The following is an 86,605-nucleotide window of genomic DNA, read 5'->3' as shown; positions in this document are numbered from 1 at the left end:
GGTTTTCATAGGTAACTCTAATAATAGGTTACAAGTAACTAATTAATTACCTATCTGTAACCGTTTCCAATCACTCGGAACCCCTGATTCTATGCGGGCTACAGGCCATAAGCAGCAACTCGCAACCCTTGTAACCTTTTTCCGATGCAGTCGGGATTTTCTTTAAAAATTGGTTTTCACGCGGGCGTGCGCATGCGCGTGCGTAAAAGCTGGGAACGTTCTGGGAATGAAATCGCGGGTGAATTGCCCTTGGCGTTGTCCAAAGCCACTGATTTTCTTATACTTTTTCCGGGTTTTAGGCGTGGGCTAGGTTTCAAATCCCTATCTCTCCGCCATTATTTAAAAACCCCGCTTAGGAAACTAAGCGGGGTTTTTCGTTTGAGCTGTTTAGGGGAGGGTTTCAATCTCCACCGGACAAGCGGGAATTGAGCTGATCCATCTATTCAAGAGCATCAGACAACTGCTGATCTACAGCAATCATGAGTGTATCAATAGAGGAAGTACTATCTGAAAAGACTGGTTCTTCTATGTCTTGGTGTTGCAGCGTATCGGTTGTTGCGAAGAGCATGATGTCCATCCTTGAACCTCGAATATCCGAAGAATCTAACAGAGTGCCGTTTACAGAAAAAGATTTCACACAGCGTCCGTTGACCCAAATGGATTCTACCCCGTTTTCACGGGGTAGAATCCTCGTCGACCCGGCCTTCAAAATGGCCACTCAGCTGCGATACCGTGAGGTTCCAATTCTGAACCTGACCTGACAGATGAATCAGCGGAAGCCGGTAGCAGCCAGATCAAGTTTGGATCACTACAAATTAGGCTTCCAGCTTTTCCATCTCGATAACATGCCTATTAACGTTAGCTTCGCTATCGCCCATTAGGTTGCCATCCTCATCAAGAATCGGAGTGTCGACCAGAGCTTTTAGCAGCTGAGCATATACAATGGTTTTGGCCACGTGTTTCTTTTGCTCATCACTGAATTCCCGATAGTCCGTACCGGCATCATTAATGATGGCTGAAAGCCCACCGACATATCGGCGACATTTCGTTCTTAGTTTGGAGATGGTATTGGTTACAAGGGTGGTTAAATTAGATATGCCAGTTAACTTTGTAACGGTTACTTCTATCTCTGATTCCAACTCCCTTGCTTGAGATCGATTGGACTTGGCATCGTTCAGCTTTTTCTCAGCCTTTGCTCCAACAACGGTCCCGAATATCGCAAGAGCAGGGCCAGCTACGAGGCCACCCAAAACCATAGTGCCCATGGCCATACCTCCGCCTCCGGCGGCCAAGCTGCCACCACCCAGCCAGGCGAGAGTTGCATTGGTTGCAGCAGCTCCCCCAAGACTGCTGATAGCTGTCCCTGTACTTGCAGAAGCCAGCATCATGGTTCCGCTGTAGGCCCCAAAAGCTGTCATGCCTCCAGCCAGGGCTCCAGCTCCTATACCAGCTGCACTAGAGGCGAGCATCGATACGTCATTGCGTATTTCTTTAATGGCATAGTCGTCGAAATCGGAAAGTTTTAAGTCTCCAATGTCTTGCTCTATTAACAACTCAGTGTTTTTTAATTGACCAAACACTTCGACAAAATCACTAAGGTTTTTGGTAATTGCCGAGAATTTCTTTTCACCCAGTTCTGCAAGCGCATCATTGGTTGCTGACCTCGTACACTCGAGGTTTTCTTGGGCATTTCGTACGATACGTTCAGCTTCGCTATTGATGGAATCAGCATCGTGGCTATCGCTGGCTGCGATGATAGACTTTCCAACTCCATAGAGACCTACAGCGCCCAGTGCTATCAATGGTAACATGGCGGTATCCTTATTCGTTGATTAATTCGAGTGCTTCTTTGTGGGCTTCTATAATCTTTACAACCTGATCTTCAAACTCTGCAACAAGGTCGTGCTCGAAGTCGAGTAATTCCGCAATTTTGTAAACTATTCTTTTCTCGTTGTTATCAAAACGTCCATCGGCGTATGCCATGCCAAGCAGTTCAAAGATCATGGCTTTTTTCTGTTTGCTAGAAAGATTACTTCCTTGTTTAAATGCGATGAAAGTATCTCTCTTGTGTCTTTTGATGGTATATGTGTCGGCAGTATTTTCTGTGAGTGTATTGCTATTTCCTGCAAGTGCGCTAGCCAGGAGATAGGCACTGGCACTGGCACTGGCACTGGCACTGGCACTGGCACTGGCACTGGCACTGGCACTGGCACTGGCACTGGCAAGATGGTCATCGGTATGTGGATTTATATTATTTTCTTTATCTCCATTTATGTATGCAGTGATAATATTCATTACTGATTTTTCTAACGTTGCTAGCAAAAAGTTGGGGTCTGAGCTGATCGCTTCTTTCAGGGAGTCGTTATTGATGTCATTCACGTCCTTCCCAGACTTTAATAGATCGATGGATTTCTGGGATTTGTATTCCTTGTCCTCTAGTAATTTCTCCAGTTCTGATTCCAGCGTATTTGCCAGAAATTGTGGAAGTTTGCTATGAGAGAATCCTTGGTAGAGTTCGTTAAGAACATACATTATGTCGAGATATTTTTTCTCATTATCTATTTCTATCTTAATGCCCATTTCTGCGGCAAAAGAATATAGTTTGCTGATTTCGGCTTCGGAAATATATTTTTCTGGATTGTCTTGGAAGTTTACGATTTCTTCTGTGTCTTTTGACGCAAAAGCAACTGCTGCAGCCAGGTTAAGAAAAAAGTGTTCGTGACCTTTGATCATTCCTAAAAACATAATTCTTCCTTTAAAATTTGAATGTTGTATTGCTGTCCATGAAGTCGTCAAAATCATTCATGGTATGAAAAGGCATCGTTGCCCCGAGAGCATCTGAAAAGCGGGTTGCAGATGCAAAGAAAATTTCCATGTCGGGGGAGTGTTCTTGTAGAAATAGATCGCTCGACAATGAAGAAAATTGATCCGACTTTTGTTCAAAAATAGATCTTATTTTGGCGCTATATGCCGTATTGAGCTGTATGGCTGCCAGTGTCTGTTGTTCGACAAGACGTAGCCGTTCCTTTGACTGTTTTGCTTCTGCGAGCGACTGGCTTAGTGATTGGCAAAACAAGCCGGACATGGTTGAGCCGACCATGCCTCCAATGATGCCACCCAAAATAGGGATGGGGATCGCTACCTGGCCAATAGTTGCGAACATGCTTGAACTGATCATTCCGCTTGTGGTTTGACCAACCTGGCTCAGTAGCTCTATCTCATTAATTTCACCTTGGGCATAGGAGGTGACGATGCCACCTAAAGCTAATACGCTTGAAACCACTAATGAGGGCAAAGCTGTTTTTGAAAGGGCTCGTACGGCATCCGTGCTGCTTTGTTGCATAGTTCCCTTCAGAGCAGACCCCACAAAAGCAGTGGCATAACCAACACCAGCAGCTTTTGCAGTATCTCCAGCAGTCGAGACCAGAGCCTCTGACAAGTCCTTATCTCCAGAAGCGACAGCAAGAGCGTTGCTAACCAGGGAAATGCTACCACCTATAGCCGCCCCGAATTTTGCGCCTTGAAGGCCAGCCTTGTGGCTATAGCTTGCGATATCGATAACAGTGGCAAGATTCGGATGTTCCCGGTAGAAAATAGCTTCGTCTGTTGTCAGTCCGGAGTCTGTGATTTTGCCTTCCAGTTGCTCGTAGTTTTCGGCATCCTGACGGTGTTTGGCTGCCAGCTCTGTCTTTCCTTGTTTTTCAAGGCTGTCTGCCTGGGATCTTAGTGAGGCAGCTTGCTGGCGGCAGGTTTCCCGAGCAGCTTCGACTTGTTCGCTTGGCAGGGACAGCCTGTCCACTTCCATATAGCGGGATAGATCACTTCGGCCGCCATTGCCGTCACCTCGGGCAATCTTCTTGAGAAGATCATTGTAATCAGTAACAAACTTCATTTGTTCGCTACTGCCTTCCAAAACATTTCCATTTAGTGTTTCTACAATGTCGATGACAGGGTGATTTTTGCCGAATTGAGAAAAGTCTTCTGTCCGAGAGGCTCTTGCCGGATTGCCATTGACAATATTTTCCGCGTTTCTATGGCTTACGCTGGCTATTTCAGCAGAGAATCCAGCTTGCTGCTTAATATTCTGGTCACGATAATTTTCATTGACCTTGTAACCTGCAATATCACGAAGACCTCTGTCTAGCTTAACTCCTGACTCGTGGTCAAATCCCCTTAGGCCTTTCAGGAATTCAGCATTGGCAGAACCATGTCGGTCGATATTTTCTATCTGAGAGAGACCAATCAGAGTGTTGGTGTTGGTTTTGCTTTTCTTACTCATGACCTGATCCACATATGTTCTGAATTCTCATAGAGCTCTCGATAATTGCGTTTCTCCATTCGAGTGGCTCTACAACTTCGATTTGGCTGTTTAGGCTAAATACCCACCAAAGACTTTCCTGATTATCGGGAATGCTAGCGGTCAATTCCTTCCAGTCAGCATCTAAAATATCTGAATTTTTTTGGATTTTTCCTACAGGGGTTTCATTTAGGTGGTTGGCTATTGATGATGAAATTCTTGCCTTGAGAGCAATGTGTTTCCCTTTCCTCCCCCATCCAGCATTGCCTGAGGCTATATATTGATCTAATGAAAAATTATTCGGTACAGTCGCTCTCTCAGATGTTACTTCTACATAATGGAAACGCTTGAGTGCGTAGCAGTTGATATAATCATATTCTCGCGCTCTCGCCACCAGACATGTTGAATTATTTCTAACAATGAGCCCCAGAGGATGTAAATCTATTTTCTTGGGCTGTTCAGATCCTCTACATTTATATTCAACGTTAATCTTTTTTTGTTCTAGCAAACACGTTGTAATCGCCCCCCAAACCTTGCTATCAATGATAGGATCTTTATATTGAATCCTATTGGGGATATGGCAAACCTTTTCTTTCCAAAGATGAAAAAGATTTCCTTTTTGGAAATCAAGTTGCTGATTTGCACTAACAAAATATTTTTTTAACAATTGAGAGTACTGAGCTCGCAATAACTTCGCCAATGTGTCGCTAGACAAAGCCCAGGCAAGAGCAGTTTTATTGTCAAATACGGGTGATTTTTTAGAATGTCCAGCTGCCATGTACCAGCCAAATGGCTTGTTTTCAGTGTCTTGATCTAGCCCCAAAAAAACAGCATCAAGAATCCGTTTTAAGTCTCGCTGAATAGTCCGTTCTGAGACTGGGTAGCCTTGCTCGGTCAGCTTTTCATGTAATGTTTGAGTTCTGATTTTTCCAAGGTATTCAGGGATCAGGCGCAGCATCACAATAAGGCGAAGTAGTGTTCCAAATTCATGGTGAGCTTTGTTTTTGGACAATTGCGTCTCAACCAAGAAGTTCTCTGAATCCAATTGCATAACGGTCCCTACATCACTAGTGATAACTAGTTTCATCTCTGGCTAAATGTCAGCTTGTCCGAGCGTATGTGTTCTCGACTGAAGGGGAGTGATTTCAGTCTCTTCTTCCGTTATGGGTAAGATAATCTGCCCTGCGACAAATCATGTCGCATGTTTCTTTGGAAGGCGTTTAGGCAGGAAGCGGCAGACTTGATCTTGAATGCTGGGCTTGGTCTTGGTACGGGGAGACTCAAGCTGAAAGAGAGTTTATTGATCATCCACAAAGTCCCTGGTACATAGATTGGCCCAGGAGATATTGAAAACGGTCTTAGACTCAAGGTTCTCATGTCTAACTCCTTTTACGACTTGAGAAATAACGAAGCGAGAAGAAACTAACGCTAGTATGCAGGAAGGTCAAGAAGTCTTGTGCTCAGTTCCTTGCCTACCTGATGTGGTAAATGAGGCGCCTCGAGCGAAGTTCCAAGTAGCTAATTTATCACCAGATACACAAGATCTCCTATAGCTGACCAATCCTGCGGAAAAGGGCTGTTTCGTAAAGCCGATGATTTACTGGTTTGCGGAGTCGAAAATCAGGCTGGCCGCTTCAAATTTGAGCTCGGGAGTTAAAGAAATGGCATTGCCATTTCATTTAAAACCTCTTTGGCGCAAGGTTTCCTATCAAGGGGTGGGATTATTGCATCACTAAAGCCGACAGGGGGATATCAGCTCAATCCCGGACTAGCTTGAGCGATATTGGGGGAGATGGGTTCGATGATGGATTTGTCCCGTCCTGATTGCAAAGGCACCTGCGGTCAGAGAAAAGTCATCCTCTATCAAGCCGAATGACGTGGAGTGATGTGGATGTCCAATCCAAGCGCTTTCAGAACTTTGGCAATAGGCAATAGTTCCAAACTCTGGGCTTGATCGTGGGCGCAGCGCTTTGTAGAGACTTTCACGGCCCTAGCCACTGTCGTTGGCAATCTGGGTCATACCTCTGGCTTTAGCTACGTAACCCAGGGCTCGATTAAGTTCGTCGATATCACCATCTTCCATAACCAAACTCAGATAATTGGCAATATCTTCTTCTATCTGCAACTGTTCTGCCATATCAAACTCTGGCAGATCCCGGATGCAAATTGATTTATTCATAATCAGCCCTCCAGCCGCTTGGCTAATGCCTTTGCGTCTTTGATGTCTCGTGTTTGAGACGATTTGTCACCACCACCCAACATGACGATCAGTTCTCCGTTGCGCTCAACGAAGTACATCCTCCATCCTGGCCCAAAATGCTCACGCATTTCCACTACATCGTCACCGACAGATTTACAGTCGCCAAGATTGCCTCTCGATGCCTTTTCAAGGCGCCGACTCAAGTGCATTCGAGTTATACTGTCCTCCGAGCACTTGCACTTACTCGATGTGCTTGAGCAGCAAGGGCTACTGGCAGCTGCACTTGGAACATGCGTTAGAGACAAAGGTGCCGCGTTTGGCGGATTGAGCTGATTATTCGTTGGTGCAGCACGTGCATTCTGAGGGGTTCGATGAGCGGCGCCCATCCTACGACTTCTTCAGCTCGGACTGCCATTTTAAGCGAGATACGGAATCCACAGCTGCTTTGAATATCACCTGAGTCTCGACCTGCGCCCCCCGGATTTCTTCATGGTCCGGATGACGGAATTACAACTATCTATAGGTGAGGAGAGATCAGTTTTTAACATCCAGCGTTTGCTGGATGGCCATACGCTCCAAACCCTCAACCATCTCAGCTGCTAACAGGTCGCCGCTGCGCTGCATGCGCTGGTAATGCGCCAGTGTGCGCTGACGATAGCGGGTGGCGATATCCTGCGCTTCGGGTGTTCGTGGCTGCCAGAGTTTGTCGCCAAGGAGTGATACTGGCGGGTTTTGTTCCGGGGTTGCCTCAGAAGTTATTTGCCTCGCCTGCGCCGTTATCGTCAACACTTCATAAAATCGTTTGTTTTCTTCCACCAGCTGTTCTTCAAGGCAGTAGAAGTCAAGTTTGATCAACGCGCGGCGCAGGTGTTGCGGCCGATTGGCTGGGCACAGCAGGTATTCAATGTTGGCCTTTGGGTTTCGACGATGGATGGCTTCCAATAGCTCTGCGGTAAGGTCGCCACCGACGCCAGCGATGATTACCAGATGACGAGCGCTGTCGCTTGAATCAACCTCAGCGATTGGCAGATCAACAACGTCGATGCAGTGGAGTCGCCAAGACTGGGATTGCCCCACTGCGACAGGGAAGCGCTGTCGCAGCTTGCCCTCAAGTTCGGTCATCAGCGCAGGTACGATATCAACAAAGTGCATCGCAGCGTCGATCTTGTTCTGTAGTAACGTCATGCCGAGCAAACCGTGGTCGCAACAGCAATCCCATAGGTGGTCGTAGCCCGCCGGAACTCGTTCGACGAGGTGGTTTATGCGTTTGCCAATTTTCAAGAAGATCGCCTTTGTGTGCCGCAGAACCTGAATGCGGGGCGATTATGCGCGACTCACAAGTGAATGCCTATCAGAGCGGAATCGCAGCCCAGGCAAGTTGCTTGGGCTTTGGGGTTTATTCAGACAAGGACAACAGCCCCTCATCCAGCCGGGCACCCTGAATGTTGATGGCAGACAAACGCTGCTCGATTTCGTCGAGGTCATTTGCATCCAGTGCCAGTCGCTCAGCTGCCAGATTTTCTGTCAGGTACTCACTCTTATCCATTCCGGGAATGGGTACGATCCAGGGTTTCTGAGCCAACAGCCAGGCCAGTGCGACTTGCACAGGCGTCGCTTCTTTACGGCTGGCAATATCCCGCAACATGCTGACCAAAGGCATGTTGGCGGCGATGGCGTCCTTGGTAAAGCGCGGGAAGTTAGCGCGCAGGTCGCTTTCGCTATCAAACGTGCTATTGGTGTCGATGGTGCCCGTCAGAAAGCCTGTGCCCAGCGGGGCCCAGGGTACAAATCCGATCCCCAGTTCCTCGCAGACTGGCAAAACCTCGGCCTCCGGCTCGCGAGACCAGATCGAATATTGATTCTGAACGGCTGCTACAGGATGCACCGCATGAGCACGGCGAATGGTATTGGCTCCGACTTCTGAAAGGCCGTAATGACGAATTTTGCCTTCTTCGATGAGTTCCTTCAGAGTGCCAGCGACCTCTTCGATAGCAACTGCCGGATCAACCCGGTGCTGGTAGTAGAGATCAATGCAGTCGGTATCAAGGCGCTTGAGCGAAGATTCCACAGCACGACGTATATTTTCCGGACGACTGTTAACACCGGTTATCTGGCTATCTTCCAGCTGGAAACCGAATTTGCTGGCAATACTCACCTGATCGCGCTTGCCTTTGAGCGCCTTACCCAATAGCTGCTCGTTAATATAAGGACCATAGGCCTCAGCGGTATCGAACAGGCTAACGCCCATTTCAATTGCCTGATGAATAATGCGAATACCATCGGCTTCGGTAACGCCTTTGCCAGTGCCATAACTAAGGTTCATCACACCCATACCAATGGCAGATACGGTCAGGTCACTATTGCCCAGTTGACGTTGTTTCATTCGTTTTTCTCCAATTCTTGACTGGGCTTACTGTATCCGGGCAATTGAAGTCGCTCCGCCTGTGGTTTGCTGTAAATGTTGTGGTTTTGCTATTTTTGCTCGCCCTCACTGGGTTAACAGGAGCCGCTCGATGCCATTCATTCCGGATCAAACCAGCCCCGAAGCATTGGGCGATTTCTCTCCTGCCCAGCGGCTACTGAACAGCGAAGGGGATGCATGGCGTGATGTGCACCTATCGCTGTATCGGTTTCCGGACGACTTGCACGAGTTCCGTATGCCGGGTGTCAACGAGCCTTATATTGTCTGGATTCAAAGTGGCGCTGCAGACACCTGGGAACGGATTGAAGGGGGAGAGTGGCAATTAGCTGCCGAGAGCCGGGCAGGTACTTTGTACATCACAGGCTCCTGCGAACCCTATGATTTTCGCTGGCAAAGACGCTCGGATGATGACTACGAATTGTTGCTGGTGAGTCTGTCGCCAGGGCTATTTACCAAAGCCCTGCAAACCTGCTTTGGGGGAGAAGCCGTTTATGCCGAACTGCAAGACTGCTCAGTGGACGATGATGCTGTCATGGTGAATCTGCTGAGTTGTTTGCAGGACGAGGCTCAACAACTGGAATCCAATTCCCGATACGTCGCCGCTCTGGCTGAAGCCCTCGCCATCCATCTGGCGCGTCGATACACGCATCAAGCAGCCTGTGGCAGCAGTCGGCAAGAGGCTGCCAGCCGGCTGCCCACCTGGAAGCTGCGTCGGGTGATTAACTGGATGCAGGATCATCTGGATGAAGAATTCAACCTGGCTCGATTGGCTGATCAGGTTGACCTTAGCGAATTCCACTTTAACCGTCTGTTCAAGCGTGCCACTGGCCTGCCACCATCGCAGTACCAGATCAGGCTACGCATCGAACAGGCCAGGAAGTTACTGCGGGAGACGGACTTCAGTGTGCTTGAGATCGCCAATCATGTCGGTTACTCAAACCCAAGTCATTTTGCGGCCCTGTTCAAAAAACACGTTGGTGTCAGTCCCAGCGTGTTTCGCCAACCCGGTTGATGTTAAAGCTGACTCAAACTGCCGCTTGCTCAGACTGGCCGCTTGCTTCAACCGGCTCAAGCATACCGGCAATATACAACGCAGCGGAGCGGCCGAACGCATTCAGGTCATACCCGCCTTCCAGCACTGCAAGGCAGGGGGTGTTGCGTCGCTTGCAGTAGCTCTGAATCCATTCACTGATCCAGAGGTAGTCGGTGTCTTCGAAGTTGAGCTCGGCCATTGGATCTTCCTTGTGGGCATCGAATCCAGCCGACACAATCACCAGTTCAGGTGCAAATCCTCTTAATGCCGGTTCCCACTGTTCAAGCACGCCTTTTTTGAAGGCTTCGCCGTCCGCACCCTTATCCAGATGCACGTTGACCAGGTTGGTGTACTTGCTCTGCTCGTAGTGCGTGTAGGGGTAGAAGGGGTGTTGAAAGGCCGACAGCATCAGAAAACGCTTGTCGTTTTGCAGAATATCAATGGTGCCATTGCCCTGATGCGCATCGAAGTCGAGTACAGCAATACGCTGCAAATGGTGAACGTCAGCGGCGCGCAACGCAGCGATGGCGCTGTTATTGAAGAAGCAAAACCCCATCGACTTGCTACGCTCAGCATGGTGGCCGGGCGGTCGGATGGCAGCAAACGCGTTGCGATGCACTTCGTTCAGCACGTCGTCCAATGCCTGGGTGGTGGTGCCAACAGAGTACAGTGCCGCTTCCAGCGAGCCTTTGGTCATGGGAGTGTCTTCGTCCACCATGATGCAGCCATGTTCGGGTTCAATCAGATGCAGCTGGTCGACGTAGGCCTTGCTGTGGGCGCGCAAGATATCGGGCAAGTGAGCCGTTTTGCCTTCGTGAATGGCTAACTGGTTCCAGATGCCCGTTTGTTTCAGGGTTTCTTCCAGCACGGTAATGCGATCGGCCGTCTCCGGGTGGTCCTTGCCGGTGTCGTGTCCGAAATGCTGGTGGAATGCGTAATATCCTGTGCTCATGTCGACGTACTTTTACTCTTTTTCTTCAGTGTATCCAGCAGTTACACTCAGGCCAACTCAACTAAAGGATCAGTCTGCATGGGTACACGCTCTTTAGAGTTGTTCTTTCGACCCAGGGTAATTGCTGTTATTGGCGCGTCTGAACGTCCCGGCAGTGTTGGCGGTGCGGTGGTGAAAAACCTGCTCAATAGCGAGTTTGGTGGCACCATCATTCCGATCAACACTCGCGGTTACGACGAAATTTACGGCGTTCCGGCATTAACGCGAATAAGTCAGTTAACCACTGTGCCTGATCTGGCCATCATTTGCACACCGGTTGAAACCGTGCCCAAAGTGCTGAAGCAGCTGCACGGCAAAGGTGTTGGTGCAGCACTGCTGCTGACCGGCGGTATCGATCGCAGTCGCTCGTGGCAATATCGTCCGGCATCCGATCGGCTGGAACAGGTTATCCAGCAGACCAACATCCGTATTCTGGGCCCTGACTGTCTGGGACTGGTGTTGCCATGGCGCAAGCTCAATGCATCGCTGCTGCATGTGCCTGTGCGAGCGGGCAATATTGCTTACATCGGCCAGTCCGGCACGCTGGCTTCTGGCGTGCTCGACTGGGCATTCAGCCGCAACGTGGGGTTTTCCCATGTGGTTACGCTGGGCAGCAATAACGACGTTACCTTTTCTGATTTGGTCGACTTCATCGTCCAGGAACCCCATGTACAGACCATTCTGGTGCAGCTGGACGAAATTGGCTCCGGCAAGGCATTGGTGCGCTCTCTGCGAGCGGCGTCCCGCCACAAACTGGTGCTGTCGGTCAAAAGCAACCGTTTTCCTGGCAATCCTTTAAACCGGGTCAGTCCGCCCAAGGGACTGGCCAGCCGCGACATTCTGATTGATGAAATGTTGGCGCGGGCAGGGGTGTTGCGGGTAAGCGATACCGACGAGATGTTCCATTGCGTCGATACCCTGCGTCGCCAGCGCGAATCCTTTGGCCCGCGATTGGCGGTCATTGCCAACGGCCGTGGCCCGGCGATTCTGGCGCTTGATCGTCTGCTGCAAGATGGTGGCACGCTGGCCGAGCTGTCGGACGAAACTCGCACCCATTTGCGTGGTTTGTTGCCAGAGTATGTGCGTACCGGCAACCCACTTCTGCTAAATCCGGAGCTTCAGCCGCATCAACTGGCCGCCGTCGCCAACACCGTGCTTGCCGACAAGCAGGTGGATGCCCTGTTGGTGATCTACATCCCCGGCATCGGTACCGACCCGCTGGCCAACGCCGAAGCGCTGGTAAAAGTAGCCCGCAAGTTCAACAAAAGCGTACTGACCAGCTGGATTGGCGAATACTCGGTTGAAACAGCCCGTGATCATTTTGGTGCCAACAGCATTCCGACGTTCGACACCCCGGACAATGCCATCAAGGCGTACATGTACATGGTGCGCCACCAGCTAACCCAGGAGCTGCTGCGCGAAACGCCATCCAGCCTCGAGATTCCGATCTCATCGGGCTATATGGAAGTTGACCGGGAAATTCAGGAGCGTCATCGCCCCGGTGACTACCTGCTGCCCGATTGCGCCTGGAAGTTGCTGAAGGCATACGGCTTTGCGTTTGCAGAAAATCACTATCGCACCACCTTGTCGGAGCTTCTGGACGCTGCCCACGAAATTCCAGACCCTTGGGTGTTGCGAGTGCACCACCGGGATTATTTGTACCCCTTCGCGTACGGCAATAACCCGCGTGAACGCATGCGCAGTGTTGTGCGAAATATTCAAAGTGAGGAAGAATTGCTGGAAGGCGCAGAGAAGCTGGAATCTGCCATTGCCGAGCGCTTCCCGAAAAGTCCGGTATTAGGGTACACCGTGCAAACCATGCACCGGGCGCTGGATAACCTGCAGTTCTCGTTTGGTATTGGTCGCGATTCTGAGATTGGCCCTTATTTGTTCTTTGGTGGTGGTGGTACCACCGCTGACACGTTGGTCGATCGCCAGGTGGCACTGCCGCCACTGAACGCAAATCTGGCAGAAAAGTTGATCAAACGCAGCCATTTCTACGAAGTATTGCAAGAACGGTCCGAAAACATTGACCGCGAACTTGTTACACTCGAACGTTGGTTGGTGGCGCTGTCGCACATCGCGCTGAACCACCCATGGTTGGCTGGCTTGGAAGTTAACGCCATTCGCCAGAAGGTGGGCCACTACATTGCCATTGGCATCGCGGGCGAGGTTGGCCCAGCGGTGAAAAGTGCCATATTGCCGTACCCAACCGAGTTGGAAAGCCAGTTCACGGGCAAAAGCGGTCGTCAGTTTCAGATTCGCCCGATTCGTGGCGAGGACGAGCCGTTACTGGAGCGTTTTTATCGCCAGCTCAGTGCGGAATCGCTACGCCTGCGGTTCTTTGGCGCTCGCAGCCATTTTGACCACAGTGAACTGGCGCGCTTTACCCAGATTGATTACGACCGGGAAATGGCCTTTGTGGCCTTCGACGACAACCAGCTTTACGGCGTTGTGCGGGTCTTTATCGATGCCGACGATGTTGCCGGGGAGTATTCGGTGATTGTCGACGACACACTGAAAGGCGAAGGTCTGGGTAAGCATTTAATGCAGGTTATGATAGATTACCTCACCGAACGAGGGGTGCTACAGGTTTACGGCACCGTGCTGCCGCACAATAAACCCATGTTGGGTTTGAACCGTAAACTGGGCTTCACACTTCACCACGACCATGAAGAAGGCGTAGTGGAGGTGACCAAGAACCTCAATCCGCTGAAGTATGCCTGGCAAAGAAAACGTATGTATCCTGCCTCATAGGCAAGAGCACCTGTATCCACGCTGTCGATTGACGGCCTTTAGAATCAAGTGGGGTATCCTTTGATTTCTGTGTTAGTTGTAGATGATCACGAGCTGGTTCGCTCCGGGATCACAGCAATATTGGCTGACGCAAAAGGAATTGAAGTGGTTGGACAAGCTGAGTCCGGGGAAGACGCTGTTCAGTTTGTAAAAGAGCATGAGCCAGACGTTATTCTGATGGACGTTCACATGCCCGGCATCGGCGGGCTGGAAGCGACTCGAAAAATCACCAAATCCTGGCAAGACACCAAAGTCATTGCCGTTACTGCGTGCGACGACAACCCGTTTGCCCAGCGTCTGCTTCAGGCCGGCGCATCGGGTTACATTACCAAGGGTGCGGACGCCGACGAGATGATCATGGCGATCATCAAGGTGCAACACGGCCAGAAGTACATCAGCACCGAAATTGCCCAGCGCATGGCACTGCGACCATTCCAGGAAACCAGCCAGAACCCGTTCGATGAACTGTCGGAACGGGAAATGCAGATTGCCCTGATGATCGTTAACTGTCAGCGTCCGGCAACCATCGGCGAAAAGCTGTTTTTGAGCCCCAAGACCGTGAACAGTTATCGCTATCGCATTTTTGAAAAACTTGGCATTGATGGCGACGTTGAACTGACCCGCCTGGCCATACGACACGGCCTGATTGATCCCAACAGCCTTGCGTAATACATGTCTGAATTTGATATCAAGTCATTCCTCGGCACGCTGACCCAGCGTGCCGGTGTTTACCGCATGTATTCAGACAGCAATGAGCTGCTGTATGTCGGTAAAGCCAAAAACCTCAAAAACCGTGTTTCCAGTTATTTCCGCGCCCGCGGATTGAATGCCAAGACCGTTGCCCTGGTCAGTAACATTCATCACATCGAAATCACGGTAACCGCCAGCGAAGCGGAAGCCCTGCTGCTTGAGCAAACCCTGATCAAGCAACATCGGCCGCCGTACAATATCCTGCTGAAGGACGACAAATCCTACCCCTACATTCATTTGTCGAGCCACGAATATCCGTTGCTGGCCTATCGAAGGGGCAAGCGCGTCAGTCGGGGTGGTGAATACTTTGGCCCATACCCCAATTCCGGGGCAGTGCGAGAAACACTGAATTACCTCCAGCGCCTGTTTTTGATTCGGTCTTGCGAAGACAGCTATTTCAATCATCGCAGCCGGCCTTGCCTGCAGTACGAAATCAAACGCTGCTCCGCACCCTGCGTTGGCATGATCAGCGAGCAGCAATACAACGACGATATCAATAAGGCCCGACGGTTTTTACAGGGTAAAAACACCGAGCTGGTGTCCGAATTACAGCAAGAGATGATGAACGCATCTGCTCAGCTGGAATTTGAACAGGCCGCCGATATACGTGACCGGCTGGAATTGCTGCGCCGCATTCAGGAAAAACAAACTGTTGAAGCGGGTAGCAAGAGCGCCGACGTCTGGGCCATTGTCGAGTTTGAAAACGTCATCTGCATTCACCGGCTGGTGTTTCGTCAGGGTCGTCTGGTTAATAGTAAAAACTATTATCCAAACAACCCAATCGGTGAGCCACTGGATGAACTGATGCTGGATTTTGTCGGTCAGTTCTACCTGTCCGATATGTCGGGTGAAGGCTTCCCGAAAGAACTGATCATGGATTGCGAGCCAGATCCGTCCACCGCCATTACTGAAGCGGTACGACTGCGAGCTGGCGCCGTGATAAAGCACAGCCGCGGCATTCGTGGCGAGCTGCGGCGCTGGCGTGCCATGGCGGAAGAAAACGCCCGCACCGGCGCCCAGGTGAAAATTTCAGGTCACAAGGAAAGTCTCAAGAAGCTTGAGTCCGTGGCCAGCTTGCTGAGCCTTTCGCAATCGCCAACCCGTATCGAGTGCTTCGATATCAGTCATTCAAAAGGGGAGGCGACCTACGCCTCTTGCGTGGTGTACGACACCGAAGGGCTGGCCAAGAAGCGTTACAGACGCTTTGGTATTAAAGGTGTGGCGGCGGGTGATGACTACGCAGCGCTTGATCAAGCCGTGAGGCGCCACTTCACCAACCTGAAAGAACAGCAGGACCTGCCGTCGGTGTTGCTGATTGATGGCGGCAAAGGACAAATAAACCGGGTTAATCAGGTTCTGATTGAGCTGGAAATAAACAATGTGGCCTTGTGGGGTATATCCAAGGGTGAAACACGGAAATCCGGTTGGGAATTTCTATGGGAACCTGACAATCCTCAACCTATAATGCCCGACGCTCACGACGACGGATTCCGCTTGCTGCAATTGGTCCGGGACGAGGCGCACCGCTTCGCCATTACCGGCCACCGCAAACAACGGGCGAAATCCCGGGGCAGCTCAACTCTGGAAGACTTGCCAGGGGTTGGTCCCAAACGGCGTAAGGCATTATTGCTGCATTTTGGCAGCCTGAAAAACATGAAAGGGGCACCGCGGGAAGAATTCGCCAAGGTGCCGGGTGTTAGCAAAAAACTCGCAGATCAGATTTTCGCACAGCTACATGGCGAGTAGTGACATCGATTATTGCTAACCGCAACTAAGGTGGTACCAGTGACAACATTGAACATCCCGAACATGCTCACCCTTGGGCGTATTGTAATGATCCCGCTGATGGTCATCAGCTACTACTGGTTGGGAGACGGCGGCAAGATTCTCGCCGCGGCTATTTTCGCCCTGGCCGCCGTGACCGACTGGTTTGATGGTTATCTGGCTCGCAAACTGAATCAATCCACCCCCCTGGGTGCTTTTCTGGACCCGGTAGCCGACAAGCTGATTGTGGCAGCAGCGTTAATGGTGCTGGTGGAAGATTACGCCGTCACCTGGATTACCATTCCGGCCATGGTGATTGTTGGCCGTGAAATTGTGATCTCGGCCTTGAGAGAGTGGATGGCTGAGCTGGGTAAGCGCGCTAATGTGGCGGTATCTTCGCTGGGTAAAATCAAAACCACCTTGCAAATGGTTTCTATCATTCTGCTGTTGGCCGCCCAGGACATTCACGTGCTTGAGTGGCCCGGTGTGATTGCCTTGTTCGTTGCCGCAGTACTGACGGTTTGGTCCATGCTGATTTACCTGAAGGCAGCCTGGCCTGAGCTGCGCTCTTGAGGTCATTTTTTGCATCCGTCGCTAAGTCCCTAAAAATAAAGAAAAAAGTTTTAAAAAAGGGGTTGACGGCTGAGAGCGCATCCTTATAATGCGCACCATCTTTTGCGGGAATAGCTCAGTTGGTAGAGCACAACCTTGCCAAGGTTGGGGTCGCGAGTTCGAATCTCGTTTCCCGCTCCAGATTTTATAGATGTATTTACACGGTGTTCTTCACCAGTCTTCGTAAATCTTCTATATCTCTTCCCTGTCTATCAGGAAAGGAAAAGGCGCGATAGCAAAGCGGTTATGCACTGGATTGCAAATCCACGTAGGCCGGTTCGACTCCGGCTCGCGCCTCCATTTTTCAAATCCCTTTTCAGGTATTTGTTCTGGTTCAGCCCGAATGGTGGAATTGGTAGACACAGGAGACTTAAAATCTCCCGACCTTACGGTCGTGCCGGTTCAAGTCCGGCTTCGGGCACCATTGTTTCATATCCCAAATATTCCCTTTAGATACTTTTCTTTCTAAAACAACCACTTACGGTTGACCTGTCGCTTTTCGATCATCCCTACCTGTTCTCGTTTTTCCCTGTTTGCTAAGTTTTTTACGGTGAAATTACGTTTTCTCTACGCCGAAACACTATCAAACAGCACTCAGTACATGCCTGGCGGCAAATGACTACACCCACCGATTGAATACAACAGCATTGCGTGTTCTCCTGATGCCGTCATTCCGCAACACGGTAACTGTTATGTCATTTCAATCCCTAGAACAGCTGTTAGGCCAACAGGCTCGTGGTGAACTGCCGCCCGTTAGTGACTGGAATCCGGATTTCTGCGGCGACATCGACATCCGCATAGACAAACAGGGCACCTGGTATCATGAAGGCAGCGAATTCAAACGCGAGAAACTCGTCAAACTGTTTGCCTCGATCCTGAAAAAAGAAGGCGACGAGTACTTTCTGGTAACGCCAGTTGAAAAACTTCGCATTCAGGTGGAAGACCTGCCTTTTCAGATCATCATGATCCACAAGGACGACGATGGCCTTCAAGCAGCGACCAACATGGGCGACATGATCACCATCGACCAGCAGCATCCGATCACGCTGTCGCAGTTTGATGACGGGGAAGTACCCGAGGTGGAAATCAGAAATGGCTTAAAAGCCCGTTTTAACCGCAGCAGCTATTACCAACTGGTGGATTTGGCAGAAGAAAGAGCAGGGCTGTTTGTTGTGTCCAGCCATGGCTGTGAATTTGTTTTAGGAGAGTTCTAAGCTCTTCCGCGGCATGCCACTGAAATTTCGCGAAGCCCACCAGCGCAAGCCAATCACTGACCAGCGCCAATAGGAATCACCTTGCCGTGCCCGCGGACTTTTCTGCGGGACAGGATGTCTGATTTTTTACGGGCATCGATTACCATCCAGCCGCCGTATTGAATATCGAGCGGATCAAATCGATAGCCCACTGGCGCAGCAGGCGCGTGCTCAGCATTTTCATCGGCCGATGCTACGGGTAATACCCAATCCCAGGCCAAATAACTTTTGTGAGTGGATTGATGAAGCTCGCAATTTACGCCCGCCGAAGAGATCCCCATGCGCGATGCCAAATACGATGCTGGCGACTCCAAAGACTCGAACTCCAACCAGGCCATATCCACCCTGGCGCGCTCAAAGTCAGACAACACCGCTGCGGTCGACCGTTGCTCTGTTGTTATCTCAGCACGTGTTTCTCTCGCCAATTGATCCTGCAAAGACACGGGCAACGCGTCCGAAGAGTAGGCCAGCCGAACCACTTGATCCGCTTGCGTCCCGGTTAATGCCTCCGGCCTGATCAGCAAGCAAGACCACACCGCAGTGACTGACCCCCCCTGCGTGTGTGCATGTGCTTTGGTATTGCTATTGGTGCTGGCATTGGCATAACGATACACATCAACCTGATTGATCGGCTGCTGCTGAACCACATCGGCAACATACTGCCCCGAGTGCTCATGGGAGACAATTTCGAGGTAATCAATGTCTCCCTTGCGCAAGCGGTCATAGCCTGCGGCTTCATTCGGGATCAGGTAGATATTGATTTTTGCCGGACGAAACCGCTCGGCAAACATGGGCAATTCATCACCAAACCAACGCTCATTGCGACTCAATGTGATGCGCTCGCCCGCCACAAGACGACTGATGTAATAGGGCCCGGTGGTTGGCTCCGCATGCCAACCCTTGTTGTCATAGCGAATATCGGACTGCCGCCAGTAACGATGGGAATACAGTTTCAAGGCAGCCAGCTGATGCATGGTTTCGGTATCAAGCGGCTGGGTCAGCGACAGACTGAAGTCGGTGTCGTTGTGAATTTCAACCGCACCAACACCGTGATTCAACTGGTCGATCAACCAAGGAGTAGAGGACGATTTGTCCGTCAAAAACCGAAAGGTGAACGCAACGTCTGCTGTTGTTACCGGGTAGCCGTCGGACCAAATTGCATCGGGATTGACCCTGAAGCCAATACGCTGGCGGTCCTGACTCAGCGTCCATCCTGCTGCTAACGCAGGGGCCCAGCGTTCTTTTGTTGCGTGCTGATCAGCACCACCAGCAACCGGGAACATCAGCGGCAATTGCAGTTTTTGCAGCAGTGTAGAAAAAGGGGAATCTTGCTCTGAAGGCAAGCGGGTCAAACGGCCACCCGTGTAAGGTATGGCGGTTCTCAGTACGCCAGATATATCCGTCGTGCTCATGTCTGGAGTCAGAGCAGCGGCGGGACCAGAACCAGCAGAGCTATAAGAGCCATCAGAAGCGAGAGCGCTGCCAGAGCGCAGAGCGGGGCTTTCAAGCGAATGCCAGCTGCCATTCGCCTCTGCCATGAACTGTTCAGGTGTTAGTGGCACATCCTGCACAACCAACTCGGCATTGGCCGACGACACAGAAAAGCCCGCAAGAGCAATAAAAGCCGAATAGACTGCCGGAAAAACAGCTAACGAGCGTGATTTACAGCCCCGACAGAACGAAGCGTGGAGTTTTTTACGATTGAAGCGAAAGGCAAAGCCCATTTGTATTTCCTTTAGAAAGAAGTCCAAACAGGCTCCCAATAGCCCTGCCAAGGTTTGTTTAGCGCACAACGTTGACGTAAAGCAGCAGCTTCATCCCAGGTTGCAGGTACTTGCTGCTGGTGTCGTTCGGGTTCCATTTGCGGATGTCGTTCACACCCACCCGGAATCGACTGCCAATACTGGCCAGAGAATCCCCCGAGCGCACCGTGTAGGTGACCCGGCGAATCTCCTTACGGCCCGAGCTTTGTGTCGCCTTGGTCCAAATCGTCAGGTTTTTCCCCACGGTCAATGGATCACCCGGCGCCATACCGTTCCAATGAGCAATTTGTCGTGAGGTCACGCCATATTTCTTGCCAATCCCCCAGAAAGAATCGCCAGAACGTACGGTGTACACCACTTTATTAGTGCCACTTGGCTGGCGATTGCTACGGGTGCGATCCAATCGCTGGGTCAAGCTGTATGAATACGCCGCCTGGCCTTTCATAGCTCCCGGGATCAACAGGGTTTGGCCCACGCGAATGGTATTGCTACTCAGGTCATTAACCCGCTTGATAACATCAACTGTAGTCCGAAATTGCTTGCCGATGGTTTGCAGGTTGTCACCAGACTTCACCACGTAACGGTTCCACTGCACACGTTTGTTGCTTGGCAGGGCGCTCAGGCGAGAGACAAACTCATCGTAAGCCTCGTACGGAACCAGCACTTCATGCGGGCCGTCAGGGTGGGTTGCCCAACGGTTAAAGCCCGGATTCAGCCGATAGATTTCTTCCAGTTCGGTATTGGCCAATTCGGCAACCTGCGTCAGGTCAATCTGACCGCCAGTTTGCACCACGGCAAAATAAGGTTCGTTAGCCACCGCGGTAAACGGGCTTTTGTATCGCTCCGGATATTTCAGCAGCTGCGCCAATGCCAGCAATTTGGGAACGTAGGCTCGGGTTTCTTTTGGCAGTTCCAGATTCCAGAAGTCCGTGGCCATACCCCTGTTGCGATTCTTGCGAATGGCTTTACGAACTGTGCCGCCGCCGGAGTTATACGACGCCAGTGCTAATTCCCAGTCGCCGTCGAACTGGCGCGACAAGCTGCTTAAATAGTCCAGCGCCGCATTGGTTGCTGCACGAATATCCCGACGGCCGTCGTACCACCAGTCCTGTTTCAGGCCAAAATACTTGCCCGTCGAAGGAATAAACTGCCACACGCCGGAAGCACGGCCATGACTGTAAGCAAATGGATCAAAAGCGCTTTCAACGATCGGCAGCAGGGCAATTTCCCCGGGCACGTTGCGGGCTTCGATTTGTTCGGCAATGTAGTACAAATAAGGCTCGGAGCGCTTGGTAACGCGCGCCATGTACTCGGGGTGCTTGATGTACCAGTCGCGCTGGGCCTTCAAGCGTGGATTATCAACATCCAGATCCAGCTGAAAGCGATCAAGGATACGATCCCAGACGTTCTCGGTGGTTTGAATGCTGATGAATTCCTCCGAAACAGGGGTGTCGGACACCTGTACAGGCTGGGCACTGGGTGCCCATACTTCTTCAGGTTCCTTGGGGCTGGTGGCACTGCAGCCGGTGACAATAACCAAGGGAGCCAGAATTGTGGGTAGTGAGATTAAACGCATGTGCTTAAAATGTCTGAATGTTCGGCCGACAGTCTAGAGATTGCGGTTAGCCTCAGCAACAAAGCATCACATCGGAATCGTAAAGGGAGCCTCGGCAGTATGGGCGTCAGAATCAAATCGGAAGCGTACAACCAATGGCTGACATCGGCGTCCTGCAAGCGCCTGTTGGCCATGGAAGCAGGCTGGCTACGCGAGGTTCTGGTCGATTTGCGGGGCCAGCACCTGCTGTATTCGGGCATCGACAGCACCCCCCGATTTCTCAAGCGCAACCGCATGCGTCACGCCTTTGTGATGGGTATGCCGTGGGCCAAGGACAACCATTGCGATGCTCGCATGAGTGATGATCTTTGGCCGCTTGCTGACGAATCCGTCGAAGCCGTTATTTTGCAACACAGCCTCGATATGTCGGTACGTCCACACCAAATGGTGAGAGAGGCCTCACGGGTGTTGCAGTCCAGTGGTTACCTGGTGATTGTGGGCTGGAACCCCTACAGCATTTTTGGTGCCTCCAAGGCTGCCATGACGCTATCTGCCAAATTGCCCTGGATCGCCAACTGCGTGAGTTCCAACCGTTTGGAAGACTGGCTGACCTTGCTCGACTTCCGCGTCGAACGGGTGTCCCATATTGCTCATCTTTGGCCACTTAGAATGATCACAGAAAGTGCCAGCCGACGCTTCGACCGGGTCGCCGCTGGCCATAACTGGCTACCATCAAATGCCTATATACTGGTGGCCAGAAAGACCGTTGCAGGTACAACGCGCCTGAAACAAAGGCGCTGGAGTCTGCGGCCGGACTTTGTGCCGACGCCAGCCATTGCCCGGCTGCCGGCCATTCATAATATTCAACCCACAGGCAACTGTTTTAAACAATGAAAGTAGAGATATACACCGATGGCGCCTGTAAAGGTAACCCTGGCGCTGGTGGCTGGGGTGCACTGCTGCGCTTCGGAGAAGCAGAGAAAGAATTGTTTGGTGGCGAAGCCAATACCACCAACAACCGGATGGAGTTGATGGCTGCCATTCAAGGGCTTGAGGCACTGACTCGCCCTTGTGAGGTGGTACTGACCACCGACTCCAAATACGTCAAACAGGGTATCCAGCAGTGGATGGCAGGTTGGAAACGTAATGGCTGGAAAACCGCATCCAAAGCACCGGTCAAAAACAAGGACCTGTGGGTGCGACTGGATGAAGCCTGTAACCGCCATCAGGTAGAATGGCAATGGGTTAAGGGTCACGCCGGTCACGCCGAAAACGAACGCGCTGACCAGTTGGCCAACAAGGGCGTCGCCAAGGTAATGTCATGAGACAAGTCGTACTCGATACAGAAACCACCGGTATTGGTGAAGGTCACCGCATCCTTGAGATCGGTTGCGTGGAAGTTATTGAACGAAAATTGACCGGTCGTCATTTTCACAAATACATCCACCCACAACGTCCAATCGACGAAGAAGCCCAGAACGTTCACGGTATTTCGATCGAATGGTTGGAAGAACAGGGCAGTCCGGTATTTGCCGACGTTGCTCAGGAATTCATCGACTTTATTGCTGGCGCCGAGCTGGTGATTCACAACGCCGCGTTCGACGTCGGCATGATGGATGCCGAATTCAAACTACTGGGCCTGCCTGCCACCAGCACCTTCTGTAGCGTGCTGGACACGCTGAAACTGGCCCGCGACATGTTCCCGGGTTCCAGGGTTTCCCTCGACGCCTTGTGTAAGCGTTTCGATATTGATAACAGCCACCGTGAGCTGCACGGGGCTTTGCTCGACTCCGAGATTCTGGCCGACGTTTACCTGTTCATGACCGGTGGTCAAACCGACCTGATGCTGTCAGTCGATGACGATGGCGACGATGATGGAGCCAAACTGGATCTTGAAGCCTTGACATCCGCTGCCGCCGGCGCAGAGCTGTCGATCATCACAGCAACCGACGCGGAAGTTCAGGCCCATGAGAAATTCCTGGAGCTGATCGACAAGAAAAGCGAAGGGGCTATTTGGCGGCAGATCTGATTCGTATAACTAACGTGTGACTGACGTCTGAAGCAGCACGAAAGACAAACAAAAGCCCGCTGGAACAACCATTTCAGCGGGCTTTTTAGTGCCGGGAATCTGGGTTCTGGCCGGTATTACAGCCAGTGTGTCACTGCAAAGTAACCAACACCCGTCATCACAACCGTGTACGGCAGCGCCATCACCACCATACGTCCGTAAGACAGACGAATTAACGGCGCCAACGCCGAGGTCAGCAAGAACAGAAATGCCGCCTGGCCGTTGGGTGTCGCCACACTCGGCAAGTTCGTACCGGTATTAATGGCGACCGCCAGGGCATCAAACTGCGCCCGGGATATTTCACCCGCATCCAGAGCCGATTTAACCTCGGAAATATAAACCGTCGCCACAAACACGTTGTCACTGATCATCGACAATATGCCGTTGGCCAGGAAGAACACACCTGGCTGGGATGACGGTTCAACATTACGGGTATCAAGAATCCACTCAATAATAGGCGTGAACAAATGCTGGGAGTGAATCACGCCAACAATCGCAAAAAACACCACCAATAACGCCGTAAATGGCATGGCTTCTTCAAACGCCTTACCGATTTGGTGTTCTTCAATAACGCCGTTGAACGCCGTCAGTAAAATAATTACCGCAAGGCCAATAAAACCGACTTCGGCCAAATGAAACGCCAGGCCAACCACCAGAAATACCGCAACCAGCCCCTGAACCACCAACTGCAATTGTTGCTTGGGTGCCATCTGCTCGCTCTGACGACGGTCGTAGTCTTCCAGGATGCCGCGCACTTCAGCTGGCAATTTGGCGCCATAACCGAACTTGCCGGTTTGTTCCAGCAACACACAAACCGCCAGGCCAGACACCAATACCGGCATCGTGATTGGCGCCATGATGGTGAAGAAGACAAGGAAATCCCAACCGGCCACTTTGGCAATCAACAGGTTTTGTGGCTCACCAACCAGCGTACACACACCGCCCAACGCCGTGCCTACTGCACCGTGCATCATCAGACTGCGCAAAAAGGCACGGAACTGATCCAGATCCTGACGGTGACTCTCACGTAATTCTTCGTCGTTACCGTGATTGTGATCAACGTTGAAATTCTTGCCGCTGGCAACCCGGTGATAAACGCTATAAAAGCCAACCGACACACTGATCAGTACCGCCGTCACGGTCAGTGCATCCAGGAACGCCGACAGCACCGCAGCTACGACGCTGAACAACAACGACAGCATGGTCTTGGAGCGAACGCCCAGCAGAATTTTGGTAAACACAAACAGCAGCAGGTCCTTCATAAAGAAGATACCGGCCACCATGAACATCAGCAGCAAGATCACCGGGAAGTTGTGCAGTGTTTCTTCGTACACAACTTGTGGGCTGACCATGCCCAGCAGAATGGCCTCAATGGCCAGCAAGCCACCCGGTTGCAGCGGGTAGCATTTCAGAGCCATGGCCAGAGTGAAAATGAACTCGACAATCAACAACCAGCCAGTGATATAAGTGCCCAACGTATAAACACTGACAACATTGAATGCGAGGAAAGCAAGGATGGTTTTCTTGTACCAAAGCGGAGCATTGCCAAGAAAATTCCCCATCACTGCGGTGTGTAGCGACGCGATCATTATTATTTCCTTCTTTTGGGTGCGGGAAATTTAATGAGCTAGGGATAATTTTCAACTGCCGACGGCTTCAATACTGTCGTAAAGCACGAAAAATATACTAATTGAGTAAGAAAAGCGTGATTAGGGGCAGGAATCTTGTCACATAGTAGTGATTAAAAAGGGTTAAAACGTTTCGCCATCAAAGGGTTATACAGATAGAATAACCCCAACTTTAAGCTTGGAATTGCGATTGGTCGTCATGGCAGAACTACAGACTGTAAATGAAGAAACCCAGTTTGCTGTATCGCTTAATCTCGTTAAGAGTGAAGTTCTCAACGCACTGGATTCTGCAGCCAACCAGCTGGATTATTATTCAGAAACAGGCAACCCGGATCAGCTGAAGGCATTTCTTGCCGAAATTCAGCAGATTCGTGGCACGTTCAAAATGCTGGATTTCAGGGCAGGAGAGCGCCTCTGTGAGGAGTTTGCCGAATCCGGCCGTCACGCCCGTGGTGAAGCCCTGTCGAACGCAACACTGAATGCTTTCACCCAGGCCATCGTCTACCTCAAGCGCCTGGTTGAACTGATGGCTGAAGGTTCGCCAACATCACCAAGTCTGCTGATTCCTGTCATTAACCAGATTCGCCGCAGTCGCAGTGATGCCGCACTGCCGGAATCCTATTTCTTTCTGGTCAATCTGCGTCCGCAAATCTCCACTCCGAAGGCCATTGCCGAAGCGGCGCGTTTCCCGTTTCGTCGTGCTCGTCAGATGTACCAACTCGGCCTGCTGGGCTTGATTCGCGGCCAGGGACGTTTTGGACCAGTGCAAGTCATGTCGCGAGCGGTAAAACGCTTTGAAAAGGCCAGCCAGGGCGTTGCGTCCTGGACTTTCTGGCACGTGGCATCGGCGGCTCTGGAAGCCCTGTCACAGGAAGAGTTTGAAATCACCCCTGCACGCATGGCGTTGCTGGGTCAGCTCGACCGTCAGGTTCGCCGCATTCAGGAGACCGAAGGTCGCTACTTCGCCGAGAAACAGCCCGACTGGCTGCTGAAAGAATTTGTGCATCTGGTGTCGCTGGCGAAGCCGGAAAGCGAAGCCATTCGCCAGGTTCAGAAAGAATTCCAGGTTGCCAACGGCATCAAGGAAGAGCAACTGGCCGAGGCACGTAACAAGCTCTCCGGCCCGGACGGTTCAGCGCTGGAGTCACTGGCACTGGCCCTGCAGGAAGAACTGCAAAAGGTCAAAGACCAGATCGACCTGTCCGAACGCCTGGACCTCAGCAGTGAAGACTTCCAGCTGTTGCTCGACAGCATCCGTCGCATTGGCGACACCCTGATCATTGCCAACAATCAGGAAGCCGCAGAACGTGCATCCCAATTGGCACTGCGTTTGGAAGCCGCTGGCCAACCCGGGCTGCGTGAGCACGGCGACGACATTGCCGATGAAATCATCCGTCTGGAACAAACCCTGCACTCGATTACCTCCAAGCACCTGGCGGAAGAGTCAGCCGTTGACCCGGTCAGCCTCAACGAAGCGCGCATTGCGATTCTGTCGGAATCAATGACCTCATTGGCGATGGTCAAGCGCGCAATCGGTGCGTATCTGGAATCCGACGGTGAAGTACTGCACGTTGCCAACGTCAGCAAGAGCCTGTCGGACGTTGCCGCAGCACTGCTGTTTATGGGCAATGAAACCATGTACGACATTCTGAAATCCCTGCGTGACTTCGTTGACCACGATGTTCAGGACACCAGCAAGGTGATTGAAGAGCACAAGATGGAAGCCTTTGCCGACGCCATTACCGCTGTCGAGTACTTTATGGATTCCCTCAATGGCCAATCCTCAGGGGCAGACGAAGCCGTTCGTCTGGCCCAGGACAGCCTGGCTCACCTGAAAGGATAATTTGCCATGCTGTTATCTAGCCTGCTGGGGTTTGTTGCCGTTGTCATGCTGTTGATCCTGATCGTTGTCGGCGTGATGTGGATCGGCAAACCCTGGGTCATTCAATGGATCAAAGGCACCGCGGGTATACTGCTGCTGTTTGGTGGTTTTTTACTGGTGTATTCCGGCGTCGACCTGTACAGCTACAAGCAAGCCAACGGCATTCAGCCTGCGGTCACCATCAGCACCTATAAGGTGGGCGATCAGACATTCGACCTGTCGCTGGTGGACGAAGAAGGCAACGAGCAACGCTACATCGTCAAGGGCGATCAGTGGCAGCTGGATTTCCGTCTGCTGCGCTGGACCGGCCCGATTGATTCACTGGCTGCCGCACCGGTCTACCGCATTGACCGCTTGAGTGGTCGCTACCTGTCACTGGAGCAGGAGCGTACCGCAGAGCGTACAGTTTATGGTCTGGGGCAGGGTGGCTGGATCGACGTATGGTCGGTTTTGAAAGAAAAGGGCTTTTGGCTCAAGCCGGAAATGGGCAGCGCTGTCTTTATGCCACTGGTTAACGGCGCAACCTTTGCCGTTACTGTATCTGCCAAAGGCGTGGAAGCAGAAGCCATGAATGACGTGGCTGCCAAGGCGTTGGACAGTAACTGGTAAATTTGTAAACCGCTCTGTTTTTAGAAACACCCGGACGGACAGCAAAAGAAAACACCAGAAACAAAAAACGGGCCAGCGGCCCGTTTTTTGTTGGTTTGCAATGCAATCAAGCCGGGAAGATTTCACCAATCTTGGTTGCCAGCATCATGTCGCCTTCAACACGCAATTGGCCAGACATGAAGGCCTGCATGCCGTCGGTTTCACCGGTAGCGATACCCGCAAAGGTTTCAGTGTTCATGATCAGGGTAACGTCAGCGTCGTCGTTTTCACCCTGGCCTACTTCACAGGCACCGTCTTTTACCACGATGAAGTAATCGTCGCCGTCTTCGATGTTGAATTGGAAGGTGGCGTTCAGGTCGTCTGCCGCGTCGGCGTCAAAACGGCTGTTCAGGGTGTTGATGATTTCAGAAACAGAAGTCATTGCTTGGTTCCTTATTGTTAATGTGGCAGCAATTCGCAGGCAAACTGTGGTTTTCGCCAACGCTGTTTGTCGATTGCCACTCTAGGCCGCAGCCTTGCGGGTGTCAACCAGAATTCATACGGTCGTTTGAATTCTGTTCAGGCATTTTTCCGTATCTCACTCTGGGGTAGACTAATCGTCTTACTCAGATAAAGGTTTATCGCGTGGAATTCATTTCGGAATATGGTCTGTTTCTATTAAAGACCATCACTCTTGTCGGTGCCATCGTTCTGGTCATTGGCGCCATTGCTTCTGCAAGCTCTCGCAATAAAAACAGCGCCCAGGAAGGCGATATCGTCATCAAACGACTGAACGACGACATCGAAGATTACAAGGATGCCTTTGAAGACGCCATCCTCAGCAAAGAAGAACAGAAGGCGCTGAACAAGCAACGCCAGAAAGAAGAGAAAGCCAAGGCCAAGGCGGAAAAGAAACGCGCCAAAGACGGCCTGGAATCGACAGAAACCCGCAAGCGCATTTTTGTATTGGACTTTAATGGCGACGTTAAAGCCTCCGAAGTGGATTTGCTGCGCCACGAAATTACTGCGGTACTGACCCAAATCGAAAAGGAAGACGAAATCGTTTTGCGCCTGGAAAGCCCGGGCGGCATGGTACACACCTACGGTCTGGCGGCCTCTCAGCTGAAGCGTATTCGCGACAAAGGCGTTCCACTGACCATCTGTGTTGATGAAGTAGCCGCCAGTGGCGGTTACATGATGGCGTGCCTCGGCAACAAGATCATTGCCGCTCCATTTGCATTGATTGGTTCCATTGGCGTTCTGGCCCAGGTGCCAAACTTCCACCGTCTGCTGAAAAAGAACGACGTCGACTACGAATTGTTTACCGCAGGCAAATTCAAGCGCACCGTTACCATGCTGGGCGAAAATACCGACAAGGGCCGTGAAAAATTCCAGTCTGATCTGGAAGAAACTCACACCCTGTTCCGTCAGCATGTGCAGAAATTCCGCCCTCGTCTGGATGTAGACGCGGTGGCGACCGGTGAAGTCTGGTACGGCCAACAGGCGCTGGAAAACAAGCTGATTGACGAGGTGGGCACCAGTGATGACTACATCGTTAACGCGTGCGCTAATGCCGACGTTTACAGCGTGCGTTACGAGTACAAGAAAACCCTGCAAGAAAAGCTGGGGGTCGGGGTTCAGGCCGCTATCGAGAAAGCCATGACCACCGTGCTGAACCGCATTCAGCAGCAAAACGTTAGCAAGAGCTGATCTTACCTGCTTAATCAGACTCTGCTGAGGTTTAACCTCAAGCCAATAAAAACGCCCGTTAGATTCGTCTAACGGGCGTTTTTAGTTATGACCAAACAGACTGTGCGACTCAGTCTCGTCGCAACTTCTCGGACACAGCAATCGGGTTGGGGTAGTTGAACACCACAATGTAACTGCTGACCACAAAGGTAATGATCGCCGTGGCCTGAATCAGCAACGAACCTTGCTCCGACAGCAGGCCACCTTCCAATGCCATAAAGGCAATCAGCAAGGAAAACTCACTGATTTGCCCCAGTCGAAAGCCCACATCCCAGGCCAGCTTTGGGGTTTCGCTGAATTTTTTCAGCAGTACCCGGAAGACCACTGGTTTAAGTCCAAGTACCAGCACCGCCAATGCCACTGCTGCAACCGCCACGGTGCCAAGCATGCCAAGATTCAGCCCCGCACCCAGCGCAAAGAAGAACAACACCAGAAAGAAGTCACGCAGTGGCTTCAGGCTAATGGCAATAAACTGCGCAATCGGACTGGTTGCCAACGTGATGCCGGCCACAAACGCGCCGATTTCGTAGCTCAAACCCACCAAATGCGCTGCTTCGGCCACCGCCAGACACCAGCCAATGGCCAGAATAAAGAGGTACTCCTGATAGCGATCGAATTTGGTAATCAGCGGCAGCAATACGCTTTTCACAATCAAATAGGCCGCAGCAATAATCAACGGCAGAGCCACAAACGGCTGCCATACCGGCATATCACCCTGACCACTGAGCACGCCCAGCAAAATCAGCGTAAAGATGGCGATCATGTCCTGCAACAGCAACAAACCGACCATCAACTCGCCCATGTGTTTGTGATGGAGTACGGTGGTGGGGAGCAGTTTCAAACCAATAATGGTGCTGGAAAACATCAACGCCAAACCGATGACGATGCAGTCCATTTGAGAATAACCAAACAGCGCTGTCAGTCCGTAACCGGCCGCAAAGAATAACAGCGAGCTGACCACGCCAACGGTTGAGGCTTGCCGCAACACCGATACCAATGCCTTGGGTTGCATATCAAGGCCCAACAGAAACAGCAGGAAGATAATGCCAATGTGAGACATCTCTTCCAGCAGCTCGGGATGTTCAATCCACCCCATGCCAAACGGGCCAACGAGGGCACCCAGGCCAATATAGGCAATCAAAACCGGTTGTTTGGTGTAGAGGGCAAACGTGGCCAGCAGCGACGCACCGGCGAAAATAACGAAAATAGAGAAAACAATGTCTTGCTGCATGAGCAACTCCTTGCGAGGGGCCACTCTGAATAACTCTGCACAGCACTGCGTGAGCACTGAGTTATTCAGAGGATTCCTAGTCTAAAAAGCTTACGACAGCTTCTGCAAAGTACCAACCGGGCTCCGTTGATTACACCTGTAGCCGGCTATCGAGTGGGCAATACCGACATATCAAGGTATTCACACCAGATCAGCCACCACAAAATCAGTCACCGCTGAAATACGAGAAAACGGTTTCAGACGGGCAAAAAAATACCGGCCAACGGCCGGTATTTTGAATCGTGATTGCTATTAACGCGTCACACGATTAAACAGAGGCTTGTCGCTGTCTACCGCCGCCTGATAAGGCTGCGTGAAGGTAGTGAACGCAGCCAATGCGTTTTCTTCGTTCTGATCATCACGCAGGGCGTAGGAGCTGAAACCACAACGCATGTAGAAGAACAGCTGATCGATCAGTACGTCGCCAACGGCACGGATGTCGCCAGCGTAGTCATACTGCTCGCGCAGCAGACGGGCAGCGGAGTAACCACGACCGTCAACGAACTTCGGAAAGTCGATTTCGATCACGGCGAAGTTGCGGCATTGTTCGGCCAGCTTGTCAGCGGTCTGTTCGCTGCGCAGGTGAACACCCAGCTTGCCACGAGAGGCCAGTGGTTGCAGTTCAGCCTGTTCGTGTTCCCAGCGCTCCAGAGAGATGATGCTGTTTTCAACAACCATTTCATCGTCAGCGACACGAACCCACGGATCGTCGCTAACAAAAGCGCCGTTCTTAATCAGCTTTGCCATATACGGCCTCCTTGAATTCGTTGTGACCCAGACGCTTGTAGGCTTCCAGGAAGCTTTCGCCATCAATGCGTTTTTCAACGTACAGGTTCAGAACCTTGGCAATCACGTCAGGGATGGATTCACGGTCAAAGGATGGACCCAGAATCTTACCCAGAGACGCTTCACCGCGGCCGCCAGAGTTACCACCCAGGGATACCTGGTAGAACTCTTCACCTTTCTTGTCGACACCCAGAATGCCGATGTTACCCACGTGGTGGTGACCACAGGCGTTCATACAACCGGAGATGTTCAGGTCGATATCACCAATGTCATATTGGAAATCGATGTCTTCAAAGCGAATCTGCAGGTCTTCCGCAATTGGAATGGACTTGGCGTTGGCCAGTGCACAGAAGTCGCCACCTGGGCAGCAGATCATATCGGTCAGCAGACCCAGGGTAGGGGTTGCCAGACCCAGCGCCTTGGCTTTCTGCCATACGTCGAACAGCTGCGCCTGCTCAACGTCGGCCAGTACCAGGTTCTGGTGGTGCGTGGAGCGCAGCTCACCAAAGCTGTACTCGTCGGCCAGATCGGCAACGGCATCCATCTGCGCGTCGGTAACGTCGCCCGGTGCGGTGCCTTTCTGCTTCAGCGTCAGGGTAACAACGGCATAACCCGGCTGCTTGTGGGCGCGTACGTTACGCTCCATCCAGCGCGCGAAGGCCGGATTGTCGGCTTTCAGCTGGTCCAGCTTGGCGGTTTCGTCTTGCAGATCAGCGTAGGCTGGATCAACAAAGTGCTTCTTGACGCGATCCAGTTCAGCCTGGGTCAGCTTGGTGGCGGAATCCTTGATGCGATCCCACTCAGCTTCGACCAGTTCCTTCATGCGCTCGATACCCAGCGCCTTGGTCAGGATCTTGATACGAGCCTTGTACTTGTTGTCACGACGACCAAACTGGTTGTAGACGCGAATGGCGGCTTCCAGGTAGGTCAGCAGATCTTCTTCCGGCAGGAAGTCACGGATCACTTCGCCCAGAATTGGCGTACGACCCAGACCTCCACCAATCAGAATGCGGTAACCCAGCTCACCGGCGTCGTTACGAATAATGTTTACACCAATATCGTGAACGTCGATGGCAGCACGGTCAGCACCTTCAACGGCGTTAACAGCAATCTTGAACTTACGCGGCAGGAAGGCGAATTCCGGGTGGAACGTAGACCACTGACGGATGATTTCGCAGTATGGACGTGGATCAACCAGTTCTTCCGCAATCACACCGGCGTATTCGTCGGTGGTGGTGTTACGGATACAGTTACCAGAAGTCTGGACAGCGTGCATTTGCACCTCTGCCAGCTCTGCCAGAATCTGTGGGCAGTCCTTCAGCTCAGGCCAGTTAAACTGGATGTTCTGACGAGTAGAGAAGTGGCCGTAGCCCTTGTCGTAGTCACGAGCTACCTTGGCCAGCGCGCGCAGCTGCTTGCTGTTCAGCGAGCCGTAAGGGATGGCAACACGCAGCATCGGCGCGTAACGTTGCACATAGATACCGTTCTGCAGTCGCAGTGGCAGGAATTCTTCTTCAGCGATCTCACCCGCGAAATAACGCTCAGTCTGTTGTTTGAACTGGGCGACACGCTCATTGAGGATCTGCTGATCGTACTCGTCGTATTGGTACATAGCGTCTCGGGTTGCTCTGGCGAGGCGCAAAGGGCGCCTTGAATAGTGATCGATCCGGCATGCAAGGCATGCGGAGATGGTTTTTTAATGGCTGCGAACATTACCAAAGCCGCTTTATTCTTAAAACGACTATTTACCTATATCGTAATTACTTTTACGGGTGGTTTTGTTCGGCTAAGCCGAATAGCAAATGGTTATCATCCAGAAGAGGTAGTAACAGTGCAAAAGCGGCCAGTTAGTGGTGACCGCTTCAAGCATCAGTCCGCCGGATGATCCAGCAAGGTGGGGAAATCACTGAAGATGGCATCCACCCCCAGCTCAAACAATTCCTGTGCCTGAATGGCAGAATTAACGGTAAAGCAGCGAACCTGCAAGCCGCTACTTTTGAGTTTGGCGATGGCGGCCGGGTCAACCAGTTCGGCACAAAAATGCAGCCCTTCGCACTCGAGTGGTTTGATTCGCTCCAGCGCATCGGCGGCAATGGCATCGGTTAGCCAGGCACGTTCAATGTCCTTGTGATGTTGTTGGGCCAGTGCCAATGACAGTGGATTAAACGAGCTGAACAGCAGTTGGCGGGTCGCCAACGGCGTATGCTCAAAAGCCCATTCCAACGCCCGCGAAATAGCCGATGCGGTTTCGTATTCACGGCCCAGAACCGGTTTGATTTCCAGATTCAGACACATGCCGGAAATGGCGGCCCATTCCAGCACTTCAATCAAGGTCGGTATGCGCGCGCCTGCGTATTGCGGCGAAAACCAGCTTCCGGCATCGAGTTGTTGCAACTCAGCCAAAGAATTATTCACCAGCCAGCCAGAGCCATCAGTGCAGCGGCGCAGAATGTCGTCGTGAAAAATCACTGCTTCGCCATCTGCACTCATACAAACGTCCATTTCCAGCCAGTGCTGTCCCTGCTGACGGGCCAACTCGAAAGCTTCCATGGTGTTTTCCGGCGCCAGGGCACTGGCACCACGATGACAGATAAGCGGCGATGTTTTCATATTACACCTTCAAATGCGCCCACTGGCGACGCTGCCAGATCACACTGTAGATCACCGACAAGCCGGTTCGTTGCATGCCTTGCAATATCCACACGCCCAGCAAACCAAACCCCAGCACCGGGCCGACCAACCAGGCCAGTGGCAAGAACACACACCACTGCATGGCCAAGTTGATTTTCATCACCTTACGGCTGGCACCAGCCCCCAGCAATGCTTGAGTCAGCACCATGGCAGTCACTTCAAAGGCAATAAAGATACCGGTCACCTGCAAGGGCAGAATCCCGGCTTCGATCAATTCCGGCTCGTTGGTAAATACGTGCAGAATCATTTCCGGGAACAACCACAGCGGCACGCCGATCAGGGCGATTACCAGGCTTGCGACCCGTACTACCTCCCAGCCCCAGCGATGGGCATCGTGTTTGTCACCCGCACCCAGTGCATGACTGACCAGACTGGTGGCGGCGATACCCATACCAACCGCAGGCAAAATCAACACCAGCTGCAACGAGATCAGAATATGGCCAATGGCCTGCTCTGTTGTACCAATCTGGCCAACGATCCAGAAAAACACACTGATACCCAGGGCAAACAGGGTTTGCTGCAAGGAATTCGGCCACGCCAGTTTGCCAAGCTGAAGCAGCGTCGCCTTGGTTGGCAATGTGACAGAGCCCAGCTTTTCTCGCTTTTGACGAAAGGTAACCCAGGCGTACATGGCAGTACCGCACACCAGCGCCATGGCGGTGCCGATGCCCGAACCCACAGCACCAAGACCCTGCCAGCCGGCAAAGCCCAGTACATCAACCGCAGGAAGACCAAACACCAGCACGTAGGAAAGCGACACATTGATGGCGTGCATACCCAACAGAATCATCAGGTACTGGCGGGTTTCACCAATGCCAGACCAGTATCCGCGGTAAACAAAGTTCATCGACACGGCCACCAATGCGGCGGTGCGCCATTGAAAGTAGGGGGTAGCGATGGCAGCGACATCGGCGTTGTCGGTTAACGCAGGCATTAGCCAAGGTGCCAGAGCGATAAACACCAGCGTCAAAGGAATGGCAACGGCGCAGGCAAAAAACAGCCCGGCCATTAATGGCTCGTGCAGCTTGCTGGTTTCACCCGCACCAAGGCGGCGAGCCACCAGCGCCTGAGTCGCCGCCGACAGGCCCATCATGATGGACACCATCACAAACGAGGCGTAACCACCAATACCAACGGCGGCCAGTGCGGCATCGCCGAGGCGACCCACCATGGCAGCATCGATCAGATTGATCAGACTTTGAGACAGCATGGCACCAATGATCGGCAAGCCAATACCAAAGATGCGACGCAAGCGCTCCGGCTCCAGCCGAAGCGCATTGGCCAACAGATGATTCCCTGATAGACGACTCACAGGATCAGCGATCGTAGCTCAGGTTTGGCGACAACCAGCGCTCCATGGTTTCCAGCGTCATGCCCTTGCGGTCGGCGATATCCTGCACCTGATCCTTGTCGATTTTACCCAGGCCAAAGTAACGGGATTCCGGATGACCGAAGTACCAGCCGCTGACAGACGCCGCCGGTGACATGGCGAAGCTTTCAGTCAGGAACACACCCGTATGGGCTTCCGCATCCAGCAAGCTGAACAGGGTGGCTTTCTCGGTGTGATCCGGGCAAGCAGGGTAGCCCGGTGCAGGACGAATGCCTTGGTATTTTTCCTTAATCAGCTGTTCGTTCTCCAGCTGCTCATCCGGTGCATAGCCCCACAGCTCTTTACGCACTTTTTCGTGCATGCGCTCAGCAAAGGCTTCCGCCAGGCGGTCGGCCAGTGCCTTCATCATGATGCTGTTGTAATCATCGTGATTGGCGTCGTATTCGGTTGCCAGTTGCTCAGCCTCAATACCGGCCGTCACCACGAAACCACCCATGTAGTCGCGCTTGTCGGCGGTTTGCTTGTCTTCTGGCATCACAAAGTCAGCCAGCGAGAAGTTCGGCTGGTCGTTTGGCTTATCGGTCTGCTGACGCAAGTGGTGCAGCACGCCCAGTTCTTCAGACGGATTCTCCGGATTGAAAATCACGGTGTCGTCGTTGCCGCGCTTGGCTGCAGGCCACAGGCCCACGACTGCACGGGCGCGGAACAGTTTCTCGTCAACGATGCGTTTCAGCATCGCCTGTGCATCCTTGAACAGTGCAGTAGCGGCTTCGCCAACCACTTCGTCTTCCAGAATGCGTGGGAATTTGCCAGCCAGTTCCCATGACATGAAGAACGGCGTCCAGTCGATGTAGTCGACCAGTTCAGCAGTATCGTAGTGATCGAAAACACTGATGCCTTGCTGGGCAGGCACTACCGGCTCGAAAGCATCCCAATCACAGGTGAAGGCGTTTTCAGCCGCTTTGGCGTATGGCAGCAATGCCTTGGCCTTACGGTTGGCGTTACGCTCGCGCACATGCACGTATTCGTCGCGGGTTTCCTGAATGAAGGTTTTCTTGGCTTCGGCATTCACTAACTTCTGCGCCACACCCACTGCACGAGAGGCGTCGGCAACGTAGCAAGCAATGTCATTCTGGAACTGAGGTTCAATCTTCACCGCAGTGTGGGCCTTGGACGTGGTAGCACCACCGATCATCAGCGGAAGGTGGTAATCCAGACGCTGCATTTCACGGGCAACGTGGACCATTTCATCCAGCGATGGGGTAATCAGACCGGACAGACCAATGATGTCGCAGTTTTCTTCCTTGGCGACCTTCAGAATCTTTTCTGCCGGCACCATGACGCCGAGGTCGACTACTTCGAAGTTATTACACTGCAGCACCACGCCTACGATGTTCTTACCGATGTCGTGCACGTCGCCTTTCACCGTAGCCATCAGGATCTTGCCCTGGGTTTCCGACTTACCGTCTTTTTCCGCTTCGATAAACGGCAGCAAGTAGGCAACGGCCTGCTTCATTACCCGGGCACTTTTCACCACCTGCGGCAGGAACATCTTACCGGAGCCGAACAGATCGCCGACCACGTTCATGCCGTCCATCAGCGGGCCTTCGATCACTTCGATTGGGCGATCAAACATCTGACGAGCTTCTTCGGTATCGGCTTCAACGTGCGCGTTGATACCTTTTACCAGTGCGTGAGTGAGACGCTCTGCCACTGGCAGGGAACGCCATTCCTCATCTTCCTTTTCGGCCACAGAGCCGTCGCCGCGATAATTGTCGGCAACAGCCAGCAAGCGGTCGGTGGAGTCTTCACGACGGTTCAGCACCACGTCTTCTACCAGCTCTTTCAGCTCGGCAGGCAAATCATCGTATACCGCCAGCTGACCGGCGTTAACGATACCCATGCTCAGGCCGTTTTTAATGGCGTAGTAGAGGAATACCGAGTGAATCGCTTCGCGCACCGGGTTGTTACCACGGAACGAGAACGACACGTTGGAAACACCGCCGGAAATCTTCGCGTGCGGCAGGTTCTCGGTAATGAATTTACAGGCGTTTATGAAGTCCACAGCGTAGTTGTTGTGTTCTTCAATGCCGGTCGCTACCGCGAAGATGTTCGGGTCGAAGATGATGTCTTCCGGCGGGAAGCCCACTTCATCAACCAAAATGCGATAGGAGTTTTCACAGATTTCGTTCTTGCGGGCTTCGGTGTCGGCCTGACCTTCTTCGTCAAACGCCATCACAACCACCGCCGCACCAAAGCGCATGCAGGACTTGGCCTTGGCAATGAATTCTTCCTTGCCTTCTTTCAGCGAGATGGAGTTCACCACCGCCTTACCCTGAATACACTTCAGGCCTGACTCGATGATTTCCCACTTGGAAGAGTCGACCATGATAGGCACGCGGGCAATATCCGGCTCGGAGGCGATCAGATTCAGGAAGCGCACCATGGCAGCCTCAGAATCCAACATGCCCTCATCCATGTTGATGTCGATGATCTGGGCACCGTTCTCTACCTGTTCGCGGCAGATTTCCAACGCTTCGTCGTAAGCCTCTTCCTTGATCAGGCGTTTGAACTTGGCCGAACCGGTCACGTTGGCGCGTTCGCCGACGTTCACAAACAGGCTGGTTTCGTCAAAGTTGAACGGCTCCAGGCCAGACAGACGACAAGCCGGTTTGATCTCGGGAATCTTGCGCGGTGCGTGCTTGGCAACGGCTTCCGCCACCGCCTTGATGTGGCCAGGCTCGGAGCCACAGCAGCCACCCAGAATGTTCAGGAAGCCACTGGCGGCAAATTCTTCTACGATGGCAGCCATTTCCGCTGGGGTCTGGTCGTATTCACCGAATTCGTTTGGCAAACCGGCGTTCGGGTGAGCCGACACATAGCAGTTGGCTTTGTTCGACAGTTCTTCAACGTGTGGACGCAGCTCTTCTGCACCCAGAGCACAGTTCAGACCGATCGACAGTGGTTTGGCGTGGGCTACCGAGTTATAGAAAGCTTCCGCTGTCTGGCCAGACAGGGTACGGCCGGAGGCGTCGGTGATGGTGCCGGAGATCATGATTGGCAGTTCTTCACCGCGCGCTTCAAACACCCCCTGCACGGCGTAGATAGCCGCCTTGGCGTTCAGGGTGTCGAAAATGGTTTCGATCAGAATGATGTCGGAGCCACCGTCCATCAGCGCTTCCGTCGCTTCGGTGTATTCCTCAACCAGCTGATCGAAGGTAATGGCACGATAGCCCGGATCGTTTACGTCAGGAGAGATGGAACAGGTTTTCGACGTTGGGCCAAGCACACCGGCAACATAACGCGGCACACCGGTTTCGGCTTCGACATCGTCACACACACGGCGGGCGAGGGCAGCGGCTTCGCGGTTCAGCTCTGGCACCAGCTCTTCGAGGTGGTAGTCAGCCTGGGAAACACGGGTGCTGTTAAAGGTGTTGGTTTCAACAATATCGGCGCCGGCCATCAAATACTGACGGTGAATACCGGCAATGATGTCTGGCTGGGTCAGCACCAACAGGTCGTTGTTGCCTTTTACTTCCTGCGTCAGCTCGGCAAAACGCTCGCCTCGGTAGTCGGCTTCTTCCAGTTGGTGAGACTGAATCAGGGTTCCCATACCCCCATCAAGAATCAGGATTCGCTCTTGGATGGACTGTTTAAGTTGCTGTATACGCTGCTGGCGACTGGCATTTGGCATGGGTCTTGGGCTCACTTGTGACATCGAACAACAAATAAAATGGCGCGAGATTGTACCAGAGGGGATACACCTTGTCTTTTCCAAGCAAATTAGTTGGGTATTTCGTAGGTCGCCCCCATCCGATACAATGAACCCAAGTTTTGAGGATTAGCATTTATGACCGAGTATCTGACCATCACCGCAGACGCTGAAACATACCTTGCCGACCTGCTTTCCAAGCAGAACGTCGAAGGCATGGCGGTGCGTGTTTTTATCACCCAGCCTGGCACCCGCTACGCAGAAACCTGTCTGGCGTACTGCCGCCCGGAAGAGGTGAATGAGTCAGACAAGATCCAGCAAATGGAAAAACTCAAGGTGTTTGTCGAAGCCATGAGCATTCCGTACCTCGAAGAAGCCACCATCGACTTTGCCAAAGACAAGATGGGCGGCCAGCTGACCATCAAGGCGCCAAACGCCAAAATGCCTAAAGTAACCGATGAAAGCCCCGTAGAAGAGCGCATCAACTACCTGCTGTACACCGAGATCAACCCGGGGCTGGCCTCCCATGGCGGTGAAGTAAGCCTGGTCGAGTTCATCGCGGAAGAAGGGCTTGCCATCCTCAAATTCGGCGGCGGCTGCCAGGGTTGCAGCGCAGTGGATATGACACTGAAAGATGGCGTTGAAGCCACCATGGTTGCCAAAATCCCGGAAGTTCAGGCTGTCCGCGACGAAACCGACCACACAGTTACCGATAACGCGTACTTCAAGTAAGTCCTGACGTTTTCAGTCAATATATAAAAAGCGACGGTCACTCAGTGACGGTCGCTTTTTTTGTTTAAGCCTGGGGCTCTCCGGGTAAGTCCGCAAAAGAACCCGATTAAATGATCAAGTCAGCGTGTCAAAATGCACGGCGACTTCTTCGCCTTTTTCCGTCTCAGCCATCCGAATGATGGTCACTTCCGCTTGCAAAGGCGCGGTTGGGCCGCCACCACTCTCAATCACCAGGGTGCCTTTCTGGTCAATCCCCAGACTGGTCGGCGTTGCCGCAATCAACCGCGCCCCGGTGGTCGAAAGGTCCACACACTTCATCGCATACACCGTACCAGCCACCGTCAGCTCTGCGTTTGTCTCAACCGTGACGCGAATGAAATCCCTTTTTTCCGAGTGATGCATACAGCCCTCCGGCAGTTCATTTATTGAACACAGAATAAAGTATAGCCACCAGCGGCCGAAATTCATCAGAATTCGCCATTGCATGGGAGTTGAGTAGGCGTTAGTGTTCGCACAATTACAGCGTGAAAGGTACAGGATGCCGACCCGATACACCGGCATCCATAACGCGCATTCGTTCCCCCGTGTGGTTTACGGGTTTCTTTGCAATCGTATAGTCCGGAGATGTGAATGACCGCAACTGTGCTGGTCATTGATGACGACCCAACCGTCCGCGAGAGTATTGCCGCGTTTTTGGTCGACTATGACTACGAAGTCGCTACTGCCACTTCAGCCAACAATGCCTGGGAAGTACTGGAACAAACAGCCGTAGACATTGCGGTGTGCGATCTGCGCATGCCTGGTGTCAGTGGTATTGAGTGGCTCGAGCAAGTGCGCGACCGCCAGCCTTCCTTGCCCGTCATTGTAGTGTCGGGCGCCGGCGTGATGGACGATGTCGTCAAGGCTCTGCGCCTGGGTGCGTCGGATTTTCTGGTCAAGCCCATCCTCGATCTGGAAGTGCTGCATCACTCGATCACCCGTGCTCTCGAGCGCACCCGTCTGGAACAGGAAAATCAGGCTTATCGCCAGCACCTCGAGCGCAACAACGCCGAGCTGAAGCGTGGCCTTGACGAACTGCGCAAAGACCAGCTCGCTGGCCGCCAGATTCAAATGCGCATGCTGCCCGACCCGTTGGATGCGGGCGAATATCACTGCGAACACCGCCTGTTCCCGTCACTGCTGCTCAGCGGCGACTTCCTCGATTTCTTCGAGCTTGACGACAACCAGCTGATTTTCTACATCGCTGACGTGTCCGGCCACGGAGCCTCTTCGGCATTCGTTACGGTTCTGCTGAAGAATTTGACCTATCGCCTGCGCCGTAATTTCCATCGCGGCTCAAGTGACGACCTGCTTTATCCATCCAGGGTGCTGGACCGCATCAACTCGGAGCTGCTGGCCACCGGACTGGATAAGCATCTGACCATGTTTTACGGCATTATCGACCGTGAAACCGGCACACTGAGCTACAGTACAGGAGGGCATTTGCCAATGCCGGTACTGCTGACGCCTGATGGTGCTCAATACATTGAAGGCCGCGGTATGGCCGTTGGCCTCTTTCCGGAAGCCGAGTTCAAGACCCGAACAATGGAACTCCCACAGGAATATCGTATTCTTATGTTCTCTGACGGCATTCTTGAAATCATGCAACAAAGCGCGCTGGCTGAAAAAGAAGCCTGCCTGCTGGAACTGATCGAATCCGAATCAGGTGACCTGGACGGTCTAACCCAAAAGCTCAATCTGGACTCCGATAACGAAGTGCCAGATGACATTGCCATGGTAGTAATTGGTCGAGGTGAGCTATGACAGCCGGACACATCCAGGTAGCACAACACGATGGCGTGCAGGTTATTCGCCTGCTGGGCGATGTACGCCTGAACCTGTGCACCGCATTCGACAAGTACATTCGCCAGGTGGTGAGCAAAGGCAACTTTGATAACGTCACCATCGATCTTTCAGATGCCGAAGGGGTTGACAGCACCTCACTGGGGCAGCTGGCGAAGATTTCCATTCTCAGCCGGGAAAAGTTCAGCATCACGCCGACGATCTTTTCTCCGGACCCGAGCATCACCCGCATCCTGATGAGCATGGGCTTCGACATGGTTTTCCATATCGTTGAAGAACCCCTGCAGGATGCGTCTGAATTCCGTGAGTGGGCCGATGACACCATCGACGAAGACGAAGCCCGCGAACAGATCATCTCTGCACACAAGGCACTGATGGACCTTAACGATTCCAATCGCAATACATTCAGCGAATTGGTTGAAACCCTGGAATGCAGCAGGCAAGCCTGACGCAACCAGAGCATACCCGGAGGAAACAGTGGGGATCCGAAAAGCAGCCATTATCGGTGGCGGCAGTTTTGGCACCGTCGTCGCAAACATTCTGGCCGACAATAACGTCGAAGCCGTACAGTGGATGCGCAACCAGGAAATCGCTGACAGCATTTCCAACCAGAACCTCAACGAACAATACCTGCCAGGCGTTCAGCTGAACGCCAACTTGCAGGCCACCACCGACATTGAATCCGCCGTCAGCGGAGCCGATGTGATCTTTGTCTCCGTGCCCAGCAAGCACGTACGAGACGTTATCAGCAGCTTTGCCCATCTGGTCGACAAGCGTCAGGCGCTGGTCAGCACCACCAAAGGCATTGAACCGGAAAAATTCCTGCTGATGAGCCAGGTCATTCGGGAGGTCTTCCCGGATAACCCGATTGGCGTACTCAGCGGCCCCAATCTGGCCAAGGAAATCGCCCGCAAAGAGCTGGCAGCGACCGTGTTTGCCAGCGAAGACAGTGAGTTGCGCCGCAATATTCAGGACGTACTCAGCTGCGATTATTTCCGCGTATACGCCGCTAACGACGTGTTCGGCGTTGAACTCGGTGGCGCCCTGAAAAATATCTACGCCATTGCCTCCGGCTTTGTCGCTGCACTGGGCATGGGCGAAAACACCAAAGCCATGATCATCACCCGATCACTGGCTGAAATGAGTCGCTTTGCCGAAGCCATGGGGGCCAACCCGATGACCTTCCTCGGTCTGGCTGGGGTTGGCGATCTGGTGGTAACCTGCATGTCGCCGCTAAGCCGCAACTACCGTGTTGGCTATGCGATTGGCAGTGGCAAAAACCTCGACCAGGCAGTAGAAGAGCTGGGCGAAGTGGCGGAAGGTGTTAATACCTTGCGTTATGTCAGGGCAAAAGCTGCAGAGTGGGGTATCTATATGCCTCTGGTGATGGGCGCGTATGAATGTTTGTTCAACGGCGCCGATCCTCGTGCAGTTGCACAAGGTTTGATGACAGGTGAAGCTGCATCCGATGTTGAATTTGCTCTGGCCAAACATGAAATCTGATAAGGAGAGTCTGCATGTCTGGTGATTTCCGCAGCAACGTAACGTCGGATTCCTTCTGGATTCGCACCATTTACACCGTCATCTTTGTATTGATATCCCGCATCCTCGATCTGGTGCTGTTGCTGGCCACGCTGGTTCAGTGGGTCAGCCAGCTGATCTCCGGCGAACCCAACAAAAGCCTCGCTGGCTTCTGTTATTCGCTGGGTATTTATTACCAGCAGGTGACCCATTTCCTGACAGGTGTTTCCAATGACAAGCCATTTCCTTTTTCGGATTGGCCGGAAGCTCCCGCCAACAAGGAAACCCCGGACACCGAGGATGCCCCTGAATAAAAGGGCATTCCCGTGAAACTTTGTATTGTCAGACACGGCTCGGCCGTCGTTGGTAGCCTCGACGACATCAGCCGTGGTCTCACAGAGCAGGGATCCAACGAGGCAGCGGCCGCTGGCCGCTGGCTCGCAAAGCAATCATGGAATGATGCCGAAATGTGGGTCAGCCCCTATTTCAGAGCACAACAAACCGCCGCCAACATCAACGCCGGCTTTGAACAGCATGGCTCACCACTGGCGCAATCCGACCAAAACACCCTGACGCCATCCTCCGACGTCCAGTCCATCCTTGAGCTGCTGGTTCACCAGCAACGCGATCTGATTCTGGTATCCCACTTACCACTGGTAGGCCGCTTGGCCGCAGCGCTGACCGAAGGTCAGGTTTTTGATCAGCCATGGTCGCCGGCGGAGTGTTGGATATTGGAGGGCGAGATTGCAGCATCTGGCTGTATGGATGTTTCTGCGGTCTGGTATCCTGCACTGGAACATCAGGCGCAAGCGGGATTCTGACATCCCGCCATCGGGATGCTATGACTTCTTCAGCGATTCGCTCTACAGCAAATACGACAACAACCACCCAAGCAGCCACAGGCTCTTACCCGGTCAGTCGCACGTACAAACTGGCGGGGCAGTCTCTGGCCACTTTGGAGTGGGGAACAGAAGGGGCTGACAATAAGCCCACCGTGTTGATGCTGCACGGCTGGCTCGACAACGCAGCCAGCTTTCATCGGCTGGCACCCGCGCTGGCAGCCGACTTTCACTGCATCGCCTTGGACTGGCCAGGGCATGGTCTGTCTGACTGGCGGGCTGATTACCCGATCTGGGCTTACCCTCAGACACTGATCGAATTTATCGACAGGCTGGGTCGCAAAGTCCATATCATTGGTCACTCCATGGGTGCTGCATCGGCCGTTCTGGCCGCTCCAACTTTAACCGCTGAATTGCAGTCCCTGACCTTGATCGACGCCGTACTCCCCATGACCAATCCTGGGGAAGCCGCGGCCGACAACTTCCGTAAGGCAATGGAAGCCCGCAAACGACTGAAACCGTTTCGTCGCCACCCAGGCGCCGAGGCAGCTCTGGCTGCAAGACTGAAAAGCAGCCCCGACATTGAAGCTGACAGCATGCGTCCGTTGGTGGAAAGAAACCTCAAGACAGCCACAGACACATCAAACGACAGCCAAACCAACGGCGATACAAACGTTGTCTGGCGCATGGACCCGGCTTTAAGGCTACCCTCTGCCGTTCGACTAACCCCCGACATGGCCACCAGCTTTGCCAAACAGATCTGTACGCCAACGCTGGCGATTCATGCAGATGGCGGGCTGTTTCGAGCTGACACATTTCAAGCCATGGCAGACTCGATCCCCACGGCCAAATCCGTTGGCCTTGCCGGCCATCATCATTTACATCTGGACAGCCGCTATTGTGACGGCGTTATCAGAGCTGTTCGGGACTTTCTGGAGAGTGGCGTTTGCGTATAGCCCAACAAACCGCTTGGATGCTGGTATTGATTTCCGCACTGATTGCCTGCATCAGCGCAGGCTGGTTCAGCCTCGCCAAGGTGCACTACGGTTTTGACCATTGGTACGATTTTTACGAAATCGAAGCCCATATTGACCGTTATGGCCCACAGAATCGCTACAAGCCGGGCTTACAGGAACTGCCGCCAGAGCAGCACATTCGCTTGTTTAACGACATCAGTGAAGCCATTCACCAGCACGGCGAGGGGTTGGAAGACATTCGCTATGACTTCCGTGGCCGCAGCATCACGCTACTTCGCCAACCGGAAGTTGTTCACCTGCAGGATGTTGCCAATCTGATCGACGTATTGCGTATTACCGCCTGGGTTGCCGCAGCCATTGCACTGACAGGCACAGTGCTGCTGGCCAGACTCAAGCTGACGCCACAGTGGCGTATTCAGGCGGGGCTGTTGCTGTTGCTGATTGCCGGCAGTTTTGCCGTCGTCATGCTGATAGGGCCATTGGAAGTTTTCTACTTCCTGCACGTACATATTTTCCCGGAAGACCATGAGTGGTTTTTCTATTATCAGGATTCACTGATGGCCACGGTGATGCGAGCACCGGTTGTGTTCGGCGGCATTGCCGCAGCCATTGCCGTTCTGGGTCTGGTGTTTTTTATTGCCTACCTGTTTGCGCTGAAATATTTCCTGCGCTGGCAGCTGGGTCGAAAAGCCGGCGTTATTCTCTAGGGTCCCTAAGAACCCCAGGAACCCCAAGATCAAACACAAAGCCCGGCATTTGCCAGGCTTTTGGTTTTTAACGCATCAGGCGAATAACCGCTTCAAAACGGCGGCGGACACACCATATCCATTCGCTCACCGGTACGAGGATGATTGAATGACAATTCCCGCGCGTGCAGGTGCATGGTCGGGGTTTGGCTTTCGTCGTAATCCTTGCTGTAGAACGGATCACCAACAATAGGGTGACCAATGTTCAGCATGTGCAAGCGCAGCTGATGGGAGCGGCCGGTCTTGGGGTAGAGCTCCATACGAGTCACAATCTCCTCAGCCCCTGACTCCGCAACCACCAGTTCTTCCGCCAGCTTTTTCCAACGGGTCAGCGCGTAACGGCCTTCCGTGTGGGAAATCTTCTGTAGCGGGCGGTTAGGCCAATCCACAATGATCGGCATATTGATGGTGCCCTGATTGCCCTTTACCTTGCCGGTCACACGGGCTTCGTACACCTTGCGGGTGGTTTGCTTCTCAAACTGCTGCTGGATAGCCGTCAGGTCTTTTTTGGTACGGCCGTACACAATCAGGCCCGAGGTGTCTTTGTCGAGGCGATGAATGATATGCAGTTCGTCCACCAGCGCCTCCAGGCGACCAAAGGCGGAATCCTTGTTGTACAAGCCGGGCACACTGAGCAGACCGGATGGCTTGTTGAGGATAATGATGGCTTCGTCCTGATACAGGATGTGTTCTTCAATCATACGAACGGCACTACTCATGGCTGGGCGACGGGAAAGGCCGCCATCTTAGCCGGATTGCCATTTGATGGCGAATCCGGTTCTTTATCTCGCAACACATCAGGTACGCCAAGCACGCATGATTAAGCAGCTGGTTCTTGGGACAGGTTGCGAATCAGCATGGCTTTATCCAGATCAGAGGCAGATACCCCCGGCGGAATATCCAGATCAACCACAAAGCCGGAACCCGGCGCATCCTCACGAGCCTGGCCGTTAAGGCCCTGAATGCGCTCTAGCGTATACACATGATTGCCCGAACGGGTCATCAGCTCGACTGAGTCACCAACTTCAAAGCGATTTTTCACCTCAACCCGCATCAAACCATCCACCACGCCGGTCACTTCGCCGACAAACTGCTGCGCCGTACTGGTGGAGTTGCCGCGCTCGTAGTTCTGGTATTCATCATGGACGTGACGGCGGAAGAAGCCTTCGGTGTAACCACGATTGGACATATTTTCGAGAACATCCATCAGGTTGCGGTCAAAATCCTTGCCACGCACGGCGTCATCGACCGCCTGACGATACGCCTGAGCTGTCCGCGCTACGTAGTAATGGGACTTGGTGCGGCCCTCAATCTTGAGTGAGTCAACACCGGCCTTGACCAGATTCTGCACATGCTGAATGGCGCGCAAATCACGGGAGTTCATGATGTAGGTGCCGTGTTCGTCTTCAAATGCCGGCATGTATTCGTTCGGGCGCGATGCCTCCTGCAACAGTACAATCTTGTCGGTGGTTTCACCCTGGCCGAGCGTAGGTTCCGGCTTGCCAGCATGACCAGCCGGCATGATTAAGGGATCGGTTGCCGGAACAGTTGCCGGATCAAATTCTTGCGCCCCCACCGGGATCACATCACCACTCATGGTTTCAGTGGCTTCATGAGCGTCGTATTTCCAGCGACAGGCGTTGGTACAGGTGCCCTGATTGGGATCTCTGTGGTTCATGTAGCCCGACAGCAGGCAGCGGCCAGAATAGGCGATGCACAGCGCGCCATGCACAAACACTTCCAGCTCCATTTCCGGGCAGCGCTGTTTGATTTCAGAGATTTCGTCCAGCGACAGTTCGCGGGACAGAATGATGCGACTGACACCCTGACGACGCCAGAACTCCACCGAGGCATAGTTGACCACATTGGCCTGCACCGACAGGTGAATCTCCTGATCTGGCCATTTGTCCTTCACCATCATGATCAAGCCCGGGTCGGACATGATCAGAGCGTCCGGATTCATTTCAATCACAGGCTGGATATCGCGCATGTAGGTCGCCACTTTGGCGTTGTGCGGAGCAATATTGCTGGCAACGTAGAACTGTTTGCCGAGCTCATGAGCGCGAGCAATGCCTTTGCCAAGGTTTTGCAGATTAAAGTCGTTGTTGCGGACGCGGAGGCTGTAGCGAGGCTGACCGGCGTATACGGCATCCGCACCATAGGCAAATGCGTATTCCATGTTTTTGAAAGTGCCCGCAGGGGAGAGCAGTTCGGTTTTCATGGTAGGGCTCCGGCGTGAAAAATCGGCGAATACTACTGATTCGCCGCACCAGAACCCTGATTCAGATCAAGAGAGCCTCAGGCTTCCAGACCAAACAAGCTGACATCCAGCTCTTTCAGCCAATCAAAGTAGGCTTTACCAACCGGAATCTGGCGCACAGCGCCAAACTGGTCGGCAAACTCCTGCTGAATATCGCCAAAATAGTCCTTCAAGCCGGCGTAATCGCTGTCGAGCTCAACCATTTCATCCTGGCAACGAACAACGAAGTCGTTCAGCAACTCAACATCGTCACTTTCCGGGTCAAACACCGACTCCACAGAGGCATACAGCGCCGACAGTGTCAGATCAACGATGGCATCACCCAGTGAGTCGTCATCCAGCTCCAGCTCGTTGCGCCATTCACTGAAGTCGTTGAAAAACCGCATCAGGTTATCCCGTGACTTCAGCTCACCGCGCAGAAACGCCGTTTGCTTGTTCATCAGCTTGGTGAACGTTGAGATATCAGCACCATTACTGTCATCGCCTTCAGCAAACAGCGCCACATGAGGCTGATTGATGCGGGCAATCGCCAAATACCAGGCACTGCGGGCGACTGAGTTATCAAGTTTCATCCATTGCTCCGATCAGCCTGGCGCTTGGGGTTAGCCGCCAGCCAGACATTGAATTTGGTATCACCTGCCAATTGCTCAACGCTGCCAAACAACGCGCTCAAGGCCGGCTTGTATTTCAGGTGACGATTGGCCACCACAATCAGCTGGCCGTCGTCAGCCAGCTTGGCCGCGCTTTGCTCGAACATGTTGCGAGCAATGTTATCCAGCTGCTTGTGACCATCGTGGAAAGGCGGGTTACACAACACCAGATCCAGATTGCCCGACACATGCTCAAGGCAATCGCCGTGGTGTACCGTGATATCGACACCGGCAACGATGGCATTGGCGCGAGCCGACTCAACCGACGGCCAGTGGTCGTCTGTCTGAATCATGGTCAGGTTGGCGTTGTTGCGCGCCAGCCAGTTACCCAGCACGCCGTTACCACAGCCCAAATCACACACAGTGCCGGCTTCGGCTTCCAGCAGTTCAGGGAGCTGTTTGAGCGTATCAATCAGGAAACGGGCACCAGGGTCGAGATTGGCGCGACCAAATACGCCGGGCAGAGCAGTCAGCCGGACATCGTCAAGGGTATAGCCTTTATCGAGAGCCGGTTTTGGCAGTCGCGTACTGTTACTGATTTTCAGCAAACGCGCCTTGCGCTGTTGCTTGAGCTGCTGGTAGCCATCGGCATTGGCTTCCAGCCAGTTCAACCACTTCACTGGAATGTGCTTGCTCATGCCGGCCAGCCAGATTGGCGTGCCAACGGGCAATGCTTGCTGGCATAGCCACAGCCAGTAGTGCAGCTGATCAAAGTTTTTCGGAATGCGAACGACCACCGCGTTAAGATCCGCGGACGCTTCCAGCGCAGCCGCGTCTATGACGGTGGTGAATTGCAAACCGTCAATGTCGTTACGCTGGGCGTTTTGCTCGGCGGCATAACGCGCAGACGCGTTCTCGACATAGCTGACACCACCAGGCAAGGCGCAAGCCAATGCCCCGTATCGATCATTGATGATCAGGCAGCGTTGGTCAGCAGGAAGAGTCTCAACCAGATATTCATCAGCTGCATCCCACGGCATGCTGACATGCTCAGGGACGGCTGGATAGCATTCAAGATGCAAGTTCAAAGCAGGGCAATGTGGCATTAGTAGATGTCTTTAAAGTCCTTGCTTTCCAGTTGCTCCAGCAGGGAACGCTCTTTCTCTTCGCGCACTCTTGGCTCTGGTGTATCCTTCGCGCTAACTTCCTTCTGTTCAGATTTGACTGCTTGTTGTTGCAGCTGTTCCTGATTCAGTTGATCTTTGGCTTGCGGATTGTCATCCAGAAACTTCTCGAACACGGACTTGGTGCGATTCTTCACGCGCTTGCCGTTCTGACGGTCTGGCGCCTGCTTCTTCAGCTTGGATTTGTTGCCCGTTTTAACGTTATGAATACGTTTCAGTGAGCGGGTTTTTTTTACTCGGGTCATGATCGACTCATGCATGGGTTTAATTGGCGCAAGACTACCAGAAACTGTGCCTGAATATTAGCCACTCCAGCACGCTCAGTGCTGCCTCTAAATTGGAATTTACTTTCAGATGTATTGGCAATCGCTTGTTTTTACTGCAGAAATCATCCTTCCCGTATTCTTACTGGTTGTACTCGGCGTTTTTCTGAAAAAGAAAAATATGATCGACGACCACTTTTTGAACGTCGGCTCGCGACTGGTTTTCAACCTGACACTGCCAACACTGGTCTTTCTGGCTATTTCCAAAGTGCATTTTGGCAGCGGCACCCACTTTGAACTGATGGGGTTTGTCGCCGCCGCTATCATTGTCAGCTGCTTTATCTGCTATGGCTGGGCACACCTGTCGGGCATCAAGTCTGAAGACGTATCGGCTTTTGTACAGTCGTCGTTCCGATCCAATCTGGGCATCGTCGGTATCTCTACCGTGGTGTATGCCTTTGGTGACGAAGGCACCCAGATTGGCGCGCTGGTGCTTGCCATTGGTGTGCCCATGTACAACCTGATGTCGGTGGTGATTCTGGCCCGCGGTCAGGGGGTAAACTGGGGTGGCCAGCTGACCATGATTGCCAAAAATCCGCTGATCATTGCCATTTTGCTGGCCTTGCCGTTCAGTATTTTTTCCTGGGAGTTGCCCAAAGCCGTCGGCAATGCCGCTCAAAGCCTGGGCCAGATGACACTGCCACTGGCATTGATCGCCGTTGGCGGCACGCTGGACTTCCAGGCCCTTAAACGAGCCAACAGCATGACCATGCAAATCGCCGCATTGAAGCTGGTTGTGCTGCCCATTGCCACGGTTGGCGTGGCGCTATTGGTCGGTATTCGAGGCATTGAATTGGGTGTAGTGGCGCTGATGCTGGCCAGCCCGACCGCCGCTGCCGCCTTTGTGATGGCACGAGCCATGGGAGCCAACCACGTACTGACTGCCAACGCCATTGCGGTGACCACACTGGGGTCTATGCTGACGATGGGCGGAATTTTCTATGTTTTGAGCGTCGCGTCACTGGTATAGTGACGCCCTTGGGCTTTTTTTGACAATTTTGGGATTGGTGTAACTGAGAATGCCAGCAACTCAACGCCACATGGTGTATCTGGCATCCAATATGGATGGTCTGGAACTTGAACGCTACGAAGTCGAACGCGTTCTGGCACGCCAAGGCATGACCAATGTGGGCTTTGCCTGCCCGCGGGAAGGGCTTGCCTACGATTGGGATTTCGCCCGCCAACAAATCGAACTGGCAGACGTGTTTGTGCTGCTGGTTGGTAACGATTACGGCCAGGTGTCGCAAACTGGCATCAGCGCCCTTCATCGCGAATATGTGCACGCTCGCACGTTAGACATTCCGGTGTACGCATTCCTGAAGAATCCACCATCCGGCAACAATCTGGATGCCGATCAGACCCGCCTGCGAGGGTTCTACCAACTGGTTACCCAGCAGGTTGGCTACAAGCTGTGGCACCTTCGCGATGAACTGACCGCTTTGGTGAAAGCCACCGTCAATCCAAACAATCCGGACTTTGGGCCGGGTTGGGTTCGAGCCGAACCCGCAGCCAAGGCGGCACCCGCTAGCGTACCAACGACACCATCAAAGAAGGCCGCTACCTCTTCGCAGCTTTCGCCGCGTGAGCGACTTGAACTGAACCGCAAGACCATCAACCTGTTGGTGCAAGCCAAGGTTTATCAGGGCGGCAATCTCTCAAGAGAAGAGCTGGCACTGCCAGCAAAGCTGGATCAGCTGTATCGAGCACTACAAAGCTCGTTCGCATCAGACACCAGCGAAGATCGCATTCGTGGCAGTCTGGAAGCGATTATTTCTGATACCGTGCGCCGCAAGCTGCTGGAGCGCAACCCGGACGCCCACGCCGTCGACGACATTCGCATTCCAAAAGAGCAGTTTCGCTCAGTACTGGAAACCTGGCAGCAATTGGGACAAGTACATCAAAGCAGCCACTCCGGCCGTGACTACTGGCGCTCCAGCAGTGACTGAGCCATTGAGCTTTTAGTCTGCCGAAACGACAAACATAAAAAAACGGAGCCTTTGCTCCGTTTTTTTATGTCCACTGGCCTGGCAGCCATCGGCAGCTATCAAGACGCGCACAGCGTTCTTCACAGCGTGCCCAGCACATCTCCCAGCACTGCCTGTTTTTCCGTCCATTCCTTGCGCATGCCATCACAAACAATGGTGCAAAGATCAAAAACAAAAGGGGCACCAATACTGAAGTAGGCCATGTTGCCAGACTGGCGACGGTTCACCATGCCATGGGTTTTCAGGGTCGATAAATGCTTGGACACATTCGGCTGCGAGGCACCCGTGGCTTCAACCAGCTGCGTGACGGATTTTTCCCCTTGCTGTAATTCATGAAGAATCCGCAAGCGCATGGGATCGGACAGCAAACGAAAGCGCTGGGCGATCATTTCAAGCATTTCATTCGACAAATTTTCAGACATGGCATTCTCCTGTGATCATCGAATTGTACCGCGACAAACTGCATTCACTTATAGGCATAAAGATATTTCTTGTAACCCTTTCTTCTAAGGATATAACGGCAGTTTGTTCAAAACGCCAACAGCCCTTATCAATTGGTCGAAAAGCACACTGGCAACAAGCCAACTTTTTGGCATTAAGCTTATCAATGCACAAGTCCTTGTCGTGCTTACGGGTGGCAACTTCTGTATACTGGCGCGCCATTCAAGGGGGTCACATGTTCAAATATCTATCGGTCGTTCTGGTAGCACTTTTTATCCTTTCCGGCTGCGACAAAACGCCGGACGTCGTCAAAATCGCAGGCCCGACCATGGGCACGCAATACCACATCAGCTGGGTAGGCGATGACGCCGATTCTGAAAAAATCCAGACCCTGATCGATGCACGACTGGTTGCCATCAACAAGGCCATGTCGACTTACGACCCAACCTCCGAACTGTCCCTGCTGAACCAGCAGCAAGCGCCACTGGCCAACGAAACCATTTCGGACGACCTGGCTGAAGTCCTGCGTGATGCACTGGAGGTGTATCAGAAAAGCGAACACCGTTTCGACGTGACCGTAGGCCCACTGGTCAACGCCTGGGGATTTGGCCCTGGCAAGCACCTGGATGAACGCCTGCCACAGGAAGAAGTAGACCAACTGCTGTCCGAAATCGGCTCCGACGCCATTCACCTGAACGGCGACCAACTGTCGACCGACAAGCCGCTGTACATCGACCTGTCTGCCGTCGCCAAAGGCTGGGGCGTCGACCAACTGGCCAACCTGCTGGAACAGCAGGGCATCCATTCCTATCTGGTGGAAGTAGGCGGCGAACTGCGTACCCGCGGTCAAAAGCCAGACGGTTCCAACTGGCGTGTAGCCATAGAGCGCCCGGCACTGGACGCAATGGACCGGGAAGTACAACTGATTGTTGAACCCGGCGATGCCGGCCTGGCAACCTCAGGTGACTATCGCAACTATTTCGAAGAAAATGGTGTGCGCTATTCGCACACCATCGACCCGGCAACCGGCTATCCGATTACCCATCGACTGGCGTCGGTAACCGTGATCCACAAACAATGCGGCATGGCCGATGCCTGGGCAACGGCCCTGAATGTGGCAGGCCCGGATAACGCCATGCGCCTCGCAAACCAATACCAATTGGCCGCCTATGCTATTGTTCGTACAGACACTGGCTTTACAGCGGTTGCTTCCGATGAATTTAAACGTCGCTTCCCGCATGCCGTGCAATAAGCGAAGAGGAGAGAAATCATGACCATTATGCTGATCGTATTCGCCACCATGCTGCTGATTATTGCCGCCATGGCCGTTGGCGTATTGATGGGTGGCAAACCTATTTCCGGTTCCTGTGGTGGCATGGCCGCCGTAGGCATGGAGTCCGCTTGCGATGTCTGCGGCGGTGACAAGAAGAAATGTGACAAAGAAAGTAAAAAAGCAGCCGAAAAGGCTGATGCATCCCTGTTTTACGATGCAACCAGCGACGAGAAGTAAAACTTCTTTTCGCCTATACAATTAAAAAGAGCCCGAGAACACTCAGACTGGAGATGGAGTAACTATATGGCAGATTACCGCTACGACGTCGTCATTATTGGCGCTGGCCCGGCAGGGGAAGGCGCCGCAATGAACGCAGCCAAGCACGGCAAGAAAGTAGCCATGGTGGAAGACAAAAAACTGGTCGGCGGTAACTGTACCCATTGGGGCACCATTCCATCCAAGGCCCTGCGTCACGCCGTGAAGCAAATCATCCAGTTCAACACCAACAATATGTTCCGTGAGATTGGTGAGCCACGCTGGTTCTCTTTCCCACAGGTGTTGAAAAGCGCCGAGAAAGTCATCGGCAAGCAAGTGAAGATGCGTACCGAGTACTACGGCCGCAACCGTATCACCGTGTATAACGGCAAAGCTCGTTTCGCCGATGGCAACTCGGTCGACGTATACCAGGGCAACATGACCAACACCCGCCTGCACGCCGATGAGATCATCATTGCGACCGGCTCCAGCCCTTGGCGTCCAAGCAACATCGACTTTAACCACCCACGTATTTACGATTCCGACACCATCCTGACCCTGTCTCACACCCCGCGCACCATCATCATTTACGGTGCTGGCGTGATTGGCTGTGAATACGCCTCCATCTTCTCGGGTCTGGGCGTTAAGGTGGATCTGATTCACCCTGGTGATCGCCTGCTGAACTTCCTCGACGACGAGATTTCCGACGCCTTGAGTTACCACCTGCGAGACAAGGGTGCTCTGATTCGTCACAGCGAGCAGTTCGACTCGGTAGAAGCCAACGAGCGTTATGTCACCATGACCATGGCCTCTGGCAAAAAAGTGAAGGCTGATGCCTTCCTGTGGGCAGCTGGTCGCAGCGGCAACACCAAGGATCTGGGACTCGAAAACGTTGGTATCGAAACCAACTCCCGCGGCCAGATCGATGTCGACAAGGAATACCGCACCTGCGTACAGAACATCTATGCCATTGGTGATGTAATTGGCTGGCCAGCACTGGCATCTGCCGCATACGACCAGGGCCGTGCCGCGGCGTCCATCATTGCCAATCCGGAAGACTTCCACTACGTGGATTCCGTACCAACCGGTATTTACACCATCCCGGAAATTTCCTCGGTGGGTAAAACCGAGCGCCAGTTGACGGAAGAAAAAATTCCTTACGAAGTAGGGCAGGCATTCTTCAAAAACATCGCTCGTGCACAAATCACCAACGAAGGCGTGGGCATGCTGAAAGTGCTGTTCCACCGTCAGACACTGGAGATTCTGGGCATTCACTGCTTTGGTGACCAGGCGGCCGAGATTGTTCACATCGGCCAGGCCATCATGAACCAGGAAGGCGAAGGCAACACGATGAAGTACTTCATCAACAACACCTTCAACTACCCAACCATGGCTGAAGCCTACCGGGTTGCTGCCCTGAACGGCCTTAACCGTCTCTGAGCAAAACCCTAAACAAAACAGGCCGCTGATTAGCGGCCTGTTTTGTTTCTACTGCTTGTTGCGTGCGGTTAACACTTAAGCGGAACGCAACAGCAAGCACGACTCACCGCTGCGCTAATTCCAAGTATCAGCCGTTAGGCTCTACAAACACCGCAAACACACCCGGGTACTTCTCATTCAGATGGTGCGCGTGAATTTTGCTCATGGTGCCTTTCTGGCAGTACAGCAGGTAACGCTGCTCGCCACTCACATCCAACTCGCCCAGACGGCTATCCAGTTCGTAAAACGGAATCGTCTTGACCTCGTTATTGGACAATTCCAGCGCCACCTCCTCAACCTCGTTCGGATGGCGAATATCAATAATCACATCCGCCAGTGCAGGGGCATCCAGCTGCGCAACGTCTTCGAGACCGGATTCGGCTTCCGCCAGCACTTCGTCAATGCGCTGAATTTTCGATTCATACAGAGCGTCTTCCAGCACTTGCATATCGAACGCCTGTTCGGCCTGCTCGGTTTTGGCCAGATCACCCTTGGTCAACGGGTTAACAGAAATCACGCCGCAATACTCCGGCATACTGGCTGCAAATGACTCAGTACCAATACGACGTGAGATAGCAATGATGTCCTGCTTGTCCATGGTGGAAAGCGGGCGCAGCACCATGCAGTCGGCAGCGCGATCAATCACCGCCAGATTGGAAATGGTCTGGCTGGCAACCTGGGCAACGGCCTCACCGGTTGCAATGGCTGGCACGCCCATTTTGTCGGCAATACGGGACGCCGCGCGCATCATCATACGCTTGAGCACAACCCCCATGTGGCCGTTATCAACCTTGGTCAGGATCTCGGTAACGACCTTTTCAAACGGCACAGTCACGAACTTCACCCGGTGGCTTTCGCCATAGCAAGACCAGATGTAGTGGGCCACTTGCTTCACACCAATCTCATGGGCACTGCCGCCCAAATTGAAAAAGCAGAAGTGAGTCTTCAGACCACGACGGGTCAACAGGTAGCTGGCCACCGTCGAGTCAAAGCCACCCGAGATCAAGGAAACGATCTCACCCTGGCTGCCCAGAGGGAAGCCACCCAAGCCCTGAATGCGCTGCTTGACCACGTGCACCTTGTCGTTGCGAATTTCAACATGCACAACCACTTCCGGGTTCTTGAGTGAAACCGAAGCCGCTTCAGTTTCTTTCAGCAGACCGCCGCCCATGTAGATTTCAGCCTGATGCGAGGTGAAATCGTGCTGTCCCGCACGCTTGACCCGAACACAGAAACTCTTGCCTTTCAGCACCTCACGATTGGCTTCGCGAACCAACTGATAGGCCTGATCCAATGTCTCGAACGGGTGTTCGTCGATTTCCAGCGAATAGCCGATACCCGGAGTGTGCGACAGGATCTGCACCATGCGGCGATGAATGGATTCACGTTCACTTTCGTCAACGACGTTAACGGCGATCACCAAACTATCCCAGCGATCCTGAACGTCGGCCGATACGCCGTGCTTCTTGGACAGCGTACGCAAATTGGCGCGCAGAATTTTGGTCAATTGCTTGCGAACCGACTTGGATTTGATGGTGATTTCAGGGAATAGCTTGATGACAAACTTCATGATTAAAAACGGGGTCAGATCAAAAAGGTCGCGGATTATAACGCAGCCTGCGACAGGCTTCACCCGAATGGGTGTAAGGTGGTGTTCATTCAGGCCAGTCAATGAAGGACTCGACAATCTGACAATTATTAGCTGGACTGGGTAATGCAGATGTCATATCAAGATATGAAGCTAGGGACTCACTGAAAAATCCGGTGCCCGCTCTGGATGACAGGGCGAAGCTGAATCACGAAGCTGATTTGCAGGCCTGACGAGTCAAGTCAAAAATCAGCGACACAGAGTCAGCAATGCCCTGCCATCCCCGCAGGCCGCCAGAACAGTGTTGGCGAATTTGGAAAGGGCCAGCCATTCCACTGCAGTCGCCGCCTTGTTCTAACGACCTGCAGGGCACGGGTAGAGCCGTGCAGGGTTTTTCAGAGGGTTCTCAAGCCTACTTACCGCAAAAGCAAAAGGAGTGGATGTATGTCTAAACGTGTTGCATTGGTTACCGGAGGAACAGGTGGTATCGGTACTGCAATCTGTAAGAAATTGCACGATGACGGTTATCAGGTAGTGGCTGGCTATTACTCGGGCGGCAAGCACGAGAAAGCCCAGGCATGGCAGGAAGAACTGTCCAAGGAAGGTTACGACATCGCACTGGCGTTCGGTAACATTACCGACTGGGCGTCTTGCGAAGCGTGTATCGACAATATTCGCAAGGACTTCGGTCCAGTGGATATTCTGGTGAACAACGGTGGCATCACCCGCGACACCACTCTGAAGAAAATGACGCCAGATATGTGGCATGACGTCATCGCAACCAACCTGACGTCTGTGTTCTTTATGACCCGCCTGGTGATTAACGACATGCTCGAGAAGAAATGGGGCCGCATCGTTAACATCTCATCCATCAATGGTGAAAAAGGCCAGTTCGGCCAGGCCAACTATTCAGCCGCCAAGGCTGGCATGTACGGCTTCACCAAAGCCGTCGCCCAGGAAGTTGCTTCCAAAGGCATCACAGTCAACACTGTGTCCCCAGGCTACATTGCTACCAGCATGATCATGGATGTTCCGGAAGAAATTCGCGAAACCATCCGCAAGAGCATTCCTGTTGGTCGCTTCGGCGCTCCGGAAGAGATTGCTCGCGTGGTGAGCTTCCTGGCATCTGACGAAAACGGTTTCATTACCGGTGCCAACATTTCTGCCAACGGCGGTCAGTACATGCACTAAGCGTGAAACCATCAAGCCGAGTTAGTAGTCCGGCTTGAGTTTTTTGTTACGCGCACTGGCGTGTCGTTCACGCATTTCTGTATCAATATAACGGTCCGTTGTGGCCAGGCTGGCATGTCCGGCATCCTCCCTGACGTGCTCTTTAGGTCGATGCTTAACATCCTCGGAAATTCCGGTATGGCGCAACCAGTGAACCGTCGCCACTTTCAATTCTTCCGCATCCCGCTCAAGCCCATCCTGACGCATTCTCTCTAACGTTCGATCGAAGCAATACTGCACTAAATACCGAATCTGACGTGTACTGGTTACAGGGCCACGACCTCGCAGCTTGGGCACCAATGGCGTTTGCTCGCCCGCATGAGGGAGTTCAGATAAGCCCAGAAAACTGCGATATCGCTTCAGCGCCGCCAGCATGTCATCCGACACTGTAACCATTCGGGCCTTGTTGCCTTTACCTACAACGCGCAGCCACCAGTTACCATCCATATCCTTCTGGAAATCACCCATGACCGGCGTCGAACGCTCGTCAGCCACAAGTTCCGAAATACGCAGATACATGGCAAACAGGCAGCGCATGATAAACAGCGATCGCTCATGCTCGACCGGGTTGTCTTTTGCCATCAACTCAATGGTTTCCAGCACGTAATCCCACTGCAAATTGGAGATGCGCCGCACCGGCTCCGAGTAGGCATGACGCTGTAAGAACTTGCTTTTCTGCCGAATCAGCGCGATTGGATTGCCTTCCAGATAGTCTTCCTGAATCAGAAAATTGAAATACGACGACAGCACAGCAAACAAGGATTGCAGGCTTTTTTGCGACAGCGCAAATGCATCCGGACGCTGTTCGGTCAGCGACGCCTTGTCTGGCTGAATCACAAACGGCCGCCACTTTTCGTTGGGTACGCGCTCGCCTTGCTGGCTTTTGAAACGGGCCAACTGCGCCGTACCAATCCAGGCCGCCGGCGGTGACTGACAAAAACGAATGTAGTCTTCCAGATCGGCGCGTTTTAAATCATGCAAGCAGGCTTCCCGAACCAGAAAGCTCCATTGCAACAGACGTTCGGCCTCGCGCCGATAGCTGTTAAACGTCGCGGTGGAGCCGTTAAAACTGACCAGAAACCCCAGCGTGTGAACCAGATCCTCAAAGGCACCTGGCACGTTACGCAGCTGCGGCTGGCGATCCAGAATGGTACGAGCATCCGTCAACGGGCTCGCCAGATGATTCAGATTGTCAAAAAATGGAGTAGGGGGTGTGTTTAAAACACGCTGCAAGCTCATGCCTGATGTTCCTGATTCAGGTCGAACAAGATCGATACCACGTTATCCTTGAAGCGACTGCCTTCTTCTATATAGCCACGCACAGTCGTGTCGTTTTTCCAGCCGCCTTGTTTGCGAATCGCCTCAAACGATGCGCCGGATCTGGCCGCCTCGGTTGCCAGGCCACGACGCAAACTATGACCACTAAACTGCAATGCGTCATCAACACCGGCTTTTGTGCAGGCACGCTTCAGAATTTGATTCACAGCCGATGGAGTCAGACGATTTTCAGACAGCTGCTGCCATTGATTCACCGGGCGAAAAACCGCGCCACTTTCAATCCCAGCCACCGATAGCCAATCCCTCACAGCCGTTACCGCGCACAGCTCGCCAGCGGTCGCCGGAATGGCTTTTACCAGTCCTTGGCCGGTCTGGTCGGTTTTGGAGTGCCGAATGCGAATTTCCAAACCATCGGTAACAAAACTCAAGTCGGACACATCAATGGCAACCAGCTCACTGCGCCGAAAGGCCCCAAGAAAGCCCAGCAACAGCAATGCCTTATCCCTAACGGATGATAGCTTTCCAGGCTGCCCGCCATTGGCAGTCATTGAGTGGCAGATTTTACCCAGCTGCTGTAACCGCAATGGCGGCGCTTTCTGTTGCGGCTGACCGTTACTGCGCTTGATGCCTTTCAGAACCTGACGAACAGGGGCTGACACCACCGGGTCAACCACACCCTGAAAGGCGTGCCAGGCGGAGAGGGCGCTCAAATGCAATTGCAGGGTCGCCACTCGGTAGCGCTCCGATGTCAGCAACAAATACCGCACAATATCGTCCGCCGTTGCAGGCAGCGGTCCGCCAGAACGCTGGTATTGCCGAATGGCCGAGCGATAACTGCGCCGTGTATTTTCAGACGTCGCCGACGCCAGAAACGCATCAAGCTTTGCTTTTTCGTCCTCGCTGTAGCCAGATCGCACAAGCTCAGCAGGGCGCGCCTCACTCAAATAACGACTCATCGAATTTTCACCACTCAGATTCAATCCTTCAATTCCGTCCCTTAGCCCAGCTTCAATCCCGGTTTCGACACGAATAGTGTACCGGGATCATTCTCTTAAAGGGTTAAATGCCATTATAACCTTCGATAACAATAATTATCGAAGGTTATTTTTATCCTTGATTGCCAATATCAGAAAGCACAATTACACTTACATTACATATTACGTAATACGTTACAGGAAGATCCCATGGCGCGCCCGGGAATACGCTTTGAGCAAGTGGCAAAAGCCGCAGAAATCATCACCAACAATGGGCTGGAGCCCACGGTAGACCGGGTGCGCGAGCAGCTTGGCACCGGCAGTAAAAGCACCATAGGCCCCATGCTGAAACAGTGGCGAAGCCAGCAAACTGAAGAAAACACCACCAATAGCAGCCTCAATCAGGATGTACTGAGCGCCGTTGAAGCGCTGAATGCCTACCTGACACAGCAAGCAGAACAATCCACCGAAGATGCCAAGCGGGCATTTGAAGAGGAAAAACAGGCCTTAACAGAGCAACTGAACGCCGCACAGAGCGAACGCGACAAGCTAAATGGCGAGCTGGAGGCCGCAACACACCGAATTGAAGTGTCAGATCAACGCATTGAGACACTGGAACAGCAACACAACCAGCTGACACTGGAAAACACGCGGCTTGAGGTGAAACTCAGTGAGGTATCCGGACAGCTGTATGAAAGCCGCCAGGCGCAGCAGGAGCTCAAACAGGAAAACAAAACCGTCCGCGAGCAGTTTGAGCATTATCAGGACAGTATGGCCAAGGACCGACAAGATGAGCGCAGCCGCTTTGAACAGCAAATAGCCAGCCTGAACCAACAACTGCAACAGCAGCAATCAGTGCACAAATACGAGTTGCAAGAGCTACAGAGCCAGCAGACAGCAGCCAAAGAAGTCGCCCTGAATCAGCAACGCAATGAGCTGAATGATCAGCATGAAAAACACCTGCAGGAACAGCGAGCGGCGTTTGAGCGTGAGCTGGCGCAACAGCAAAAACAATTAAATGAACGCGAGAACGCCTTGAGCGATATCCAGGGTGACAAGCAACGCCAGGCCACTGAACTGCAAAACGCAAACGCCTTGCGGCAGCAACTTCAAACCACACTGGAACAACTGCAAAGCCAGCAGCAGCTTCGCGAACAAGAACACCAGCAAGCACTTGCAGCAGCTCGATCCGAAGCAACGCGCTACGCAAACCTGCTGGAAAAGCTAAGTCGATGATTCGGCTTGGCGGCCAAGAGCTATTGCAGAGAATCTGATAGCTGGCAAACGCCAGAGAACCCCAGGGCGCGCATAACAGAATGCAGGACCCTGAATCATCGAATGGACTTCAAAGGCGTACAGACAGCGGAAAGCCGCAAATCCAGAGTAAGCCCAAACAATTGATAGTTGAGCAATGTGTATGGCATGGACATGAAAACAATTCCAAAGCCGCCATCAAACGGGAGATTTCAGCCCTCACGTCCTGAAATCCATTTATTCCGATAATATCAATTATCGGAAATAAAAGAGTTGTAAGAAGCCCCTCTGGCCAACAGCCAGACCAGAAATCTGAATCATTATGCCTGCTGCTTGCCATCCACCGGATTCGTGCGCGCCATGGTTTCATTGATGAACCAATGACACTTTTTCAAAATCTTTATCCTGTCATGTCATTGGTCAACCAAGCCGCTTACGGTAGACTTCGCCGCCTTACAGGTTGGCCAGTGTTTTGTGCCACCGACTTCCTTCAGATTTATCATCAGGACCCTTCTATTTATGTATTCAGTTGGTCAGCGTTGGATTAGCGAAGCCGAAACAGATCTTGGGCTTGGGCTTGTTCAAAGCGTCGACTTTCGTTCGGTCACTCTGTATTTCCCGACCATCGACGACGTGCGTACCTATTCCGTGCAAAATGCTCCGCTTACCCGGGTCATTTTTAAAAACGGCGACAAGGTACCTCTGCAAGACGGCAACGTTGTAACCATTGAATCCGTCGAAGTCATTGATGACATCGCCTTTTACTTCACCGCTGGCCGCTCGATTTCCGAAATCCAGCTCAGCGGTGCCATTCAGCTGAACCAGCCGGTTGATCGTTTGTTCTCAGGACAAATCGACAACAACAACCTGTACGAACTGCGTCAGCTGAGCCTGAAGCAAATCACCAACCTGCGTCAGCGACCGTTCTATGGTTTGCTGGGTGCCCGCACCAGCCTGCTGCCTCACCAGCAATACATTGCCCAACAAGTCACCCAGGACTCCATGCCACGGGTTTTGCTGGCGGATGAAGTGGGTTTGGGTAAAACCATTGAAGCCGGCTTGATCCTGCACCGCCTGCTGCTGCAACAGCGAATTCAGCGCGTGATGGTTTTGGTGCCTGACCACCTGGTACACCAGTGGCTGGTTGAAATGATTCGCCGCTTCAACCTGCGTTTCAGCATCCTGCAGCAAGACGACGTTGACGACGCCAAGGATATCTGTTCTCCGCTGTTTAACAGTTCCCAGCTGTACTTGTGCCCGATGTCTCTGGCAACCGACCCTTACGTTTCTGCATCCATGGCGCAATCCGATTGGGATATGGTCGTGGTTGATGAAGCACACCACTTGCAGTGGAGCCAGGATGGTGCCGACGCCGGTTATCAGCTGGTCGAAAACATGGCGGCCAAAACACCGGGCGTACTGCTGCTGACGGCAACCCCTGAACAGCTGGGTGTTGAAGGTCACTATGCTCGCCTGCGCCTGCTGGACCCGGAGCGCTACCCAAGCCTTGAGCAGTTCCTGCAAGAACAGTCTTCTTACCAGTCTGTTGCCGACCTGGCTGCACAGCTGGCCGATGGCTCTGAACTGAGTGCCGATGCCCTGGCTCAGCTGGCATCCATCGCACCGGAGTTTGCAACCGGCATCAACGACGACAACCGCCAGAAAGCCCTGGATGCCCTGATTGACCGTCGTGGCCCGGGCCGTGCCATGTACCGCAACACCCGCCATGGTGTCACCGGCTTCCCTGCCCGTGTTCCGAACCTGACGGCTGTTGCGCAACCAGAGCAACAGGCTCATGCGCTGAATCTGGAAGAAGCCCTGTACCCGGAGCGCCAGCAGTCTGACTGGTGTGAAAATGACCAGCGCGTCAATGCCCTGCTGGACATCATCAAGGGCACCGGCAAATCCAAGATCGTTCTGATTTGCCACCATGCTTCTACCGTACTGGAGCTGGAATCCTACCTGTGGGAGAAACACGGCATTCAGGTGGCGGTGTTCCACGAGCAAATGCACCTGGTTGAACGTGACCGTGCCGCCGCCTACTTCGCCGATCCGGAACAAGGCGCCCGATTGCTGCTGTGTTCTGAAATTGGCAGTGAAGGCCGTAACTTCCAGTTTGCCCACCATCTGGTGTTGTTCGATTTGCCGTTCAACTGTGACCTGATCGAACAGCGCATTGGCCGTCTGGACCGTATTGGTCAGGCCAATGAAATCCAGATTCACAGTCTGGCGTTTGAAAACCACGCTTCTTCCCGCTGGCAGTCCATTGCCCATCAGGGCCTGAACGTGTTCGCCGAGCCGAACCCAACGGCTCAAACCCTGCTGGAAGCCAACCGTGACGAAATCGAACAGGCTATTTTGGGCGATCACGACCTCGATGATCTGATTGCACGACTGGCCAAAGAAGGCGGCGAACTGAAAGCCAAGCTCGAACAAGGCCGCGACCGTTTGCTGGAATTGCATTCCTGTCACCCAAGCCGCGCACGCGCCCTGGCCTCCGACATGACCATCACGCACATTGAAGACGAAGCCGAACTGAACGACTTCGTCGATCTGTTCGCCGATGCTGTGGGCGTTGAATTTGCCGATTTGGGCAATGACTGTGTGACCATTGCACCGGGTGACCACATGCTGGTTCCGGAGCTGCCACACCTGCCGGAAGATGGCTTTATGGCCACCACCCGTCGTGAAGTCGCACTGGCACGTGACGATGTTCAGTTCCTGAGCTGGGAGCACCCGTTCATCGATCAGGCTCTGGAGCTGGTAACGACAGGCCCGATTGGTAACACCGCCATTGGTTACATTGAAAACCACGACTACCAGACCGGCGACTGCTTTATCCAGTTGCAGTTTGTTGCTCGCTGCCCGGCGCCCAAGCACTTGCAGATCGAACGTTACCTGCCGGTAGACGCCATGCACCTGACGTTTACGCCCAAAGGCGAACTGAAAGTGAACGAGCCAGACCTGATTGGTTTTGTTATGCCACTGAAGAAGTCGACCGGTCGCGGTCTGGCCGAACAGCGCATGGCAGAGATCAAACCGATTTTGCACAAGCTGGAGAAGCTGGGCGAAGGCCAGCTCGACAAGATGGTATCGCGCGCGGTCAGCAAGGCTGAAGAAGCGTTTGAATCCCGCATTCAGCGTATTCGCTCATTGGCCGAGCAGAATCCGAACATTCCGGATGCTCTGGTCGCCAATATTGAAGCCGAACGCGCCGACGTACTGGAAGCCATTGGCAAAGCCCAGCTGGCCATGGACAGCGTGCGTCTGGTGTTCTGCGGTTAATAATCCTGGCAACTCGTCTGGCAACGACTCCAGTCGTTGCCACTGATTGATTAACTACCCATACAAAAATGCCCGCACATTGCGGGCATTTTTGTATCTGAAATACTGACCGAAATTAATCAGATTTCACGCGATGGCGTGCGCATGGTCACGAACTCTTCCGCCGCCGTTGGGTGAATACCAATGGTGCTGTCGAACATCGCTTTGGACGCCCCAGCTTTGATCGCCACACCCAATCCCTGCATGATCTCACCAGAATCCGGGCCGACCATATGGGCACCTAACACTCGGTCGGTAGACTTCTGAACCAGCAGTTTCATGTACGAACGCTCCGGCAAACCACTGATGGTGTGCTTCATCGGTCGGAAGCTGGACTCAAACACCAACACATCGCCAGCAAACTGCTCGCCCGCCTCTTCTTCCGTCAGGCCGACGGTGGCAATGTTGGGCTGGCAGAAAACCGCCGTTGGAATATTGCTGTAATCCATCGCACTGGTATCGCCATCGAATTGCTGGGCAACAAACTTCATACCCTGCGCCAATGCAACGGGTGTCAGGGCCGGAGTTCCGATCACGTCGCCCAAGGCATAGATGCTGTCGACGGAGGTACGGAAGAAATCATCGGCAACAATAGTGCCGTCTTTGCGCGTTTCAACACCAACCGCTTCCAGGTTCAGTCCATCGGTCATTGGTCGGCGGCCCGTGGCGTACATCACGCAATCAACCACCAGGTGCTCGCCATTGTTCAACACACATTCAAGCTCGCCGGATGCCAGCTTCTCGATGCGTTCAATGTCGGTGTTGGTATGAATGTTTACACCCTTGGCGGCAATTTGCTCGGCGGCGAAGTCACGCACACCGTTATCAAACCCGCGCAGGATTTGCTCTCCGCGATACAACAGGTGCGCATCCGCGCCCAGGCCGTTGAAAATGCCTGCAAACTCAACGGCAATGTAACCGCCGCCAACCACCACGACGCGCTGCGGAAAAGTATCGAGGTAAAAGGCTTCATTGGAAGTGATGGCATGCTCTATACCCGGCACGTCCGGCTTGAACGGCCAGCCACCGGTAGCAATCATGATGCGCTCAGCACTGTAGTGTTTGCCGTCCACAGCGACGGTATGAGGATCAACAATGGACGCTGTGCCGTTGATGATTTCCACGCCCGCATTGCCCAGCATATTGCCGTAAATGCCGTTCAGACGTTCGATTTCACCGGTTTTGTTATCGCGCAACGTCGGCCAGTCGAAGCCATTGACGCTGGCATCAATACCGAAGCCTTTCGCTTCTTTGGCTTTTTCGCTGTATTCGGATGCATAAACAAACAGCTTTTTGGGAACACAGCCGACATTGACGCAGGTGCCGCCCAAATAGCGGTTTTCAACCACGGCGACTTTTGCCCCTTTTGCCGCCGACATTCGTGACGCACGTACGCCGCCTGAGCCAGCACCAATGATCAACAAGTCAAAATCGAACGCCATATGTTTCTCCATCGCAAGGGCGAGCCCTTAATTTCGTTGGGGCCATGCTAACGCCTTGGCAAAAAAAAGCGAGCATCCCATAGCTGTTCACTATCGGGGGCTCGCTCAGATTTCATTACGTAGAATCAGTTTGGCGTCAGCGTGGCGCGGACATCAACCCTGCCCGGCAACTCTGCTGCATCCAGTGTGATCTGGCTGACCCGTATACCGTCCCGCGCCTGCAAGGATTCGGTCCAGGAAATAAACCGGTCGAATTCAATGCCATCCATCCAGATGCGCACATCACTGCCATCCTGCTCATAACGATCGAGCTTGATGCCGTCGTTCCGGGCCGCCTGACTGACTTTGGGAAGGATTGGGCCCGATGACGCGCCAGCTGCCTGGGAAGCACCACCAAACTTGCCTGCGTTTTCAGCAATCAGATTGTAGGTAGACAGCTGATCGGCCAAATCAGTACGGGCAGCGCGGTTGTCCTTGATCAAAGGTGCAAACACCATCAGATACACCAGACTCAACACGACCAGCCATCCCAGCACCTTGACGATGGTTTGATCCCGGCCCGGCAAGGCGTTGTACCACTGCGATGCAGCGCGCACCTGGGCGTTGCTGGAAAACTGCAGTTTAAGTTCGTCTAACTGACTCATGCCGACTCTCCGATTTTGATGCGGCCTTTCACAACGTCTTTCTCATTGCTGGCCGACGCCACTTCGGCTTCCAGCCCCTGATCAGCAATCGCTTGTCGCAAGGTTTGCACATCGGCCAAATTAGCCGCCAGCACTTCCATGATGATTTCACCCTGACGATCGTTATAGCGGATGGAATCCATTTTCAGATTTTTGATGTTAGCCGCCGCCACGCCTGCAGCCGCACGATTGATGATGGACGTAAAGCCACCACTGCTGTCGTTACCCGCACCGCTCAATTTGCTGCGGAATTGGCTTTTGATCATTCGCACGCGCTCACCGGGGAACAGCTGCTTGTACAAGTCGGTGGCGGCTGCACGCGCTTCCAGCGCCTGACTGCTGGTTCGATGGGTATCTACCGCCAAGCCGGTGGCACCCAGTACCGCCGCAACAACGGCCATGGCCGCCAAGGAGCGCCACCAGGCTTTGGGTTTGTCGGCACTTTGGCTGACCTGGAACTGACCTGACAGGAAATTAGCCGGTTTGCTGACCTGGCCCGGCAGCAGCAATAATGGCTGCTCGGCACCGGTGACTTCAATGCTTTCAAACGCATCAGCAAAACCGGTTTCAAGGGTGGTCTTCAGCAAATTCGACTGATCACGCGAAGGCGACTGAATGCACAAGGTACCAAGCCCCTGCTTGTCGGCCAGCGCCGACTCAAGTACCGCAGACACGGCGAACGGCATCACCCAACCTTCAAACGCTCCAGGTACCGACAACAGCCAGCCTTCCCGTTGCCATACCGCAGAAGCACCGGCAGGTAACAGCTGGGTTTCCGGAATCATCTCACGCGGAATCAGGTGCAGATGTTCGCACTGCTCCAGCAAACGCTCGACCAGGTCGATCGATACCGCGTAAGCGCGCACCCGGCCATCCACTTTACCGGCGGCAATGATCTGGTAATGGGATACGTCTTCAATCAGGTTTTCTTCCAGCGCAAACGGCAACGCCTTGGCCAAATGGCGAGAAGAAATGCCCGGCAGTTCCGCCCAGTGTGTGCTGTAGTTTTCCGCCGCGATCACCATTCGGACGGCGGTCAGTTCTGGCTGCGACTCTGCCCACTGCTCCAGGGAGACTGTTTGGTCAGAAGCAGGCGAAGCGGCGTTGTCGGTATATTCCGATACTTGCCACTGACCCGCCAGCTGGCTCCAGCTGACTCGAATCGTTTTCATGATCAATCCTGTTATGTACCCGCCACGTCGGGCGTTACACGTGCTTTTCGTCTGGAAAAGTCCCGATACAGGGTCGTAAAGGCCGCTGTACTGGCATCCCGTTTTAATAAAAATTCAGAGGTCGCAATCCATTCTGCTGCTTCCCCTACGCCTACTTGCGCAAACACTTCAAAGTATTGGGTTTTGACGCTGAAATCCTCGGCCGCCCAGCTGTTACTGGCAGTCGTGGAGTCACTGTCACTGGAAGACTGACGCGTACTGCTGTCTTCGTCCTTGGCGGTCGAGGCGGTCTTGACCTCTTCCAGCTCCATAAAGTCAGCCACCGCGGCAAAACCGCTGTCGCCACGTGCCGTGATGACCGCTGCAGCCGCGGTCGCATCAAAGTCGGTATCCAGTGCCGTTAACACCGCCCACGACGCGGTATTGATATTCAACTGGGTATCGACTGGCAGACAGGCGATGTAGGGTTCCAACTGCTTGTAAACCTCCGCCGTCACATCGGTTACCAGCATGATATCGCTGGTGTGCTTACAGAGGTTATAGGCCGCTCGATACGGCACTTCCAGTCCCAGGTAATCGTTGTCGACCTGGCTTTCTTCATTCATCCAGTTCGCGACTTGCTGGGCAATCTCTACATTGAGCCCGAGGTCGTTCAGCAGGTTGTAAAAGCGCTGCTGCCACACCGCCTGATTGGTGGACGACGGCGACAGCCAATTCAGATTAAACCGCCCCTGCGCGTCTGCAATATGAACAAACACCATGCCGTTATCCATTGGGAAGGTACGGTCGATGTTCCACTCTTCCAGGCTATGGTCAATGTCCGGGTCTGCATCCCAGTCCATTCGCAAGCCGCTGCGCACCACAGATTCGACACCATCGACCATGGTTCGAGCCTGCAAGGTCGAAAACTGACTGTAAGCACGCTGGGCATCAGCGGATTGCCGCTGAATCAACACGGTTGCCAGCACACTGACGATGGCGAAAATCAGCAACACCAGAATCAAGGCCACGCCTTGCTGTGAACGCCTCATCACAAGTCTCCGTCGTGGGCAATCGGCCAAAGCCGTTCGATTTCGCCCATGCCAGGGATCTCAAACTCAACCTTGACGGCAACGGGCAGCACTTTGGCCCCTTCCGTTTGCACAATCGGCCATTCGCTGTACCAGTTGGTGCTGGCTACATTGCCTTCATCATCGCGTTCTTCGGCCAGCACGCTGACGTAAAAAGAAGCGACCTGATTCAACACCACCGCCGATCGCACTTCGCTGTTGTAGTCACGGTCAAGCACATCCCAGCTGTAGCGCACCAGACAAGGAAATTCCCACTCAGGGTCTTCTTCGGTGGCCGTTTCGGCAAGGCTGCGTCGTGCGTATTCGCAGGCGTCATCATCAATATCAACGGTGGCATAGGCCACACGTTGCAATTCCGAGCGGGTATCTTCAACACCGGGGCGATTGCGCCATCCCGCACGGGTAAATTCAAAATAGTAGTCGCCACCATCATCCAGCCGTAAAGCATCAATGCTGTCGCCATAGGCGTCGCGTATTGGCCGGTTGATAAACTGGCGAATGTCCCGCGCCAGACGGTTATTCATTCGTTGCAATGCCGCCAGCTGGGATGATTTGGCCTCGGTGGCTTCCTTGACGTTGATCAGACCACTGAGCACTTGCGCCGCACCAACACCCAACAGAGCGGTGATCGACACGGCCACCAGAACTTCCAGCAGCGTAAAACCACGACAGCGCATCAATCGTATGCTCCCATCACGGTTGCCAGTGAGATGTACTGATACTCTTTGTTCTCGGCATCAAATACATTCACGGTTACCCTCACCACCTGCGGGAAATCGGTCGACTCGACCTGGGTTTCCAGCAGCCAGTCACGTCCGGCCATGGTGGTTTCGCTCTTGCGGTTGCCAACCGCAGGCAGCTCATGGGTCAGACGAATTTCATTCAAACGATTTTCCGCCACCCAATTAGCGAGGGTTTTGTTTTCCAGCGTCAGCGCGGTATCTGCCGCCTGACTGGTCGTACCGCTGATCACCACCGCCATGGAGGCAAAAATGGTCACTGCGATCATCACTTCCAGCAAGGTAAAACCGTAAGAATAGCGTCTGCGGGGTACTGTCAGATTAACCACCGAAGGTCTCCAGTGATTTCCAGACCGGATTAAAACCGTCACCGTGAACATGTACGACGAAACGCTCGTCGGCGTCTGTCGCCACTTGCAATTCAAATGCGGTGTATTCTTCCGATGATAAAAACAGCAAGGCGGGCATTGGGCCGCTGTCGTTGTTCAGCAGCTCGTGAAAATCGACTTCTTCACCATCGACCATCAACTGAAAATACACCCCTTCTGGTATCTTTGGAGTACCAACGTATTGGCTGCTCCAGGCCTGCCAGGGATTTTCGGCCAACGCGCCCAGCTCTTCACTACTCAGCGTACCGCTTTGAGCCAACTGCTCAACATCGGCCCATTGCAACAGCAGCAGTTCCCTGCGGTCCATGGCAAGGCCAATGTCGGTGTTCTGACTCACCGCGGTGTCGCGGTACATGTTCATCTGCACAACCAGTGCCGTCGCAAAGGCTTCGGTTTCTTTCTGAATGCGCTGATCACTGCCATTGAGAGTAACCATGCCCAACAAACCGCCAATAATAGCCAGTACCACCAATACCTCGAGCAAGGTGAAACCAGACTGGCGCTTGTTAGCCGCTTGTTGATGCATAGATTTCATACAATGGGTAATCGGTCAGGGATTATTCCGGGTATACGATATCGGCGTTGGTTTCCGCACCGCCTTCAGTGGCATCGGCACCCAGGGATACGATTTCGTATTGGCCTTTTTCATTGAAGTACAGGAACTCGGAACCCCAGGCATCTGTAGGTACAGAGTTACCTTTCAGGTAGCCGCCGGCGCGGTAGTTTTTCGGCTCAGGGGATGACGTTGGTTTTTTTACCAGTGCTTCCAGACCCTGCTCGGTGGTTGGATAGCGGTAGTTATCCAGTTTGTACATATCCAGGGCACTTTCGATCAGTTTCATCTGCGCCTTGGTCGTTTTAACGTTGGCCTGATCAGCAGACCCCAGCACGTTGGTGGCAACCATTGCCAAAATACCGCCGATAATCGCCAGAACAACCATCACTTCCAGCAGAGTAAAACCCTGAACACGCTTGCGGGATTGCATGTGTTTCTCCTATTGAACCATTTTTTGCAAATCAAGAATGGGCATCATGATGGCGGCAACGATCAGGGCAACAATGCCCCCCATTACCAACAACATCACGGGCTCGAAAATTTTAACCAGCGCTGAGACCGTATTTTCCAGCGTAGTTTCCTGCTGGTGGGCAGTACGGGCGAGCATCGAATCCAGCTCGCCGCTGTTTTCGCCGCTGGCGATCATATGCAGCATGATCGGTGAAAAATAGTTGCTGTTGCTGAGCGCCTTGTGAAGGGCTCCGCCTTCGCTGACTTCTACCGTAGCGTCGACCAACGAACGCTGAATGGGAATATTAGTGACCACCTGACTGGCAATTTTCATCGCTTCCACCAAAGGCACGCCTGAGCTGGTCAGAATCGCCAATGTGCTGCCAAACCGAGCGGTATTGGCATCGCGGGCAAAGCCACCAATGCCGGGCATTCGTAGCATCACCCGATGCCAGCCAGCCCGAAACGAGTCGTTTTTCAGCGCCTGACCAAAGCCGATCACAAACACCGCGACAGCGCCGGCAATGTAAACACCGTAATCGCTGATGATGTGGCTCAGATCGAGCATAAACTGGGTTAACCCTGGCAGCTCCTGACCATTTTTCACGAACACATCAACGATGTCCGGCACCACAAATGTCAGCAGGCCTACCACAATGCCGATGGCCACAATACTGAGGATGATCGGGTACATGGCGGCCAGTTTGATTTTGGAATCGGAGGCCTGGCGGGACTCGGTGTAATCCGCCAATCGGTTCAGTACGCCGTCCAGATGACCTGCGTGTTCGCCGGCACTGACGGTGCTGCGGTAAAGATGTGGAAAAGCTCTGGGGTATTCTTCCAACGCCTTGGCAAGGGTAAAACCTTCCAGCACTTTGGAGCGAATCGACAGAATCATGCTTTTGGTTTTGGCGCGAGAGGTCTGCTCAGCCAAGGCTGACAGCGCTTCGTCAATGGGCAAACCAGCGCCAATCAGGGTCGCCAGCTGGCGGGTGATCAATGCCAGCTCGGGGACTGACAGGCGCGGTCCCTTACCCGACAGTCCGCCGCTCTTCTGGCGAATAACGGTGGATTCCACTTCCAGCGGCATCCAGCCCTTGTCGCGCAGCTTCTGGCGCACCTGACGGGCGCTATCGGCTTCCAATACACCCTTTTGCTGTTTGCCCTTGGCATCCAGCGCCTGATAGGTAAATGCTGGCATGATTAACCCTTGGCAACTCGCAGCAGTTCTTCAATCGTGGTGGTGCCCGCCAATACCTTACGCACACCATCCTGATGAATACTTGGACCCATTGCCCGGGCGTGAGCGGTCATTGCCTGCTCACCGGCACGTTCGTGGATCAGGGTTTTCAATCCTTCATCCACTTCAATGATTTCGTAAATACCCTGACGACCGCGGTAACCCAACTGATTGCACTTCTCACAGCCTTTGGCATGGAATATCTGTGGAGCATTGGCCGGATTCACACCCAACACCTCACACTCGCTTTCATCCGCCAGCGCCGGAATCTTGCAGTCGTCACACAGCACCCGCACCAGGCGTTGGGCCAGTACGCCCACCAGAGAAGATGACAGCAGGAAAGGTTCACAACCCATGTCTTGCAGACGGGTAACCGCGCCAATGGCGGTATTGGTGTGCAAGGTGGACAGTACCAGGTGACCGGTCAAGGATGCCTGAATGGCGATTTCGACGGTTTCGAGGTCTCGAATCTCACCAATCATCACCACGTCCGGGTCCTGACGCAAAATGGCACGTAGCCCTTTTGCAAAGGTCATCTCAACCTTGGTGTTCACCTGGGTCTGACCAATACCCGGCAGGGAGTATTCAATCGGGTCTTCTACGGTCAGGATGTTGCGACTGGTGTCGTTCAGATCACTGAGAGAACCGTACAAGGTGGTGGTTTTACCAGAGCCCGTAGGGCCGGTAACCAGAATAATGCCGTGTGGCTTGCTGATGATGTTGCGCATGGTGCGCAAATCACGCTCGGACATGCCGAGCTGGGACAGACTCAAACGGCCTGCCTGCTTGTCCAGCAAACGCATCACCACCCGCTCACCGTGGCTGGATGGCATGGTGGATACCCGCACATCCACCTCGCGGCCACCAATGCGCAAGGCAATACGACCATCTTGTGGCACCCGCTTTTCAGCGATATCCAGCTTCGCCATTACCTTGATACGAGATACCAGCAACGAGGCCAGCGCGCGTTTGGGCTGCACTACTTCACGCAGCACGCCATCAACACGGAAACGCACGACCAGACGCTTTTCGTAGGTTTCTACGTGAATATCCGACGCGCTTTCCTTCACCGCTTCGGTCAGCAAGGCGTTGATGAGGCGGATAATTGGCGCATCACCGTCCTGCTCCAGCAGGTCTTCGGTTTCCGGAACGGAATCGGCCAGGCTGGCAAGATCCATTTCGTCACCGAGACCTTCCATCATTTCCATGGCCTCGGACGAATCCGTTTGATAGGCGAGGCCCATGCGGCGATCAAATTCCTGATCGGTCACGGCTTCCAGTCGGAATGGTTGCCCGAGAAAACGCTGAACTTCCAGAATCGCCGTCGCCGCCAAAGGTTCCTTGTAGATTACCTGCAACCCTTCTGCGGTGCCCTCGACAATCATGCCGAAGCGTTTGGCAAAACCAAACGGCAAGCGGCTACCAAGGCCCGACGTCGCAATGGTTTGTTCGCCATGCTCGGTTACTGCCAATTCATCGGTGGTTAACGTTTCAGCCATGGCCGAAGCCTCGTTGACACTGGTCAAGGTCATGAATCATCCAACAACTCGGCCGATACCAGAATATTCAAACCCGAGCTCGACAAGTACCGCCGGGTCATACTGGTTGCGACCATCAAAAATAACAGGCTGCTTGAGCAGCTTTTTCAAAACAGCAAAATCGGGCTGACGGAAAGGCTTCCACTCGGTTACCAATACCAGCGCATCGGCATCCAGCGCCGCATCGTACTGGTGTTGGGAACACTCTAGAATACCTTCATCAAAAATCTGTGACGATATTGCACCACGCAACACATTTTCATCGCAGGCAGGATCATACACCTTGATTCTGGCGCCCGCTTTGGCCAGCGACTCGATCAATGGCACCGCGGCGGATTCGTGCATATCCTCTACACCGGGCTTAAACGCCAACCCCCAAATCGCCACCGTACGTCCGTTCAAATCATCACCAAAACGCTGGCACAGCTTCTCAAACAAACGCTGTTTTTGTGACTGGTTACGGGCTTCGACCGCTCCCAGTACCAGAGGCTCAACGCCATATTCAGCCGCCGATGCAATCAGGCCACGTACGTCACCAGTGAATTGCGCACCGCCGTATCCGCAGCCCGGGTAAATAAACGAGTAGCCAATACGGCTATCGGAGCCAATGCCACGACGAACCTGTTCGATGTCGGCACCAAACTGCTCAGAAATCAGCGCGATTTCGTTCATCAGGGAGATACGGGTAGCCAACATGGCCGTTGCCGCGAACTTGGTCAGCTCGGCGTCCTTACGGCCCATAAAGAGTATTTTGTCACGACTGCGGGCAAAACCCTGGTAAAGATGGGTAAGGCGCTCTTTTGCCTGGTCAGACTGACAACCGAGAATAATGCGATCCGGGCTCATAAAGTCGCTAACCGCAGTACCGACCTTCATAAACTCCGGGTTGGAAACCACTTCGATTTGCTGATCCTGTGCCCGGGTTGCATTGAGCACCTCACTGACACGATCAGCAGTACCCACCGCCACTGTCGACTTGATCAACAGCAAGCAGTCAGCTGGCAGATAGTTGCCAAACTCGGACACGCATTCAAGAATGGCGCTTTCGGACAAGATGCTTTGGGACTCGGAGGGTTCACCGACGGCGACGATACAGATGTCGGCATTTTTAACGCCCGCTTGCAGGTCAGAGCTGAAGCTCAACCGCCGGGCTTGTTGGTTACGACGAATCTGGGTATCCAACCCTGATTCACACACGCCCGCCAGATCGGGGCCGGAAGCCGCTTGTGCTGGCGCATCCGAAGCCGGGCCAGAAGCTGAACCGCTACCCGCACCAGTACTCAGGCAAACAACCGTGTTGCCCATTTCCGCAAAACACGAAGCGACCACCAATCCTGTGTAACCCGCTCCGATAACCGCAATATCCAATTCAAAAATCCCTTAAACGCCAAAACTCAATGCCAGTACAGCATATGTCTATTTAATGACAAACGAGTGACATAAAAAAGCCCGGCATGTGCCGGGCTTTTCATCTCGTTGAAATTAAACGAGTTTTTCTAGCTCTGGAACCGCTTCAAAGAGATCCGCAACCAGACCATAGTCAGCAACCTGGAAAATAGGTGCTTCTTCGTCTTTGTTGATCGCAACAATCACTTTGGAATCTTTCATACCAGCCAGGTGCTGGATCGCGCCGGAAATACCAACGGCCATGTACAGGCCAGGAGCAACGATCTTACCGGTTTGACCAACCTGCAGGTCGTTAGGTACGAAGCCAGCATCAACCGCGGCGCGGGATGCACCCACCGCAGCACCCAGCTTGTCGGCCAGGCTGTACAGCATGGAGAAGTTATCACCATTACCCATACCACGACCACCGGACACAACCACTTCGGCAGCGGTCAGTTCTGGGCGGTCGGACTGAGCCAGCTCTTCGCCAACGAAGGCCGCCTTGTCGTAGCCGCTAACGAAATCAACAGTTTCAACAGCAGCGGAACCACCTTCCGCAGCAACAGCGTCAAACGCAGTAGTACGCACAGTCAGAACCTTGATGGCGTCTGCAGACTGATACGTCGCAATGGCGTTACCAGCGTAGATAGGACGAGAGAAAGTATCAGCAGATACCACTTCAACGACGTCAGACAGCATGTTTACGTCCAACAGTGCGGCGGTACGTGGCAGGAAGTCCTTACCAGTCGTCGTCGCAGGCGCCAGTACGTGGGTGTAGCCTTTGGCAACATCTGCTACCAACTCACCCAGAACTTCACCCAGCTGGTGTTCGTATACAGCGTTATCCGCAACCAGCACCTTGCTGACGCCAGCTACTTTGGCAGCAGCTTCAGCAACGGCCTGACAACCGGAACCAGCAACCAGTACGGTCACGTCACCACCAATTGCCGCAGCAGCTGCAACAGTGTTCAGGGTGGCGCCTTTCAGAGCAGAATTATCGTGTTCTGCAACAACCAGAATACTCATTATTTATTCTCCCCTTACAGAACCTTGGCTTCGTTTTTCAGTTTCTCAACCAGCTCAGCAACGTCGGCAACCTTAACACCGGCTTGACGTTCTGCTGGTGGAGTCACCTTAACCAGAGTCTGGGTGGACGCGATAGCAACGCCCAGATCGGCTGGAGAGGTGGTTTCCAGAGGCTTGCGCTTGGCCTTCATGATGTTAGGCAGGGATGCGTAACGAGGCTCGTTCAGACGCAGGTCGGTGGTTACGATGGCTGGCAGAGCCAGACCAACGGTACGCAGACCGCCGTCAACTTCACGAGTTACGTTGACCTTGTCGCCTTCAACAACCACTTCAGAAGCGAAAGTACCCTGAGCCATGCCGGTCAGAGCGCCCAGCATCTGGCCAGTCTGGTTGTTGTCGCTATCGATGGTTTGCTTACCCATCAGCACCAGCTGAGGCTGTTCTTTTTCAACAACGGCTTTCAGCAGTTTGGCTACGGACAGGGATTCCAGCTTTTCTTCGGTTTCGATGAGGATACCGCGATCTGCACCCAGTGCCAGTGCAGTACGAATCTGCTCCTGAGCTACTTTTGGACCAATGGATACAACAACCACCTCGGTCGCAACGCCTTTTTCTTTCAGGCGAACCGCTTCCTCTACGGCGATTTCACAAAATGGGTTCATAGCCATTTTGACGTTGGTCAGATCTACATCTGAATTATCTGGCTTAACACGGACCTTGACGTTGTAGTCGATCACGCGTTTAACAGCGACGAGAACCTTCATAGATTCCTCAACTTATTCAACTGGTTAACATTCCGTCCTATCCTGACAAACCACCTCAGGACGCAAATGGACATTGACAGTGGGAATTATTCTAATCCATTACCTTTAAGTCAATAGTAACGTTTTATTAATTCCAAACTTTCACTAGTAAAGTGATTGCTGTTCCCGGCATTTCCCAACTGCAGTTACAACAGTAGCAGAGCAGCCAGCAGCCTTCACAGCGGATTGATTTCCGGCAGACGTAAAAAAGCCCGCTCAAGGCGGGCTCTTCTATCAGGCGTCAGGTTGTTCGATTTCAGTGTGCTCTTTAGCCCACTTGCGATAACCAATGACACCTGCACGAGACAAACGCTGTTCTTCACGCAACAGGGTTTGATCATCAGCAACGATATCCGCCATATCCGGGGTCTGGATGGCATCAACCTTAACCACCACATAACCACCTGGCACCAACGCACTGACAACCTCACCCTGCTTCAGGCCAAACGCCTTAACCTGGCCAGCACGTGGCAGATCATTGCTTTGCATGAAGGTTGTGGTCAGCTCGTTCCAGTCGGCCTCGGTATTGCCAGCAACGATTTCGTCTGCTTTGGCCTCAGCCAATTCCAGTGCCTTGCTGCGCTTGATGGCGTTTTCTACCTGGGCACGCACCAGCTCCAGCGGCAACGCCGCAGGTTCTTTGTGCTCAGACACCTGGAAAACATACAGGCCATCGTCAGTTTCAACCACATCGCTCAGTTCAGAGTCCAGCAGCACGTTTTCAGCAAATGCCAGCTGACGCACCTGATCGGACGAAGCGAAACCTTCGCCAGCATCACGGGTAAACGCAGGCGTTTCGTTAACGGTCAAACCCAAAGTCTCAGCCAGCTCATCAATGGAGGCAGAAGAGAACGCCAGGTTACCCAGCTCCTGAGACTGCTCCGCCATGTAGAGCTTGGCTTTCTCAGAACGGATGTAGCTTTCCAGCTCGGCTTTCTTGTCGTCGATTGACGCCAGATCCGGACCCTTCACCTCTTCTAGGTCAATGATGTGATAACCGAACTGGGTCTTCACAGGCGCAGAAACGTCGCCCACATTCATTGAGAAGAGCTGGTCTTCAAATTCCGGTACAAACACACCACGACCGATAAAGCCCAATTCACCACCCTGCTGGGCGCTGGCAATATCGTCGGAGTTTTCTTTCGCCAGTTCAGCGAAATCTGCACCGTCGTCCAGTTGCTGCTTGATGGATTCAGCCAATGCCTTGGCGTCTGCATCGGAGCGATCGTCATTCACTTCGATCAGAATGTGACGGGAGCGACGCTGTTCTTTCTGGGACTCTTCAGATACATAGTCCTGGTAGGCCGACTCGATGTCTTCTTCGGTTACGTCCTGCTCCGCTTCCAGTGCAGCACGATCAAATCCGGCGTAGCGCACTTTAACGGTTTCAGGGGTCTGGAAAGACTGCTTGTTGTCGTCGTAGTAACCCTGAACTTCGTCCTCGGATACTGCAACGTCAGCCAACATGTCTTCAGAAGCAACCTGAGTCCAGGACAAGGTACGCAGCTCGCCATTAATCATGGCGGTGTAGCGCGCTTTGAATGGCGTAGCGATATTGGTCAGGCTAACGGCTTGCTGTGCCTGACTGGTTTTCAGGTCATTGGCGAGGCTTGCACGGAAGGTCATTGGGGTCCAGCCATTCATACGCAGAACGCTGATGAACTGTTCCTTGTTGAATTTGCCATCCACCTGAAACGCTGGAATCGACACAATGGCTTCATCAATCACGGAAGGCGCAGCGTACAAACCAAAGGCATCCGCCTGAACCAGATCAACGTTTTGCTGAATCAATTGCTCAATTGCGGATTGACGCAGCAATTGATCGTTAAACAGGTTCTCGTCGAACTGATTGCCAAACTGACGACGCAGGTTTTGCTTTTGCTGTTCAACAATGCGCTGAACATCCAGCTCGGAAACCTCACGGTCACCAACCTTGGCCACGGCATCGTCGCCAGAACCCAGGCTTACGATGCTTTCAACACCGAACAGGGCAAATACGATGATGATGAAAAATACGATTACTTTGGCGACGATGCCCTGTGCATTATCGCGCATGGTTTGTAGCATGATTCCTCCAAATTTTTGCTACCGCCATATAAAAAGAGCGCATCCCGGGATGCGCTCTTTTATCCGACTTTCGTTGTTAGTCCAGCCGGACGAACCTTAGCGGTTCTACAGCCAAATCAGTTAACTGCGTCTTTCAGCGCCTTGCCAGGCTTGAAGCCAGGCACTTTGGCTGCTGCGATCTGGATAGGCTGACCGGTTTGTGGGTTACGGCCAGTACGCTCAGCGCGTTCTTTAACCGCAAAGGTACCAAAACCAACCAGAGCAACCTGATCACCGTCTTTCAAAGCGGTGCCAATGCTTTCGATCATGGCGTCCAGTGCACGACCGGCAGCTGCTTTTGGAATATCAGCAGATGCGGCAATGGCATCAATCAGTTCAGACTTATTCACACTTATCCCCTCACTCTGTGCGCAATACTCATTTCTTTATTATGCGAACGGGCGATCGCTACATAAACTTTCAAGAGCGTCGATTTATACCAAGCGGGTTTTACACCGTCAAGCAGCCTCAGTGCGTCTTTGGACGACTTGGCTCATCCTTGGCGGTCGCAGACTCGTCAGCACCCATGATTTGTTCGGACACGGCTTCCGGCTTGCTTTCCAGCGCCAGATCCAGAACTTCATCAATCCAATCAACCGCAATCACCACGAGATCCTGCTTGATGTTGTCAGGAATATCACGCAGATCCTTCTCATTTTCCTTCGGAATAATGACAGTCTTGATACCACCACGGTGTGCAGCCAATAATTTTTCTTTCAGGCCACCGATGGCAAGCACTTTGCCTCGCAAAGTGATTTCACCAGTCATGGCGACTTCGGATTTCACCGGAATGCCGGTAATCACAGACACCAGTGCCGTAGCCATACCAATACCCGCACTCGGGCCGTCTTTTGGTGTGGCACCCTCAGGTACGTGTACGTGCAGGTCGTTCTTTTCAAAGAACTCAGTACTGATACCCATGCCAGCAGCGCGGCTACGAACCACAGTCAGCGCCGCCTGGATGGATTCCTGCATCACATCACCCAGAGATCCGGTTTTGATGATGCGGCCCTTACCCGGCGTTGCAGTGGCTTCCAGATCCAGCAGCTCACCACCCACGCTGGTCCACGCCAGGCCAGTTACCTGCCCCACTTCGTTGGTTACACCAGCCAGGCCGTAGCGGAACTTGGAAACACCCAGATACTCTTCCAGCAGTGCATCGTCGATTACTCGCTCAGACGTGGTTTTGTCGAGCATGTTGGCTTTCACCACTCGGCGGCACACCTTGGCGATTTCGCGCTCCAGGCCACGAACACCGGCTTCGCGGGTGTAGTGACGGATAATGTTGCGCAGCTGTTCTTCTGGCAGATTCAGCTCATTGTCTTTCAGGCCGTTCTGCTTCACCTGTTTTGGCAACAGGTAACGCTGAGCAATGTTTACCTTTTCATCTTCGGTGTAACCCGGGATACGAATAACTTCCATACGATCCAGCAGAGGACCCGGAATATTCATACTGTTGGAGGTACACACGAACATGATATCGGACAGATCGTAATCCACTTCCAGATAGTGATCCGCGAACGTTGAGTTCTGCTCTGGGTCCAGCACTTCCAGCAAGGCAGATGCCGGATCACCACGATGATCCATTCCCATCTTGTCGATTTCATCCAACAAGAACAGCGGGTTGCGAACACCGACTTTGGTCATGCGTTGAACCAGTTTGCCCGGCATGGAGCCAATGTAGGTACGACGGTGACCACGGATTTCGGATTCGTCACGCACACCACCCAAGGCCATGCGAACAAACTGACGATTGGTGGCACGAGCAATGGACTTACCCAGTGAGGTTTTACCCACACCTGGAGGCCCTACCAGACACAGCACTGCACCTTTGACCTTCTTAACCCGGTTTTGAACCGCCAGGTATTCAAGGATGCGTTCTTTCACTTCTTCAAGACCGTAGTGATCGGCATCGAGAATTTCCTGAGCACGAGTCAGGTCGTGATTCAAACGGGAGCGTTTTTTCCAAGGCAGGTTCAGCAACCAGTCCAGGTAACCACGAACAACGGAGGCTTCAGCAGACATCGGCGACATCATGCGTAGTTTACGCAGCTCGCTTTCGGCTTTTTCCTGGGCTTCCTTGGTCAGACCAACGGACTCAATCTTGTCGGCCAGCTCATCAAATTCGTTGCCGCCGTCTTCAAGATCGCCAAGCTCTTTCTGAATAGCTTTCATTTGCTCATTCAGGTAGTACTCACGCTGGCTCTTTTCCATCTGCTTTTTAACGCGGCCGCGAATACGCTTCTCGACCTTCAGCAAATCGATTTCGGATTCCATCAGCTCCATCAAGTGCTCCACCCGATCTTTCGGGTCGAACATTTCCAGAACTTCCTGCTTTTCCTCGAGCTTCAGGGAGATGTGGGCAGCGATGGTGTCGCTCAAACGGCCAATGGTTTCAACACCAGAGATGGTCGACAGCACTTCGCTTGGCACTTTTTTGGAAAGCTGAACGTATTGCTCGAAGTGGCCGGTCAAAGAGCGGGTCAAGACTTCGTCTTCACGCTCACCAATTTCGCGAATGCCTGCTTGTTGAACCTGACCGCGGAACAAATCATTTTCGTCGATCAGACGATCGAGAATGGCGCGCTCTTCACCTTCAACCAGCACTTTGACAGTACCGTCCGGGAGACGCAGCAATTGCAGGATGGTCGCGATGGTACCAATGGAGTGCAGCTCTTCAGCGCCCGGCTCATCAACCGACGCGTCTTTTTGAGCTACCAGCATAATACGCTTGTCGCCGGCCATCGCCTCTTCCAGCGCATTGATAGACTTCTCACGGCCGACAAAAAGCGGGATCACCATTGCAGGGAAAACAACAACATCGCGCAACGGCAGTAATGGTAAAACTTCTTGATTCATCAGATAACTTTCTCGGCTCTAACGTATAAAGTCAGAGTGGGGGCTAATATTGAGAAATACAAGGGGCGCATAAAGAAAAAGGAGCCATTGGCTCCTTTTTATGCTGGAACGACCTGTTGTTCAGTCGTTTTCAGATGAGGCTTTCTGAACGTCCGCCCCTTCGTAGATCATGATAGGTTCAGCAGTTCCGCGAATCACTGAATCCTCGATCACGACCTTGGCAATGTGATCTTCGGAAGGCACCTTATACATTGTTTCCAACAAGGCGTTTTCCAGAATAGACCGCAGGCCACGAGCACCGGTCTTGCGCTCCATCGCCAAATTGGCAATGGCCTCAAGCGCCGACTCACGAATTTCCAGTTCAACATCTTCCATTTCAAACAGCTTCTGGAACTGACGCACCAGAGAGTTTTTAGGTTCAGTCAAGATGCGAATCAGTGCTTCATTGTCCAGCTCATCCAGAGTAGCAACCACTGGCAAACGACCAATGAACTCAGGGATCAATCCGAATTTCACCAGGTCGTTTGGCTCCACTTCACGCAGCGCCTGACCAACGGATTTCTCTTCGTTCTTGCCTTTTACCGTGGCAGAGAAGCCAATAGAGCTCTTCTCGGAACGATCACGAATGATCTGATCCAGACCCGCAAATGCACCGCCACAAATAAACAGGATGTTACTGGTATCGACCTGCAGGAACTCCTGCTGTGGATGTTTACGGCCACCCTGAGGCGGAACCGACGCAACCGTACCCTCTACCAGTTTCAACAGTGCTTGCTGTACGCCCTCGCCGGACACATCACGAGTGATGGACGGGTTGTCAGACTTACGGGAAATCTTGTCGATTTCATCGACGTAAACAATGCCACGCTGAGCACGTTCGACGTCGTAATCACATTTTTGCAGCAACTTCTGGATGATGTTTTCAACGTCTTCACCCACATAACCCGCTTCGGTCAGCGTCGTTGCATCTGCAATGGTGAAAGGAACGTTCAGCAGTCGAGCCAGAGTTTCTGCCAGCAGGGTCTTACCGCTACCGGTTGGGCCAATCAGCAGGATGTTACTCTTGGAGAGTTCAACATCATTACCTTTACCCTCACCAAAGCGCAGACGCTTGTAGTGGTTGTACACCGCAACAGACAGAACAATCTTTGCCTTGTCCTGACCGATTACGTATTCGTCCAGAGTCTGGCGAATTTCTTTCGGTGTTGGCAGCTGATCCGAGCCACCTTTGTTTTCAGCTTCCTGTACTTCTTCGCGAATAATGTCGTTGCACAGATCAACGCACTCATCACAAATAAACACCGAAGGCCCGGCAATCAGCTTGCGCACTTCATGCTGACTCTTACCGCAAAAAGAGCAGTAGAGCAGCTTACCGCCGTCTTCGCCTTTGCCTTTAGTCTCGTCGGTCATTCGACTGCCTCATTCTTGATCTTAGCTTTCATATATAGGTGCTACGCCCTGCCGATTCAAGGGCAGAGCGTTACACATGGGACAAATTTCACTCCCCGCGACGGGAAAGAACCTTATCCACCAGACCGTAGGCCATCGCCTCATCAGCGGTCATGAAATTATCTCGTTCGGTATCAGCAGCAACCTGCTCCACATCCTTGCCAGTGTGATGCGCCAGAATGGCATTCAGGCGATCCTTGGTGTGCTGGATATTTTTGGCATGAATCTGAATGTCAGTCGCCTGCCCCTGCGCACCACCGCTTGGCTGGTGGATCATCACACGAGAGTTAGGCACGCTGTAACGCTTGCCTTCAGCACCCGCTGCCAGCAGGAAGGCACCCATGCTGCACGCCTGGCCAATCACCATGGTACTCACATCGGGCTTGATAAACTGCATGGTGTCATAAATGGACATACCAGCACTAACAGAACCACCCGGAGAGTTGATGTACAGATGAATATCCTTGTCTGGGTTTTCAGACTCAAGGAACAACAACTGAGCCACTACCAGGTTTGCCATGTGATCTTCAACAGGGCCAACCAAAAAGATAACGCGTTCCTTCAACAAGCGGGAATAAATGTCGTACGACCGTTCGCCGCGAGCTGACTGCTCAACAACCATAGGGACCAGAGCGTCCTGAATGTCACCTGCGCCCTGAGTAAAAATCCCACTCATAATTCCTGCTCCCGTTTCAAATACACATGACTCTCTAACAAAAACAGCCGCAATTAGGGCGGCTGTTTTTGAGTTTAGTCACTGGGGACGACGTTGTCAGTCCCCAAAACCAATCTTTGTTACATCTGATTGGAATTTGCTGCGCGAATCACTTCTTCGTAGCTGGTGTCAGCTACTTCAACAGTGGCCGCTGCCAGAATCTTCTCAATCAGCTGATCTTCCAGCGCCAGAGATTCGATCTGAGACTTCTGCTGAGCGTTGCTGGCGTAGAATTCACGCACTTGCTCTGGCTCCTGGTAAGTCTGAGCGATCTCTTCAATCAGTTCGGCAACCTTTTCTTCAGAAGGTTTCATGTCTTCAGCTTCGATTGCAGCGTTCAGCAGCAGACCTACTTTAACGCGGCTTTCAGCCTGGCCTTTGAAGATTTCAGCTGGCAGCTGGGAAGCGTCCATCTGACCACCGAACTGCTGAACCGCTTGCTGACGCAGACGATCGATTTCCTGGTCAACCAGAGCAGCCGGAACGTCAACTTCGTTGGCTTCGGTCAGCTGCTGGATAACAGTGTTCTTGGTCAGAGTACGCAGAGCGCGAGTCAGTTCGCGTTCCATGTTGGTACGGATTTCAGCGCGGAATTCTTCTTCAGTTTTAGATTCAACACCAAAGCTGCTGAAGAAGCCTTCGTTCATTTCTGGCAGTTCACCTTTTTCTACTTTGTGAACAGCAATCTTGAACTGGGCTGGCTTGGCCTTCAGTTCTTCCTTGTGGTAATCCTCAGGGAAGGTTACGTCGATGGTCTTCTCATCGCCTTTGGCGAAACCAACGATGGCATCTTCAAAGCCCGGGATCATGGAGCCGGAGCCCAGTTCCAGAGAGTGACCTTCAGCCTTGCCACCTTCAAACGCTTCACCGTCGATGAAACCTTCGAAATCGATGGTTACGCGATCGCCAGATTCAGCGGCAGCGTCAACTTCGTTCCAAACGGTGTTCTGCTTGCGCAGGGTGTCAACCATTTTCTCCAGGTCTTCATCGGAAACAGAAGCAGTTTTCTGTTCGATGGTCAGTTCGGAGAAATCTTTCAGGGAAACTTCCGGGTAAACTTCAAAAGTCGCCTTGAATTCGAAATCCTTGCCTTCTTCGTCAACAGTCGGCTCAAAGCTAGGCATACCCGCCAGCTTAACTTCCTGATCCTGTACAGCTTTGAAGAAAGATTGCTGCATTTGCTGGTTCAGAGCTTCGTAACGAGCCTGCTTGCCGAACATACGCTTGATAACAGCAGGTGGTACTTTGCCAGGACGGAAACCATCGATACGACGGCCTTTTGCCAGCTGCTTCAGTTCCGCAGTTACTTTCTCTTCTACTTCTGCTGCTGGAATGCCAATAGTCATGCAACGCTGAAGACCAGTGGTTGTCTCGATGGACACTTGCATAGATGCCTCTCAGATAACGTGTTAGTACAGTCACCGGCGGATAACCGCCGTCAAATAACAAAGCCGCGGAGTATAGCGCAAGCCTGTAAACGAATAAAAGGACGAAATGAAGCGGTTATTGAGGCGAAACGAAAGCAGGAGAAAAAATAAAAATGGGAAAGGAAACAGAGGAGCTAGAAAGAAGTGGGGTGACCGACGGGGATCGAACCCGCGACAACAGGAATCACAATCCTGGACTCTACCAACTGAGCTACGGTCACCATATTCTGCAAGAGGACAGATTTACCGAACAGGAACTTAACATAAAGAAGTGGGGTGACCGACGGGGATCGAACCCGCGACAACAGGAATCACAATC

77 protein-coding genes and 5 tRNA genes (1 of these 82 running past the window's edge) are annotated in these 86,605 nt (G+C 53.0%); 31 read left to right on the top strand and 51 right to left on the bottom strand.

Annotated elements, in window-relative coordinates; translation table 11 throughout:
* Window positions 1–439: 439 nt before the first annotated feature.
* The 9 genes from G516_RS24675 to G516_RS0110125 all read right to left on the bottom strand — a co-directional run bounded on the left by G516_RS24675 (window position 440) and on the right by G516_RS0110125 (window position 8,880).
* Window positions 440–637: a hypothetical protein gene (locus G516_RS24675; RefSeq protein WP_156879011.1), complete on the bottom strand. Its 198-nt coding sequence runs from the start codon at window positions 635–637 to the stop codon at window positions 440–442.
* A gap of 178 nt (window positions 638–815) precedes the next feature.
* Window positions 816–1,811 carry a hypothetical protein gene (locus tag G516_RS0110165; protein WP_028293561.1) on the bottom strand — a complete coding sequence of 332 codons (996 nt, stop codon included), beginning with the start codon at window positions 1,809–1,811 and terminating at the stop codon, window positions 816–818.
* Between the two features lie 10 nt (window positions 1,812–1,821).
* A complete protein-coding gene (locus G516_RS24670; protein ID WP_028293560.1) occupies window positions 1,822–2,745 on the bottom strand; it encodes a TerB family tellurite resistance protein in 924 nt (307 codons plus the stop codon).
* A gap of 10 nt (window positions 2,746–2,755) precedes the next feature.
* Window positions 2,756–4,279, bottom strand: coding sequence for a hypothetical protein (locus G516_RS0110155; protein WP_028293559.1), 1,524 nt, complete (start codon window positions 4,277–4,279; stop codon window positions 2,756–2,758).
* Complete coding sequence (locus G516_RS0110150) at window positions 4,272–5,348, bottom strand: helix-turn-helix transcriptional regulator (RefSeq protein ID WP_169449524.1); 1,077 nt, start codon at window positions 5,346–5,348, stop codon at window positions 4,272–4,274. The genes G516_RS0110155 and G516_RS0110150 overlap by 8 nt, the downstream gene beginning before the upstream one ends.
* A 939-nt stretch (window positions 5,349–6,287) precedes the next feature.
* Window positions 6,288–6,476, bottom strand: coding sequence for an addiction module antidote protein (locus G516_RS25060; RefSeq protein WP_245582647.1), 189 nt, complete (start codon window positions 6,474–6,476; stop codon window positions 6,288–6,290).
* Between the two features lie 2 nt (window positions 6,477–6,478).
* Complete coding sequence (locus tag G516_RS25265) at window positions 6,479–6,883, bottom strand: type II toxin-antitoxin system RelE/ParE family toxin (RefSeq protein ID WP_211225093.1); 405 nt, start codon at window positions 6,881–6,883, stop codon at window positions 6,479–6,481.
* Window positions 6,884–7,031: 148 nt separating this feature from the next.
* Window positions 7,032–7,778, bottom strand: coding sequence for a tRNA (adenine(22)-N(1))-methyltransferase (locus tag G516_RS21950; protein WP_169449523.1), 747 nt, complete (start codon window positions 7,776–7,778; stop codon window positions 7,032–7,034).
* 115 nt (window positions 7,779–7,893) lie between these two features.
* Window positions 7,894–8,880, bottom strand: coding sequence for an aldo/keto reductase (locus G516_RS0110125; RefSeq protein WP_028293557.1), 987 nt, complete (start codon window positions 8,878–8,880; stop codon window positions 7,894–7,896).
* Window positions 8,881–9,010: 130 nt separating this feature from the next.
* Here G516_RS0110125 and G516_RS0110120 point away from each other — a divergent pair, with 130 nt between their 5' ends.
* Window positions 9,011–9,931 carry a helix-turn-helix domain-containing protein gene (locus G516_RS0110120; protein WP_028293556.1) on the top strand — a complete coding sequence of 307 codons (921 nt, stop codon included), beginning with the start codon at window positions 9,011–9,013 and terminating at the stop codon, window positions 9,929–9,931.
* A 13-nt stretch (window positions 9,932–9,944) separates the two neighbouring features.
* Here the strand turns inward: G516_RS0110120 and G516_RS0110115 are convergent, their stop codons facing one another.
* Complete coding sequence (locus G516_RS0110115; protein WP_028293555.1) at window positions 9,945–10,904, bottom strand: histone deacetylase family protein; 960 nt, start codon at window positions 10,902–10,904, stop codon at window positions 9,945–9,947.
* A 78-nt stretch (window positions 10,905–10,982) separates the two neighbouring features.
* On the opposite strand from G516_RS0110115, the gene G516_RS0110110 reads away from it, so the two are divergent.
* The 8 genes from G516_RS0110110 (at window position 10,983) to G516_RS0110075 (ending at window position 18,079) form a co-directional block, all read left to right on the top strand.
* Complete coding sequence (locus G516_RS0110110) at window positions 10,983–13,700, top strand: bifunctional acetate--CoA ligase family protein/GNAT family N-acetyltransferase (RefSeq protein WP_028293554.1); 2,718 nt, start codon at window positions 10,983–10,985, stop codon at window positions 13,698–13,700.
* 60 nt (window positions 13,701–13,760) lie between these two features.
* A complete protein-coding gene (uvrY, locus tag G516_RS0110105; protein WP_028293553.1) occupies window positions 13,761–14,408 on the top strand; it encodes a UvrY/SirA/GacA family response regulator transcription factor in 648 nt (215 codons plus the stop codon).
* Window positions 14,409–14,411: 3 nt separating this feature from the next.
* Complete coding sequence (gene uvrC / locus G516_RS0110100) at window positions 14,412–16,235, top strand: excinuclease ABC subunit UvrC (protein WP_028293552.1); 1,824 nt, start codon at window positions 14,412–14,414, stop codon at window positions 16,233–16,235.
* Between the two features lie 48 nt (window positions 16,236–16,283).
* Window positions 16,284–16,826: a CDP-diacylglycerol--glycerol-3-phosphate 3-phosphatidyltransferase gene (pgsA, locus tag G516_RS0110095; RefSeq protein WP_028293551.1), complete on the top strand. Its 543-nt coding sequence runs from the start codon at window positions 16,284–16,286 to the stop codon at window positions 16,824–16,826.
* 104 nt (window positions 16,827–16,930) lie between these two features.
* Window positions 16,931–17,006, top strand: a tRNA-Gly gene (locus G516_RS0110090).
* A gap of 85 nt (window positions 17,007–17,091) precedes the next feature.
* Window positions 17,092–17,165: transfer RNA gene (locus G516_RS0110085), tRNA-Cys, on the top strand.
* Between the two features lie 37 nt (window positions 17,166–17,202).
* Window positions 17,203–17,289, top strand: a tRNA-Leu gene (locus G516_RS0110080).
* Window positions 17,290–17,557: 268 nt separating this feature from the next.
* Window positions 17,558–18,079, top strand: a complete 522-nt coding sequence (locus G516_RS0110075; protein WP_028293550.1) for a DUF1285 domain-containing protein — start codon at window positions 17,558–17,560, stop codon at window positions 18,077–18,079.
* Between the two features lie 53 nt (window positions 18,080–18,132).
* Here the strand turns inward: G516_RS0110075 and G516_RS0110070 are convergent, their stop codons facing one another.
* Both G516_RS0110070 and G516_RS21945 read right to left on the bottom strand, forming a co-directional pair.
* Entirely contained in the window at window positions 18,133–19,842 is a 1,710-nt protein-coding gene (locus tag G516_RS0110070; RefSeq protein WP_028293549.1) for an ABC transporter substrate-binding protein, read from the bottom strand.
* A gap of 58 nt (window positions 19,843–19,900) precedes the next feature.
* Entirely contained in the window at window positions 19,901–21,457 is a 1,557-nt protein-coding gene (locus G516_RS21945) for a LysM peptidoglycan-binding domain-containing protein (protein WP_036535710.1), read from the bottom strand.
* A 99-nt stretch (window positions 21,458–21,556) separates the two neighbouring features.
* On the opposite strand from G516_RS21945, the gene G516_RS23915 reads away from it, so the two are divergent.
* From G516_RS23915 to dnaQ, 3 genes are read left to right on the top strand one after another with little or no spacing between them, the layout of a single operon-like run.
* Window positions 21,557–22,330, top strand: coding sequence for a methyltransferase domain-containing protein (locus G516_RS23915; protein ID WP_051219220.1), 774 nt, complete (start codon window positions 21,557–21,559; stop codon window positions 22,328–22,330).
* A complete protein-coding gene (gene rnhA, locus G516_RS0110055) occupies window positions 22,327–22,761 on the top strand; it encodes a ribonuclease HI (RefSeq protein WP_028293548.1) in 435 nt (144 codons plus the stop codon). Before G516_RS23915 ends, rnhA begins: the two co-directional genes overlap by 4 nt.
* Complete coding sequence (gene dnaQ, locus G516_RS0110050) at window positions 22,758–23,465, top strand: DNA polymerase III subunit epsilon (RefSeq protein WP_028293547.1); 708 nt, start codon at window positions 22,758–22,760, stop codon at window positions 23,463–23,465. The genes rnhA and dnaQ overlap by 4 nt, the downstream gene beginning before the upstream one ends.
* A 116-nt stretch (window positions 23,466–23,581) precedes the next feature.
* Here dnaQ and nhaB read toward each other — a convergent pair whose 3' ends face one another.
* Complete coding sequence (gene nhaB / locus G516_RS0110045) at window positions 23,582–25,093, bottom strand: sodium/proton antiporter NhaB (RefSeq protein ID WP_028293546.1); 1,512 nt, start codon at window positions 25,091–25,093, stop codon at window positions 23,582–23,584.
* A 238-nt stretch (window positions 25,094–25,331) separates the two neighbouring features.
* On the opposite strand from nhaB, the gene G516_RS0110040 reads away from it, so the two are divergent.
* Together G516_RS0110040 and G516_RS0110035 are read left to right on the top strand one after the other, a co-directional pair.
* Window positions 25,332–26,975 (top strand): hypothetical protein, encoded by a 1,644-nt coding sequence (locus G516_RS0110040; RefSeq protein ID WP_028293545.1) that lies wholly within the window; start codon window positions 25,332–25,334, stop codon window positions 26,973–26,975.
* Between the two features lie 6 nt (window positions 26,976–26,981).
* Window positions 26,982–27,623: a hypothetical protein gene (locus G516_RS0110035; RefSeq protein WP_028293544.1), complete on the top strand. Its 642-nt coding sequence runs from the start codon at window positions 26,982–26,984 to the stop codon at window positions 27,621–27,623.
* A 106-nt stretch (window positions 27,624–27,729) separates the two neighbouring features.
* Here the strand turns inward: G516_RS0110035 and G516_RS0110030 are convergent, their stop codons facing one another.
* Window positions 27,730–28,044, bottom strand: a complete 315-nt coding sequence (locus G516_RS0110030) for an SCP2 sterol-binding domain-containing protein (protein WP_028293543.1) — start codon at window positions 28,042–28,044, stop codon at window positions 27,730–27,732.
* Between the two features lie 203 nt (window positions 28,045–28,247).
* Here G516_RS0110030 and sohB point away from each other — a divergent pair, with 203 nt between their 5' ends.
* On the top strand, window positions 28,248–29,312 hold the full coding sequence (sohB, locus tag G516_RS0110025) for a protease SohB (RefSeq protein WP_028293542.1): 1,065 nt from the start codon (window positions 28,248–28,250) through the stop codon (window positions 29,310–29,312).
* 109 nt (window positions 29,313–29,421) lie between these two features.
* Here the strand turns inward: sohB and G516_RS0110020 are convergent, their stop codons facing one another.
* The 6 genes from G516_RS0110020 to metH form a co-directional block, all read right to left on the bottom strand.
* On the bottom strand, window positions 29,422–30,582 hold the full coding sequence (locus G516_RS0110020; RefSeq protein WP_028293541.1) for a cation:proton antiporter domain-containing protein: 1,161 nt from the start codon (window positions 30,580–30,582) through the stop codon (window positions 29,422–29,424).
* Between the two features lie 291 nt (window positions 30,583–30,873).
* Window positions 30,874–31,368 (bottom strand): DUF934 domain-containing protein, encoded by a 495-nt coding sequence (locus G516_RS0110015; protein ID WP_028293540.1) that lies wholly within the window; start codon window positions 31,366–31,368, stop codon window positions 30,874–30,876.
* Complete coding sequence (locus G516_RS0110010) at window positions 31,352–33,019, bottom strand: nitrite/sulfite reductase (protein WP_028293539.1); 1,668 nt, start codon at window positions 33,017–33,019, stop codon at window positions 31,352–31,354. Before G516_RS0110010 ends, G516_RS0110015 begins: the two co-directional genes overlap by 17 nt.
* A gap of 257 nt (window positions 33,020–33,276) precedes the next feature.
* The gene (locus G516_RS0110005; RefSeq protein ID WP_028293538.1) at window positions 33,277–34,017 is read right to left on the bottom strand and encodes a glycerophosphodiester phosphodiesterase family protein; all 741 of its coding nucleotides are present in this window, start codon (window positions 34,015–34,017) and stop codon (window positions 33,277–33,279) included.
* A gap of 1 nt (window position 34,018) precedes the next feature.
* Window positions 34,019–35,383, bottom strand: coding sequence for an MATE family efflux transporter (locus G516_RS0110000; RefSeq protein ID WP_245582646.1), 1,365 nt, complete (start codon window positions 35,381–35,383; stop codon window positions 34,019–34,021).
* Between the two features lie 31 nt (window positions 35,384–35,414).
* The gene (metH, locus tag G516_RS0109995; RefSeq protein WP_036535704.1) at window positions 35,415–39,122 is read right to left on the bottom strand and encodes a methionine synthase; all 3,708 of its coding nucleotides are present in this window, start codon (window positions 39,120–39,122) and stop codon (window positions 35,415–35,417) included.
* A gap of 156 nt (window positions 39,123–39,278) precedes the next feature.
* Here metH and nfuA point away from each other — a divergent pair, with 156 nt between their 5' ends.
* Window positions 39,279–39,872 (top strand): Fe-S biogenesis protein NfuA, encoded by a 594-nt coding sequence (gene nfuA / locus G516_RS0109990; RefSeq protein ID WP_028293535.1) that lies wholly within the window; start codon window positions 39,279–39,281, stop codon window positions 39,870–39,872.
* Window positions 39,873–39,986: 114 nt separating this feature from the next.
* Here nfuA and G516_RS24865 read toward each other — a convergent pair whose 3' ends face one another.
* Entirely contained in the window at window positions 39,987–40,274 is a 288-nt protein-coding gene (locus G516_RS24865) for a PilZ domain-containing protein (protein ID WP_036535700.1), read from the bottom strand.
* 228 nt (window positions 40,275–40,502) lie between these two features.
* On the opposite strand from G516_RS24865, the gene G516_RS0109980 reads away from it, so the two are divergent.
* From G516_RS0109980 to G516_RS21915, 7 genes are read left to right on the top strand one after another with little or no spacing between them, the layout of a single operon-like run.
* Complete coding sequence (locus tag G516_RS0109980) at window positions 40,503–41,675, top strand: PP2C family protein-serine/threonine phosphatase (RefSeq protein ID WP_028293534.1); 1,173 nt, start codon at window positions 40,503–40,505, stop codon at window positions 41,673–41,675.
* Entirely contained in the window at window positions 41,672–42,163 is a 492-nt protein-coding gene (locus G516_RS0109975; RefSeq protein ID WP_028293533.1) for an STAS domain-containing protein, read from the top strand. Before G516_RS0109980 ends, G516_RS0109975 begins: the two co-directional genes overlap by 4 nt.
* A 28-nt stretch (window positions 42,164–42,191) precedes the next feature.
* Window positions 42,192–43,217 carry an NAD(P)H-dependent glycerol-3-phosphate dehydrogenase gene (locus tag G516_RS0109970; RefSeq protein WP_028293532.1) on the top strand — a complete coding sequence of 342 codons (1,026 nt, stop codon included), beginning with the start codon at window positions 42,192–42,194 and terminating at the stop codon, window positions 43,215–43,217.
* A gap of 14 nt (window positions 43,218–43,231) precedes the next feature.
* Window positions 43,232–43,549 carry a DUF4389 domain-containing protein gene (locus G516_RS21930; protein WP_036535768.1) on the top strand — a complete coding sequence of 106 codons (318 nt, stop codon included), beginning with the start codon at window positions 43,232–43,234 and terminating at the stop codon, window positions 43,547–43,549.
* 12 nt (window positions 43,550–43,561) lie between these two features.
* Window positions 43,562–44,056, top strand: a complete 495-nt coding sequence (gene sixA, locus G516_RS21925; RefSeq protein WP_169449522.1) for a phosphohistidine phosphatase SixA — start codon at window positions 43,562–43,564, stop codon at window positions 44,054–44,056.
* Window positions 44,057–44,076: 20 nt separating this feature from the next.
* Entirely contained in the window at window positions 44,077–45,030 is a 954-nt protein-coding gene (locus tag G516_RS23910; RefSeq protein ID WP_169449521.1) for an alpha/beta fold hydrolase, read from the top strand.
* Window positions 45,021–45,758 (top strand): lipoprotein intramolecular transacylase Lit, encoded by a 738-nt coding sequence (locus G516_RS21915; protein ID WP_051219215.1) that lies wholly within the window; start codon window positions 45,021–45,023, stop codon window positions 45,756–45,758. Before G516_RS23910 ends, G516_RS21915 begins: the two co-directional genes overlap by 10 nt.
* A gap of 92 nt (window positions 45,759–45,850) precedes the next feature.
* Here the strand turns inward: G516_RS21915 and G516_RS0109945 are convergent, their stop codons facing one another.
* From G516_RS0109945 to G516_RS0109925, 5 genes are all read right to left on the bottom strand, one after another.
* The gene (locus tag G516_RS0109945; protein WP_211225092.1) at window positions 45,851–46,516 is read right to left on the bottom strand and encodes an RluA family pseudouridine synthase; all 666 of its coding nucleotides are present in this window, start codon (window positions 46,514–46,516) and stop codon (window positions 45,851–45,853) included.
* Between the two features lie 101 nt (window positions 46,517–46,617).
* Window positions 46,618–48,018, bottom strand: coding sequence for a prephenate-dependent tRNA uridine(34) hydroxylase TrhP (trhP, locus tag G516_RS0109940; protein ID WP_028293530.1), 1,401 nt, complete (start codon window positions 48,016–48,018; stop codon window positions 46,618–46,620).
* Window positions 48,019–48,095: 77 nt separating this feature from the next.
* The gene (locus tag G516_RS0109935; RefSeq protein ID WP_028293529.1) at window positions 48,096–48,629 is read right to left on the bottom strand and encodes a hypothetical protein; all 534 of its coding nucleotides are present in this window, start codon (window positions 48,627–48,629) and stop codon (window positions 48,096–48,098) included.
* The gene (locus G516_RS0109930) at window positions 48,626–49,687 is read right to left on the bottom strand and encodes a methyltransferase (protein ID WP_028293528.1); all 1,062 of its coding nucleotides are present in this window, start codon (window positions 49,685–49,687) and stop codon (window positions 48,626–48,628) included. The genes G516_RS0109935 and G516_RS0109930 overlap by 4 nt, the downstream gene beginning before the upstream one ends.
* Window positions 49,688–49,752: 65 nt before the next feature.
* Window positions 49,753–50,076: a hypothetical protein gene (locus tag G516_RS0109925; RefSeq protein ID WP_156879009.1), complete on the bottom strand. Its 324-nt coding sequence runs from the start codon at window positions 50,074–50,076 to the stop codon at window positions 49,753–49,755.
* A 109-nt stretch (window positions 50,077–50,185) separates the two neighbouring features.
* On the opposite strand from G516_RS0109925, the gene G516_RS0109920 reads away from it, so the two are divergent.
* Both G516_RS0109920 and G516_RS0109915 read left to right on the top strand, forming a co-directional pair.
* Window positions 50,186–51,124: an AEC family transporter gene (locus G516_RS0109920; RefSeq protein WP_036535694.1), complete on the top strand. Its 939-nt coding sequence runs from the start codon at window positions 50,186–50,188 to the stop codon at window positions 51,122–51,124.
* 49 nt (window positions 51,125–51,173) lie between these two features.
* Complete coding sequence (locus tag G516_RS0109915; RefSeq protein WP_084644981.1) at window positions 51,174–52,100, top strand: DUF4062 domain-containing protein; 927 nt, start codon at window positions 51,174–51,176, stop codon at window positions 52,098–52,100.
* 119 nt (window positions 52,101–52,219) lie between these two features.
* Here the strand turns inward: G516_RS0109915 and G516_RS0109910 are convergent, their stop codons facing one another.
* Window positions 52,220–52,561 (bottom strand): ArsR/SmtB family transcription factor, encoded by a 342-nt coding sequence (locus tag G516_RS0109910; protein ID WP_028293524.1) that lies wholly within the window; start codon window positions 52,559–52,561, stop codon window positions 52,220–52,222.
* 254 nt (window positions 52,562–52,815) lie between these two features.
* Here G516_RS0109910 and G516_RS0109905 point away from each other — a divergent pair, with 254 nt between their 5' ends.
* From G516_RS0109905 to sthA, 3 genes are all read left to right on the top strand, one after another.
* Window positions 52,816–53,832 (top strand): FAD:protein FMN transferase, encoded by a 1,017-nt coding sequence (locus tag G516_RS0109905; protein WP_028293523.1) that lies wholly within the window; start codon window positions 52,816–52,818, stop codon window positions 53,830–53,832.
* A gap of 18 nt (window positions 53,833–53,850) precedes the next feature.
* Window positions 53,851–54,090 carry a (Na+)-NQR maturation NqrM gene (gene nqrM / locus G516_RS0109900; protein WP_028293522.1) on the top strand — a complete coding sequence of 80 codons (240 nt, stop codon included), beginning with the start codon at window positions 53,851–53,853 and terminating at the stop codon, window positions 54,088–54,090.
* A gap of 66 nt (window positions 54,091–54,156) precedes the next feature.
* Window positions 54,157–55,548, top strand: a complete 1,392-nt coding sequence (gene sthA, locus G516_RS0109895; RefSeq protein ID WP_028293521.1) for a Si-specific NAD(P)(+) transhydrogenase — start codon at window positions 54,157–54,159, stop codon at window positions 55,546–55,548.
* A gap of 127 nt (window positions 55,549–55,675) precedes the next feature.
* Here the strand turns inward: sthA and thiI are convergent, their stop codons facing one another.
* On the bottom strand, window positions 55,676–57,157 hold the full coding sequence (gene thiI / locus G516_RS0109890) for a tRNA uracil 4-sulfurtransferase ThiI (RefSeq protein ID WP_036535690.1): 1,482 nt from the start codon (window positions 57,155–57,157) through the stop codon (window positions 55,676–55,678).
* 462 nt (window positions 57,158–57,619) lie between these two features.
* Here thiI and phbB point away from each other — a divergent pair, with 462 nt between their 5' ends.
* Complete coding sequence (phbB, locus tag G516_RS0109885) at window positions 57,620–58,366, top strand: acetoacetyl-CoA reductase (RefSeq protein WP_028293519.1); 747 nt, start codon at window positions 57,620–57,622, stop codon at window positions 58,364–58,366.
* A 21-nt stretch (window positions 58,367–58,387) separates the two neighbouring features.
* On the opposite strand, the gene G516_RS0109880 is transcribed toward phbB, so the two are convergent.
* Complete coding sequence (locus G516_RS0109880; RefSeq protein WP_245582645.1) at window positions 58,388–59,572, bottom strand: tyrosine-type recombinase/integrase; 1,185 nt, start codon at window positions 59,570–59,572, stop codon at window positions 58,388–58,390.
* A gap of 68 nt (window positions 59,573–59,640) precedes the next feature.
* Window positions 59,641–60,639 carry a tyrosine-type recombinase/integrase gene (locus G516_RS0109875; RefSeq protein ID WP_028293517.1) on the bottom strand — a complete coding sequence of 333 codons (999 nt, stop codon included), beginning with the start codon at window positions 60,637–60,639 and terminating at the stop codon, window positions 59,641–59,643.
* Between the two features lie 228 nt (window positions 60,640–60,867).
* Here G516_RS0109875 and G516_RS23905 point away from each other — a divergent pair, with 228 nt between their 5' ends.
* Window positions 60,868–61,893: a DNA-binding protein gene (locus G516_RS23905; RefSeq protein WP_051219211.1), complete on the top strand. Its 1,026-nt coding sequence runs from the start codon at window positions 60,868–60,870 to the stop codon at window positions 61,891–61,893.
* Window positions 61,894–62,430: 537 nt separating this feature from the next.
* Complete coding sequence (rapA, locus tag G516_RS0109865; RefSeq protein ID WP_036535684.1) at window positions 62,431–65,196, top strand: RNA polymerase-associated protein RapA; 2,766 nt, start codon at window positions 62,431–62,433, stop codon at window positions 65,194–65,196.
* A 119-nt stretch (window positions 65,197–65,315) separates the two neighbouring features.
* Here the strand turns inward: rapA and gorA are convergent, their stop codons facing one another.
* The 21 genes from gorA to G516_RS0109760 form a co-directional block, all read right to left on the bottom strand.
* Window positions 65,316–66,677, bottom strand: coding sequence for a glutathione-disulfide reductase (gorA, locus tag G516_RS0109860; RefSeq protein WP_028293515.1), 1,362 nt, complete (start codon window positions 66,675–66,677; stop codon window positions 65,316–65,318).
* Between the two features lie 125 nt (window positions 66,678–66,802).
* Window positions 66,803–67,321: a type II secretion system protein GspM gene (gene gspM / locus G516_RS0109855; RefSeq protein WP_028293514.1), complete on the bottom strand. Its 519-nt coding sequence runs from the start codon at window positions 67,319–67,321 to the stop codon at window positions 66,803–66,805.
* A complete protein-coding gene (gene gspL / locus G516_RS0109850) occupies window positions 67,318–68,532 on the bottom strand; it encodes a type II secretion system protein GspL (RefSeq protein WP_028293513.1) in 1,215 nt (404 codons plus the stop codon). The genes gspM and gspL overlap by 4 nt, the downstream gene beginning before the upstream one ends.
* 11 nt (window positions 68,533–68,543) lie before the next feature.
* Window positions 68,544–69,563: a type II secretion system minor pseudopilin GspK gene (gspK, locus tag G516_RS0109845; RefSeq protein ID WP_028293512.1), complete on the bottom strand. Its 1,020-nt coding sequence runs from the start codon at window positions 69,561–69,563 to the stop codon at window positions 68,544–68,546.
* Entirely contained in the window at window positions 69,563–70,279 is a 717-nt protein-coding gene (gene gspJ / locus G516_RS23900; RefSeq protein ID WP_051219209.1) for a type II secretion system minor pseudopilin GspJ, read from the bottom strand. Before gspJ ends, gspK begins: the two co-directional genes overlap by 1 nt.
* Window positions 70,279–70,671, bottom strand: coding sequence for a type II secretion system minor pseudopilin GspI (gspI, locus tag G516_RS21900; RefSeq protein WP_051219207.1), 393 nt, complete (start codon window positions 70,669–70,671; stop codon window positions 70,279–70,281). Before gspI ends, gspJ begins: the two co-directional genes overlap by 1 nt.
* Window positions 70,664–71,266 carry a type II secretion system minor pseudopilin GspH gene (gene gspH, locus G516_RS0109830; RefSeq protein ID WP_036535679.1) on the bottom strand — a complete coding sequence of 201 codons (603 nt, stop codon included), beginning with the start codon at window positions 71,264–71,266 and terminating at the stop codon, window positions 70,664–70,666. Before gspH ends, gspI begins: the two co-directional genes overlap by 8 nt.
* A gap of 22 nt (window positions 71,267–71,288) precedes the next feature.
* A complete protein-coding gene (gspG, locus tag G516_RS0109825; RefSeq protein WP_028293510.1) occupies window positions 71,289–71,717 on the bottom strand; it encodes a type II secretion system major pseudopilin GspG in 429 nt (142 codons plus the stop codon).
* Window positions 71,718–71,726: 9 nt separating this feature from the next.
* The gene (gspF, locus tag G516_RS0109820) at window positions 71,727–72,938 is read right to left on the bottom strand and encodes a type II secretion system inner membrane protein GspF (protein WP_028293509.1); all 1,212 of its coding nucleotides are present in this window, start codon (window positions 72,936–72,938) and stop codon (window positions 71,727–71,729) included.
* Window positions 72,939–72,940: 2 nt separating this feature from the next.
* Entirely contained in the window at window positions 72,941–74,509 is a 1,569-nt protein-coding gene (gene gspE, locus G516_RS0109815) for a type II secretion system ATPase GspE (protein ID WP_281168020.1), read from the bottom strand.
* A 3-nt stretch (window positions 74,510–74,512) separates the two neighbouring features.
* Window positions 74,513–75,883, bottom strand: a complete 1,371-nt coding sequence (locus G516_RS0109810; RefSeq protein ID WP_028293507.1) for a UDP-glucose dehydrogenase family protein — start codon at window positions 75,881–75,883, stop codon at window positions 74,513–74,515.
* A 114-nt stretch (window positions 75,884–75,997) separates the two neighbouring features.
* Window positions 75,998–76,927 carry an electron transfer flavoprotein subunit alpha/FixB family protein gene (locus tag G516_RS0109805; RefSeq protein ID WP_028293506.1) on the bottom strand — a complete coding sequence of 310 codons (930 nt, stop codon included), beginning with the start codon at window positions 76,925–76,927 and terminating at the stop codon, window positions 75,998–76,000.
* A gap of 14 nt (window positions 76,928–76,941) precedes the next feature.
* Window positions 76,942–77,691 (bottom strand): electron transfer flavoprotein subunit beta/FixA family protein, encoded by a 750-nt coding sequence (locus G516_RS0109800; protein ID WP_028293505.1) that lies wholly within the window; start codon window positions 77,689–77,691, stop codon window positions 76,942–76,944.
* Window positions 77,692–77,964: 273 nt separating this feature from the next.
* Complete coding sequence (locus G516_RS0109795; protein ID WP_028293504.1) at window positions 77,965–79,797, bottom strand: SurA N-terminal domain-containing protein; 1,833 nt, start codon at window positions 79,795–79,797, stop codon at window positions 77,965–77,967.
* 116 nt (window positions 79,798–79,913) lie between these two features.
* Window positions 79,914–80,186, bottom strand: a complete 273-nt coding sequence (locus tag G516_RS0109790; protein WP_028293503.1) for an HU family DNA-binding protein — start codon at window positions 80,184–80,186, stop codon at window positions 79,914–79,916.
* A 118-nt stretch (window positions 80,187–80,304) separates the two neighbouring features.
* On the bottom strand, window positions 80,305–82,695 hold the full coding sequence (gene lon, locus G516_RS0109785) for an endopeptidase La (RefSeq protein ID WP_028293502.1): 2,391 nt from the start codon (window positions 82,693–82,695) through the stop codon (window positions 80,305–80,307).
* A 120-nt stretch (window positions 82,696–82,815) separates the two neighbouring features.
* Complete coding sequence (clpX, locus tag G516_RS0109780; RefSeq protein ID WP_028293501.1) at window positions 82,816–84,105, bottom strand: ATP-dependent Clp protease ATP-binding subunit ClpX; 1,290 nt, start codon at window positions 84,103–84,105, stop codon at window positions 82,816–82,818.
* An 88-nt stretch (window positions 84,106–84,193) separates the two neighbouring features.
* Complete coding sequence (clpP, locus tag G516_RS0109775; protein WP_028293500.1) at window positions 84,194–84,820, bottom strand: ATP-dependent Clp endopeptidase proteolytic subunit ClpP; 627 nt, start codon at window positions 84,818–84,820, stop codon at window positions 84,194–84,196.
* Between the two features lie 119 nt (window positions 84,821–84,939).
* Entirely contained in the window at window positions 84,940–86,247 is a 1,308-nt protein-coding gene (gene tig, locus G516_RS0109770) for a trigger factor (RefSeq protein WP_028293499.1), read from the bottom strand.
* Between the two features lie 184 nt (window positions 86,248–86,431).
* A tRNA-His gene (locus G516_RS0109765) sits at window positions 86,432–86,507 on the bottom strand.
* Window positions 86,508–86,558: 51 nt separating this feature from the next.
* Window positions 86,559–86,605, bottom strand: a tRNA-His gene (locus G516_RS0109760) (it continues 29 nt past the right edge of the window).

The organism is Oceanobacter kriegii DSM 6294, from assembly GCF_000422845.1.
Lineage (GTDB): Bacteria > Pseudomonadota > Gammaproteobacteria > Pseudomonadales > Oceanobacteraceae > Oceanobacter > Oceanobacter kriegii.
Note: the sequence above shows the minus strand (reverse complement) of the source record. Positions and strands in the feature narration are given on the sequence as shown.

Coding starts and splice junctions, on each gene's coding strand:
- G516_RS0110165 (WP_028293561.1), bottom strand. CDS start 1,811: ATGTTACCATTGATAGCACTGGGCGCTGTAGGTCTCTATGGAGTTGGA.
- G516_RS24670 (WP_028293560.1), bottom strand. CDS start 2,745: ATGTTTTTAGGAATGATCAAAGGTCACGAACACTTTTTTCTTAACCTG.
- G516_RS0110155 (WP_028293559.1), bottom strand. CDS start 4,279: ATGAGTAAGAAAAGCAAAACCAACACCAACACTCTGATTGGTCTCTCT.
- G516_RS0110150 (WP_169449524.1), bottom strand. CDS start 5,348: ATGCAATTGGATTCAGAGAACTTCTTGGTTGAGACGCAATTGTCCAAA.
- G516_RS25060 (WP_245582647.1), bottom strand. CDS start 6,476: ATGAATAAATCAATTTGCATCCGGGATCTGCCAGAGTTTGATATGGCA.
- G516_RS25265 (WP_211225093.1), bottom strand. CDS start 6,883: ATGGGCGCCGCTCATCGAACCCCTCAGAATGCACGTGCTGCACCAACG.
- G516_RS0110125 (WP_028293557.1), bottom strand. CDS start 8,880: ATGAAACAACGTCAACTGGGCAATAGTGACCTGACCGTATCTGCCATT.
- G516_RS0110120 (WP_028293556.1), top strand. CDS start 9,011: ATGCCATTCATTCCGGATCAAACCAGCCCCGAAGCATTGGGCGATTTC.
- G516_RS0110115 (WP_028293555.1), bottom strand. CDS start 10,904: ATGAGCACAGGATATTACGCATTCCACCAGCATTTCGGACACGACACC.
- G516_RS0110110 (WP_028293554.1), top strand. CDS start 10,983: ATGGGTACACGCTCTTTAGAGTTGTTCTTTCGACCCAGGGTAATTGCT.
- uvrC (WP_028293552.1), top strand. CDS start 14,412: ATGTCTGAATTTGATATCAAGTCATTCCTCGGCACGCTGACCCAGCGT.
- G516_RS0110075 (WP_028293550.1), top strand. CDS start 17,558: ATGTCATTTCAATCCCTAGAACAGCTGTTAGGCCAACAGGCTCGTGGT.
- G516_RS0110070 (WP_028293549.1), bottom strand. CDS start 19,842: ATGGGCTTTGCCTTTCGCTTCAATCGTAAAAAACTCCACGCTTCGTTC.
- G516_RS21945 (WP_036535710.1), bottom strand. CDS start 21,457: ATGCGTTTAATCTCACTACCCACAATTCTGGCTCCCTTGGTTATTGTC.
- G516_RS23915 (WP_051219220.1), top strand. CDS start 21,557: ATGGGCGTCAGAATCAAATCGGAAGCGTACAACCAATGGCTGACATCG.
- rnhA (WP_028293548.1), top strand. CDS start 22,327: ATGAAAGTAGAGATATACACCGATGGCGCCTGTAAAGGTAACCCTGGC.
- dnaQ (WP_028293547.1), top strand. CDS start 22,758: ATGAGACAAGTCGTACTCGATACAGAAACCACCGGTATTGGTGAAGGT.
- nhaB (WP_028293546.1), bottom strand. CDS start 25,093: ATGATCGCGTCGCTACACACCGCAGTGATGGGGAATTTTCTTGGCAAT.
- G516_RS0110040 (WP_028293545.1), top strand. CDS start 25,332: ATGGCAGAACTACAGACTGTAAATGAAGAAACCCAGTTTGCTGTATCG.
- G516_RS0110035 (WP_028293544.1), top strand. CDS start 26,982: ATGCTGTTATCTAGCCTGCTGGGGTTTGTTGCCGTTGTCATGCTGTTG.
- G516_RS0110030 (WP_028293543.1), bottom strand. CDS start 28,044: ATGACTTCTGTTTCTGAAATCATCAACACCCTGAACAGCCGTTTTGAC.
- G516_RS0110020 (WP_028293541.1), bottom strand. CDS start 30,582: ATGCAGCAAGACATTGTTTTCTCTATTTTCGTTATTTTCGCCGGTGCG.
- G516_RS0110015 (WP_028293540.1), bottom strand. CDS start 31,368: ATGGCAAAGCTGATTAAGAACGGCGCTTTTGTTAGCGACGATCCGTGG.
- G516_RS0110010 (WP_028293539.1), bottom strand. CDS start 33,019: ATGTACCAATACGACGAGTACGATCAGCAGATCCTCAATGAGCGTGTC.
- G516_RS0110005 (WP_028293538.1), bottom strand. CDS start 34,017: ATGAAAACATCGCCGCTTATCTGTCATCGTGGTGCCAGTGCCCTGGCG.
- metH (WP_036535704.1), bottom strand. CDS start 39,122: ATGCCAAATGCCAGTCGCCAGCAGCGTATACAGCAACTTAAACAGTCC.
- nfuA (WP_028293535.1), top strand. CDS start 39,279: ATGACCGAGTATCTGACCATCACCGCAGACGCTGAAACATACCTTGCC.
- G516_RS24865 (WP_036535700.1), bottom strand. CDS start 40,274: ATGCATCACTCGGAAAAAAGGGATTTCATTCGCGTCACGGTTGAGACA.
- G516_RS0109980 (WP_028293534.1), top strand. CDS start 40,503: ATGACCGCAACTGTGCTGGTCATTGATGACGACCCAACCGTCCGCGAG.
- G516_RS0109975 (WP_028293533.1), top strand. CDS start 41,672: ATGACAGCCGGACACATCCAGGTAGCACAACACGATGGCGTGCAGGTT.
- G516_RS21930 (WP_036535768.1), top strand. CDS start 43,232: ATGTCTGGTGATTTCCGCAGCAACGTAACGTCGGATTCCTTCTGGATT.
- G516_RS23910 (WP_169449521.1), top strand. CDS start 44,077: ATGACTTCTTCAGCGATTCGCTCTACAGCAAATACGACAACAACCACC.
- G516_RS0109945 (WP_211225092.1), bottom strand. CDS start 46,516: ATGAGTAGTGCCGTTCGTATGATTGAAGAACACATCCTGTATCAGGAC.
- trhP (WP_028293530.1), bottom strand. CDS start 48,018: ATGAAAACCGAACTGCTCTCCCCTGCGGGCACTTTCAAAAACATGGAA.
- G516_RS0109935 (WP_028293529.1), bottom strand. CDS start 48,629: ATGAAACTTGATAACTCAGTCGCCCGCAGTGCCTGGTATTTGGCGATT.
- G516_RS0109930 (WP_028293528.1), bottom strand. CDS start 49,687: ATGCCGTGGGATGCAGCTGATGAATATCTGGTTGAGACTCTTCCTGCT.
- G516_RS0109925 (WP_156879009.1), bottom strand. CDS start 50,076: ATGACCCGAGTAAAAAAAACCCGCTCACTGAAACGTATTCATAACGTT.
- G516_RS0109920 (WP_036535694.1), top strand. CDS start 50,186: ATGTATTGGCAATCGCTTGTTTTTACTGCAGAAATCATCCTTCCCGTA.
- G516_RS0109915 (WP_084644981.1), top strand. CDS start 51,174: ATGCCAGCAACTCAACGCCACATGGTGTATCTGGCATCCAATATGGAT.
- G516_RS0109910 (WP_028293524.1), bottom strand. CDS start 52,561: ATGTCTGAAAATTTGTCGAATGAAATGCTTGAAATGATCGCCCAGCGC.
- G516_RS0109905 (WP_028293523.1), top strand. CDS start 52,816: ATGTTCAAATATCTATCGGTCGTTCTGGTAGCACTTTTTATCCTTTCC.
- nqrM (WP_028293522.1), top strand. CDS start 53,851: ATGACCATTATGCTGATCGTATTCGCCACCATGCTGCTGATTATTGCC.
- sthA (WP_028293521.1), top strand. CDS start 54,157: ATGGCAGATTACCGCTACGACGTCGTCATTATTGGCGCTGGCCCGGCA.
- thiI (WP_036535690.1), bottom strand. CDS start 57,157: ATGAAGTTTGTCATCAAGCTATTCCCTGAAATCACCATCAAATCCAAG.
- phbB (WP_028293519.1), top strand. CDS start 57,620: ATGTCTAAACGTGTTGCATTGGTTACCGGAGGAACAGGTGGTATCGGT.
- G516_RS0109875 (WP_028293517.1), bottom strand. CDS start 60,639: ATGAGTCGTTATTTGAGTGAGGCGCGCCCTGCTGAGCTTGTGCGATCT.
- G516_RS23905 (WP_051219211.1), top strand. CDS start 60,868: ATGGCGCGCCCGGGAATACGCTTTGAGCAAGTGGCAAAAGCCGCAGAA.
- rapA (WP_036535684.1), top strand. CDS start 62,431: ATGTATTCAGTTGGTCAGCGTTGGATTAGCGAAGCCGAAACAGATCTT.
- gorA (WP_028293515.1), bottom strand. CDS start 66,677: ATGGCGTTCGATTTTGACTTGTTGATCATTGGTGCTGGCTCAGGCGGC.
- gspM (WP_028293514.1), bottom strand. CDS start 67,321: ATGAGTCAGTTAGACGAACTTAAACTGCAGTTTTCCAGCAACGCCCAG.
- gspL (WP_028293513.1), bottom strand. CDS start 68,532: ATGAAAACGATTCGAGTCAGCTGGAGCCAGCTGGCGGGTCAGTGGCAA.
- gspK (WP_028293512.1), bottom strand. CDS start 69,563: ATGAGGCGTTCACAGCAAGGCGTGGCCTTGATTCTGGTGTTGCTGATT.
- gspJ (WP_051219209.1), bottom strand. CDS start 70,279: ATGCGCTGTCGTGGTTTTACGCTGCTGGAAGTTCTGGTGGCCGTGTCG.
- gspH (WP_036535679.1), bottom strand. CDS start 71,266: ATGAAATCTATGCATCAACAAGCGGCTAACAAGCGCCAGTCTGGTTTC.
- gspG (WP_028293510.1), bottom strand. CDS start 71,717: ATGCAATCCCGCAAGCGTGTTCAGGGTTTTACTCTGCTGGAAGTGATG.
- gspF (WP_028293509.1), bottom strand. CDS start 72,938: ATGCCAGCATTTACCTATCAGGCGCTGGATGCCAAGGGCAAACAGCAA.
- gspE (WP_281168020.1), bottom strand. CDS start 74,509: ATGACCTTGACCAGTGTCAACGAGGCTTCGGCCATGGCTGAAACGTTA.
- G516_RS0109805 (WP_028293506.1), bottom strand. CDS start 76,927: ATGAGTATTCTGGTTGTTGCAGAACACGATAATTCTGCTCTGAAAGGC.
- G516_RS0109800 (WP_028293505.1), bottom strand. CDS start 77,691: ATGAAGGTTCTCGTCGCTGTTAAACGCGTGATCGACTACAACGTCAAG.
- G516_RS0109795 (WP_028293504.1), bottom strand. CDS start 79,797: ATGCTACAAACCATGCGCGATAATGCACAGGGCATCGTCGCCAAAGTA.
- lon (WP_028293502.1), bottom strand. CDS start 82,695: ATGAATCAAGAAGTTTTACCATTACTGCCGTTGCGCGATGTTGTTGTT.
- clpX (WP_028293501.1), bottom strand. CDS start 84,105: ATGACCGACGAGACTAAAGGCAAAGGCGAAGACGGCGGTAAGCTGCTC.
- clpP (WP_028293500.1), bottom strand. CDS start 84,820: ATGAGTGGGATTTTTACTCAGGGCGCAGGTGACATTCAGGACGCTCTG.
- tig (WP_028293499.1), bottom strand. CDS start 86,247: ATGCAAGTGTCCATCGAGACAACCACTGGTCTTCAGCGTTGCATGACT.